Genomic DNA, 114,010 nt, shown 5'->3' with positions numbered 1-114,010 from the left:
TGCCGGCCGCCAGCCCCAACACCATCACCAGCGCCAGCGCGCTCCACTCCAGCCAGCCCCAGTGCCGGCGCGCCGCCTTGCGCGCGGCCTGCTGCGTGGCCAAGCGCTGCGCCCGCACGGCCGCCAGCTGCACCACATTGGCGCCATGGCCGGCGCGATTTTGCCGGTTCAGATAAACATCCTCATCGCGCGCCGCGCGCAAGCGCGCCACCCGGTGCGCCAGGCCGCGGTCCAGACGCATGGCGGCCTCGACCTCGAGACGCGTCGCCTCGTCGAGTTCGCCATCGGCATATGCCATCAGTGTTTCGTCTGAAAAGCTCATGGTTCCCGTCCTCTACGCAATCCATCATAAACCTTTTTTTCGCCCGCCGCGGATTTACTGAAAACGCGTAAGCCCTTTAAATACAAGGCCTTATTTGCGCTGCAGCGCAGCGAGACAGTAAATATAAGGCGCGCTTCGTAGAGAAACCATTACATTTGACAATATTTATGCTAATCTGCGCGCTCCAATAACCAAGGAGGTAGTAATGAAAAAAGGCGAACTGATTGCAGAATTTGCGAAACGCACCGAGCTGTCCGCTGCTGCCGCCAACGGCGCAGTGAACACCCTGATCGCCATCATCACCGAGCGTCTGAAAAAGGGCGACTCGGTAGGCATCACCGGCTTCGGCACCTTCTCCGTAGCCAAGCGCGCTGCACGCAAAGGCCGCAATCCCGCAACCGGCGAAGCGATCAAGATCGCAGCGTCGAAAACCCCGAAATTCTCGGCTGGCGCCACCCTGAAATCGGCTGTCAACCCGACGAAGAAGAAGTAATTCTTCCGGTGTTTTAACCGCGTGCCCGCGAGGGCACCGGGAGACGGCGGCACATGCGGGTTCACACCCGGCATGGCCGCCGTTTTGTTTTGGAGCCCGCCCTCTAGCGCGCTACGGTTATGATGGCGCGTCCCCATCACAGAACAAGGAGAGCGGTATGAGTTTGCAAGAACAGTTTGACCAGGCGCAGGCGGACTCGAAGAACCTGCCGGAACGTCCGGACAACATGACCCTGCTGAAGATCTACGCGCTGTTCAAGCAGGCCTCCAGCGGCGACGTCAGCGGCGAGCGTCCGGGCATGACCGACTTCGTCGGCCGCGCCAAGTACGACGCGTGGGCCGAGCTGAAAGGCAAGAGCCAGGACGAGGCCAAGCAGCTGTACATCGACCTGATCGAAGAATTGAAGTGATAAAAAAAGGCCCTCGCGGGCCTTTGTTCATTTTGCCTTGCGGCGGGAGGCGAAACCAACCAGACCCAGGCCCGCAAGCAGCATGGCGTAGGTCTCCGGTTCCGGGACCGCGCTGATCAGGCTGAACGATGTGATGCGCTGGTCGGCGTCGGTGCCGCCGGTGCCGCCGGTGAAGCCGACGTACATGGTGCCGCCGAACTTGTCGCTCAGGTTGACAACCTTGGCATCGCTGACCGCGTACGAGGTGTGGGTGCTGTTGTCGAGGAAGGTGCCGGTCATGGTCAGCTCATGGGTCGTGGCGTTGTAGCTGACGGTCTGGGTGCCGCTCACATCGTTCGAGGCGCCCAGGCTGAACGGCGCGTCCTTCAAACCCTGCACCACGCCGTTGGTGCTGAGGCCATAGTCATTCCGGTTCCACGACAGGATCACCGAACCGACCGCCGTGGCTCCCTTGCCGCCCAGATTCCAGTAGCCGACATCGCCGCCGCCCACGCCCAGGGCCGCGCTGCCGATGTTCTGGAACGCCAGCGCGATGCCGTCCGCCATCTTGCCGCTGTCATTGCCCTTGAGCGAGAACGAGAAGGTGGTGCTGAACGACTGGCTGGTCGAGATCGCCTGCGTCAGCCAACCGGCGCCGGCCACGCCCGAGGGATGCGACACGTCGGTCGCCTGCGTCAGCTGCAGCTGGCCATCGACGATCTGCGCGCTGCCGGCACGGTTCAGCGTGGTCAGGTCGATCACCGCGGCGGAGGCCGGGGCGGCGATGGCGGCGGCGGCAACGGCGGAGATGGCAAGCATGGCGCGCATGGGCGTGTCCTTAATAGTCAAAACGTGATTAGAAAAAATGCATCGATAGCCGGCCATTATACCGAGGCCATTCCTTATTGCAATTGAATTTTTCTAATAACAACTATTATTAATTTTAAGCAACAAACACCTTGCGCATCTTCTCGCTGACCTTGGCCTCCACCATGGCCGCCATCATGCTCATCGGGAAGCCCAGCGCGATCCGCAGCTGCGCCTGGTTGGGCAGCAGGGTCAGCGCGCCGTTGACGCCGCTGCGCTCGAAGCGCAGCACGTCGCCATCCCAGCGGCAGGCCAGTTCGAATTGTTCGGCCAGCTTGTCGGCCACTTGTTGGGCGGCCGCGCGGGCCTGCTCCGGCGCCAGGCCGTGGGCCTGGACGATGTTGATGTCCGCCATGCGGATCCCCCTGCTCTGAATAAACAAAGGCGCAATGATGCCAGTTGCGCCCCCGCGACGCCAGTCTGTGCGGGGCTCGAATGAATTTGCTTATATGTATTGTATATAAGCGCAATTTGTGAGAAAGAGCGAATTACCTTAAAATACAGTGCTTTGCCGAGGTTAGCCAGGCACTTCCCCGCCGCCGACGCCGCTGCACACCAACATTGATAGGACTGTTATGACCCACGTTGTCACCGAATCTTGCATCGCCTGCCGTTACACGGACTGCGTCGATGTTTGCCCGGTAGATTGTTTCCGCCAAGGCCCGAACTTCCTCGCCATCGATCCGGACGAGTGCATCGACTGCGCCGTGTGCGTGGCCGAGTGCCCGGTCAACGCGATCTACGCCGAAGAGGATGTCCCAGGCGATCAACAACAATTCATCAAGCTCAACGTCGAGCTGGCCCGCAAATGGCCTTCGATCACCAAGACTATCCCTGCGCTGGGTGAAGCGGAACAGTTCAAGGACGTCAAGGAAAAGCTGCACCTGCTGGTCCGCTAAGACGCCACGTCTGGCCAGGCCGCAGCCGCCGCGCCGCCCCGCGCGCGCTGGCATCGCGCGGCCTCACCATTATTGAATACACAGGAAACTAAGCATGAATACCACTGTCACCCCTACCGGCGTCATCGAAGCGGATGCCGTCATCATCGGCGCCGGCCCGGTCGGCCTGTTCCAGGTCTTCGAACTCGGCCTGCTGGAAATCAAAGCCCACGTGATCGATTCGCTGAACGCGGTGGGTGGACAGTGCGTGGAACTGTATCCCGACAAGCCGATCTACGACATCCCGGCCGTGCCGTCGTGCACCGGCCAGGAACTGACCGACAACCTGCTCAAGCAGATCGAGCCGTTCGAGCCGACCTTCCACCTGGGCCAGGAAGTGACCAAGGTCGAGCGCCGCGACGACGGCCGCTTCGACGTCGAGACCACGCTGGGCACCAAGTTCCTGACCAAGACCATCTTCATCGCCGCCGGCGTCGGCTCGTTCCAGGCCCGCACCCTGAAGGTGGACGGCATCGAGGTGTTCGAGGGCACCCAGCTGCACTACAAGGTCAAGGACCCCGCCATCTTCGAAGGCAAGAACCTGGTCATCTGCGGCGGCGGCGACTCCGCGCTGGACTGGGCGCTGAACTTCGTCGGCAAGGCCGAGTCGGTGGTGCTGCTGCACCGTCGCGAGGACTTCCGCGCCGCGCCGGCCTCGGTGGCCAAGATGAAGGCGCTGTGCGACGACTACGAGATGCAGCTGCTGATCGGCACCGCCACCGGCTTCGAGACCTCGGCCGACGGCAAGCTGGAGCACCTGAAGGTGACCGCCGCCGACGGCGTGACCCGCCGCGTGCCGCTGGACATGCTGCTGGTGTTCTACGGCCTGTCGCCGAAGCTGGGCCCGATCGCCGAGTGGGGCCTGGACATCGAGCGCCGCCAGCTGAAGGTGCAGAACACCGAAAAGTTCGAGACCAACGTGCCGGGCATCTTCGCCGTGGGCGACATCAACACCTACCCGGGCAAGAAAAAGCTGATCCTGTCGGGCTTCCACGAGGCCGCGCTGGCCGCCTTCGGCGCCGCGCCGTACATCTTCCCGGACAAGAAGATCCACATGCAGTACACCACCACCTCGCCGAAGCTGCACAAGGTGCTGGGCGTGGAGACCCCTGTGTTCGATTGAGTACACGACGGGCAACTGTCCTACACAAAAGCAGCCGTCCGGCTGCTTTTTTTATTCCCGAAGCGGTATTATCCTTTCTTGCAAGATTGCCTGTGGATTCCACGTAGCCTTGCTGACAAGAACGAGCAAATGCTTTACGTTACGAACACAGCGCTTTTAAATTGGCTTATGATGTCAGCTATTGGTGCATCGCACCACGCTCACCACTCGGGACTGCCTTATGCTCTACCAACTCCATGAAATGCAGCGTTCGCTCCTCACGCCACTGATGCAGTGGGCGGATGCGTCCTCCAAGCTGTTCACCAATCCGGTGTCGCCGTTCGCGCACACGCCGTTCTCGCAGCGCATCGCCGCCGGCTACGAGCTGATGTACCGGTTGGGCAAGGATTACGAAAAACCGGCGTTTGAAATCGACAGCACCGAAATCAAGGGCGAAACGGTGGGCATCATCGAGCAGGTGACGGTCAACAAGCCGTTCTGCCGCCTGATCCACTTCAAGAAGGACCTGGACGACAAGAAGTTCAAGGCGCTGAAGCAACCGACCGTGCTGCTGGTGGCGCCGCTGTCCGGCCACCACTCGACGCTGCTGCGCGACACCGTGCGCGGCCTGGTGGTCGACCACGACGTCTACATCACCGACTGGACCGACGCCCGCATGGTGCCGGTGTCGGAGGGCGCGTTCCACCTGGACGACTACGTCTTCTACGTGCAGGAATTCATCCGCCTGCTGGGCCCGGACGTGCACGTGATCTCGGTGTGCCAGCCGACCGTGCCAGTGCTGGCGGCGATTTCGCTGATGGCGTCTGAAAACGATCCCAAGCTGCCCAGGACCATGACCATGATGGGCGGTCCGATCGATCCGCGCCGCTCGCCGACCGCCGTCAACAACCTCGCCACCGAGAAGAAGTTCTCGTGGTTCGAGAACACCGTGATCTACTCGGTGCCGCCGAACTATCCGGGCTTCGGCCGCAAGGTCTACCCGGGCTTCCTGCAGCACGCCGGCTTCATCGCCATGAACCCGGGCCGCCACGCGCAAAGCCACCGCGACTTCTACAACCACCTGGTGGAGGGCGACGAGGAAACCGCCGAGTCGCACCGCAAGTTCTACGACGAATACAACGCTGTGCTGGACATGCCGGCCGAATACTACCTGGACACCATCAAGACCGTGTTCCAGGACTTCGCGCTGCCGAAGGGCGAATGGCTGGTCGGCGGCAAGCTGGTGCGCCCGCAGGACATCAAGACCGTGGCCCTGTTCACCGTCGAGGGCGAGCTGGACGACATCTCCGGCGCCGGCCAGACCCAGGCCGCGCACGATCTGTGCACCGGCATCCCGGCCGACATGCAGCAAGACTTCGTCGCGCCGGGCGCCGGCCACTACGGCATCTTCTCGGGCCGCCGCTGGCGCGAGATGGTGTGCCCGAAGATCACCGAGTTCATCAAGAAGCACGGTTGAGCCGCAAGGCCCAGCCCATCACCCCGAGGCCGGCCAGCACCATCAGCCACGCCTCGGGTTCCGGCACCGCCGCCACCGTGAAGCTGTAGCCCAGCTGGCGGATCGACAGCGTGGTGCTGGACACCCCCTCCTGCACCACCTGCGCCGACAGGTTCAAATCCAGCCCCAACGCCCCCACCGGCACGCGATAACCATCGCCGTAGCCGCTGAACGCCTGCGCCTCGCCGTCGGCGATTCCGGTCCGGTTCAGCTGCAAGAACTGGAAGCCATTGGAATCCGGCGAACTGCTGAATTCGCCGTTGCTGTAGGTGCTGCGGAAGGCATAGGTGTTGATGCTGGCGGTGGCGCGCCCGGTCTCGGCGGTCGAGTCGTACCAGGCGTCGGCGTTGGCCCTGAAGCGCGGCAGCACGCTGTAGCCGTCGTGCGCCACCACGTACAACAACTTGCCGCGGTCGCTGAACAGGGTGCCCTCGCTGCGCCCGCCCGGCAGGTTGCCGGCCACGTTCAGCGTGTACTCCGGCGCCGTGAAGGCGAAGCTGATGGCGTTGCCGGTGACGGTGGCCCCGGACACGTCGAAATAATCCGCATCGACAAAGAAATCGACGTTGGCGCCGCTCAGCGTCACGTAATTGGCCGCCTGCGCCGCCCCCATGCCGCACACCAGGACTAAAGATGTCAAAACCTTCATGATGCCTCCTTTTTAACGGTGAAAGCTCAGCATAAATAATGCTCAGCAATAATCAACCGAAGTTTCAATCGTGCGCGGATACATCATGTTGTGATATATTTCGGCATGACCTCTTCCACCCTCAGCAAATCGGATTTCGCCGCGCTGTCCGAGTTCCGCTACCAGATGCGCCGCTTCGAACGCTTTTCCGAAGACGTGGTGCAAGCGCAAGGCATCACCCCGCTGCAATACCTGCTGCTGCTGCACATCAAGGGCTATCCGGAGCGCGACTGGGCCACGGTGAGCGAGCTGGCCGAGCGCCTGCAAGCCAAGCACCATGGCACGGTGGCGCTGATCACGCGCTGCGAGGCGATGGGATTGGTCGAGCGCCGCAACAGCGCCATCGACCGCCGCCGCGTGGAGGTGCACCTGCTGCGCAAAGGCGAGACCATCCTGGCCCAACTGGCGGAACAGCACCGCGTCGAGCTGCTGTCGCTGGAAGGCATCTTTACCATTCCCCGCATCCGTCATGAATAAATACGATAGCCGCCGCGATTTCGACGGCCAAGCCAGGCTCCTGCTGATCGCCAGCATCGCCGCCGTGGTGGGCGCGCTCAGCAACGTCACCGCCGACCTGCTGCTGCACGCGATCCGCTTCTTCACCAACCTGTTCTTCTTCCAGAAATTCTCCACCGCGTTCACCTCGCCGGCCACCCACACGCTGGGCGCGTGGGTGATCGCGGTGCCGGTGATCGGCGGCCTGATCATCGGCCTGATCGCCCGCTACGGCTCGGAGGCGATCCGCGGCCACGGCATCCCGGAAGCGATCGAGGCCATCCTGTTCAAGAAATCCACCATGTCGCCCAAGGTGGCGGTGCTCAAGCCGCTGGCGTCCGGCATCGCCATCGGCAGCGGCGGGCCGTTTGGCGCCGAGGGCCCGATCATCATGACCGGCGGCGCGGTCGGCTCGCTGATCGCCCAGCACTTCCACCTGAGCGCGGCCGAGCGCAAGGCGCTGCTGGTGGCCGGCGCGGTGGCCGGCATGACCGCCGTGTTCGGCACGCCGATCGCGGCCGTGCTGTTGGCGGTCGAGCTGCTGCTGTTCGAGCTGCGGCCGCGCAGCCTGGCGCCGGTGGCGGTGGCGTGCGCGGTGGCCGGCTTCCTGCGTCCGCTGCTGATCGAAAGCGGGCCGCTGTTCCCGCTGCACACCGCCGTGCTGCCGCCGTCGGCGCTGCTATCCTGCCTGATCGCCGGCCTGCTGTGCGGCGCGCTGGCGTGGCTGCTGTCGACCTCCCTGTACCGGGTGGAGGACGCGTTCCACAAGCTGCCGCTGCACTGGATGTGGTGGCCCGCCATCGGCGGCCTGGCGGTCGGCGTCGGCGGCTACTTCCAGCCGCGCGCGCTGGGCGTGGGCTACGACGTCATCGCCGACCTGCTCAACAACCACATGACGGCGGCGGCCATCGTCAGCCTGCTGGTGGCCAAGGCCGTGATCTGGCTGCTGGCGCTGGGCTCGGGCACCTCGGGCGGCGTGCTGGCGCCCTTGCTGATGCTGGGCGCGGGCCTGGGCGCGCTGCTCGGCCCCTATCTGCCGGGCGGCGAGCCGGCGGTGTGGCCGCTGGTGTTCATGGCGGCCACGCTGGGCGGCATGATGCGCGCGCCGGTGATGGCGGTGGTGTTCGCGTTCGAACTCACGCACGACGTCAACGCCCTGCTGCCGGTGCTGGCCACCGCCACCGTGGCCTACGCCTTCACCGTCATCACCATGCACCGCTCCATCCTGACCGAGAAGATCGCGCGCCGCGGCCACCACATCTACCGCGAGTACGGCATCGACCCGATGGAGCGCCACAGCGTGGCCGAGGTGATGACCAGCGCCGTCGAGAGCATTGACGCCGACGCGCTGATCGCCGACGTAGTGCACACTCACTTCCACGCTCATCCGCGCCACCGCGCCTATCCGGTGGTGCGCGACGGCGCGCTGGTCGGCATGCTGGACCGCCACGGCATCGCCAGCAAGCCGGACGCGGTGCGCGTGGGCGAGCTGTTTGGCGTGAACGTGCCGATCGTCGCGCTGGCCGATGAAACCTGCCGCACGCTGGCCACGCGGCTGGCCGTGCACAACGTCGGACGGCTGCCGGTGGTGGCGGACATGCGGTCGCGCCGGCTGGTCGGCATCGTCAGCCACCGCGACTTGATGAAGCCCGCGCTGGGGCTGCACGCGGAAGAGCTGGAACGGCAAACCGTGCGCCGGGTGAGGTTTTTACGTAAGGCGCGCGCAGATATTGGATAATGGCGTTTTTGCCTGATATCCGTTCGCCGTGCCCGACCACCCTACCCTCGCCGACCGCATCGAAGACGCGCTGCCGCAGACGCAATGCACCAAGTGCGGCTATGACGGCTGCCGTCCCTACGCGGAAGCGATAGCGGCCGGCGCGGCCGAGATCAACCAGTGCCCGCCAGGCGGCGCCGAGGGCATCGCGCGGCTGTCGGCAGTCACCGGCCACAAGGTCATTCCGCTGAATCCCGTGAACGGGCTGGAACGCCCGCGCGCCGTGGCCTACATCGACGAAACGCTGTGCATCGGCTGCACCCTGTGCATCCAGGCGTGCCCGGTGGACGCCATCGCCGGCGCCGCCAAGTTGATGCACACCGTGGTGCCGTCGCTGTGCACCGGCTGCGACCTGTGCGTGGCGCCCTGCCCGGTCGATTGCATCGTCATGTACCCGGTCACCGAGACCACCGGCTGGGCCGCGTGGTCGCAGACCGACGCCGACGCCGCGCGCGAGCGCCACGACTTCCGCGCCATGCGCCTCAAGCGCGACAAGCAGGAGAACGACGCCCGCCTGGCCGCCAAGGCCGAGGCCAAGATGGCCGCCGTGCAGGCGCTCGATCCGGCCGACGACGCCGCGGCGGCCGAGAAGGAACGCAAACGCGCCATCATCGCCGCCGCCATGGAACGCGCGCGGATCAAAAAGGAACAAGAGAGTCAATGAACGCAGCCAAACGCTACGAAATGTTTGTGCGCTTCCGCGCCGCCAATCCAAAACCCGTCACCGAACTTGAGTACACCACGCCGTTTGAACTGCTGATCGCCGTGCTGCTGTCGGCCCAAGCGACCGACGTCGGCGTGAACAAGGCCACGCGCAAGCTGTACCCGGTGGCGAACACGCCGCAGGCGATACTGGACATGGGTGAGGAGGAATTGAAGACCTACATCCAGACCATTGGCCTGTACAAGACCAAGGCCAAGAACGTCATCGCCACCTGCAGGATCCTGGTGGAGAAGCACGGCGGCATCGTGCCGGAAGACCGCGAATCGCTGGAAGAACTGCCTGGCGTGGGCCGCAAGACCGCCAACGTGGTGCTGAACACCGCGTTCGGCCAGCCGACGATGGCGGTGGACACCCACATCTTCCGCGTCTCCAACCGCACCGGCCTGGCGCCGGGGAAGAACGTCGACATCGTCGAGCAGAAGCTGCTGAAATTCGTGCCGAAGGAATTCCTGCACGACGCCCACCACTGGCTGATCCTGCACGGCCGCTACACCTGCAAGGCGCGCAAGCCGGAATGCTGGAACTGCATGCAAATCGACCTGTGCGACTACCGCGCCAAAACCCCGGCGCCAACCAGCGTTTAAACCAGCACCAGATTATCGCGGTGAATCAGTTCCTTGCCTTCGACGAAGCCGAGGATGGATTCGATTTCGCTGGACGGCTTGCGCATGATGCGGCGCGTTTCGGCGCTGGTGTAGTTGGACAGGCCGCGCGCCACCACCACGCCGTCCGCGTTGACGCAGGTGATGACCGCGCCGCGTCCGAACTCGCCCTTCACTTCCACCACGCCGATCGGCAGCAGCGACTTGCCTTCGCCGGTCAGCTTCTGCACCGCGCCCGCGTCCAGCACCACTTGACCTGCCGTGTGCAGGTGATCGGCCATCCACTGCTTGCGCGCCGTCAGGTGGCCGGTTTGCGCGGCCAGCTCGGTGCCGATGGCTTCACCGCCGGCCAGCCGCGCCAGCACCTCGTTCTCGCGGCCATACGCGATCACCGTGTGCGCGCCCGACTTGGCCGCGCGCTTGGCGGCCAGGATCTTGGTCAGCATGCCGCCGCGACCCAGGCTGCTGCCGGCGCCGCCGGCCATCGCCTCCAGCGCCGGATCGCCGGCGCGGCCATGCTGGATCAGCACCGCCGACGGATCCTTGCGCGGATCGGCGCTGTACAGGCCTTGCTGGTCGGTGAGGATGATCAGCGCGTCGGCTTCGATCAGGTTGGCGACCAGAGCGCCCAGCGTGTCGTTGTCGCCGAACTTGATCTCGTCGGTGACCACGGTGTCGTTCTCGTTGATGATCGGGACCACGCCCAGGCGCAGCAAGGTGGTCAGCGTGGAGCGCGCGTTCAGATAGCGTTCGCGGTCCGCCAGGTCGGCGTGCGTGAGCAGCACCTGCGCCGTGCCCAGTTGGTGCGCGCGGAAGCTGGTTTCGTAAATCTGCGCGAGGCCCATCTGGCCGACGGCGGCGCAGGCCTGCAATTCGTGGATGTCGGTGGGGCGCCGCTCAAAGCCGAGGCGCAGCATGCCCTCGGCGATCGCGCCGGAGGACACCAGCACAACCTGCTTGCCCAAGGCGCGCAGGCCGGCGATCTGCGCGGCCCAGCGCGCGATGGCGGCGTGATCGAGACCGCGTCCATCATTGGTGACCAGCGACGAGCCGACCTTGATGATGATGCGTGTAGCTTTTTGTATGACGGAATTCATGGGTGCGACGACATTCTCAAAACAAGCGAGGAAAAAGGTGCTGTATTTTGGCGGGCGGATTGCCCTGCTTTGCCGCGGACAGTCGCCGGCCCCGTGATACGGGAGCGGCGCCGAATGGGAAAGGCATAATCAGCTGATAACAGATTATGCCGGTGATGCGGTGTATTAGTCGAGGATTTTGAAGCGTGGATCGTCCGGATCGATCGACGAGATGCCGCGCGCGTCTTCGACCATGTGCGTTTCCTCCGCGCGCTGCTCGGTGCGGCGGGTTTCCTCCAGATGCTTCTGGATCGCGTTGACCAGCTCCTGCGTGCCTTCGTGGCTCAGCGCCGAGATCTCGAACACCGGGCCCTTGAAGCCGAATTTCTTGACGAAGTCCTTCACCTTCTTGGCGCGTTCTTCCGCCGGAATCATGTCAACCTTGTTCAGCACCAGCCAGCGCGGCTTGTCGACCAGCGCTTCGTCGTACTTCTTCAGCTCATTGACCAGCGCCTTGGCCTCCTTGACCGGATCGACGGTGGCCTCGAACGGCGCCAGGTCGACGATGTGCAGCAGCAGGCCGGTGCGCGACAGGTGGCGCAGGAACTGGTGCCCCAGGCCGGCGCCTTCGGCCGCACCCTCGATCAGGCCCGGAATGTCGGCGATCACGAAGCTCTTCTCGTGCGACACGCGCACCACGCCCAGGTTGGGGTGCAGGGTGGTGAACGGATAATCGGCGATCTTCGGGCGCGCGTTCGACACGGCCGTGATGAAGGTCGACTTGCCGGCGTTCGGCATGCCCAGCAGGCCGACGTCGGCCAGCACCTTCAGCTCCAGGCGCAGCGTGCGGTGCTCGCCTTCCTTGCCCGGCGTCTTCTGGCGCGGCGCGCGGTTGGTCGAGGTCTTGAAGTGGATGTTGCCCCAGCCGCCCTCGCCGCCCTTGGCCAGCAGCTCCAGCTGACCGTGCTCGCTCAGGTCGGCCAGGATCTCGCCGGTGGTGTCGTCGATGATCAGCGTGCCCAGCGGCATGCGCAGGTGGACGTCGTCGGCGCCGCGGCCATAGCAGTCGGCGCCACGGCCGGCTTCGCCGTTGCCGGCGCGGTGCACCTTGGAGAAGCGGAAATCGACCAAGGTATTGATGTTACGGTCCGCCACGGCCCAGATCGAGCCACCCTTGCCGCCGTCGCCGCCGTCAGGGCCGCCAAACGGGCGGAATTTCTCACGGCAAAACGACGAGCAGCCATTGCCGCCGTCACCACCGATCACTTCAATTTTTGCTTCGTCGATAAACTTCATGATGTACCGCCATAAAACTAAAAGGCTCCACCGGATGGGCAGAGCCTTTCGATTGAAGGCTTGCGCCTTACAAACGGCCTCGCGGGAGGCCGGAGCGTAAATTACGCTGCTGCTACTACGGTGACGAACTGCTTCGAGCCTTCACCTTTTTTGACGAACTTGACCACGCCGTCCACCAGGGCGAACAGGGTGTGGTCTTTGCCGGTGCCTACACCTTCGCCGGCGCGCACCGGGGTGCCGCGTTGACGAACGATGATGCCGCCCGCATTGATGGTTTGGCCGCCGTAAACCTTAACGCCCAGGCGTTTTGATTCTGAGTCACGACCATTTCGCGTAGTGCCGCCGCCTTTTTTGTGTGCCATGCTAAAGCTCCTTGACTAAAAAAGTGTCGATACGCGATTAAGCGTTGATCGATACCACTTGGATTTCGGTGTAGTTCTGACGGTGACCCTGACGCTTCTGATAGTGCTTACGACGACGCATCTTGAAGATCGTCACTTTTTCGTGACGGCCGTGGGACACAACGGTGACCAGAACCTTGGCACCTTCAACCAGCGGAGCACCGAACTTGATGCTGTCGCCCGCGCCAACGGCGAGGACTTGGTCAATGGTGATTTCGGAACCAATGTCTGCCGGTATCTGTTCTACTTTGAGTTTTTCGCCTGCGGCAACTTTGTATTGTTTGCCGCCGGTTTTTATGACCGCGTACATGATTTGAAACCTCTTCAAATGTTAAGAAAATTCCCCGGGAAACCGGAGAACCGCAGATTATACACAGGATAGGAATTTGCGTCAAAAACTATTCACAAATGGCGGACGGCGTGGTATGTCAAACAATTTTGCCCGGTCGCAATCGGGGGGCCCGCCCCGGCGGCCGGGGGCATGGCGTATAATCCTGCCACCAATAGTCTAACTGCACAGGTTCGTCTTGTCTGCCGCCACCCAAAACAACATCATCCAAACCATTGCCGCCGATATGGACGCGGTCAATTCGGTGATCCGCCAACGCCTGCATTCCGAGGTCCCCCTCGTCAACCAGATTGCCGAATACATCATCAGCGCGGGCGGCAAGCGCATCCGCCCGGTGCTGGTGCTGCTGGTGGCCAACGCCTATTCCTACCGGGGCGTGGCGCACCACGAGCTGGCCGCCGTGGTGGAATTCATCCACACCGCCACCCTGCTGCACGACGACGTGGTGGACGAATCGTCGCTGCGCCGCGGGCGCGCCACCGCCAACGCGCTGTTTGGTAACGCCGCGTCGGTGCTGGTGGGTGACTTCCTGTATTCGCGGGCGTTCCAGATGATGGTCGGCCTGGACAACATGCGCGTGATGCAGATCCTGTCCGACGCCACCAACGTGATCGCCGAGGGCGAGGTGCTGCAGCTGCTGAACATGCACGATCCGGACGTGACGCAGGAGCGCTACCTGCAAGTGATCCGTTCCAAGACCGCCAAGCTGTTCGAGGCGGCGGCCGAGCTGGGCGCGCTGGTGGCCGGCGCCACCGACGCGCAGATCGCCTCGGCCGGCGAGTACGGCCGCTCGCTGGGCACCGCGTTCCAGCTGATCGACGACGTGCTCGACTACGCCGGCGACGCCAGCGAGATCGGCAAGAACGTCGGCGACGACCTGCGCGAGGGCAAGCCGACCCTGCCGCTGATCTACCTGATGGAGAATGGCAGCGCCGCGCAGCGCGAGCTGGTGCGTTCGTGCATCGAGAATGGCGACGAGCAGCACTTCGACACCATCCTGGCCGCCATCACCAGCAGCGGCGCGCTGGACTACACGCGCGAGCAGGCCGTGATCGCCGCCAAGCGCGCCTCGGACGCGATCGCCGACCTGCCGGACAGCGTCTACAAAGAGTCGCTGCTGCAGCTGGCCCACTTCTCGGTCCACCGCAACCACTAACCCCCATCCGGGGTCAGGTCCTCCATTTCTACACGAGCCCTGCAGTAGGCGCGCCTACTGCAGGGCTCGTGTAGAAATGGAGGACCTGACCCCGGATTTTTAATAGCGCAGCGCGGCCAGCGTTTGCACCAGGTCGACGTGTTTGCTGACGCCGCATTTGTCGAACACGGCGCGGATCTGGCTGCGCACGGTGCTGATCGCCACCTGGTGCCGCCGCGCGATGTCCGCCGGCGCGGCGCCGTTGACCAGCGCCACCGCGACGCGGGCCTCGGCCTCGGTGAGATGGTAGAGCCGCGTCAGCGCCCGTTCGCTCTCCGGACCGGACTCCGGCGGGCTGTACAACGTCAGCGCGAAGGCCGGCGTGGCGCCGGCGCCAAAGTAGCCCGGCTGATCCGGCGTGCACGGCGACAGCACGGCCCGCCGCAGGCGGTGGCCGCCGCGCTCGCGGAACAGGATGTCGACCGCCCGCCACTGGCGGCCATCCGCAGCGCGTCGGCAACCGATGGGCTGCTGTCCTCGCCCAACTGCACCAGCTTGCCCCCGACGATGCGCATCGGCCCCGCTTGCGGGTCGTGATGCAGCACGGTGCCATCACGCTTCAGCATCAGCGCCGCACCGCCGCAACGGCGCGCCTGCAGCGCGAACTGGATCGACAGCAGCCGCTCCAGGTGCGGCAGCACTTGGCACAACAGCCGCTTCTCGTCCGGATTGAAGTCGGCCTCGCCCGCGCCCCGATACCAGCACAGGTTGGTGAACGGCAGGCCGCCGTGGCCGGCGCCGTCGGCAATCACGCTGCCCAGCATGCGGTGCATGCCGGCCCCGATGCCAAACTCGTTGTGGAAGCGGCTGGAGAATTGCTCGCGCTCGGACACCAACTCGGTGCCGATGATCACGGTGCCGCGCCGCATCAGCTGTCGCCGCCCCGCTTCGATGGCCCAGATGTCCTCCCGGCACCAGTGGCCGGAAAACCGGTCGACCTGTTCTTGCGCCATGTCCACGCCCAGCAGGATGGCGTCCGGCGAGTCCGGCGAATGCGACGAGAACAAGAACGACGAATCCGCCCCGACCGCCTTGCCGACGGCGCGCATGGCCGCCCGCATGCCGCCGACTTGCGTGGCCGCGCTATAAATATCGTCGATTAGTCGCTCCAGTATCATCAATCGATGATGGCTGCGACATGTCCGAATGTCAACTTATTGTGACGTTTTCACAACGTCAGCGGCGGCAGCGGATGAAGGCGTTGATGGTGAGGCGGCCCGTCGCCGGATCGGCGCTCAGCAGCTCCGGCGCGTCGACCTGGCCGCTGTGGAAGATGGTGGCGTCGTAGAAGATGGCGCGGTTCCAGCGCGCCGGCACGGTGCCCAGTTTTTCAAAGTAGCGCGCGTCGCCGTTGTAGTACCGTGGCGGCGCGCCGATCACCTGGCTGAAGGCGTCGTTGTCCATGTGGCGCGCCTGGTGCAGCAGGTGGTCGATTTCCAGCGGATGAAGGCGCGGACGATAGAAGCTGGTGCCGCCCATGCGCTCATCCCCGAACAGGTACAGCACCGACGCCACCGCGCCCTCGCCCGGCGCACATTCGCGCGCGTCGCGGTGGCAGATGCGCTGCTGCGGCATCAGTTCTTCCGGCTTCAAGGTGACGATGGACATGCGGGTGGCGAGGCCCAGCGCGCGCACGGCGCCAAACGCCGGCGCGATGTGCGCGTCGAAGAATGCCGCCATCGCCAGATCGAACTCCGCGTCCATGGGCTGCTCGATACCGGGATAGCAGTTGACCGGCGCCGCCATGAAGGCCGCGCGCCGCGCCACCGCCCGCTCCACCATCTTGCGCGGCTCGGTCAGGAAGTCATCCACCACCAGGCAGTAGCGGCCGTCCTCGATGACCGCCGCCTGTATCGCCGGACGCGGATTCAACATGGTCAGAGGATTTCCCGCACCAGCTCCGACGGCCGGCACAGGCGCACGCCCTTGGGCGTCACCACCAGCGGACGCTCGATCAGCGCCGGATGCGCCATCATCGCGTCGAGCAGCGCGTCGTCCGACAGCGACTCGTCGGCCAGGTTCAGCTCCACGTACAGGTCGCCCTTGTTGCGCATGGCCTGGCGCACCGTCAGGCCGGCCTTGGCGATCAGCTCCTGCAGCTTGGCGCGCGTGGGCGGGGTCTTGAGGTATTCGATGACCACCGGCTCCACGCCGGTGGCGCGGATCGCCTCGAGCGTTTTACGCGAGGTGCCGCAGACGGGGTTGTGATAGATGATGACGCTCATGATGCTGCCTTTGTGCTCAATAACAAAGGCAGCATTATGGCTTAAAACTTGGTCGCGAGGCTCACGCCGATGCTGCGTGGAGCCAGCCGGTAGCCCTGCACGATGGACGCCACCTGCGGATGCTGGATGATGGTGTCCGTGTCGAACGCGTTCTTCACAAACACCGTGAACGCATAGCTGCCAAAGGTCATGCCGGCGCTGAAGTCGGTGGTGTGATACGCCGGACGATCGTGGTCGGTCTGCTCCGGGTCCAGCGAGCCTTTGCTGGAACCCACCCACTGCATGCCCGCCATCACAAACGCCGGCCGTTCCCACGCGGAGAAGTTGTAGGTCGCGTTGACGGCGGCGTTATATTTCGGCACGCCCTGGATCTGCGCGCCGGCCACCGCGCCCACCACGCCGTTCTCGATGCCGACGTCGTTGGACAGCTCGGCCTTCACATAACCGCCCGATGCGCTCAGCGTCAGGCCGGGCAGCGGCTTGGCCTTGATGTCGAACTCGAAGCCCTTGGTGGTGGCGTCGCCGGCGTTGGCGTTGTAGGTGTAGGCGCACGTCGGCAGGTACACGCCCTGCTGGATGTTCTTCCACTTCACGTAGAACACGTCCGCGTTGATGGTCAGGCGGTTGTTGAGGAAGCGCGATTTGCTGCCTACCTCGTAGCTCCACAGGCTGTCCGGCGAATACGACGGCGGTCCTTTCTCGATGCCGTTCGCTTCCAGGTCCGGGCCACAGGTGGTGGGCGGCACGTAGATGTTGGCGCCGCCCAGGCGGAAGCCCTTGGCCACGCTGGTGTACACGGTGTTGGTCGGATTGACTTCCCACGTCAGCGCGTACTTCGGCGTGAAGGCGCTGGACGAGGTCTCGGCGCTGCTGTTGTTGCCGGCGCCGGCCAGGTAATTGCCGTTGCGCTGCTCCAGCGTGGTGTTGGCCTTGAGATAGCGCGCGCCGACGGTGGCGTGCACGGTCGGCGAGAAGTAGTAATTCAATTCGCCGAAGATCGAGGCCTGCTTCTCGCGGTAATGGAAGGCGCCGGCGAACGAGTTATCGTTCGGGAACTGGCCGGGACGCGCGTCCGGCAGCAGGTCCGGGTCCGCGATGTCGAAGCCGAACTGCTTGAAGGTGTCGGTCACGCCGAAGATCGGATCGTTCTCGATGATGTTGGTGTGCTGGCGCGAGAAGTAGGTGCCGGCCAGCCAGGTCCACGGCGAGACCTTTTCATCGTAGGGACGCGAGGCCAGGCGGAATTCCTGCGACACCTGGCGCACCTGGTTGTTCAGGTAGACCGCCGACGGCAGGCCGGCGATCGCCGCGATCAGTTCCGGCGGCGCCTTGCCGCCATCCTCGGTCGAGGTCAGGAAGGTCGACAGCGAATAGCTGTTGTAGGCCGAGCCGTTCTGCGTGCGGTCGAACTTGCGCTGGAAGTAGCTGGTGGCGGACGTCAGGTCGACCTCACCGAGATCCCAGTTGACGGTCACGCTGGGCGACAGCAGCTTGTCGATGGAAGGCTCGCGCACCTGCTTCTGCGCCTGGTACAGCGGCAGCTCCAGGTTGAAGGCCGAGATATCCTTGGCATCCACGCGCTGGTAGTACACGGAAGGCGTGATCGTCAGCGTGCGCGTCGGCCGCCATTTCAGCGCGGCGCGGAATTCCTGGTCGCTGATCTTGTTGATGTTGTTGGCGATGACCTTGCCGTCGCCGTCCACCTGGTTGATGTAGCCGCCCGTGTGCTGCGCCTGCACGCCGATGCGCAGCGCCAGCTCGTCGGGGATCAGCGGGAAGTTGGCCACCACGTTGGCCGCGAAGTTCGCGCTGCCGCCCTTGGTGTTGGAGCCCTCGGTGTAGGTGGTGAACTCGCGCTCCTTCAGATCCGGCTCGTTCGGAATGAACTTGATGGTGCCGCCCATCGAGCTGGCGCCGTACAGGGTGGCCTGCGGGCCGCGCAGCACTTCCACGCGGTCGATGTCGAAGAAGCGCGGCTCGATATTCCCCATGGTGTAGACGTTGCCGACCGTGACCGGCGTATCGCCCAGGTAGATGCCCACCGTCGCCGCGCCGGCCGTCGAGCTGATGCCGCGGATCTCGACGTTGGACGTGCCCGGCCCGGCGCCGCCGTTGCCGCTGGCGGCGGTGAAGGAGATATTCGGCACCACGCGCGTCAGGTCGGTGATGTCGCGCACGTGCTCCGCCTGCAGCTGCGACCCGGTGACGGCGCTGATGCTCATCGCCACCTTGGCCGGATCTTCCTTGCGCTTTTGCGCGGTCACTTTGACGACTTCGATTTCTTCCGAGGGCTGCACCTGCTGGCCCCAGGATGGGGCACTGAAGGCCGTCAGGACGGCGGTGGCGATGAGTTTGCGTCGAATATCCATGTGCGATCTTCTCCTTGGCGCCCCAAAATGATGCGTTTTTGCTCATGTTGGGTTAGTTGCTTATATTAACCATATTAATGTTTTAATAAAGCAAAAACTTTGCCACGGCTACTTAAATCGCTTGAAACTGTGGGATAAAAACTCCACAAAGGTGCGGATGCGCGCCGAAAGCTGGTGCCGCTGCGGATACACCGCATAGATGTCGGCGTCCGGCGTTTTATATGAAGGCAGCACCTGCGCCAGCCGCCCGCTTTGCAGATAACGCTCGATGTCCCACTCCGCGCGCATCAGGATGCCGTGGCCGTCGAGCGCCCAGTTGACGGCGATCTCGCCATCGTTGGTGGTCAGGTTGCCACGTACCCGCACCGCGTCGGCGCCGCGTCCCGCCTCGCGTCCCGTGAACAAACGCCATACGCCGTAAGCCTCGTCGCCCTGGCGGATGCAGATGCAGTTGTGCCGCGCCAGATCCGCCGGCGATTTCGGCTCGCCGTGCTGCTCAAGATATTTGGGCGATGCGCACAGCAGGCGCCGGTTGGCCGCGAGCCGTTTGGCGATCACGCGGGTGTCGGCCGGCGCGCCAAAGCGGATGCAGACGTCGAACTGGTCGTCCGACAGTGCCGGTGGATCGACCGACAGTTGCAGCTGCACGTCTACCTGCGGATACTTCAACACATATTGCGAAATGGCCGGCGCGATATGCAGGCGGCCAAAGCCCAGCGTGGCGTTGACGCGCAACTGCCCTTTCGGCACGGCCTTGGAACTGGTCAGCAGTTGATCGAGATCGGCGATCTCGCCCAGGATGCGGCGCGCGTGTTCCAGCAGCACCTCGCCTTCCGGCGTGAGGCTCATGCGGCGCGTGGTGCGGTTCACCAGCGGCACGCCGACGCGCGATTCAATGAACGCCAGCCGCTTGCTGACGGCGGACGTGGTGATGCCCAACTCGCGCGCCGCGCCGCTCAAGCTGCCCGCGTTGGACAGCGCCACGATAAAACTCAACTCGGCGGGCTGGAAACCGGTGCTCATCGATTGTGGAGTCCAAGGTTAATAATAGATTGAGTTTAGCGGTCTTACGCGCGGCCGTCCATTCCGTAAAGTGCCTCCATCAACTTTTGAGGAGACACCCATGAAGACCTACCACATCGCAACCATTCCCGGCGACGGCATCGGCAAGGAAGTCGTGCCCGCGGGCCGTCAGGTGCTGGAAGCGCTGGCCGCCGCCAGCAGCAGCTTCCAGTTCACCTTCGAGGACTTCGACTGGGGCGGCGACTACTACCGCCAACACGGCGAGATGATGCCGAAGAACGGCCTGGACGCCCTGCGCGGCAAGGACGCAATCCTGTTCGGCTCCGCCGGCGATCCGGACATCGCGGACCACATCACGCTGTGGGGCCTGCGCCTGAAGATCTGCCAGGGCTTCGACCAGTACGCTAACGTGCGCCCCACCCGCATCCTGCCCGGCATTGACGCACCGCTCAAGCGCTGCAAGCCGGAAGACCTGAACTGGGTGATCGTGCGCGAGAACTCGGAAGGCGAATACTCGGGCGTCGGCGGCCGCGTGCATCAGGGCCACCCGATCGAAGCCGCCACCGACGTGTCCATGATGACCCGTGTCGGCGTTGAGCGCATCCTGCGCTTCGCCTTCAAGCTGGCGCAATCGCGTCCACGCAAGCTGCTGACCGTGATCACCAAGTCCAACGCCCAGCGCCACGCCATGGTGATGTGGGACGAGATCGCGCTGGAGGTGTCGCGCGATTTCCCGGACGTGAAGTGGGACAAGGAACTGGTGGACGCCGCCACCGCCCGCATGGTCAACAAGCCCGCCACGCTGGACACCATCGTGGCCACCAATCTGCACGCCGACATCCTGAGCGACCTGGCCGCCGCGCTGGCGGGCAGCCTGGGCATCGCCCCGACCGGTAACATCGATCCGGAGCGCCGCTATCCGTCGATGTTTGAGCCTATCCACGGCTCCGCCTTCGACATCATGGGCAAGGGCCTGGCCAATCCCGTCGGCACCTTCTGGTCCGTCGTCATGCTGCTCGAACACCTGGGTGAGCACGAGGCGGCGCGGCGCGTGATGCAGGCGATCGAATCCGTCACCGCCACGCCATCGCTGCACACCGGTGACCTGGGCGGCAAAGCCACCACGGTGGAAGTGACCAACGCCGTCTGCGCCCATCTCGCCGCCGGCGGCGAACGCAAGGCCGCCTGATACACGTCCGCCTCCACCGCGCCGCGAAGAGCGCGGGGAGGCAAGCCTTGGCTGGACCACAGAGAAAAGGAGACATCATGTTTAAGCGATTTTTCGGCAAGCTATACGTGCAGGTGCTGATCGGCGTGATCGCCGGCGGCCTGCTCGGCTATTTTTATCCCAAGTTGGGCGCGGACCTCAAGCCGCTGGGCGACGCCTTCATCCGGCTGATCAAGATGGTGTTCGCACCGGTGATCTTCGCCATGGTGGTGCTGGGCATCGCCAAGATGGAGAGCATGAAGGAACTGGGGCGCGTCGGTGTGCGCGCCCTGATCTATTTTGAAGTGATGTCCACCTTCGCGCTGGCGCTTGGCCTGGTGGTGGTGAACGTCGTGCAGCCCGGCGCCGGCATGAACGTGGACGTGCATACGCTCGATACGCACAGCATCGCCAACTACACCGCCGCCGCATCCAAGTCCGGCGGCTTCATCGAGTTCTTGCTGAATATGATTCCATCCAGTGTGGTGGATGCATTGGCCAAGAACGACATCCTGCAAATCCTGGTGTTCGCGACGCTGTTCGGCGTGGCCTTGTCGCACATGGGCCGGCGCGCCAAGCCGGTGGTGGATTTCCTCGAGGCGTTCAGCAACGGCATGTTCATGGTGGTCGGCATGATCATGCGGGTGGCGCCGATCGCCGCGTTTGGCGCGATCGCCTTCACCGTCGGTAAGTACGGCCTCGGTTCCCTGCTGTCGCTTGGTCAGCTGATGGGCAGCATGTACCTGACCTGCATCGCCTTCGTGTTCGGCGTGCTGGGGCTGGTGGCGAAGGTGTCGGGCTTCAGTCTGTGGAAGTTCCTGCGCTACATCAAGGACGAGATCTTCACCGTGCTGGGCACCAGCTCCTCGGAGTCCGTGGTGCCGCAGATGATGCGCAAGCTGGAACATGTGGGCGTGTCCAAGCCGGTGGTCGGGTTGGTGATTCCGGCCGGCGTGACCTTCAATCCGGACGGGCAGTGCATCTACTACACCATGGCCGCCATCTTCATCGCGCAGGCGACCAACACGCCGTTGACCATGATGGATCAGCTGGTGGTGCTGGGCGTGTTGATGGTGACGTCGAAAGGCTCGGCGGGCGTAACCGGTTCCGGCTTCATCACGCTGGCGGCGACGCTGGCATCGATGGGCAAGATACCGGTGGCGGGCATGGTGCTGTTGCTGGGCGTGGACCGCTTCATGTCCGAAGCGCGCGCGATCACCAACACCATCGGCAACGCCGTCGCCACCATGGCGATCGCCAAGTGGGTCGGCGCGATTGACGAGCAACGCATGCACCGGGTGCTCAACGGCGAGTCGTCGGCGGCCGAACTGCGCGCGCTGTACGAAGTCGAAGACGTCCCCGAGCCGGCGACAGCTCCCGCTCCCGCAGCCGTCGAAGTCACCTCCCTCCACAAGGCCACGGCATGAGCACCGTCGACAACGAGGCGCGCTTGCTGCTGCGCCGGATGTTTGACGCCGCCATCGCCGCCGCGCAGCCGGCGCTGTGCGTGCCGCCTGCCCTGCCGGCCGCGCCAAAGGGACGCCTGATCGTCATCGGCGCCGGCAAGGCATCGGCCGAGATGGCGCGCGCGGTGGAACGCAACTGGGCCGGCCCGCTCACCGGACTGGTGGTCACGCGCTACGGCTACGCCGTGCCCTGCGAGCGCATCGAGATTCTGGAAGCGGCCCACCCGGTTCCCGACGCGGCAGGCCTGCAAGCAGCGCGCCGCATCCTCGACCGCGTGCAAGGTCTCAGTGCCGACGACACCGTGCTGTGTCTGATCTCCGGTGGCGGCTCGGCGCTGCTGCCGCTGCCGCTGGAAGGCATCACGTTGGCGGACAAACAGCAGCTCAACCAGGCCCTGTTGCAATCGGGCGCCAGCATCAGCGAGATGAACTGCGTGCGCCGCCACCTGTCCTCCATCAAGGGTGGACGGCTGGCCGCCGCCTGCCATCCGGCCAAGGTGGTAACGCTGCTGATCTCCGATGTGCCGGGCGATGATCCACGCGACATCGCCTCCGGGCCCACGGTGGCCGACGCCAGCACCTGCGCCGATGCGCTGGCCATTATCCAGCGCTACTGCATCCCGCTGCCGCCGCGCGTGATGGAGGTGCTGCGCAGCGGCCGTGGCGAGTCGGTCAAACCCGGCGACCCACGCCTGGCCGGCCACGAGGTCCACATGATCGCCACGCCGCAAATGGCGCTGGAAGCCGCCTCCCGCGTGGCGGCGGAACACGGCGTGGCCGTCCACGTCCTTGGCGACAGCATCGAAGGCGAAGCGCGCGACGTTGGCAAAGTCATGGCCGGCATCGCCCTGCAGGCGGCAAGGCGTGGACAGCCATTCCGCGCGCCGTGCGTGCTGTTGTCCGGCGGCGAAACCACCGTCACCGTGCGCGGTACGGGACGGGGCGGCCGCAACGTCGAATTCCTGCTGTCCTGCGCGATCACGTTGCAAGGACAGCCAGGCGTGTACGGCCTGGCCGGCGATACCGACGGCGTGGACGGACAGGAGGAAATCGCCGGCGCCTGCATCACGCCGGACACGCTCACGCGCGCCTGGCGGGCCGGCCTGCGCCCGGCCGACAGCCTCGATAACAACGACGGCCACGGTTTCTTCCAGGCGCTGGGCGACAGCGTCATCACCGGCCCCACGCTCACCAACGTCAACGACTTCCGCGCGCTATTCATCACAGGGAATTGACATGCACCGCAACCGCAACGCCAAAATCATCGCCACGCTCGGCCCGGCCAGCAGCGACCGCGACACCATCGAAGCCCTGTTCAACGCCGGCACCGACGTGTTCCGCCTGAACTTCAGCCACGGCAGCCACGCCGACCACAAACAGCGGCTCGACATCATCCGCGCCATCGAGCGCGATAGCGGCCGCCCCATCGGCGTGCTGCTCGACCTGCAAGGACCCAAGCTGCGACTGGGCGCGTTTGCGGACGGTCCGGTCACGCTGCGAGCCGGCGACACCTTCCGCCTAGACATGGATCACGAACTGCTGGGCGACCAGCACCGCGCGCCACTGCCGCACGCCGAAATCTACACCGCGCTGGAAGTCGGCGCCGAACTGCTGATCGACGATGGGCGCGTACGCCTGCAAGTGGAGTCGTTCGGCCCCGAACACGCCGAAACGCGTGTCGTCATCGGTGGCCGCATATCGGACCGCAAGGGCGTCAACGTCCCCGGCGTGGTGCTGCCCCTCTCCGCCATGACCGGCAAGGACCGCGCCGACCTGGATTACGGCTTGAACCTGGGCGTGGATTGGGTGGCGCTCTCCTTCGTGCAGCGCGCCGAGGATATCGAGGAAATCAAAGCCATCGTGGGCGAACGCGCCGGCATCGTCGCCAAGCTGGAAAAACCCGCCGCGATCCAGAGCCTGGAAGCCATCGTCGCCGCCAGCGACGCCATCATGGTGGCGCGCGGCGATCTTGGTGTGGAGATGCCGCCGGAGCAGGTGCCGGCCATCCAGAAACGCATCGTGCGCGCATGCCGCAAGGGCGGCAAGCCGGTGATCGTGGCCACGCAAATGCTGGAATCGATGGTGAGCGCGCCGGTGCCCACACGCGCGGAGGCCTCCGACGTCGCCACCGCCATCTACGACGGCGCGGATGCCGTGATGCTGTCGGCCGAATCGGCCTCCGGCCTCTATCCGCGCGACGCGGTGCGCATCATGGACTCCATCATCGTCCGCACCGAAGCCGACCCGCTGTATCGCGAAACCGTGGCCGCAGGCGTCAGCCAAAGCGACGGCACGCTGGCCTCGGACGGCGTCGGCGTGGCCGTGCGCGGCGTGGTGCAAGCCTTGCCGGTGGCGGCCGTGGTGGCCTACACCAGCTCCGGCTACTCGGCGCTGCGCATGGCGCGCGAGCGTCCGCACGCGCCCATCGTCGGCATGACGCCGCGCGCCGCCATCGCCCGCCGCCTGGCGCTGGCCTGGGGCGTCCACCCGGTGCTATGCCACGAGGTGGCGGATGTGATGGAGATGAGCGCCTGGGCCGGCCGCACCGTCCAGCGCGAAGGCCTGGCGCGCGCGGGCGACACCATCGTCATCTCGGCCGGCATCCCCTTCGGGACACCGGGCACCACCAACCTGCTGCGGATTATGCAGCTCGATCAGAGGCCGTAATCCACGTCCTTCGGCGCGTAACCTTCATCCGCGCTGGCGACGAAGGGCTGCGGCTTGCTATCCTGCTTGTAGACCACGCCCTCCTTCATCACGAAGCTGACCTTGGTCATCAGGCTGATGTCGGACAGTGGATTGCCCGGCACCGCCACGATGTCGGCGAACTTGCCGGCGCTGATGCTGCCCAGGTCCTTCTCCTGCTTGAGCAGCGCGGCGGCCTGCGTGGTGGCGGCCTGGATCGCGGCCAGCGGCGGCATGCCTGCTTCCACCATGTAGCCGAATTCCTTGGCGTTGTCGCCGTGCGGATAAACGGCGGCGTCGGTGCCGAAGGCGATCTTCACGCCGGCCTTGTAGGCGCGGCCCGCCGTGCCCTGGATCAGCGGGCCAACGGCGGCCGCCTTCGCCGCCACCTGCGGCGGGAAGTAACCCGGCACCTTGGCCTTGCCCTCGACGTATTTGCCGGCGATGATGGTCGGCACGTAGAAGGTGCCGTGCTCCTTCATCAGCTTCATGTCCTCGTCGTTCATGTAGGTGCCATGCTCGATCGAATCGACGCCGCCGATCACGGCGCGGCGGATCGCTTCCGCTCCATGCGCGTGCGCCGCCACCGTCATTTCGTAATCCTTGGCGGCCGCCACCACGGCCTTGATTTCCTCGATCGTCATCTGCGCGTTGTCGGCGCTCTTGCTCTCATCGAGCACGCCGCCGGACGGCATGATCTTGATCAGGTCCGCACCATCCTTGTAATGCTGGCGCACAGCCTTCCACGCATCGGCGGCGCCGTTGATGATGCCGTCCTTGGCACCGTAATCGGCCATCAGGTCGGCGCGGTAGCCGTCCGAGTCGTCGGCGTGGCCGCCGGTCGAGCCGACCGCCTTGCCGGCGGTGAAGATGCGCGGGCCGGGCACCACGCCGGCGTTGATGGCGTTGCGCAGCGAGATCGAGGCGTTGGCGCTGTCGCCCAGGTTGCGCACCGTGGTGAAGCCGGCCAGCAGCGTCACGCGCGCGTAGTTGGTGGAGCGGATCGCGTAGTCGGCGATATTCCAGCGGAACTGGTCGGAATAACCGGTGGGGCTGGTCTGGCTGGTGAGGTGGGTGTGGCTGTCGATCAGGCCCGGCAGGCAGGTCTGGCCGGCCAGGTCGATCACGGTGGCGCCGGCGGGCGCCGCGCGGCCGGCCGTCACCTGCGTGATACGCTTGCCATCGATGACCACGGTGGTGGCGCCCAGCAGCTTGCCTGCTTGCGTATCCAGCAGCTGGCCGCACTGCACGGCAACGAGAGACGGCGCGGCGCTGGCGCAGGTGGCGAAGCAGGCGGCGGCGATGGACAAGCCAGTGTGAATACGCATCGGAACAACTCCCTGAAAAAAGGTAAGCGCTGATATTATCTCAACAAGGATTGATGTATGATGAAAACGCTTTCATATAACAAAACCGCCGGAGACTTAATTGAACGTTCGTGAATCTACTACTCGTGTTAGCGCTATCAAATATTTGGGTGCCACCCTGCTGCTGGCCTTCGGCGCGGACGCCGGCGCCGCCATCCGCGTCAACCAGCTTGGCTTTGAGCCGCAATCCGAGAAGCTGGCCGTGGTGACGGACGGCGCGGCCAGCAACTTCGAAGTGGTGGCCGCCGACACGGGCAAGACCGTGTTCGCCGGCAAGCTCGGCGCACCGGCGTTGTGGAAGCCATCGGCCGAAACGGTGCGCCTGGCCGACTTCTCCGCGCTGAAAACGCCGGGCGAATACCGCATCAAAATTGACGGCCAAACGCAATCCGACCGCTTCGTCATCCGCGCCGACGCCTATCGCGCGCTGAACGCGGCCGCCATCAAGGCCTACTACCTGAACCGCGCCGGCATCGCGCTGACGCCGCAATATGCCGGCGTGTACGCGCGGCCCGCAGGCCACCCGGACGTCAAGGTGCTGGTGCATGCTTCCGCCGCCTCCAAACAGCGCGCCGAAGGCAGCGTGCTGTCCAGCCCCAAAGGCTGGTACGACGCCGGCGACTACAACAAATACATCGTCAACTCCGGCATCTCGACCTACACCCTGCTGGCCGCGTTCGAGCACTTCCCGCAATACTTCGCCAAGCAGAACCTCAACATCCCCGAAACCGGCAACGGCCTGCCGGACATCCTTAACGAAGCGCTGTGGAACCTCGACTGGATGCTGACCATGCAGGACCCCAATGACGGCGGGGTCTATCACAAGCTGACCAATAAAACCTTCGACGGCATGGAGATGCCGGACCAGGTCAGGCCGGCGCCGCGCTACGTGGTACAAAAGAGCACCGCCGCCGCGCTCGACTTCGCGGCCACCATGGCCACCGCCAGCCGCATCCTCAAGGCCTACGAACAGCAGCGCCCCGGCCTGTCCGCGCGCATGATGGCGGCGGCGGAAGCGGCGTGGAATTGGGCGCAGGCCAATCCGGCCGTGGTGTTCCGCAATCCGGCCGACATCCAGACCGGCGAATACGGCGACACCCACCTCGACGACGAATTCGCCTGGGCCGCCGCGGAACTGTACATCGGCACCGGCAAGGACAGCTACTACCGCGCCATCAAGGCCGACCAGCTGCCGGCGACCACGCCGACCTGGGGCGACGTCGGCTCCCTCGCCTGGATCTCGCTGGCGCAGCACCGCGCGCACCTGACGCCGGCGGCCGACCGCAAGCTGATCGAAAGCCGCATCGACGGCCTGGCCGCGCGCCTGGCCGCGAACTGGAAAAGCTCCGCCTACCGCGTGGCCATGCAGGAGCAGGACTTCGTCTGGGGCAGCAACGCCGTGGCGCTGAACCAGGCCATGATGCTGCTGCAGGGCTACCGCCTGAACGGCAAGCCCGAGTACCTGAACGCCGCGCAATCGGGCCTGGACTACGTCCTGGGCCGCAACGCCACCGGCTACTCCTTCGTGACCGGCATCGGCACGCGGCCAGCCATGCACCCGCACCACCGCCCATCGGAGGCCGACAAAGTCACGGCGCCGGTGCCGGGCTTCCTGGTCGGCGGCCCGCAGGCCGGCCAGCAGGACAAGAAAGACTGCCCGGCGCCCTACCCGGCCAACCTGCCCGCCACGTCCTACCTCGACCACGTGTGCAGCTACGCCAGCAACGAAATCGCCATCAACTGGAACGCGCCGCTGGTGTACGTCTCGGCCGCGCTGGACCAACTCACCGCAGGAGCATCAATGGAACAAAAAGTGGAACTGTCGACGCTGGAACGCCAGGAGCAACTGCTGCAATTTGACAGCTTCAACAACGACACCGCGCTGGCGCTGGGCCTGAAGGTGATCGAACTGGCGCGCGCGGCCGGCAAATCGGTCGCCGTCAACGTCACGCAGGACGGCACCATGCTGTTCTACCACGGCATGCCGGGCACCAACGCCGACAACGCCAACTGGATCCGCCGCAAGAGCAACCTGGTCAACCGCACCGGCCACAGCTCGTTCTACACCCACACCGAAGTCAAGAACGCCGGCGGCGACTACGACAAGCTGCCCGGCCTGGACATGAAAGAGTTCGCCGCGCACGGCGGCTCCTTCCCGCTGGTGGTGAAAGGCAAAGGCCGCATCGGCACGCTCACCGTCAGCGGCCTGCCGGGCGCGGAAGACCACGCGATGGCGGTGGCCGCGCTGCAAGCCTACCTCAACATCAACCTCTAACGACACGGACACCACATGAGCGACACCATCCGCTGGGGCATCCTCGGCACCGGCCGCATCGCGCGCGACTTCGCCAACGCGCTGAAGGACACGCCGGACGCCGTGCTGGCGGCCGTCGGCTCGCGCAACGTCGACAGCGCGGCTGCCTTCGCCGGCGACTTCGGCCAGCCGGCCGTCTACGGCTCGTACGAGGCACTGGCCGCCGCGCCGGGCGTGGACATCATCTACATCGGCACGCCGCACCCGATGCACGCCGAGAACACGCTGCTGGCACTACGGGCCGGCAAGGCCGTGCTGTGCGAGAAACCGTTCACCATCAACCTGCGCGAAGCGCAGCAGGTGGTGGCGGAGGCGCGGCGGCGCAAGCTGTTCCTGATGGAAGCCATGTGGACGCGCTACATGCCGGCACTGGCCGAAGTGAAGCGCATCATCGCGTCCGGCGAGATCGGCGTGGTCAACTCCGTGCACGCCGACCTCAGCTTCGTGGCCACCACCGATCCGGAAAACCGCGTCAACAAGCGCGAGCTGGGCGGCGGCGCGCTGCTCGACCTGGGCATCTATCCGCTGTCGATCGCGTGCGCGCTGCTGGGGCCGGTGGAATCGGTGCAGGCGCAAGCCATCCTCAGCGAGGCCGGTGTCGACATGACCACCGGCTTCACCATGAAGCACCGGGGCGGCGCCATGTCGATCAACAGCTGCTCGCTGCGCGCGCGCACGCCGTCCGAGCTGACCGTGTCCGGCTCGCTGGGCAGCGTGCGCATGGAGGGCATGTTCCACCTGTCGCAAACGCTGACGGTGAAGCTGACCAGCGGCGTCACCCGCACCGTGGCCACGCCCTACCTCGGCAACGGCTACGTGCACGAAGCCATCGAAGCCGGCCGCTGCCTGCGCGAGGGCCTGCTGGAGAGCCCGGGCATGACGCTGGACGAGTCGCTGGATCTGATGCAACTGCTCGACACCATCCGCGCCCAGATCGGCGTGCGCTACCCGGCCGACGAGTAAATTTTGCCCACAGTTGAAAAACGCGGGAAAATCTGATGTAATTAGCATCATTGTCGGGGCGTAGCTTAGTCCGGTAAAGCGCTACGTTCGGGACGTAGAGATCGGAGGTTCGAATCCTCTCGCCCCGACCATTTAAGCCCGTAAGTACGGGCCTTAAAGAAATATTGCAGGCGGTCGAGTACTACATTATCCTCTGCAGTACAACAGTTAGATGACTGGCTTGGGTATTGTTATATTCCGGCGCGGCAAGGCCTAGCACAAGACCAATAAGAACAAGAATGACGTCTGCAAAGCAATCCCCTACTCCACATCCATCACGTACCGCACCAATCCCTGACACGCTCGAATCCATCAAGGGCTACCCCGACAAACTGAAGATCTATCTGATGGCAGCTAGCTCGTTCTGGCAAGTCCGCTTCTTCGATGGCAAGTCCACCATCAAACGCAGCACCGGACAAACGGAGAAGCGCGAAGCCATCAAGGCTGCGATTTCGTTTTACGAGCAGTTGATGATCAACAAGCACAACGGCGTTGCAGTCATCAAAAACACCCGTTTTGATGCTTGCGTCAGAAGCGTTATGCAGGCACAGGCCGCTCGCGTAACGCGCAAAGAAATCTCGGCCGAAGCGCATCAGAACGATCAGCACTTCCTTGACGGTAAAGTGCTGCCGGAGTTTCGCGAACTAAACATCGCGGATATCAACTATGAGCGCCTGCAAAAGTTTGTTGATAAGGTCGGTGTAAGCCTGTCCGGCTCATCGATCCAGCGCTATCTCGGCCCGATCCGCAAGATCCTCGATCATGCACAAAATCGCGACCTGCTCAAGTCGATCCCCTAGTTCCCCAATATCCCCAAACAGGACGAACCTCGCGGCTGGTTCACCGCCGAGGAATACGCCGAGCTTCTGGCACGCGCAAGACAATTCATCGGGCATGAGGACGTTATTATCCGCGCTGCACCAAAGTCCGACCAAGACCAAGGCACTGTCATTCGCAGCTTGAAGTTTACGGCGGAACTGCCGCGCATGATCGAATTCGTCGCAAACAGCTTTATCCGCCCGATCGACATTAAGAACATGCAACACAAGCATGTTGAAGTCATCCGGGGCGATAATACGTATCAGCGCCTGTCTCTGCCTGAAAGCAAGAAGCACGACTATCCTATCGTCGCTATGGAGCAGACAGTACACGTGTATGAAGAACTGAAAGCTGACCGCGCCGAGTCGGAACAAGCCGAGCCTGACGACTACGTCTTCATGCCAGAGCACGCCAATCGCGACACTGCATTGCGGCGTCTACAGCAGCAATTCAACTATCTGCTTGACGATCTGGGCTTCAAGACCGTTCCTCGCGGCGAGGAACGTACGATCTACAGCCTGCGTCATACCTGCATCATGCACCGGCTTCTGGAAGGAGATAAGATCGACGTGCTGACGCTTGCCCGCAATGCGCGTACTTCTGACGAGATGATCGAACGCTTCTACGCCAGCATGCCGTTTAGTTGCAATGAAAGCAAGGATCCGCTTAAGTTCTTTTTCGGTGAGCGTTTTGCCTGTGCCATATAAGAAAACCAAAGGATTTAATGCACTGGAGGATGCAACCTTTGGTTTAATAAATCAGCCGAAAAGTGACTTTATAGAAAATCCTTTATTTTAATGGACTAGCAGGAAATGTAAGAATTTCGCTATTTCCTTTGCTTGCGAAAAATCCATATAGGAGGCTTAAACAGCGATTATCAACTCTCATTTGCAGCCTCGATATGCCCAACATAAAAGAATATTCAAATATAAAAAATGCGCCTAATTAATTTTATTTTGAATAAAATCCAGTATGTACAACAAATCCGTAAAATCCTCACTCTTTAACTCTTCACGTATTTTCGCATCAGCACAAGCCTCAGCCAGGTACCAGCCAATCTGCTTTTTGCTCGGATTATCGCCGCCGTGCTTTCTCGATACCTTTTCAATAATAGAAGAACTAATCAAACCTTCAAGTTGAAGTCCTTCAAATTTCTTATCAATAAAAGCTAAGGTAAAAACCTCTGACTCGTTTAAGAACCATTCCTCAGTATAACGCTTTTGCTCTTTCCTCCCTGCCTTGTCATCGTCTAGCACTATTAAAAATTTCTCCCCGCGCCCCATCAAAAGACTTACCAATGGAGCTGATGACCCCGCCCCGGAACCAGGAATTAGACTAAAATCATACTTGAACCTCGACACCAATTCAGCCAATCTCAAAGCAAAGTAATCACTTATGCCTTCGACGATGACAAAAGGAGCGGCCCCAATCAATGAAGGATTTACGTACTCAAGTTTTTCAATTACGGGCTGAAAATATGATGATCTAGACGGATATTGAGAAACAAAATCACGATATTTGGTTATTTTTATGTTTGTCGGTTTCGAGCTCAATCCAAAACTATCACCAGCATCATAGTCTAGCGCAGTATTTTCAACGATATATGCCCCACTTAACCATTTGGGTTCTATCATATGATGGCTGTGCGTAGAATAAACAACAAGATTCCCATCCGACGCAATTCTCTCAAAACTTGTAAGTAACTCAGCTTGAGCTTTAGCATGCAAATTTGCGGCAGGCTCATCAAATATGAAGATAGTTTTTCTTTCGTGACTCTGCTTAAATGCGGTAAAAAGGAGGAATGAAAAGAACCAGCGAAATCCTAATGAACGTTCGCTGATAGCGTAACGAGATTCACCATCCGACACATAAAATGCCGCATACGGGAGGTTTCCTTTTTCTATATCTATGTTCCACTCTACAATGATGCTCTTCGCAGAGATTGGGCGCTGAAATACCCGCTGCCAACTACCTAGAACTTCTTTTGTTACGGCGTTAGAGATTTTTTGAAAAACAGAGTCGATCTGCGGCTTAATAGGGCTTCCGTAAAGAATTGAAAACCAACTTGGGTTATTTTCCGATTCTTTGAAGTTATCTATTCGATTGCACACATGCTTCTCTAACGATATTCCCTCACCCAAAGAATCCAGAATATCTTGGAAAACATGCCTATAATACCTATTAACGGAAGGTTCTTTTTCGTATTCGCGCAAATAGATTTTATTTGGCATATCAACCAAAAAGGTTGGGAAATAGTTGATTTGAGGCAAGTCTGAAGACATTTGCGTTACTAACTCCTTCCACAGCGGATCACTATCGGGTAATTGCTTTGCCTTACTATTACCCTTGGCTTTTGTGGCAATTTTTACCGTCCAAATATTAGTGCTCTTTTTTAGCACACTGTCTTCAAATGCAAACGACTTTAAAACAACAAACTCTTGCTTTAATGCTTCTTCATCAATCTCTTTTTTATGATCTCTAGCCAAAGACCGAGCTTTTTTTAAATCGTTATTATCTAGCGTGACTCTAGCGGAAATTTCAATGGTGGATGTAAACGCAGCTTTTTTGTTAACAGGAATAAGTCCGGCACCTGTCGACTTGGTATGTATCCCTTCGAACAGGCTAGCCACGGCCTTATCACCGCTGACAAAGTGAGATAGCGCCTCTAAAATCGTCGTTTTGCCACTTTCATTCAGTCCGATCAACGTCATTACCGGACATTTGACCCGATCGGAAAGCTCTATTTGAATCTTCTCAATTCCTTTGAAGTTTTTTATAGTAAACGATGAGATTACAGGCATATGGTTTTCCTATGACTAGCGACATGAGCGCATCGATTGCAAAAGAAGCATCTACTTTAGCCAATGGTGGGGGCAAACGTATCGGCATGTCAACACTTATTGCGTTCAAAGAATGGCTGACTGCTCGTGATAGTAGCAGGAGCGACACCAAAGTCCGCGCGTAATTTTATGGCAACACATTAGTGACCTATCAAAGAAGGAATTGGTCACTATAGCCAGCATCGAATCGCATAATGTCCAACCACGCCGATCTTCTGTCTATTGACAGCAGAATTGCAACGCCAAGCTGGGGCAGATTAGATGCAAGCGTGGTCAATGCGGAAAATTATCGAAGAATCGTTGCGAGTCACTCACAACGACTCGCGGTTTACCAAGGCTTACTAATTCCATGCTGTGCTGCAATGTAAGTAGCAAAGGCGCTATCTGTTCGGAGACACAGATCAGAAAAAAACTTGGCACAACTGCTGACTTTTTTGCAGTCGAGATGCGCGGCTCCCGAAGCATTGGTATTCCAAGTGTGGGCGGGCATGGTGAATCCGTGGGCGAAGCTATGGCGCACGAGAAAAATCTCGTCAAGTCGATTTCGACTATGCAAAGAATTGCTAAAGATGGTCTTATCAAATTTCGCTCCTGCCCAGCTTGGCCAAGGATCAAATCCGCTAAAGGTGTATAAAAAATCTCGGCAATGCTCACTATTGGGAGTGTTTAGCTTTTTTGCAGCCGCCTTCATCCTCAATTGAAGCAATGCGTGTATGGCTGAAAAACTTGCATCCGTAGGTTTCCCTATTGCCACAAAATATTCCGCAGCTAAGTTTTTTATGTAAACCTCCCAAGCAGCAACTTGACTGGCAAGTGCAGCATGCAACAATACACTTTTGGAAGTCTGATCGACCTTTTTCTTTAACGTTCCTGCAACTTTGCATAAAGCTTCGGAACGTTGCAGTAGAGCGTCAAATTTTACTTTTGCAGGGGAAACCATTAAAGGAATTCAACTAGAGTTGCAAGTGCTTGCTTATAGCTCTGTAGCGACCCGATATTTACCTGAATGCGCTCCCCATTGATGATTTTCGGTCCAGCCTTTAGTTTGTGAATAGGCGTCCCTGTAAGTGACACAACGATTGAAACACCGTGATAATCCGGGAAATCCACAAATCTGTCGCTCACCGCAACTTTAGGGTAAGCAAATACTGTACGATGTTTCTTAAAAATACTTTCAATAGTCGACTTGATAGCTTTATGCGCAGCTTGAAAAGCTTTACTAGGTTCCCCATCAAATAACGTTACGCGATTTGATATAAACGTGTGCAGTCGAGGAAGAGCTATTCCTTCTTCTTTCGCTCTCTTGAAGAAACTCAACCGAGCAAATGACGCGATATATTCGTCACCTTGCCCGTAAAGCAGTGCGATAATATTTTCAATTCCTCGTCGCGAACTTTCATCAGCAGTGAACGGGATTACAAGATTATCGGCCGCAGCGATTGCAAGCTGAGTATAAATTGCAAAACTCGGATTACAGTCGATAAAGAATACACAATCGTTATCGCGGGTCTCTCGTATAGAATCCTGTAAATCTTTAATCCAGCTAATAACTTTCTTCCATGCGGTGACCGGAACCACAAGCTGCGCAGTTTGACGAACCGCTTCGCCTAAAACTTCAACTAAGTTATCTCCGCAAACAAGTGAAAGATTTCCAGGAATCTTTTCGTTATATTCCGAAGCTTGAATTGTGTATCGTTCCGCGTCTTCGATTTGCTGAAAAGGAGAATTTAGTCGTTGCTCTAAATAACCACCTACACTTATACGATCAGCTCCGGTTTTTAAAAACTTTTTGATGGTCTTTGCACCATCTGGTTGGCCTCCGAGGATCATTTCCGATGTGTTTGCCTGTGGGCAAAGATCTATCACGACTACATCAATTTCGGGATTCTGATGTGCATACTCGCAAGCAGCAGCGAAACACAAGAAGCTTTTACCAACTCCGCCCTTATTATTCCAAAAAGCATAGGATGACATATTGTTCTCTACAGTGATTGTTGTTAGGCTTCAGAAATACTACAACTATATCACTCGGCGTTGAGTAGTGGTTCAATGTGTTGAAGAAACATTCCGCCTCTGCCGCGAAAAGACCAATTCACTCCTCAATCACAGGCGAACGAGATGATGTGCCGCGTGGAAGCGCAAAAGTAGGTTGTGACTAAATGTCGGTTGAGCCGACACTTACAACTCTACGCAGTCATTTTATTGTTAATTTTTTATCAACCAAAGCGCACCATCCTTTACATGAACAACTACTAAGGATGGCAAATGGGCCAGAACTGCCACACTTTGCCCCGGCAATCGGCAACTCGGTGAGCACAAGTCATAACCATGATGGCGACGGGTATCGAATTCGCTAGCCCCGATCAGAATGCACCAACTAGCTAAATCAGTCGAGCCACGGATGGGCTGATAACCACCGCCCAAGCTCATTGTCGTTGGCGCATTGAAGTTTGCTGAAGATGTTAGCTCGATGGGTCTCCACGGAGCGTGGACCACACGGCGGCACCAGCGCTCTCGCGATCTCCTTGTTTTGCTGACCAAGCGCGACCAGCCGCGCCACCTCGCGCTCGCGCGGCGTCAGTTGGGCCCACTGCCATAGCGCTTGCGCCCGCGAGCGCGCCAGCGTGATCGCGGATGGAAGCTTGTCCAGCAACTGCTGCGTGTCCGGCTTTTCCACCCAGTCGTAGGCGCCGCGCCGCACGGCCTCAAGGGCCGTCGGGATGTCGCCGTGGGCCGACAGGAATAATGTGACGAGCGGACTGTGTTCAACCAGCAAACGCTCGTAGACGGCCAAGCCGCTCATCCCGCCCATCCTTAAGTCGAGAATCACACAGCCCGGTTGGCGCATGTCGATGGCGTCGAGAAAAGCCTCGCCGGAGTCGAAGGCCTGCACCGCGAGCCCCTGTGAAAACAGCAGCAACAGCAGCGAGCGGCGCAGCGCTTCATCATCGTCGACGACGTAGAGCGTAAGAGGTATGTCTTTCATGGTACGGTTGGTAGCGTTAAAGAAAAGGACGCGCCGCCGGCCGAACGGTTTTCGACGGTGATGGCCCCGCCGTGCGCCTCGGCGATGGTACGACAAATGCTCAACCCGAGTCCCAGACCATCCGCCTTGCTGGTGTAGAAAGGCGTGAACACTTGATCCAGATGTTCGGCCGGTATGCCCGGCCCATGGTCGGCAACCGTGATGCGTACGGCGTGCTCGATGCGCGCGCTGGTCAGCTCAATACACCGTTGCTGCGTCGGCAGGTCCTGCACGGCTTGGATGGCGTTGTGAACCAAATTGAGCAGCAATTGCTCGAGCAGCACACGATCCCCCTGCACTAAGGCGCCATCGTCGCCCAGCGTCACCCGCAGGCTGATGCCATGGCGTTGTTGTTCCGGCCGCAGCTGCGCTTCCGTATGGGAGATGATGGTTGCGATCGGCACTTTTTCGTACAGCGCGCGTTGCGGCTTGATGAAGCCACGTACCCGTTTGACGATGTCACTGGCACGTTTCGACTGCTCGACGATCTCATCGAGCGCACCGGATAGCATATCGGACGGTCCCTGCGCCGCAAGGGCCCTCGCCGCCATGGCGAAGTTTGACAGCGCCATCAACGGTTGATTGAGTTCATGCGCCAGCGTGGACGCCATCTCGCCCACGCTGGCCAACCGTGCGCTCAGCTGGAGCCGTAGCTCCTGCTCGCGCTGCCGCGATTCCGCTTTTTTCTGCGCGGTGATGTCGACCACGGAACTCATCCAGCCGCGGTGCAGTCCTTGCGCATCGACCAGCGGCGCCGTGTAGACCATCGTAATCACATCATGGCCATCCTTGTGGCGGATGCGCGACTCGAAGCCGTGCGGCGCGGCACGCCCCTGCAACGCGGCGTCGCTTTCGCGCGCCTGTTTCTCCAGATCGTCCGGATGCCAGTAGGGATACGGAGGGCTGCACCCCAGCAGTTCTTCCGCGCTATAACCAACCATGGCACAGAGCGCTGGATTGACATAGATGATGCGCCCCTCCGGATCGCGCGCCCGCATGCCGACGCTCAGGGAATCCTCCATGGCCTTCTGGAAGGCGTGCGCTTCCTGAAGATCACGGGTGCGCTCTTCCACGCGGCGCTCCAGTTCGACACGTGCCGATTGCTGTTCCTTGAAACGCTTCTCGCGCAATCGCCAGTACATAATGCCCACCAGCGCCAGCGCGACCGCAAGCGCGGTCAATGCAAACGCCGCCTGACGCGCCTGAACCACCTCTTTCATGTCGGAGGTGACGGTCAGCGTCCATCCCAGCTCGGGCAGCGGCGTGTCCAGCGCGAGCAAGTTTGCGCGCTTGCCATTGACCTTGGTGCGCAAGACAAAACTATCCATGCCGCGCGGTGTCTCGGTTTCCCACGGCAAAACGTCGAAGCGCTGCCGCGCACCATACTGCGCATGTTCAACGATCCAGCGCTCGTCAACGGGGGATACGGGATGCATGCTGTGAAACATCCATTCCGGCACGGCGCTCAGGAACACGATACCGCGACTATCGCGCAACACCACTGGCTCGCCGCCGCGCATCCAGGCGCGTTGGAGTGGCTCCAGGCTGATCTTGACGACCACCACGCCAATGACGCTGCCAAGGGCCCGCACTGGCTCGGCGATGAACAAGCCGGATTCACCGGTGGTCAAGCCGAGACCGTAGAACAGTCCCCGCTTTCCACTGAGCGCATCTTCGAAATACGGCCGGCGGTGATAGGACTTGCCGACGAAGCTCGTGGCGAGGTTCCAGTTGCTGGCGGCCAGCGTCAATCCTTTGAGGTCGATCAGGAAAAGCGCGGAGGCGCCCGTCGTTTCCCGCATATCGGCGAGGTAGGCATTGACGCGCTGCTGGATGGCGCGGTCCTGCGGGGAGCGCAGCAAATCCTGCACATCAGGATGGCGCGCGGCGGCATAGGGTAGAAAATCATGCTTCTCCACCATGCCCCGCAACCCCAGCACCTGCGCGGAGGCGGCTTGGCGCAGCGCGCTGGTTTTGACTTCCAGTTCAAATTGCTCGGCCCATTTCCCCGAGGCGATGATCAAGACAACCGCTCCCACGCCGGCAAGCAGGCGGAGCATTCGATGTCGATTGAACCAGATTGGCATTTCAATGAGTAAAAAGTCTAGTCGGCAGATTATCACAGTTGCATATCCCGCCTGGAATTACGTCCGTATTTCTACGGAGGGACGAACGCCGAAGTTGCGGATGCCTCGCTCAAGTTTGATGACGACAATAGGCTCACTTACTAGAGGAGACACATCATGCATACTTTCGCAAGCAAGGTGGCCGGCGGCACACTGCCGGCCAGCACCGAGCGTATCTCGGGCGCACGGCTGAAGGCGATCTTCGTCGGTTCGGCCGGCAATCTGGTCGAATGGTTCGACTTCTACTGCTATGCGGCCTTCGCGCTGTACTTCGCCAGCTCATTCTTTCCCGCGCAGGACGCCACCGCCCAGATGATGTCGACGGCCGGCATCTTCGCGCTGGGCTTTTTCGTGCGGCCGATCGGCGGTATCCTGTTCGGCCATATCGGCGACCGCCATGGCCGCAAGGTCGCACTCATGGCTTCCGTCCTCCTGATGTGCGTGGGCTCCCTGATGATCGCCTGCGCGCCGACCTACGCCAGCGCAGGCATCGTCTCCCCCTGCATTCTGCTGCTGGCCCGTTTGCTGCAAGGGCTCAGCCTGGGCGGCGAGTACGGGGCAAGCGCCACCTATCTGTCGGAAATGGCCGATTCCAAACGACGCGGCTTTTACGCCAGCTTCCAGTATGTGACGTTGATTGGCGGCCAACTGCTCGCCCTGGTCCTCCTGCTGGCTTTGCAAAAGTTCTTCCTCGATGACCAGCAGCTGCGCGCCTGGGGATGGCGCATCCCGTTCGTCATCGGCGCCATGCTCGCCTTGGTGGCATTGATGATGCGTCACGATATGCCGGAGACGCAGTCGTTCGAGGCCGCCCGCAAGAAAGCCAAGCCGATGGGCGGCATCAAACAACTGGCCAAGCATCCTAAGGAAGTGTTGCTGGTGATCGGTCTGACCATGGGCGGCACTCTGGCCTTTTATGTGTACACCGTCTACATGCAAAAGTTCCTGAGGCTGTCGGTGGGGCTCACCGATGCGCAAACCACCGCTGTGTCGGCGGCCTCGCTGCTGTTTGCCATGTGCCTGCAGCCGCTGTACGGCGCGCTGTCCGACCGTATCGGCCGCCGGCCTTTGCTGTTGGGCTTCGCGGTGCTGGGGACGGTGTTCACAGTGCCTTTGATGACCGCGATCCGCCATGCCAGCGGCCCTTGGGAAGCGTTCGCGCTCATCGCCTGCGCCTGGGTTATCGTTTCCGGCTACACATCCATCAACGCCTTGGTGAAGGCGGAGTTGTTCCCGGCGAACATACGCGCCACCGGCGTTGGCGTCCCATATGCCGTTGCCGTGTCCTTGTTTGGCGGAACGGCCGAGTACCTCGGGCTGTGGTTCAAGTCGATGAATCTGGAGAGCGGCTTCTATTGGTACGTCACGGCGGTCATCGGCTGCACACTGATTGTGTGCTGGTTCATGCGTGACACTGCCGCGAACTCAAAAATCGATGAAGAGGCTCGCAGCAACTAAGTATTTCAAATCCACTCGGCAACCGGGTGGATTTATTTCATCCGCCTGATCAAACCCGTCGCCGTCGATAGCATGCCGTCCGGTCCGACGCTCACCGCGTCGGCCTGCTTTTCCTCATAGCGCGCCCTGGCCGCCTCCACCTCCGCCTGATAATTCTTCGACCACAGGACCAAGGCCATCATCGGCTGCATCAAGGTCCGTCCCAGTTCGGTTAGCTCATAGCTGACGCTTGGCGGGATGGTGGGAAACACCGTACGCGATACCAACCCGTCCTTCTCCAGGCTCTTCAGCGTCAACGTCAGCATGCGCTGCGATATGCCGCCGATGCTACGCTTCAGTTCGTTGAATCGCAACGGCCCCTGCTCCAGATGGACAACGATCAAGATGCTCCATTTATCGCCGACACGGCTCAGCAATTCGCGCGTGAACTCGGTGCAAGGCAGCGGCTGTGGAATGTGACCAGGTGACATGAATGTGCCTTCTTGTGGTGGTTTGGAGCGCTGGCAATAATACACGCGATTGCTGACGCAATATCCCCATTCACCTCAGCGCAATTGGATCAAGATGGCAAACACCGATTTAAACCACCTTTTCTCTCCTTACCAACTGGGCGAGCTGTCGCTCAGGAACCGCATGGTCATGGCGCCCATGACACGCAGCCGCGCGGTGGAAGGCAACCTCGCGCACCCGCTGGCGCCGACCTACTACGCACAGCGCGCCAGCGCCGGCCTCATCATCTCGGAGGCGACCCAGGTCAGCCAGCAGGGCGTCGGTTATATCCGCACGCCGGGCATCCACAGCGCCGACCAGATTGCCGCGTGGCGCCGTGTCACCGATGCGGTGCACCAAGCCGGCGGGGTGATTTTTGCCCAGCTCTGGCACGTGGGCCGCATCTCGCATCCGGAGTTTCATGGCGGCGAGCTGCCGGTCGCCCCGTCGGCGCTGAAGGGCGTGGGCGACGTCTTCATCGCGGGCGGCCGGCGGGTGCCGGTCGGCGTGCCGCGCGCGCTGAGAACCGATGAGATGCCGGATATCGTCGACCAATTCCGGGCGGCGGCGCGCAACGCCGACCTCGCGGGCTTCGACGGCGTCGAAATACACGGCAGCTCGGGTTATCTGCTCGATCAGTTCCTGCGCGACGGCTCCAACATCCGCACCGATCAATACGGCGGCAGCATTCCTAATCGCGCGCGCCTGCCGCTGGAGGTGGCCGCCGCCGTCGCGGCGGTGCTGGGCGCGCGCCGCGTCGGCTATCGCGTTGGCCCCAACCTCACGCTGCACGGCATGCACGACAGCGATCCGGTGGCCACGTTCACCTATCTGGCGGCGCAGCTGGACAAGCTGGGTATCGCCTATCTGCACGTGGCCGAGCCGGTCGCGGGGGAGGAAAAATTGCCCGCCACAGTGGAACCCGTCGCGCCGCATTTGCGCCGGGTGTTTTCAGGCGCGATTATGCTCAACGGCGGCTATGACGCGCCATTGGGCGAAGCCGCCATCAAGGCGGGCCAGGCCGATCTGATCGCGTATGGCGTGCCCTTCCTCGCCAACCCCGACCTGCCGGAGCGCCTGCGGCGTGGCGCGCCACTGAACACGCCGGACTATCCGAGCTTCTATCAGCCCGGTCCCGACGACGCGGTGGGCTACATTGACTATCCGTTTCTACCACGGTGATCCGGCCGCCACCTCAGGCCAGCGCGGGCAGCCGCGCCACCAGCGCATCGACCGCGAGCCTGAGGCGCAAGGGCACATGCGACGCCGCCGGCCACAAGGCGTGGCAATCCATGCTGGCGCCGGGCTGGTCGTCCATGACGCTGACCAGCGCCCCGCTCCGCAAGCGCTCGCGCACCAGCCATTCAGGCAGCCACGCCAATCCCAGCCCGGCGACGGCGGCATCGGCGATCGCCTCCAGGTCGTCGAGCTGCAAGCGGGAGGCCAGCGGCAGGTCGGTGATGCGGCCGCTGGCGTCGGGCAGCTGCCAGGTGTTGATACGGTCGGCCCGGCGATAGATCAGGATGCTGTGCGCCGCCAGCTCGGCGCTGCCGCGCGGCTCCCCATGCGCGGCGAGGTAAGCCGGCGCGGCGCACACTTTCTTGCGCAGCACCGCCAGCTTGCGCGCGCGCAGCCCCTCGCTTTCGGCGCCCAGCACGCCGCAGCGGATGGCGAGGTCGAAGCCTTCAGCCAGCACGTCGACCGGTCGGTCGCTGAAACTCAGGCTCAGCTCCAGCGACGGATGCTGCCGCGCCAGCTCCAGCAGGATGGGGGCGACGCAGCGGCGGCCAAACAGCACCGGCATGGACACGCGCAGGCGCCCCGCCACCTCGTGGCGGCCGGACGCCATCTGCGCCTCGGCCGCTTGCAGCTCCGCCTGGGCCCGCAGGCAATGCTCATAGTAGATCTGGCCGTCGTCGGTCAGGCTTTGCGCGCGCGTGGTGCGATGGAACAGGCGCGTGCCCAGCCGCGCCTCCAGCCGTGCCATGGATTTGCCGACCGCCGAGCGCGTCAAGCCGAGGTGTTCGGCCGCGCGCGCGAAGCTGCCCAGCCTTACCGCCTCCACGAACACGGTGACGCCGTCGAACCTTTCCTGGATGCCCGGCATGCTGGCGCCGCGAAACATTGGCGAATTTGAGTCTTCCGACATGGGAATATCTTTCTACATTGCGTAGTATTTTTCTACTTTAACATATCCGTGACGTGCCCAAAGGTGAATTTTGGGCGACAACGGCATCTCTTTTTAATCGCTGACTTAAGCAAGGAACCCATCATGAAACTGCTCTGCCTCGACATCCCCGCGCCCGGCGCCACCATGGAGCAATACCAACCGCACCTGATCGCCGAAGCCCGCCATGGCTGGCAGCTGTACAAGAACGGCCTCGTGCGCGACATCTATTTCCGGCAAGACCGTCCGGGCGTGGCCATCATCGCCGAGGCCGAATCGGTGGACGCCGCCAAACAGGCGCTGGCGGAGTTCCCGCTCGCCAAAGCCGGCTTGATCGGTTGGGAAGTGATTCCGCTGGGGCCTTTCCTGAACTGGGAGAGCCTGTTCGCCACCACCAACGGCTGACACGGAGGCCCGCCATGATCAAGGCCGTCACATTTGCCAACAAAGCGGTGGAGATCGCGGCGCATCTCCACCTCCCGCCCGACTTCCGCGAAGACCGGCAATATCCGGCGCTGGTGGGGATTCATCCCGCCGGCGGCGTGAAGGAACAAACCATCGGCCTGTACGCCAGGCGGCTGGCCGCCCACGGTTTCGTGGTGCTGGTGTATGACTCCTCCTACCAAGGGGCCAGCGGCGGCGAGCCACGCCTGCTGGAGGATCCGTCGACGCGCGTGGAGGACGCCCGCTGCGCCGCCGATTTTCTCACCACCTTGCCTTATGTGGCGGACCAGCGCATGGGCGTGTTCGGCGTGTGCGCCGGCGGCGGCTACGCGCTGGCGGTGGCGCAGACCGAGCGGCGCTTCAAGGCCGTGGCCGGCGTCTCCGCGACGCCGATGGGCGAGGCGGCCCGAAGCATGTTCGGCCAGCCCGTCTCCGCCGCCGACGTGATCCGGACGCTGGAAGCGGCGGCGGCGCAACGCACCGCGCAGGCACGGGGCGCCGCGCCGGTCTATGCGCCCTTCGTTCCGGAACGCCCGGAAGACATCGACAGGAATACGCCCACCATGCTGCGCGAAGGATACGACTACTACCGCACGCCCCGCGGCCAGCATCCGAACTCCAAGGGGCGTTTCCTGATGACCAGCCTGGACAAGATGTACGCCTTCTCCACCTTCCACCTGCTGCCGATGCTGCTGACCCAGCCACTGCTGCTGGTCGCCGGCAGCGAGGCCGACACCAAGGTATTCAGCGAGCGGGCTCACGCGCTGGCCACCGGGCCGAAAGAATTGCTGATCATCGACGGCGCCACCCACATGGCGCTGTACGACACGCCAGCCTATGTCGATCAGGCGGTGGCGCGGCTGGCGGCCTTCTTCGGCCAGCTGTAACCCTCTTTTTTCGAAGGAATATGAAACATGCCCAAGCAAGCCTCTGAACTCAAGCCCGTCCTCTTCGTCGTCTCCAGCAACGCGGTCAAGGGAGCGACCGGCATCCCCACCGGCTACAACCTGGCCGAGGTGACCCACCCGCTGGAAAAGCTGCACGCGGCCGGCATCCGCGTTGAATTCGCCTCGCCGCTGGGCGGGGACGCTCCGCTGGACGGACTGGAGGACATGAACGATCCTGTCATCGCCCACTACTGGGCCGATGCCGACTTCCGCCACGCCATCTCGCACACGCTGCCGCTGGACGATGTCGATCCGGCGCGCTATTCGGCCATCTTCTTCGCCGGCGGCCACGGCACCATGTGGGACTTCCCCGACAATGCGGCCGCGCAAAAGGCGATCCGCGAGATCGACGCCGCCGGCGGCATCGTCTCGGCGGTGTGCCACGGCCCGGCCGCGCTGGTCAACGCCCGCCGCGCCGACGGCAGCCTGCTGGTGGCCGGCAAAAAGCTGGCGGCCTTCACCAATGACGAGGAGGAGGAAGTGCAGTCCACCAACGTGGTGCCGTTCCTGCTGGCGTCCACGCTGATCGCGCGCGGCGCGCTGCACCAGAACGCCGCCAACTGGGCCGACAACGTGGTGGTCGACGGCCGCCTGATCACCGGACAGAATCCACAGTCCGCCGCCCGCCTGGGCGAAGCGCTGCGCGACGCCCTGCTGGCCTGACCGGCAACGCGACCGGAAAGGCGGCACCGTGAAACTGATCTGCGTGGAAGAACATGTGCTCGACGCCGCCACCGGCGCGGCCACCCAGCCCCTGCTGCGGGCCGAGGCGCCCTACCTGTCCGACTGGGGCAGCCGCGTGATCGATGGCCAGCGTGTGGCCGACACCAGCCGTCCGCACGTGCTGGCGCCGGCCGAGTCCGCCCGCAAGGCGCTGGACATGGGCGCGAGCCGCCTGGCCGACATGGACGCGGCCGGCATCGACATGCAGGTGCTGTCCTATGGCGGCTTTGCGCAGCTGCTGCCGGCCGCGCGGGCGATCGACCTGTGCCGCGCCGCCAATGACAGGCTGGCGCAGGCGGCGCAAGCCCATCCGACGCGCTTCGGCGGCTTCGCCGCGCTGCCCTGGCAAGCGCCCGAGGCCGCCGCGCGCGAACTGGAGCGGGCCGTCCAGGTGCTGGGGCTCAAGGGCGCGCTCATCAACGGACGCCCGGGCGACACCTTCCTGGATGATCCGCGCCACGCCCCTGTGCTGGCGGCCTTCGACGCGCTGGGCGTGCCTTTGTACGTGCATCCCGGCCTGCCGCTGCCGGCGGTGCAAGCGCCTTACTACGGCGGCTTCGACAAGGAGCTGAGCGCGCGGCTGGCCATGTTCGGCTGGGGCTGGCACAACGAGGCTGGCGTGCAGGTCGTGCGCATGATGCTGGCGGGCCTGTTCGACCGCTATCCCCGGCTGCAAGTCATCAGCGGCCATTGGGGCGGGATGGTGCCATTCTTCCTGCAGCGGCTGGAGGACGCGATCCCACAGGAGGCTTCCGGCCTGCGTCGTCCCATCGTGCAGACTTACCGCGAACACGTCCATGTCTCGCCCAGCGGCATGCTGACGCTGCCGCACTTCCAGTTCATCCACGCCTTGATGGGGGCGGACCGCATTCTGTATTCCATCGACTACCCCTACCAGAGCCTGGACGGCGCGCGCGCCTTCCTAGACGGCTTGCCGGTCAGCGCGGCCGACAAGGCGCTGGTAGCCCATGGCAACGCGGAACGGCTGCTGGGATTATGAAGCGTTTACTTGCCTGGGGCTTGCCAGCCTGTCTCTTACTGATCTCCGCCATGAGCCACGCGCAAAATGAGGAAATGATGGTCCGTATTTCAGAAATCCAGGTGCATCGGGCGCACCTTAAGCAGTACATGGAAATCCTACACGAGGAAGCGGCGGCATCGGTGAGACTGGAGCCGGGCGTGATCGCCATCTTCCCCATGTATCAGCGCGACGACGATACCGAGTTCAGGATTCTGGAGATTTACGCCAACCGCCAGGCCTATGAGGCGCACCTCCAGACGCCTCACTTTCAACACTACAAGACCAGCACGCTGTCCATGGTGAAGTCACTGAAACTGATCGACATGGAGGCGCTGGACGCGGCCACCATGTCGGCGATCTTCAGGAAGCTGCCGCGCCCGTGACCTTGCGGTAGATCGGCCCCTGCCCCGGCTTCGGCTTCGAGTCCTTCGGCACGGGGCCGTTGACCTGGTTGATCGTCACGTTGTCGTAATACGGCATGCTGACCTTTTTCGTGTCCGCGCCGGCGATCACGCCGGCCATCCCACGCGCGTACAAGCCATCCTTTGCGGTGACCACCTGCTTGCCGTCGATGAAGCCGGTCATCTGGTCGCCCTTGAAGCGCAGCTTCAGGTTGTGCCAGCGCTTGGGCGTGATGCCTGGCACGCGCGCGGTGGCCAGCACCTTCTCGCCGCCTTCGTTGGCGTCGTTCTCGGCCTTGATCAGCGCCTGCTGCTCGGCGTCGCCCACCAGCGCTTTCTTGTCCACCTTGCCGCGCACGACCGTCAGCTCAAGCTCGCCAGCGCTGTTCAGTTGCAGGACGTAGCCCTTGGGGATGAAGCCATAACCGGTGCCGACGTGATTGATGCGGCCCATCACACCCGCCACCTCGCCGGGGTTGAGATAGATGTCCGCGCTGACCTCGTAGTCCGACCACTGGTCGTCGCCGATGATGGTGTAGGGATTCCAGTCCGGCGCCCAGGAATGCGACGGCACGGGGACGGCCTGGCGCAGGCATTTTCCTGGTTTGCCAGGGCAGGAGGCCAGCTCGAACGCGCCGCCGATGTCGGCGAAGTAGCGCGGCAAATGGCCCCACTCTTCAGGACGCGCGTACTGCTCGAACGTTTCCCGGTACGGGAACGGGAAGGCCTGTTGCGCGGGCACGTCCGGGAACGCGCCTTTTTGCTGGCCCCGCGTGGTGGTCAGCGAATAGATGGCGTTCGGCTCCAGCGTCAACGTCAGCACGCCCTGCCGCGGCGCGATATCGGCCAGCCGCACGAACTGCTCCTGCGCAGTGGTCTGCCAAACGGCCACGTCCTGCGTCGACAAGCCACCGCCGACTTCAAGGCGTATCTGCTGCGGCCCTTTGGCCTCGCGCGTTTCGATGATGACGCTATAGTCCTTGCCCGGCGATTTGAGCGTGACGAACGAACCGCCGCCGGCAAGCTCGCCGCTGCCGCCGTTCAGGTAGGTCCAGCCGACCTCCGTGAACTGGCCGTAGTGCGCGTACGCCCAGACGTGCGGATTCAGGCGGTAATGGCCGCTCCACGGCCAGTTGGCGCGGATGGCGGATTCCTTGTCGCCAGGATACGGCTCGGTGGTGTACAGGCCGGCGATGCCGTACCAGTTGACGATCTTGGTGATGCCGTTGTGGATGTAGTTCTCGTTGAAGGCGCGCACCACGCCGATCGCGCCGTCATAGCCGGCGATGTACACATGCCCCTCGGTGTTCCACAAGGGCTTGCCCATCTTGCCGGCCGCCGCGCGCACGTCTGGCGGCACGCGCGACTTGTCCAGCACGTTGACGTGCGCGCTGATGATGTCGATCGAATCGCGCAGCGCGGCGTCGGTCGCCATGTCTTTCACGAAATCGTATTTCGAATCATCAGGCCAGTTGTCGAAACTGTGGATCCTTACCTTGCTAAAACCGCCCGCGTCGAGCTTGGCGCGCAGCGCTTTCACGAAGTCGTAGCTCACGCCTTTTTCATTGCGGCTGCCGATGGCGTCGAACTCCAGGCCGTAGACCTTGCGCAGCCCCTGCAGCCAGCTGACGTAATAGTCGGCGCCGTCCGGCGTGAAGAATTCCCGTTCGCCGCCCGGGCCATGGGGGAAGCGCTGGCCGTTGTCGCCGATCCAGCCCGGAGCGCTCCACGCGGTGCCGTCCAGTGAGAGCGCCGGGTTGCGCCGCTTGGCTTCCCGCATCACCCACCAGGTGTAGCCACGGGTGTAGTTCAGGTCGTCCCGCGTGTGCATGTGGCTGGGCATCGAGCCTTGCGTCGAGTTGCCATCGCCGGGGATTTCCACCAGCAAGGCGCTAATGGAGGCGCCGAACTTCGGCTTGTACATGAAGTCCAGGATCTGGCTGCGTTGCGGTTCGGGATAATCCTTCAGCAGGACCGAGGTGGCGCCGCCGCCATCGACCACGCCGATGCCATCGAAACGCGGCCCGCCGGCGTCCCCCTTCAACTGAATGCTTTGCGGGCCGGCTGTTTCAGTGCCGGATACGGCCACGCCGGCGCACAAGGCCAGCACAGAGGCACCCACAACGGTGCGAACGAATCTTTGCATCATGTCCCCAGAATATAGTTATCGATAACACAACTCACCCGATGCTACCGCAAAAGCGCGACCGTATCAACCGGCGGATGAGGAATATTCCGAAAAGTGACCGTTGACGAATTTGGTCACTTGAATCAAAATGAGACTTATGTGACTTTCATGCAGGAACTTATGAAAACAATATCGGTAATGCTCTGCGCTCTAGCCGCGTTCGTTCTCAGTGGCTGCGCAGTGACCAGCCAAGGCGAATACACGTCCCGATGGAGCAAGGACGCGCCGCGCTACACGCAACTGGACGAAGGTGTCACCATGCGCTATACCCGCGCAGGCGACGGCCCACCTTTAATCCTGCTGCACACGATACGCACGCAGCTCGACTATTTCGAGAAGTTGGCGCCCGCGCTACAGGGGCAATATCAGGTGTACGCACTGGATCTGCCGGGCCACGGCCAGTCGAGCTTGCCGCAGGTGGAATATACGGAAGCGTTTTTGCGCAAGGCGGTCGCCCAATTCATCGTCAAGCAGGACTTGAAGAATGTCACCCTCGTCGGCGAATCCATCGGCGGCGTCCTGGCGTTGACGGTTTCGACCGAACTGCCGGACCGGGTCAGCCGGGTGATCGCGCTGAATCCCTACGACTACGGCGAGGACTTCGGCGGCGGCATCCGCCGCAGCGAGAGTGGCTGGATGATCGGCTTGTTCAACTTGTTTGGCAGTCACACCTTCGAGCCGCGATTCGTCACCGCGTCGGTGCTGAACGGCGGCTTCCATGACCCATCCCGGCTGCCGCCGGCGCTGCTGACCGAATTTTCCCGCACCGGTTACCGCGACGGTTACCGCAAGGTCGAATATTCAGTATTTAAAAACTGGACGAGCTGGGTGGAGGCCCGGGCGCTGTATCAGCGCGTCACCGTCCCCACCACCCTGGTCTACGGCGACGAGGACTGGTCCAATGCGCAAGAACGTGAGCGCAACCGCCAAGCCATTCCCAACGCCAAATTAATCGTGCTGGAAAAATCGGGGCATTTCACCGCGTTGGAGAAACCCGACGAGGTCGCCAGCATCGTACTGAAGCGACCATGAATAACCATGGTCACAATATCCAAATAAATCCGGAGACTACAACTTGAAACCAAAATTCCTTGCCATCGCCGTCGCCACCACGCTGGCCGCCGCATCGCTGCCAGCTCACGCCTCCGGCTACCGCTTCGGCTCGCAAAGCGTCTCTGCCCAGAGCACCGCCGACGCCAACGGCGCCGAGGCGCTGGACGCGTCCACCATCTACGCCAACCCGGCCGGCCTGACCCGCCTGGAGGGGACGCAGATCACCGGCGGCGTGACGGTCGTCATGCCGCACTCCACGTTCACCGACGGCGGCTCGCGGCGCTTCACCGGCACCGGCTCGGGCGGCCTGACCACGCAGGACAGCTACGTCCCCGACATGGTGGCCGCGCCGTCCCTGTATTTCAGCAAGCGTATCGACCAGCGCTGGACCGCCGGCGTCGGCCTGTTCGTCCCCTACGGGACCAAGCTGGATTACGACAACAACTGGTCGGGCCGCTACGCGCTCACCAACGTGAAGCTGGAGTCGATCAACCTGAATCCCTCGCTCGGCTTCAAGCTCAATGAGCAGCATGCCTTTGGCTTCGGCGTCAGCGCGCAGTTCATGAAGGCCAAGCTGGGCCAGGGCGTCGATGTGCCCGGTTCGCTCGCGGCACTGGCCGGCTCGCCCAACGGCGCCGCCCTGCTGCGCGGCGTCATCGCGGCCGGCGGCAATCCGGCGGTGCTGTCCAGCGTCCAGGATGGCCACGGTTCGATGGAAGGCCAGGATTGGGGCTATGGCTGGAATCTGGGCTACCTGTTCCAGCTCAATCCGGACACGCGCTTCGGCCTGGCCTACCGTTCATCGGTGTCGCACAAGATGCGCGGCGGCGCGCTGTGGGACTTCACCGTCACCACCGATCCGATCGTCAACCGGATCATCGCCGCCAACTCGGGCAGGGCCAATTCCGCCGTGCTGCTGGACGTGCGCACGCCGGAGACGTTCTCGATCAACGGTTTCCACCAGATCGACCGCCAGTGGGCAGTGATGGGCGACGCCAGCTGGACCCGCAACTCGCGCCTGCGGAACCTGAACATCCAGTTCCCCGGCACGGTGCAGGGCGACGAGGTGATACAGCAGAACTGGAAAAACACCTGGCGCTTCTCGCTGGGCACCAGCTACCAGCTGAATGAAAAACTGGCGCTGCGCGGCGGCGTGGCCTACGACCAGTCGCCGGTGGCCGGCAATACCCTGCGCCACCCCGCCCTGCCGGACGAGGCGCGCACGCAGTTCTCGTTCGGCGCCAACTGGAAGCTGGACAGCAACGCCTCGCTCGACCTCGCGTATTCCTACCTGCGCTTCCACGACGCCGAGGGCAGCTACAAAAACAGCTGCTCTCCGCTGATGAGCGGCTGCACCGGCAACGGCGAACTGACGCGCGGGACCTGGCAAACCCACATGCAGCTGGTGAGCGTGGCGTACACCTACAAGTTCTGAGCCTGCGGCATCAGCAGGCGCGGCAGCACTTCCGCCGCTGCCGCGCCTGTCCGGCCTGGGCATCCGCCCGCGAAGGCGCCTATCAGGCGGACGCCGTGTCCTGAATCACGCCACGGCGCAGCTGGTCACGCTCGATGGACTCGAACAGCGCCTTGAAGTTGCCCTCGCCGAAGCCATCGTCGCCCTTGCGCTGGATGAATTCGAAGAACACCGGACCCAGCTGGGTTTCCGAGAAGATCTGCAGCAACAGGCGCGGCTTGCCATCCACCACCGAGCCGTCCAGCAACAGGCCGCGCGCCTGCAGCTCGGCGGCGTTTTCGCCGTGGCCCGGCACGCGGCTGTCGAGCATTTCGTAGTAGGTGGCGGGCGGTGCGCTCATCAGCGGCACGCCGGCCGCGCGCAGCTTGTCGACGGTGCCGATCAGGTCGTCGGTCAGCAGCGCGATGTGCTGGATGCCCTCGCCGTTGAACTTCATCAGGAACTCCTCGATCTGGCCGCCGCCGGCCTTGCCCTCCTCGTTCAGCGGGATGCGGATCATGCCGTCCGGCGCAGTCATTGCGCGCGAGGTCAGGCCGGTGTACTCGCCCTTGATGTCGAAGTAGCGGATTTCCTTGAAGTTGAACAGGCGCTCGTAGAACGAGGCCCAGTAGCTCATGCGGCCACGGTAGACGTTGTGGGTCAGGTGGTCGATGATCTGCAGGCCGTGGCCGGCCGGATGGCGCTCCACGCCTTCGATGAACTCGAAGTCGATATCGTAGATGGAGGCGCCGTCCTCGAAGCGGTCGATCAGGTACAGCGGCGCGCCGCCGATGCCCTTGATGGCCGGCAGGCGCAGTTCCATCACGCCGGTCTGCATGTCCATCGCTTGCGCGCCCAGCTCCAGCGCGCGGGCGTAGGCCTGGTGCGAATTGCGCACGCGGAAGGCCATGCCGCAAGCCGACGGGCCGTGCTCGGCCGCGAAGTAGGCGGCCGGGCTGTGCGGCTCGTTGTTGATGATGAAGTTGATGCCGCCCTGGCGGTACAGCTGCACGTTCTTGGAACGGTGGTTGGCCACCTTGGTGAAGCCCAGCTGGGCGAACACCGTCTCCAGCACGCCCGGCACCGGCGAGGCGAATTCCACGAATTCAAAGCCCATTAGGCCCATTGGGTTGTCGAACAAGTCTGCCATGTTATTTTTCCTTTTTAAAGTTGTGATAGCCGCCGGTGCCGCGCGTGACCAGCGCGTCCTCGGGCAGGATCGTGCCCGGCTCGAGCACCGGCTTGTGCCGCACTTGCGCGTACAACGGGTCGAAATCGGTGTGCGCCAGTTGCAGCAACTCGTCGAGATCGCGGATGACGAAATAGGTTTCCTGGAAGTCGTCGATGCGGTAATCGGTCTGCATCACGCGCGCCAGGTCGAAGCGCACGCGGTTGGGCGAGGCGTCGTCCAGCGCGAACAGCGACTCGGTGTACGAGGAGACGATGCCGGCGCCGTACAGGCGCAGGCCGTCCTTCTGCTGCACCAGGCCAAATTCCACGGTGTACCAGTAGACGCGCGCCAGCAGGTCCAGCACGCCCTTCTCCTTCGCGCGCAGGCCGCCCACGCCGTAGGCCTGGATGTAGTCGGCGATGATGGGGTTCATCAGCAGCGGAACGTGGCCGAACACGTCGTGGAACACGTCCGGTTCCTGCAGGTAGTCCAGCTGGTCGGCGCCGCGGATGAACTGGCCGGCCGGGAAACGGCGGTTGGCCAGGTGTTCGAAGAACACCTCGTCCGGCACCAGGCCCGGCACCGCCACCACCTGCCAGCCGGTGTGGCGCATCAGCACTTCGCTCAGTTGGCGGAAGTCGGGGATTTTGTCGGGGGCGATCGGCAGCGCGCGCATGCCGGCCAGGAATTCGTCGCAGGCGCGGCCCTCCAGCAGCTTGCTCTGGCGCTCGAACAGCGTCTTCCAGACCGCGTGCTGCGCCGGCGTGTACTGCTCCCATTGCTGGTCGATGGTCCAGTCGTCGCGCTGGCCCGGCGGCAGGTCAGACAGATGCATGAGCGTGTCCTTTCGCGGCGCTGTCGCAGAACTGCGCCATGTCGATGTCCCTGTGCGTCAGGCCGCCCGCGTCGTGGGTGGTCCAGGTGACGCGCACCTTGTTGTAGACGTTGCTCCACTCGGGATGGTGGTTGCGCTTTTCCGCCGCCAGCGCGACGGCGGTCATGAAGGCGAAGGCCTCCACGAAGCCGGCGAACACGAACTCGCGGCTGATGGACAGCTGGTCGGCGGCCAGCGACCAGCCTTGCGGCACCGGCACCTTGGTGAGGTCGATTTTTTCCATATCACTTCTCCGTCATGACTTGAACCATGGCCTGCGCCACCGGCGCCACGCCCGCGTTGCTCAGGGCCGCGAGACACATGCGGCCGGAATCGATCAGGTACACGCCATGTTCATCGCGCAGCTTGCGGATTTGCTCCACCGGCAGGCCGGTGTAGCTGAACATGCCCCGCTGCACGCGCAGGTATTCAAAATCGCCGCCCGGCAGGCGCGCCTGCAGTTCGGCGTGCAGCGCGCCGCGAATGTGCTTCATGCGCACGCGCATGGCGGTCAGTTCCTGCTCCCACTGGGCGCGCAACTGCGCGTCCTGCAGCACGGTGCTGATCACGCGCGCGCCGTAGCCCGGCGGGCTGGAGTAGTTCTTGCGCACGGCCGATTGCAGTTGGCCCAGCACCTTGGCGGTTTCGCCGGCGTCCTTGCAGGTGACGTGCAGCGCGCCGCAACGCTCGCCGTAGATGGCGAAATTCTTGGAATAGGAACTGGCGACCAGCAGAGGGATATTCTGCTCCGCAAAGTGGCGGATCGCAAATGCGTCGTCATCGATGCCCTCGCCGAAGCCCTGGTAGGCGATGTCGAAGAACGGCAGCAGGCCGCGCTCCTGGACCACCAGCGCCAGCTCGCGCCATTGCTGCTGGTCGAGGTCGGCGCCGGTCGGGTTGTGGCAGCAGGCGTGCAGCACCACGATGTCGCCGGCCGGCAGCGCGCGCAGCGCGGCCAGCATGGCGTCGAACGCCACGCCGTGGCTTGCAGGCGAATAGTAGGGATAGGCCGCCACCTCGAAACCGGCGCCGCCAAAGATGCCCTTGTGGTTGTCCCAGGTCGGGTCGCTGACCCACACGCGCGCTTGCGGGAACCAGGCCTTGAGGAAATCGGCGCCGACTTTCAGCGCGCCCGAGCCGCCCAGCGTCTGGATGGTGGCGATGCGTTCGGCCCGCGCATCGCCGAACACCAGCTTGCGCGATTGCTCGCGGTAGGCCGGCGAGCCGGCCATCGGCAGATAGGGATGCGGATGGATGGACTGGGCCAGATGCTTCTCGGCGGCGGCGACGGCGCCCATCAGCGGGATGCGCTGCTCGTCGTTCAGATACACGCCAATGCTCAGGTTGATTTTCGCCGGCCGCGGGTCGGCGGCGAATTGCTCGTTGAGCGTGAGGATGGGGTCCCCCGCGAATGCTTCAATATGCTGAAACATTTCGTCTCCTGTTTTTATGATGAAAACATGGAGAGCTTAAACCTCAAAAGCCGGGAAAAGTAACCGCAATTAACGGAGTTTTGTATAATTTGCGCACAAATTATTCAGATATCCATTGCGAGGCGCACAAAATGATCACCACCATCGACAAGTTCGATTTGCAGCTGCTGACCGAGCTCCAGCGCGACGGCCAGGCCACCAACAGCGCCCTCGGCAACAAGATCCATTTGTCCACCTCGCAGGTCAGCCGGCGCGTGCAGCGTTTGCAGGACGGCGGCGTGATCGATCACTACGCGGCCATCATCGATCCGGTGGCGGTCGGGCTGGATGTGATGGCGTTCACCGAGGTGACGCTGGACCACCACAGCCCCTCCGCCAGCGAGCGTTTCGAAAAAGAGGTGGCGGAGCTGCCGGAGGTGACCGAGTGCTACACGCTGGCCGGCCGCGCCGACTACCACCTGCGCGTGGTGGCGCCGGACCTGGCGTCGCTGTCGAGGTTCATGACCGAGAAGATCCTGCGCATTCCGGGCGTGGCGCAGATGAAGTCCACCGTCACGCTGCGCAAGATCAAGCACACGCACGAGCTGCCGCTCGATCACGTGATGCAGCCGACCGAGACGCGCAAGCGCGTTCAGTTCACCTGATTGAGGAAACGCCGGACGGCGTCGAGCACCAGTTCGGGGTATTCGCGCTGCGGCGAGTGGTGGCAGTTGGACAGGATCACGACCTGGGATGGGCCCCCGGTCAGTTTGGCGATGTGGCGCGGGTGCTCGAGCGAGCCGTATTCATCGCGGTCGCCGTGCAGCGCCAGCAGCGGACAGCGGACGTGCGGCGCGCTTTGTTCGATGCGCCAGCCGGCAAAGCCGGCGGAGAGCCAGGTGTCCAGCCATGCGTGCAGCACCCATGCGGCCTTGTCGCCGTGGTATTTGGCGAGGCGTTCCAGCTGGCCCGGTTGCGCGAAAGCCGCTTGTGCCTGACGCAGGCCCTCGACAATGCCACGGTCCACTTGCGCCTGCGACGACATGGTGATGAGCGCTTCGCAATCATCGGCGTAGAGCGAGGCGCAACTGGCGGCCATGCCGCCGCCCACGCTGTAGCCGAAAGCGACGAAGCGGCCGATGTCAAGCGCCTGGCGCAGCAAGGGAAAGTACCGGCGCGCCTCGTCTTCAATGAAGTGGATCGACCAGCCGCCCGGATGCGGCGCGGACTGGCCGAAGCCAAAGCGGTCGTAGGCGATGACCTTGCGGCCGGTGGCCTCGGCCAGCGCGGCGGGGAAATCGCGCCACAGCGCCACACAGCCCAGCGAATCGTGGAACAGAACGATCGGCGCGCCGCCCGCCGCGCCAGCATCGGCAGGCGTCCAGCTGCGCGCGTGCAGCCGGCCGTACGGCGTGGAGAGATGGAATACTTGCTCGGACATTGGTGCATCTTACACCAGCGCCCGGCATCGCTAGCGCCCGGCGCGGCGCGTGGCGTGATGCTTGCGGCTCTTGCGCCGCGAAGCCGAACGGGCCGGCGCCTTGTGGCGCCGTTTGGTTTCGCCGGCCTCGCTGCGTTGCTTGTTGACGATACGGGCCGCCACCTCCTCCTCGCGGCCGGCGTACCGCCCTTCCTTCTTGAACTTGCGCTCCAACTTCTGATATTCGCGCTCCCGTTTCGGGCTGGCTCCTGTGGGCATGATGCTCTCCTGATCAACGATAGCGCCAGCCTAAGCGCGCAAAGCCCCAAGGTCTGTTCGACAACTAACCGCGCACGGCAGCCAATTCAGCTTCCAGACCAGTTGCTATATGCAAAAGACTGGCCTTAGCCGCGTCCCGCCGGGTGTTCCGTGACGCCCGCGCCTCATGCGAATAAAATCGCTCACGCACTTCCGCGCTCCGGTCCGATGACACGACTGCCTCAAACCAGTCGCCCTGGTACACAGGAAGCAACTCGCCTCCCCCCGCTTTATAGCCTAGCGAACGCAACGGGTACAAGTCCATGATTTCTATCAGGCGCTTATCGAAGGTCAGAAACGCGGTGAAGAAATAGCGTGCCTCCCGGTTAATATTCAGTGTCATTGCTTCTTCAAGATGACGTATGTGCAGGAGATCCCAGGCCATGTTACTCAGTTGCTTGGGCAGATCATTTCGGCCCTTCTGAATTTTTCCAAAGAAACTAAGATCCTGACCTCGTTCAAAGTACGCCCGCGCAATGACTGTCTCACGTGCAAATATGGTGGCGAGTTCGCCGTCACAAAATGCGAGAAAGTCTATAACCTTCTCGGTTACGCTTCGGCCAGCGGAATATAGTTGAATCAAGGCCATTTTCATCAGGCAAATGTACATGTACTGATGTCGGGTACGCAATCCGTCCAGCGCTGCATGATTGTGCCGTTCCTCGTACATATCCGAAATCAGCTTCAAGGCACGCGAATCGAGCTCGCCAGCGGTCAACACCGAACGGGCTTGTCCATTCACCTTCAGCCATTCCTTGTCCAAGGTGCGAAGCGTCTCGTACGCCTTCAGTTTGGCGAAAATTCGGTCTGCCGCTTTTGCGTCACCAAGGTTGAAGCGATTCTCATTAATGTAAGGAAGTGGGTCTACGTTGACCTCATCCCTTGCAATGAACTCAAACACCTCCTTAAAGTCGTCCGGAATTTTGTTATTTGGAAGCCCTTTGATGTAGGGCTCCAGATAGCTCATGGCCTGTGTATCGAGCGAGATCGAGAAATCAACAGGATAGGAAACCGGCCCCTGGCGGGCCTTCATCTCGCTGAAGGTATCGGGATCGAGCACAAATACGCGTTCAGACGAAAATACACTGCGTACTGCGGCGCCCGCCCCGAATGCACGATTTACAGCAAAGCCGAGGCTGGCCCCCTTTTCAGCAGCGAAGACGAATTTATAGTCGCTGATTAACGGCCAGCATTGGCCATACACCGCCATGACCTCAGCAACAGAATCAGCGTTGCAGATCTCGGCGACAAGCTCGCGCGTGATCGCGTCCCTATCCATCTCTATCACTTGCCTAGCGCTTGATGAACAGCGCTTGCAGGTCGCCGTATGGCATGGCCTGGGCGATCAGTGGGCCGGCGTTGCCGGTGGCGAGGAAGCCTTTGGCCATCTCTGCGGCCACCGCCCACAGCGCTTGCGGGATGCCGGAGCCGGCGCTCAGGCGCGCCACACCGAGCTTGTGCAACTCATCGGCCGATGGCAGGCCCGGCCAGTCCATGACGTTGACCGGCAAGCCCGCGCCCGCCACCACTGCCTTGATCTCGTCCACCTTGCAGATGCCGGGCACGAACAGGCTGTCGGCGCCCGCTTCCTTGTACAGTGCGGCGCGCTTCAGCACTTCCGCCACGCGCTCGCCTTCCGGCGCCAGGCCGCGCAAGTAGACGTCGGTGCGGGTGTTGATGAAGATGTAGCGGCCCTGCTGGCGGATCGCGCTGATCTTCTCAGCCAGCAGCGCCGGCGCGTCGTTGCCGTCCTCCAGGTTGATGCCGGATACGCCGGCCTCGATCAGGCGCAGCACGTTGCGCGCCACTTGCAGCGGTTCGGACGAGTAGCCATTTTCAAAGTCCACCGATAGCGGCACCGTCAGCACACGGGCGATGTTGGCAGCCACTGCCACGGCGTTGTCGACCGGCAGGTGGTCGTTGTCCGCGTAGCCCTGCGCCCACGCCACGCCGGCGCTGGTGGTGGCGATGGCCGCCGCGCCAAGACTTTCAAACAGGCGCGCGCTGCCGGCGTCCCAGGCGTTGGGCAGGTGCAGCAGCTTGCTGCCGTCGTGCAGCTTCTTGAACTCGTTCATGCGGTCTCCTTGGGTTAAATTGCTTTAAAAAAGACTGGCTTGCGCCGTGGTCAGGCTGGTAAAGCTGTCGTTCATCGGCAGCAGGATGGAATCGGCGATCGGCTGCAGTTGCTTGGTCAGGTAATGCTCGTAGTCGATGTTGGAACGCATGACTTCCAGCGGCTCCGGTCCGCCGGTGGTCATCACGTAGCTGATCCAGCCACCGTTCTGGTAACGCAGCGGCCGGCGTTGCGACTGATTGTACTCATCGGCCAGACGCGCGGCGCGCACTTGCGGCGGCACGTTGACCTTGTATTCGTCCAGCGGCTGGCGCAGGCGCTTGCGGTACACCAGCAGGTCGTCGTAGGCGCCGGACATGGTTTTCTGCGCATACTCGCGCACGTACTCCTGGTAGGGCTCGTCCTTGAAGATGCGCGTGAACAGCCCTTGCTGGAACTGCTGCGCCAGCGGCGTCCAGTCGCTGCGCGCCACTTCCAGCCCGCGATAGATGACCTCCTCCTCGCCCTTGCTGTTGATGGTCAGGCCGGCGTAGCGCTTCTTGCTGCCCATGTCGGTGCCGCGTATGGTCGGCATGAAGAATTTCTGGTAGTGGGTGTCGAACTCGATTTCGAGGTGGCATTCCAGGCCGTGCTTTTCCTTCAGCATGGTGCGCCACCAGTTGTTGATGTAGTCCGCCAGCTCCGCGCCGATGGCCAGCGCCTGCTCGTTCGGATACTCCTTTTTCAGCCAGATGAAGATGGAGTCAGTGTCGCCGTAGATGACGTCGTAACCTTTGGCCTCCACCAGCTCGCGCGTCTGCTTCAGCATCTGGTGGCCGCGCAGCGTGACCGAGGACACCAGGCGCGGATTGAAGAAGCGGCATTCGCTCGCGCCCAGCACGCCGCAGAAGGAATTCATCAGCAGCTTGAGCGCGGTCGAGAGCGGCTCGTTCTTGGCGCGCTTGGCGGCGTCGCGCTGTTTCCAGATTTCGGTGGTGATGGCCGGCAGGCAGTGCTTCTCGCGCGAGAACACGGTGCCGTTCACGCCCTCCACCACGCCGGCCTTGTCGGTGGCGATCTCGCCCTCGACCAGGCCAACCGGGTCGACCAGGAAGGTGCGGATGATGGACGGGTACAGGCTCTTGTAGTCCAGCACCACCACCGAGTCATACAGGCCAGGCTTGGAATCGATGACGAAGCCGCCTGGCGAGGCGCCGCCGTGAATGTCGCCGACGTTGGGCGCGACATAGCCCTCGCGGTGCATGCGCGGCAGATAGTGGTGGCTGAAGGCGGCGATCGAGCCGCCCAGATGGTCGGCCGCCAGGCCCGTCACGGTGGCGCGCTCGATCATGAAGGCCAGCAGGTTGGCCTTCTCGAAGATGCGCGTGACCAGCTCGCAATCCTTCAGGTTGTACAGCGCCAGCGCCGGCTTGTCCTGGTGGAAGCGGCGTTCGATTTCCGCCATCTTGTCGTAGTCGTCGCCGATGTCCTTGCCCTCGCCCAGCATGGATTGCGCCACGTTTTGCAGGCTGTACGAGGGGAACAGCCACGAGGCCGATTTCAGCGCGTCGATGCCGTCGAGGATGATGCGGCCCGGCACCGGCGCGAACAGATAGCCCTGCTTGCCCGGATGCTCGCGCCATTCGATGGCCCTGCCCTCGCGCCCGAACGCCAGCGGCACCTTGTGCTTGTCGGCGTTCTTTTGCAGCACGCGCAGGTCGAACTGCACCACGTTCCAGCCGATCACCACGTCCGGATCGTGGCGCGCCATCCAGGCGTTCAGGCGTTCGATCAGCTGGCGCGGGGTGGCGCAGTATTCGAGGTCGAAGTCCACCGCCGGCGGCTCGGCCGGCGCAGCGCCCAGCATGTAGACCTGGCGCTGGCCGCAACCTTCCAGCGCGATCGAATACAACTCTTCGAAGGCGCTGGTTTCAATGTCCAGCGACACCATGCGCAATGTGGGCCGGTAGTCCGGCGCAGGCTTGAGCTTGCAGTTGTGGATGACGGCGCCGCTATCGTGGCCGCCCTCGGTCTGCACGGTGGCGGTGATGAACCGTTCCATCAGGTAGCGCTCGGGCGGGCGGATGTCCGCCTCGTACAGCTTGACGCCGTGGTCGCGCAGGCTGCGCTCCAGCGCCGTCAGCTGCTTGTAGCGCGACGCGTAGACGCCCACCACCGGCTGCTGTTGAAAGGTCTTGAGTTGCAGCTCGCGCAGTTCGATGCCGGCATCGGCCGCGATCTGCGCTTCGATGACGCCGCGCAGCGAGGCCTCGGCGAAGGCGACCGAGGTCTGCCCGGTCAGCCGCACCTTCTTCGGGCCGGCGTCGGTCGCCAGCCAAAAGTCGATCTCCGTCCCACCGGGCGTGTCGCGCCAGTGACGGGTCAGGATGAAGCCGGTATGTGCGGTATGCGTCATAGCGGAATTATACTGTATGCGCATACAGTTTACCCTACTCTGCGCGGGAATGACGACCCTTAACAAAAAAAAAGCCCGCTCAGGGAGCGGGCTAAATCTATTTCCTTGGAGGAGAATAGAGGAGACAGGTGAATGATGCGCCTTACTCGACTATTAATCCAATTTATCTTTCTGATGCCAGAGATTCACACGGCGCATATCACTCAAAACTTCACGTCCAGCTTGACGCTGAAATAACGGAATACGTCGCGCGGCGGCACCCAGCTGTTGGCCGTGACCTGTGGCGAGGTCGCGGTCGGGCCGGCGCGGAACGACGACGGGCCGCTGGCGTTGGCGTTCGGGATGTAGAAGCGGTCGAACAGGTTGTTGACGCGGAAACTCAGCTTGTAGCTGTCGTTCGGCGCGCGGATGCCGAAGCCCAGGTCGGTGATGCTATAGGCCTTGTTGCGCGCGTTCGGGTCGTTGTTGATGTTGGTAAGGTAGTCGCTTTGATAACGCACGTTGGCGTTGACGAAGCCCTTGAACGGCATGGCCGGAATCGAAAAGTCGTAGTTGGCGCCGATGTTGGCCTTGATTTTCGGCGTGCCGGGGAACACCGAGTGGTCGAGGTTCTGCACGCCGGTGGTCGAGCCCGGCGTGATCGGGAAGCAGGCCGTGTTCTGGCCGGCGATCGAGCCGTTGGCGGCCAGCTTGGTGCCGTTCACCGCCACGTTGGTCGGATCGCTGTAGCACGGACCGTTGGCCCACTTCTCGATGGTAGGCAGGGTGAAGGCCAGCGCCGCGTTCACGGTCAGGTTGTTGGCCACCAGCGCGTTGGCGTCGATCTCGAAACCGTGGGTGCGGATGTGCGGAATCGAATTCAGCTGGCTGTAGATGGTCGGATCGTTCGGCAGCACATAGGTGACGTTCTGCTGGTAGCCGAAGAAGTCCGAGTTGTAATACGTGGCCGCCACCGACATGCGGTTGTTGAACAGATTGGCCTTGGTGCCGATCTCGAAGCTCTGGCTGGTCTCCGGCTTGACCGGGAACGCCGCCGCCGCCTTCAGGCCCGAGGTCACGTCGTACGCCTCGCCCTTGTAGCCGGTCGAGACCTGGGTGTACACCATCCAGTCCGGCGTGAGCTGCTTCTGCAGGCTGAGCTTGCCGGTGGTGGCCGGATCGCTGTTGCCGTAGCTTTGGAACTGGTCCACGCCCACCGGCCCCGGCTTGAACGACGCCTCGTCCAGCTGGTCGGTGTAGAAGTTGCGCTTGTAGTGGTAGCCCGAGATTTCCTGGTTGAAGCGCACGCCGGCGGTCAGCGTCCAGGTCGGCAGGAATTCCCACGAGGCCTGGCCGAAGATGGCCTTGTTGGTGTTGTAGATGTCGGTGTAGTAGTTGGTCGGGCTCGACGGCGAGTTGGCGTTGCAGGTCATCGGCGCCACGCAGTAGCCGCGGATGAAGTGGCGGTAGATCTCGTTATGCGCCAGCCACAATCCGGCCACGTATTTGAAGCTGCCCGCGTCCGGCGAGACGTAGCGGATCTCCTGCGTCTTGGAGCGGATGTCGTAGGTGCCGAACTGGTAATTGCCGATGGTCGGCACGGTCGAACCTGCCGCCGCGATGGTCGGCAGGTCGGTGAAGTCCTGGTCGCGGAAGTCGTTGGCCAGGTATTTGCTCCACGAGGTGATCGACATCAGCGTGGCATCGTTCGGCAAGGTCCACGCCACCTTCAGGCCGACGCCGCGGTCGCTGGAGATCAGGCCGGTCGGGAAGTCGCGGCGCACGTTGCGGTTGCCCGGATCGTTGACGTTGATGCCGGCCATCAGCTGCGAGGCGGGCAGCTGCGGATTGCCGTTCAGGTAGACGCCATCGAGGCCGATCGGGGTCGACACCAGGGTGCCGGCGGCGGCCGAGCCGGTGCGCAGGAAGAAGCCATTGACGGCGGTCACGCCGCGCGAGTTTTCCTGGTAGTTGTAGCGCGGGGTCAGATCGACCTGCACGCTGTCGATCGGGTTCCACTGCAGCTTGGCCATGAAGGTCTTGCCGCCCGAGCCGTTGACGTCCTTGCCGTCGGTCAGGTTGTGGAAGTTGCCCGGCATGCGCGTCTTGCCGGCGTACAGGCGCATGGCGAAGTGCTCGTCCAGCTGGCCGCCGGCCGAGGCGTTGACGCGCCATTCATTGTCGTTGGTGAGGTAGGTGCTGGCGCGGTACACCATCGGGCCGGAGATCGGCTTGGTGACGATGTTGACCGCGCCGGCCACCGCCGACTTGCCGAACAGCGTGCTCTGCGGCCCCTTCAGCACCTCGATGCGCGACACGTCGGCCAGGTCCTTGAAGGCCTGGAACTGGGTGGCGATCGGAATGTCGTCGATGATGACGGCCACGTCCGACTCGACGCCGATGCCGACCGACACGGTGCCGATGCCGCGCATGAAGATGGCGTTGTTGGCGGCGGTGGTGCCGGAATTCAGCGTCAGCGACGGCATCATGGCCACCACGTCCTCGATCTCGCGGATATTGGTGCGCTGGATTTCCTGCTCGCTCATCACCGAAATCGCCATTGGAACGCTTTCCAATTTTTCGACGCGTTTATTCGCCGTAACGACTACAGTCTCCAGGGTGCCGGGTTTGGTGGCCGATTCCTCCTGTTGGGCCTGCGCATTCATGGACAGCAAGGCCAGGCCGAGCGCCGCAGCCATCGGCGTCAGGTGGATGGTTTTTATCATGGTCGTCTCCGTTGTAGTTTTAGTTAATCGTTTAACTTAAGTGACGAGCAAGATTAAATCAGAGAGCCTTGGAAGTCAACACATGTAGGAAAACCGCGCAACAAGTGCGCGGAAAACGATTACCTTAAACCCAGCAGGGTTATTTATGGCGGGCAAGTTCCATTTTGCCGATCTGGGACCGGTGCACCTCGTCCGGGCCGTCCGCCAGCCGCAATGAGCGGGCGCTGGCGTAGGCGTGGGCCAGGAAAGGATCGGCCATGCCGCCGCCGCCCTGCACCTGGATCGCCCAGTCGATCACCTGGCAGGCCATGGACGGCGCCGCCACCTTGATCATGGCGATTTCCTTGGCCGCGACCTTGTTGCCGACCGTGTCCATCATGTAAGCGGCGTTCAAAACCAGCAGACGCGCCTGGTCGATCAGGATGCGGGCCTCGGCGATGCGTTCCAGCGTGACGCCCTGCTCCGCCACCGGCTTGCCGAAGGCCACCCGGCTCAGGCTGCGCTTGCACATCTGGCCCAGCGCGCGCTCGGCCAGGCCGATCAGGCGCATGCAATGGTGGATGCGCCCGGGGCCGAGGCGGCCCTGGGCGATCTCGAAGCCCCTGCCCTCGCCCAGGATCAGGTTGTCGGCCGGGACGCGCACGTTGTCGAACACGATTTCGGCGTGGCCGTGCGGGGCGTCGTCAAAACCCAGCACCGGCAGGTGACGCAGGATGTTCACGCCCGGCGTGTCGCGCGGCACCAGGATCATCGATTGCTGCTTGTGCCGGCTGGGATTGTCCGGATCGCTCTTGCCCATGAAGATGAACACGGCGCAGCGCGGGTCGTTGGCGCCGGACGACCACCACTTGCGGCCGTTGATCACGTAATGGTCGCCATCGCGCACGATGGAGCTGGCGATGTTGGTGGCGTCGGACGAGGCCACGTCCGGCTCGGTCATGCCGAAGCAGGAGCGGATGCGGCCGTCCAGCAGCGGCTCGAGCCACTGCTGTTGCTGCGCCGGCGTGCCGTAGCGCGCCAGCACCTCCATGTTGCCGGTGTCCGGCGCCGAGCAGTTGAACACTTCCGGCGCCCAGTGCACACGGCCCATGATTTCGCACAGCGGCGCGTACTCCAGGTTGGTGAGGCCGGCGCCGTGTGCGGAATCCGGCAGGAACAGGTTCCACAAGCCGGCGGCGCGCGCCTTCAGCTTGAGGTCTTCCATGAGCTTGGTCGGCACCCAGGCATTGCCGGCCGCGCGGTTGGCGTCGATCTCTGCATGGAAGGCGGCTTCGTTGGGGTAGATGTGCTCGTCCATGAAGGCCGTCAGCCTGGCCTGGAGTTCCTGTACTTTCGGGCTGTATGCGAAATCCATTGTGTGTCTCCTGTTATCGGTAAGTGACGCTGCCCGGCTGGCCCAGCCATTCCAGGTGCGCGTAGTTATTCAGGTAGCTCAGCGTGAACTGGCCGGGGCGCTGCAGCAGCTTGGTGACGGCGCAATTGGCCAGCGTCCAGTTCAGTTCCATGACCTGGTAGTCCTGCAGGCCCAGCAGGTGCTGCATCAGCGTGGCGATCACGCCGCCGGAGGTGAACACGATGGTGGTTTGCTTGCTGCTGTCGGTATCCAGCCGCTCCAGCGCGCGTACGCAGCGGCGGCGGAAGTCGGGCCAGGTTTCGGCGTAGTCGCTGTCGTGCCAGCCGCTCATCCAGCGCTGCATGGCGGCGCGGAACAGGTGCTCCAGCGCGCGCGACGGGTCGACGTGATTGGCCAGCAGCGCCTTGAAGGCGATGGCGTCGGCGTATTCCGGGCAATGGCGCAGCAGCACTTCGTGGTGGTCGAATTCGGCAAAGTCTTGATCGGTGATCCACTCGGTTTCCGCCAGCAGCGGTTTGGGCAGCTCGGCCAGACAGGTGTCGGCGGTTTGCCGGTGACGCGCCATGCCGCCCGTGACCACCTTGTGGAAGGGCTGGCGGCTGTTGGCATACCACTGCCCCAGCAAGCGCGCCTGCTCATAGCCCAATTCCGACAGTTGATCGTAATTGGCGGCGCCGAACGATGCTTGTCCGTGGCGCACCAGCAAGATTTGTCCCATACCCCTCCCTGTAAAACTCCGCCGGTCATTCCGGCGAAGGCCGGAATCCATAGAACGTACGCGTTCAACTCAACATGAACCGCATCGGCGGACCATCCGATTCCGCCGGAATGACGGATCAGCCGCTAGCTTAGCGGCTACCCTATAATTCATCAAATGAATAGAATTAATTCATCTGAATAAATACCATGCATATATCAAAAGTTGATCTCAACCTATTCATCGTGCTGGACGCAATCTACACCGAGGGCAGCATCACGCGCGCCAGCCAGAAGATGAATCTGACGCAGCCAGCCATCAGCCACGCGCTCAACCGCTTGCGGCAGCTGTTTGACGATCCGTTGTTTGAACGCCAGGGCCATGTGATGGTCGCCACGCCGCTGGCCCGTTCCATCATCGAACCGGTGCGGCGCGCGCTGCGCGGCTTTGAAGTGACCCTGAGCGGCGCGGCGCGCTTCGACGCCGGCAGCAGCGAGCGGAGTTTCTCGCTGGCGGTGCGCGACGTGCTGGAGGCGAGCGTGCTGCCGCCATTGATGGCCGGCATCGCGCGCGAGGCGCCGTTGGCCACGCTGAACACCGCGCAGGTCAGCCGCCGCGAACTGGAGGGCGAACTGGCGGCCGGCACGCTGGACGCGGCGATCGACATCCTGCTACCGCTGTCGAACGATATCCGCCGCGCGCAGCTGGCGGGCGACAAAACCGTGGTGCTGTTACGGCGCGGCCATCCGCTGGTGAAGCGGCGCAAGCTGACGCTGGAGACCTATCTGCAACTGGAGCATGTCCAGACCAGTTCCCGCCGGCGCGGGCCGGGCCTGGAAGACGTGGAACTGAGCCGCCTAGGCCTGCAACGCCGCGTCCGGCTGCGCTGCCAGCACTACTTCGCCGCCTGCCGCGTGGTGAGCGAAACCGACCTGGCCCTGACCATGCCCGAACGGCTGGCCCGCATCGTCAACCAGCAGTTCAACAACCAGATCCTGCCGGTGCCGCTGGACATGCCCTCGCTGGATGTCTACCTGTACTGGCACGCCAACGTCGACGCCGATCCGGCCAACATCTGGCTGCGCGGGAGGATCGCCGCCGCCATGCAGGCTATCGCCTGAGCCTTATTCCAACGCCTGCTTGAGCGACCGCGCTTCGGGCAGTGCGTCGCTCCAGGCGGTGAGCTGTTCAAGACTGGCCTTGGCCAGCTTGTTCCTGACGGCCTTCGGCAACGGCCCGAAGCGCCGCGTCAGTAGCCGTTCAAGCAACACCGCCGCGCCCTCGGTACGCCCCTGCTCAAGCCCCTGTTCCAGTCCTTGTTCCAGTCCTTGTTCCAAGCCCTTTTTCACGCCTTGCTCCAAGCCTTCTTCCCTGCCAGTCTTGAGGCCTTCTTTCATACCCTTCCGCCATCCTTTGTCAATAAACGACTGCTCCAACGGGCTGATCCATTCCATGTTGCGCTCCTTTTCCCACAAGCGAATAGCGCGCCAATAGCGTTCCTGATAAAGCTCAGGCAAAGCTATCATCCAATTAATCACTCTGAAAAAAACAAGTATGCGCCTTTTACTCCCGCCACGTTGATACAATAAGATCGTCAGTTCCCATTTGGCGGCATAGAGCTTATCCGCGTCGTGACAGGCCTGCCGTGTGCGCAAATGAGCTAGCTTAAGCAGCGCGAACGGATTGCGCGACGCCAGCAAGGCGTCCTCCCTACCCACGTCATCCAACAGCTTCGCGATGGGAAAGGATACATCCACCGTCATTCCCAAATCCTTTTTTTGAAAGACATGCGGCCGCCAATTGGGATCGTCGTCCGCGAGCAGCACCAAACTCGTCGCCGGCCGCTTGTATTCGTCTGAGATACGGAAGTTATAGACAACGATGCGCCGCGCCAGTGAAGCATCCTGTTGCGCCTGGACCTCCACATGGATCAGCATCGGTTCACCACTATCGCGCAAGAAAACCTCGACCAGCTTGTCAGCCACCACAACATCCGGTGCGTCACCGAACCCCATGCTGGCCAACTCCTTGTCACGGAAGCGGGGCCGTTTCGACCAGTCGATCTGGGTGCAGAGTTCGGGGAAAAAGAACGACATGAAAGCGCGGAAAGCCTGCGTTAGTGCGGCTTTCCACGGCAGATCATAGCGCGCTGGCGGGGCGGGGTTGGGCATCGGGCCAATCTAAGCGTCCATATGGCCAAGAGGTATTGCGCGAACGCAAAGACAGACCTCGAAGCTAAACTTTTCGCATAAGCTTGCGCAATTTCATTCGTTCCAAAAAATTAAGCCCCTCGCTAGACTTGGCTTCATTCGATAGTTCATAACCTGTTATGACAGGTTATGGCAAACAAGAGTGAAGCCATGACTACTTTCCGTACTGTTGAGCTGTCCCCGGTGCCGCTGTACACGCAGGTGAAGGAAAACCTGCGCGAGCGTATCCTCGACGGCACCTACCCCGCCCACGCCAAACTGCCCGCCGAGAGCGAGTTGAGCACCATTTTCGGTGTCAGCCGCATCACCGTGCGGCAGGCGCTGAGCGATCTGCAAAAGGAAGGCGTGATCTTCAAGATCCCCGGCAAAGGCACCTTCGTCGCCAAGCCCAAGGCCTTCCAGCAATTGACCCAGCTCGAGGGCTTCGGCGAGGCCATGAGCCGCATGGGCTATGAGATCTACAACCAGGTCACCAGCCACAAGGCCATCGCCGCCACTCCCCATGTGGCGCAGCAGTTGCAGGTAGCCGTCGGCGCCGAGGTCACCGAGATCAAGCGCATCCGCCACCTGAACCGCGAGCCGGTGTCGCTGGAAGTGACCTATCTCGCGCAGGACATCGGCGAACGCCTGGCGCGCGAGGACCTGGCCACGCGCGACATTTTCCTGATCCTGGAAAACGACTACGGCATCGCGCTCGGCCGCGCCGACCTGCAAGTCGACGCCATCCTGGCCGACGAAACACTGGCCCACGCCCTGCGCGTTCAGCAGGGCAGCGCCGTGCTGCGCATAGAGCGGCTGACCCACCGCGCCGATGGCGCACCGCTCGATTTCGAATACCTCTACTTCCGCGGCGACGCTTTCCAGTACCGCCTGCAAATCAACCGTCGTCCTTGAGGAGACTCGCATGCAAACCCACACCCAGACCGTCGACGTGCTGGTGATCGGCGGCGGCACCGCCGGCCCGATGGCCGCCGCCAAGGCCAAGGAAGCTAATCCGCAGCTGCGCGTTCTACTGCTGGAGAAAGCCAACGTCAAACGCAGCGGCGCCATCTCCATGGGCATGGATGGCCTGAACAACGCCATCGTCCCCGGCTTCGCCACGCCCGAGCAGTACGTGAAGGAGATCACCACCGCCAACGACGGCATCGTCAACCAGAAAACGGTGATGGCCTACGCCGAGAACAGCTACGCCATGATCGAGGAACTGGATCGCTGGGGCGTGAAGTTTGAAAAGGACGAAACCGGCGACTACGCCATGCGCAAGGTGCACCACATGGGCACCTACGTGCTGCCCATGCCGGAAGGCCACGATATCAAGAAGGTGCTGTACCGCCGCCTGAAACGCCAGCGCGTCGAGATCACCAACCGCCTGGTCGCCACGCGCCTGCTGCTGGCGGACGACGGCAGCATCGCCGGCGCCATGGCCTTCGATTGCCGCACCAGCGACTTCCACGTGATCCGCGCCAAGACGGTGGTGCTGGCCACCGGCGCCGCCGGCCGTCTCGGCCTGCCCGCTTCCGGCTACCTGTTCGGCACCTACGAGAACCCGACCAACGCCGGCGACGGCTACAGCATGGCGTATCACGCCGGCGCCGAACTGTCGGGCATCGAGTGCTTCCAGATCAACCCACTGATCAAGGACTACAACGGCCCCGCGTGCGCCTACGTCACCGGCCCGTTCGGCGGCTTCACCACCAATAACAAGGGCGAACGCTTCATCGAGTGCGACTACTGGAGCGGCCAGATGATGCAGGAGTTTTACAACGAACTCCAGGGCGGCAACGGCCCGGTGTTCCTCAAGCTGGACCACCTGGCGGAAGAAACCATCAGCACCATCGAGACCATTTTGCACACCAACGAACGTCCGAGCCGCGGACGCTTCCATGCGGGGCGTGGCACCGACTACCGCCAGCAGATGGTGGAGATGCACATCTCGGAGATCGGCTTGTGCAGCGGCCATTCGGCATCCGGCGTGTGGGTCAACGAGCGCGCCGAGACCACAGTGCCGGGTCTGTACGCGGCCGGCGACCTGGCCTGCGTGCCGCACAACTACATGCTGGGTGCCTTCGTCTACGGCAAGCTGGCCGGGGAAGCAGCCGCCGAACGCTGTGCCGCCATCGCCTTGCCGGAGCTGGATGAGGCGCAGGTGGAAACCGAGCGCGCACGCGTATGGGCTCCCTTGAACCGACCGGATGGTCTGCCGCCATCGCAGGTGGAATACAAGTTGCGCCGCATGGTGAACGATTACCTGCAACCGCCCAAGGTCACGCGCAAGATGGAAATCGGCTTGAGCCGCTTCGAGGCGATCCGCAATGATCTCGACCGCCTGTCGGCCACCAATCCACACGAATTGATGCGGGCGATGGAAGTCCACTTCATCCGCGATTGCGCCGAGATGGCGGCGCGCGCTTCGCTGTACCGCACGGAGAGCCGCTGGGGCCTTTACCACAACCGCGTCGATCACCCTCGGCGCAACGACGCCGACTGGCTGTGCCACGTGCAGGTGAAGAAGATCGACGGCGAAATGCAGTGCTTCAAGCGCCCGCTCGAGCCTTACATCATCGCCCTCGACGAAGAAGAGAAACAAGCTTACCAGCATCTGCGCATCGTGCGCGAGGCTGCATAAAGGAGAACGCCATGCCCATCGCCCATACCCCCAGCAGCGTGCCGGTGCGCGTCAACGACGCGCTGTGCATCGCCGACAAAGGCTGCACCGTCTGTGTCGACGTCTGCCCGCTCGACGTGCTGGCCATCGATTTCAGCAAAGGCAAGGCCTACATGAAGTTTGACGAATGCTGGTACTGCATGCCCTGCGAAAAAGACTGCCCGACCGGCGCGGTAACGGTCGATATCCCCTATCTACTACGATGAATTGGAGATTCACTATGGCTCTGCAAAACAAACTGTTAGTCCTGCTGGCGACCGCCCTGACCTTCGGCGCGGCCCATGCTGAAACCATCCGCGTCGCTATCGGCACGCAGGACACCACCATCAACTGCGCCACCGGCGGCCTGCTGATCCGCGAACTGAAGCTGCTGGAAAAATATCTGCCGCACGACGGCAAGTACAAGGACGTGCAGTACGATATCCAATGGAAGAACTTCACGTCCGGCGCGCCGCTGACCAATGAGATGGTGGCCGGCAAGCTGGATATCGGCTCGATGGCCGACTTCCCCGGCTCCTTCAACGGCGCGGCCTTCGCCAAGGCTGGCAAGAAAAGCCTGTTCATCACGGTATTGTCGGGCAGCGTGCAAGGCAGCGGCAACGGCATCGTGGTGCCGAAAGCTTCGCCGGTGCAGTCGCTGGCGGAGTTGAAGGGCAAGACCATCTCGGTGCCCTTCGCCTCCACCGCCCACGGCATGCTGCTGCGCGCCATCAAGGCGCAGGGCTGGGAGCTGGACAAGGACATCACGGTGGTGACGCAGGCGCCGGAAGTGGCCGGCTCCGCGCTGCAGGCCAACAAGATCGAGGCGCACGCCGACTTCGTGCCGTTCGCGGAGCTGTTCCCCCATCGTGGCTTCGCCCGCAAGATCTACGACGGTTCGCAAGCGCAGGCGCCGACCCTGCACGGCAGCCTGGTGGACGCGGACTATGCGAAGAAGTATCCGGAGATCGTGACCGCCTTCCTGCGCGCCGCGATCGAGGCCGACCGCATCATCGCCGCCGAGCCGGAAAAATACAGTGAGTTGATCGCCAAGGTGACCGGCATCGAGGCGGAAGTCGATTATCTGTTCCATGGTCCTCTCGGCCTGCAGACGCGCGACTTTACCTGGAAGCCCGAGTATCGCCAGGCTGTCAAAACCTCGATCGAGACGCTGCGCCTGATGAAGCGCACCGACAATGACCTCGACGTCAACGAGTTCATTGACGATACCTACATCCGGGCCGCCTTCAAGCAGGCCAACCTCGATTACGACGCCAGCCTGAAAAACTACAGCCGCCGCCCGCTGGTGGCCAAGGATGCCAGCACCGGCAAGCCGATCACCGATTTCTCGCGCCTGACGCAAGTGTGGGTCGCGGACGAGCCGCTGGTACGCCACTATGCCACCGCCGAAGCGGCGTTCGCCGCCGTGCGCAAGCTTGAAAAGGATGGCAAGAAAATCCGCGTGGTGTATGCGCATGATCGCAACAGCGGCCTGAAACTGTTCGCCTACGACGCCTGGTTCGTCACGGCGAAAGGCGAGACCAGCGCCTTCCTGTCGAAAGCATCCGCCGACGCATGGGCCAAGCAGCGCGGCGGCACCGCCATCAGCTACGCCGCCGCCCTCTCGGCCGGCGCGGACCAGAAGCTGGCCAGCAAATAAGGACGCATGCCGATGAGCGCAAATCCTATCACTCGTCAGCTGGTCCCGGGCGAGGCGCTGCGTTGGGGCCTGCGTCTGGCCTCGCTGGCGGTTTGCATGCTGGCGTGGCAGTGGGCGTCCGGTAGCCATCTCAACCTCGGCCTGCTGACGTTCCAGAACGTGCCGCCGCCAAGCGAGGTGGCGCAAGCCGCATGGGCCTTGCTGCACTCGCCCAAGCTGGGGGAGCACCTGCAAGCCAGCCTGTGGCGCGTGTTCAGCGGCTTCACGGTGGCGGCGGTGATCGGCATCGTGCTGGGGCTGGGCATCGGCCGCTGGAAGCGCTGGGAGGACGTGCTGATGCCGCCGCTGGAGATGCTGCGCCCGATACCGGCGGTGGCGTGGATTCCGCTGGCGATCCTGATGTTCCCGTCGTCGGAGATGTCGATGATCTTCATCACCTTCACCGGCGCGCTGTTCCCGATCCTGCTGAACACCGTGCATGGCGTGGAGCAGATCGACCCGCGCCTGATCGCGTCGGCGCGCAGCCTGGGCGGCGGCTCCTGGGCGATTTTTCTTGAGGTGGTGCTGCCGGGCGCCGCGCCCAGCATCGTCACCGGTCTGTCGATCGGCATGGGCACGGCGTGGTTCTGCCTCGTGACGGCGGAGATGATTTCCGGTCAGTTCGGCATCGGCTACTACACGTGGGCGTCGTACACGATTCAGAACTACGCCGATATCGTGGTCGGCATGCTGGTGATCGGTGCGCTGGGCATGGGCAGCAGCGCGCTGGTAAAGCGCGGCGGCCAGGCGCTGATGCCGTGGCATCAACAGGAGGACAAGGCATGAGGGACGTGAACCAGGCTTATGGCCGTATCGCGATTGACAAGCTGTCGTTGCGGGTTGGCGCGGGCGCGCAGGCGTTCGAGGCGGTGCAGGATGTCTCGCTGAACGTGGCGCCGGGCGAATTCGTTTGCCTGCTCGGCCCTTCCGGCTGCGGCAAGTCGACGCTGCTGGGCGCATTGGCCGGGCATCTGCGGCCGAGCAAGGGCGGCATCACGGTGGACGGTGTAACGGTGGATGGCCCGCACGCGGAGCGCGGGCTGGTGTTCCAGCATCACACGCTGTTCCCGTGGCGGCGCGTGATTGACAACGTGGCGTTCGGGTTGAAGATGCAGGGCGTCGGCCGCACGGAACGCCGCCGCCGCGCGGCGGAGTTGCTGGCGATGGTTGGCCTGCAGGACTTCGCCGAGCATTATCCGGCGCAGCTGTCGGGCGGCATGAAGCAGCGGGTGGAGATCGCGCGGGTGCTGATCAATCATCCACGCGTGATGCTGATGGACGAGCCGTTCGGCGCGCTCGATGCGCAGACGCGGTTGATGATGCAACAGTTGCTGCTGCAGCTGTGGGCTAAGATCCGCACCACCATCGTCTTCATCACGCACGATATCGACGAGGCGCTGTTCCTGGCCGACCGGATCCTGGTGATGAGCCCCCGGCCAGGACGGATTATTGAAGAAATCAAGGTGGACTTCGCTCGGCCGCGCGACGAAACGCTGGTCACGTCGGCGCGGTTCACGGCGCTCAAGCGGCGCTGCCTGCAACTGCTGCACCCGGCCAACGCCGAGCTGCCGTTGGAGCGTTTGTCGCCGCTGGGCGCCGACCCGGCGCGTCAACTGCAATTTGCCATTTAAGGAAAGCATGAGCACTATTTTTGAAGAAGATGCCGAATTGGCCGCGTTCCGGGAACGCTTGCAGCATGCGGATGGCGCGGTGCGCCGTATCGCCGTTCTCGATCTCGCGGACCGCGACGGCGATGAACACGCGCCTTTGTTGGTCGCCGCGCTGCGGGACGCCGACGCCGCCGTGCGCGCCGAAGCCGCGCGGGCGCTGGAGGCGTTCGAAAGCCTGGAAGGCGTGGCGGGACTGGTCACGCTGCTGACCGACGAGGATGACGAGGTGCGGGAAGCGGCGGCGCACACGCTGAGTGAGTTGAAGCAGCCGGCATCGGCGGCCGTGCTGCTGCCGCATGCGGCGCATCGGGATGCCTTCGTGCGGATCGCCGTGCTGCGAGCGGTGCGCGAGCTGCGCGCGCCCGGCAGCTACGCACCGGCGCTGGCGGCGCTGAACGACACCGACGCCGGCGTTCGCCGCGAGGCCGTCGCCGTGCTTGGCTACCTGAAACAGCCGGAAGCCCTGCCCGCCCTCACCCGTCTCGTGAGCCACGACGCCGACGCCGACGTCCGCCGCGCGGCGGTCGGCGCCCTCGGCTACGCCACCAGCGGCCCGCCGGACGGCGCCGGCGGCGGCCACGCCTGGTCCGCCCTCGCCGCACTGCTTGACGGCCTGCGCGACAGCGCCTGGCAGGTTCGCGAGGAAGCCGCGACCACCCTCGGTAAACTCGCCCTGTCCCCGGCCGGCGCGCAGCAGGCCGGCGCCGCGCTGATCGCTTCCCTGGAGGACGCCTACTGGCAGGTGCGCCTGCGCGCCGCCCGCAGTCTGGGGCGCCTGCGCCACGCGCCGGCACTGGAAGCGCTGATGGCCGCGCTTTCCCACTCCATCAGCAACCTGCGCAAGGAATCCGCATTGGCGCTGGGCGAATTGGGCGACGCCGCCGCCATCCCCACGCTGACCGTGGCCGCCGATGACAGCGATCCCGAAGTCCGCAAATCCGCGCGCCTCGCGCTCACACAGATCCAGGGGGCGCAACGATGAGCGACTATCCGCGGGAAATCGTCAACAACCGCCAGAGCCGTGTGCTGGATATCGTCTGGGATGACGGCTCGGCGCAGCAACTGCCGCACGCCACGTTGCGCGCGCAGTGCAAATGCACCGTGTGCCAATCCAACCGTCTGCTGACCGGCGCCATGCAACTCGCCCCAACCGCGCCGGGCGCCGACGTGCGCATAGACGATATCCGCCAGATCGGTGTCTACGGCGTACAGCTGGTCTTCAGCGATGGCCACGAACGCGGCATCTATCCGTGGCCGTACCTGCGCGAACTGGCCTAGCAAGAAGGCTGTGCGCCCGCCGCCAGCCCGCGCACGGCCCTGGAGATATCCGCGCCGATGCGCACCACGGCGCGGCGATGGCCGGCCACCAACTCGTCGTAGCCGGCGCCCACCGTCTCCTGCGCCAGGCTGCGGCAGGTCAGCACGTGCGTGCCGCCGACCAGGCGCACGCTCCACACCACGTCAATCAAGGCGTACTGTCCCGGCGCGGACTCAAAGCGCTGCACGTTGGCGCTGATGCGGTAGACCGGCGCCTTGTCCGGCGTGGGCGTGCGGAACACGTCGATGGTGCCCAGCTCTCCGGAAATGGTCAGCGACAGGGCTTGACCGATCTCCGCCGCCGGCGGCGAAACCCAGCGCTCCTGCTCCAGCAGATCCACCCGCCCCGCACCGGTGGTGACCACCAGCTGGTTGCGCGCCACCTGCTGCGGCACCGTCACCGCCGGCAGCTCGATGTAGTACGCCGGCGCCGCCTGCGTGGTCTTCGCCGTCTCGCCGGCCGCGGCCGCCGGGCCGCCCATCCCCGCGCTGAGGCTATAGAAGCGCTCTGGCGGCGCGCTCGCGCACCCGCTCAGCGCGGCCAGCGCCACCATCGTCCACCACACCGCGCCACCTCGCAGGCCCACACGATCACGCATCATTTCCGCTCTCCTTTTTTCTCCTGCTTGCCACGTATCAGCGATTCCGGGTGACGCTCCAGATAATCCGACAGCGCATTCAACGACTGCAAGGTCTGCGTCAACTGCTGCAATGCCTCGCGCAGATCCGACTGCACCGGCGAGTCTTTCTGCAACAGCTGGTCCGCCTCGTTGAAGGTCTTGCGCGCGGCGGCCAGTGTGCCTTTCATCTCCGGCACCACCTGCGCGTCCAGCTGCTTCATCAACACATCGGCGCTCTTCAAGGTGTCACGCAGATTCCTGCCGATTTCATCGAACGGCACTTTGTCCAGCTTGCGCGCGATGCTGGAAATCTGCGTCTGCAATTCATCCAGGCTGTTTGGCACCGTCGGCACCTCCGGTACTTCCGCCGACAGGTCCACCTTGGCCGGCGCCGCGTTCGGGAAGAAGTCCAGCGCCACGTACAACTGGCCGGTCAGCAGATTCCCCGTCCGCAGCTGTCCGCGCAAGCCGCGCGCCACCAGGCGTTCCAGCAACTGTGGCCCCGCATTGCGTTCCTGATCGTTGGCGATGGTCTGGGCAAAGCTGCGGCCCAGGCGCGCCGGATACATGTCCACCGTCACCGGCATGCGGAAGTTCTTCTTCACCGGATCAAACTCCACGCCGACCGAGCGCACCTCGCCCATCACGATGCCGCGGAAATCAACCGGCGCCCCGGCCGACAAGCCGCGCAGGGACTGGTCGAAATACAGCACAGTGGTGATCGGCACGCCATCCGGCTCGCGCATCGCGCTGCTCTGATCGGCCGCCAGCGCGAACTCGGCGCCCGCCGGCGCCACTGAGGCGGGCTTCTGCCCACTCACCGATTCAAACGCGATCCCGCCCACCAGCAAGGCCGCCAGCGACTGCGTGTTCAGCTTGAAGCCGCTGGAGTCGAAGCGCGCATCGACCCCGCTGGCATGCCACCAGCGCGTGTTCTTGCCCACGTACTGGTCATACGGCGCGCTGACAAACACCGAGATCCGCACACCGCGCCCCTTATCCTCCAGATCGAACCCGGTGACCTGCCCCACCTGTATGCGGCGATAAAAAATCGGCGAACCTACATCGAGGGAACCCAGCGTGTCGCTGTGCAGCGTATAGATCGTGCCTTTCTCGTCGCGGGTCACCTGCGGCGGCTTCTCCAGGCCCGTGAAATCGGTCCTGGTCTCTTCCGACTTGCCCGCGTCAACCCCGATGTAGGAGCCGGACAGCAGCGTGTTCAGGCCCGACACCCCGCTCGCTCCGATACGCGGCTTGACCACCCAGAAGCGCGTATCGGCCGCCGTGAAGCGCTTGGCCTCCTTGCTCATGTCGATGGTGACCAGCACGCGCGACAAATCCTTGGCCAGCGAGATGGAGCGCACCAGGCCTATGTCCACGTCCTTGTATTTCACCTTGGTCTTGCCCGGTTCCAGTCCATCCGCGCTGCGGAAGCTGACGACCACAGTCGGTCCCTGATCCAGCACCGACTTGACCACCAGCGTCAGGCCGATCACCGCCGCCAGCAGGGGAATCAGCCACACCAGCGACGGCAGCCAGCGGCTGGCTTTTTCCACGTTCGGCTCCGGTAGCGGCGGAGCGCCGCTCTCGTTTTCAGACATGCTTCTCTCCATGTGTATCGATGGGATCCCAGATCAGGCGGGGATCGAATTGCATAGACGCGATCATGGTCAGCACCACCACCGCGCAAAACGCCAGCGCGCCGGGACCGGCCGTGATCACCGCCAGCGACTGGAAGCGCACCAGCGCCACCGTCAGCGTGATGACGAAAATATCGAGCATCGACCAGCGGCCGACAAACTCCACGATGCGATACAACACCGTGCGCTGCATCGGCCGCCAGCGCGAGCGCCGCTGCGCGGTCCACGCCAGCAGGGCCAGCGCCGCCAGCTTCAGCACCGGCACCACGATGCTGGCAATGAAAATGATCGCCGCCAGCGCCGGCGAACCGCTGGTCCAGAAGTAGACCACGCCGCTGATGATGGTGTCGTCCTCCTTGCCGAACAGCGAGTGCGTGTACATCACCGGCAGCAGGTTGGCCGGGATATACAGAATGGCCGCCGCCAGCAGGAACGCCCAGGTGCGCCCGACACTGTCAGGATGGCGGCGATGCAGGCGCGCGCCACAACGGGCGCAGTACTGGTGCCGCACCGTGTACCTGAGCGACTCCACCAGTCCGCAGCTGTGGCAGGCCAGCAGCGGCGCGCCCTTGGCCAGCGCCGCATAATGAAAGGTCTTTTGCGCCACGCGGCGCGGTCCGGGCAGGTGTTCGCCGATATTCCACAATATCTTCGGATCGAACGACACCACCACCGCCAGCATCAGCGTCAGCGCGCCGAAGGCGAACAGGCCGGGTTGGACCACCACCTGTGCGAGGCTGGTCATCTTCACGATCGTAATCAGGATGCCGATCATCAGCACCTCGGTCATGCCCCAACGCCGCGCCAGGCCGACCGCGCGCAGCAGATGATCAAAGCCAGGCGGCCGCTGGCCGCCACGCAAGGACAGGGTCACGTACAACAGCGAGCCCAGTTCCACCGCCGGCAGCAGGATGGTGAACACGAACACGGTCGCCGCCACCAGCTGCATCTTTTCCATCCACAGCACACGGATGGCGCCCAACAGCGTGGCGCTGCTGCTGTAACCGCCCACCTCCAGCTCGACGATGGGGAAAAACTGCGCGATCAGGAAGGTGAACACCGCCGCCAGCGTGATGGCGGCCATGCGGCTGGCGTCGGAATGGATGCCGCGATACAGGACCGAGCGGCAACGCACGCAGCGCGCCTTTTCGCGCGGGCGCAGCGGGCGGCGTTGATGCAACACGCCGCAATCGTGGCAGCTGATTAAGTCGTATCGATGCACAGGGTGACCGTTATAGCGGGAATGAGCCATATAATACGGCAAAGCCGGTTCGGCTATCATGGAGCACGATTTCAACCAGGAGACAGCCTATGCCCCAGCGGCGGCGCATATTGTTGGCCCTAGCCTTTGCCCTTGCACTGCCCGGACCGGCCCCGGTCCTGGCGCAGGGCCCAGACACACTGATCTTCGGCACCACCCACGATCCCAGCTCCTTCGCCTACGCCTACAACAACGAGTATCTGCAATCCCTGTGCGCCGAGATCCGTCAGCGCTGCCAGTTGCAAAGCCTGCCCGGCCGGCGCGGCGCCGCCATGCTGGCCGACGGCAGCATTGTCGGCGAACTGGGACGGGTGCGCGAATACCACGACAAACACCCGGAATACCGGCGCGTGGAAGAGTCCTTCATCACGCTGCGCAGCTATGCGTTCACGCGGGCCGGCCAGCCGCAGGTCAGCAGCTGGCATGCGCTGCCAGCCAGGGCGCGCACCGTCAGCTACCAGCGCGGAGTCTACTACTATCAGAAAAAACTGGAGGCCTTGCAGCCGGGCGTACAAGCGCATGATGTGCAAACCGTGCAGGCCTGCTTGCAGATGGTGCTGAACGGGCGCGATCAGGCTTGCGTGTTCGACGACGGCGCCCTCGGCCCCGATTCCAGGGCGCTGCTGCCACAGGGAAGCCTCAGCCGGCCGCTGGACGAGCTCCATCTCTACATCTACCTCGGCAAGGACTACGCCGCGCTGGCGCCATCCATCACGGAAGCGGTCAGGCGGCTGAATGCGCAGGGCCTCAAGGCCAGGCTGCAGAAAAAGTACTTTACTTCACCTTGACGCTGGACGGCAGCTGCTGGAAGTCGTCGGTCTTTTCCAGTATCTGCCAGGTCGCCATCAATGCCGGCGGCGGCGCGATCAGCTTGCGCGCGCCCAGGTCCAGCCAGCCGCCGGTGCTGTTCACGCGCGCGGCCAGCTTGCCGTCCGGGCGGATGATGTCCGAGCGCAGGATCCAGCGGCTGCCGTCTTCCGCCAGTCCGGCCAGCGACAGGGTGACAGTGATTTCCTCCAGCAGCAGCACTTCCTTGACGTAGCCGATTTCGTCCTTCATCACCACCGGGCCGATATTCAGGCGCATGAATTCACTCATGGGGAAGCCATGCTCGGACAGGAACAGCATGCGCACGTCGCCGGCTTTATCGAGAAACGCGGTATTGCGCATATGGCTGTTGAAGTCCATATCGCCCCAGCCGGCCATCAGCTTTTTCGAGAACATGTCACGCTCCAAGGAAGTCGAACAAGGTGCATGCTACCACCTTCGTCGCCTTGCGCAGATCTTCCAGGTTAAGGCGTTCATCGGCCTTCTTGGCGTTGGACTCGGGCACGGTGCGCGGGCCGGCGCCGTACAGCACCGCCGGGATGCCATGCTCGCCGTACAGGCGCGCGTCCGCATACAGCGGCGTGCCTTGCGCCGGGATCGTCTCGCCGATGAAGGTCTGGGCGTTCTGCTGAATGCTGGCGACCAGCTTCTCGGTGCCGGGACGCTCGCGCAGCGCGTGCGACAGCAACAGGCGCCTGATTTCCAGCGTGATGCCGGGCACACCCCGCACCGCGTCCTCGATCAGCGCCCGCACCTGCGCTTCCACCTCCACCGGATCCTCTTCCGGTATCATGCGGCGGTCCATTTTCATGACCACTTTACCCGGCACCACGTTGGTGTTGGTGCCGCCGTCGATGCGGCCCACCAGCATGGTTGGAGAATCGATGCCGGCGATCCTGGATTTAATCTTTTTCAGTTCCGGCAGCTGGCCGTAGATCGCGTTCAGGATGCGCGTGGCCGCCTGCAAGGCGTCGTGGCCGGTCTCCGGCATGGCGCCGTGTCCCGACTTGCCGTGCACCGTGATCTCCAGCTGCAGACAGGCGTTGTGCGCGGTGACGATGTTGTAGCTGAAGCCCGCCGCGATCACATAATCCGGCTTGGTCAGCTTTTGCTCCAGCAGCCAGCCCGGCCCGAGCAGGCCGCCAAATTCCTCGTCATAGGTGAAGTGCAGTTCCAGTCCGCCCTTGAGCGGCACGCCCAGCGCCTCCAGCGCGCGCACCGCGAAAATGTAGGTGGCGAAGTCGCACTTCGATACCGCCGCCGCGCGGCCGTAGATAAAACCGTTATCGACCACGCCGCCGTAAGGCGGATAGGTCCAGTTGTCGCCCGGCGGCACCACGTCGCCGTGCGCGTTGAGCGCAACCGTCGGACCGCCCGCCGCGTAAGGACGGCGCACGATCAGGTTGGTGATGCTCTCCATGCCGTAATCGCGCACCGTCCGCTCTGGCACGGCGTGCTTCTCGGCGGTCCAGCCGTAGCCTTGCACCAGGTCGGCCACCACGTCCGCATGCGGCGCGTTGTTGCCGGGCGGGGTATCGGTGGGCACGCGCAGCAGTTGCTGCAGCACGCCGACTTCCTCGTCGAAGTGCTCGTCGATCCATTGCGCCAGTTGTACTTTTACTGTGCTCATTTCTGTTCCTTCATTTTGCGCCGGATTCGTACCAGGCGGCGATCTGCGCGCGCTCGGCCTCGGTCATATTGGTCAGGTTAGCCAGCGGCATGGCCTTGGTCTGCACCACCTGCTTGTAGATTTTCTCGGCGTTCTGGTGGACCTGGTCCGCCGTGTCGAAGGCCACGCCCAGCGGCGCCGCCGCGAAGCCAGGCTGGGTTGGATGCGCGGCGTGGCAGGCCAGGCAGCGCGCGTCGATCACCGCTTTCACCTTGGCGAATGCCGCCGCCGGATCGGCCGCGGGCGCTGTCGCCACCGGCTTGGCCGGCGCGATCGCCACCGCCACGGCGGCCAGCAGCGCCACGCCGATGGCCGGATAGCGCAATTCCACGCGGCCCTTGTGGCGCAGGTTGAAGAAGTGGCGAATGAACACGCCGGCGGCCATGATGAAGGCCAGCACCAGCCACGCGTGCTCGTTCCGGTAAGTCATCGCGTAATGGTTGCTGATCATGATGAACAGCACCGGCAGCGTGAAGTAGTTATTGTGGACGCTGCGCTGCTTGGCCTTCTGGCCGTGCACCGGGTCCGGCATGCGCCCGGCCGACATGGCCTCCACCATCTTGCGCTGGCCGGGAATGATCAGCATCAGCACATTGCCGACCATGATGGTGCCGATCAAGGCGCCCACGTGGATGTAGGCGGCGCGGCCGCTCAGCACATGGGTAAGCCCATACGCGGCGGCGGTGATCAGCGCGAAGATCACCACGCCGAACGCCGCATCGTGCTTGCCCAGCGGGGAGCGGCACAGCAGGTCGTACACCGTCCAGCCGACAACCAGCGTGCCGACGCCGATGCCGACCGCTTGCAGGCTGCTCAGATCCGCCACCGATTTATCGATCATCATCGCTTGCGCGTTGAAGTAGTAGGCGATGGTCAGCAGCGCGATGCCGGACAGCCAGGTGGAATAAGCCTCCCATTTAAACCAGTGCAGCTCCTTCGGCAGCTCGGCCGGCGCCACCAGGTATTTTTGCGGGTTATAGAAGCCGCCGCCATGCACCGCCCACAGCTCGCCCGACACGCCCTTCTTCGCCAGCTCCGATCCCGGCGCCGGCGGACGGATCGAATTATCCAGCCACACAAAATAGAACGAGGCGCCGATCCAGGCGATGCCTGTGATGATGTGCAGCCAGCGCACGAGGAGGTTGGCCCATTCGAGGCCATACGGGATCAGGTATTCCATGTAGTTTGCTAGGTCAAAGATGTGGCTAATTTACAGAAGATAAACGGATTTGATTCCTGCCACATGAACATTGGAGTATATTAGACATATTCAATCCCGTATAAAACAATCGCTCTCATGTCCGCTTTGCCGCAACACCTGGACCTCCACCTGATCCGTATTCTCTACCTGCTGCTGGTCGAGAAAAACGTCTCCCGCGTCGCCCTCAAGCTGAATCAACCGCAGCCCTCGATCTCGGCCTCGCTGCGCAAGCTGCGCGAGCTGACCGGCGATCCACTTTTGGTGCGCGGCGCGCGCGGCATGGTGCCGACCCAGCATGGAGAAAGCCTGCTTGCACCAGCAAAGCGCATCCTGGACGAAACCGAGAACCTGTTCCTGAAGAAGGCACCTTTCGTGCCACAGGAGGAAGCGCGCACGTTCCACGTGGCGGCACCGGATTACCTGGACAGCCAGTTCCTGCCGAATCTCGTTGCGCTGCTGCGCCGTGGTTCGCCCAACAGCCGCGTGAAAATCCACGGCCTCGGGCCGGGCGTGGACTACGTGCGCCTGCTGTCGGATGGCGACATGGACCTGGTCATCGCCAACTGGGACGAGCCGCCCGAGCACCTCCACATGTCCAAGCTGTTCGAGGACCCCATCATCTGCGTGATGCGCGCCGACTGCCCGTATGCGCTGCGCACCGCCAGCGACAAGATGACGATGGACGACTACCTCACGCTGCCGCACGTGGCGCCGACCCAGATCCTGCCCGGCTACCATGGCGTGATCGACGACTACCTGGAGCGCCAGGGCCTGCAGCGCAACGTGATGGTGGAATCGGCCTACTTCGGCCTGATCCCGAACATGCTGGCGCAGACCGACCTGGTGCTGACCACCGGCAGCCAGTTCGTACGCCACTACGAAAAGCAGATGCCGCTGAAAACCTATGCGGTGCCGGTGAAGTTCCCGCCGATGCGCTTCTATCAGTTGTGGCACGAGCGCGTGCATCAGGCGCCGGAACACAAGTGGCTACGCGACCAGGTGGCCGCCGCCGCCAAGGCGCTGGCGCAGAAATAGGCGCAGTCTTATACACCCTAGGCCATACCGCATATATCGCGGCGGCGCGGGCGCGTTATGATGGGAGCTATGATGACCACACTCTCCGACCTCAATAGCTGCGATACCGCCACCTTCGTCGACCGCCTGCGCGGCATCTACGAGCACTCGCCGTGGATACCGGAGCGCGCCGCCGCACAGCGTCCCTTCGCCAACGAGACCGCGCTTAAGCTGGCCTTGCAGTCCGTGGTCAGCGCCGCCACGCTGGATGAGCAACTTGGCCTGATCCGCGCCCACCCGGAACTGGCGGGCAAGGCCGCCGTCGCCGGCCAGTTGACGGCCGAATCGACCAATGAGCAAGCAAAGTCCGGCCTGCACCTTTGCAGCGCGGAGGAATTCGCGACGCTGCACCAGCTCAACGCGGACTACAACGCCAAATTCGGTTTTCCCTTCATCCTCGCCGTCAAAGGCCCGACCGGACAAGGGCTCACGCGCCAAAACATCATCGCCACCTTCACGCGCCGGTTGAAGAACCAGCGCGCCGACGAAATCGCGGAATGCCTCCGCCAGATCAAGCGCATCGCGGAAATCCGCCTGAACGACCTGCTGTCGGTGCGGCTGGAATTCGGCCCGGCCATCATGCAATGGAGCGAGGAACTGGCCGCGTGGAGCGATGACACCGACGGCGCACTCACCTGCGCCTACATGACGCCGGCGCACCGCCAGACTGCCGCGCAACTGCTCGAATGGATGCGCGCCGCCGGCATGGAAGCCCACATCGACGCGGTCGGCAACGTGGTCGGCGTCTACCGCTCGGACGCGCCGGACGCAAAAACGCTGATGACCGGCTCCCACTACGACACCGTGCGCAACGGTGGCAAGTACGACGGCCGTCTCGGCATCCTGCTGCCGATCGCCCTGGTGCGCCACTTGCACCAGCGCGGCGAGAAACTGCCGTTCCACTTTGAGGTCGTCGGCTTCGCGGAGGAAGAAGGCGTGCGCTTCAAGAGCACTTTCCTCGGCAGCACGGCGGTAACCGGCCGCTTCGACCTGTCGCTGCTGGACCAGACCGACGCCGATGGCGTCAGCATGCGTGACGCGTTGCTGGCCGCCGGCCATGACGTGGCGCGCATCCCCGCGATCGCGCGCGATCCGGCCGGCTTGCTGGGCTTCGTGGAGGTCCATATCGAACAAGGCCCGGTGCTGCTGGAACGCGACCTGGCGCTGGGCGTGGTCACAGCTATCGCCGGCAGCTCGCGCTATCTGGTCGAGCTGACCGGACTGGCCAGCCACGCCGGCACCACGCCCATGAGCATGCGCAAGGATGCGGCGGCGGCGGCGGCGGAAATCGTGCTACTGGTCGAGCGGCGCTGCGCGCAGGCGCCTTCGCTGGTCGGCACGGTCGGCCAGTTGCAGGTGCCGGGTGGCTCGGTCAACGTGATTCCCGGCGCATGCAGGCTGTCGCTGGACATCCGCGCCGCCGACGATACGGTGCGCCTGGCGGCGGTGAAGGATGTGTTGGACGGCATCGCCGCCATCTGCGCGCGCCGGCAGATCGAATACAGCGTGCAGAAGATCGTCGACGCCAGCGCCGCGCCATGCGCGCCGCGCCTGATGCGGCAGTTCGGCGACGCCATCGAGCGCGCCGGCCTGCCACGCTTCGACCTGCTGTCCGGCGCGGGCCATGACGCCATGGCGATGGCCGCCATCACCGACGTCGCCATGCTGTTCACGCGCTGCGGCAACGGCGGCATCAGCCACAATCCGCTGGAGACCATGACGGCCGACGACGCCGACATCGCCGCCCGCGTGCTGCTGGACTTCCTGCGCAATTACAAAGACTGATCGCGCACGTACTGGCGCGGCGAGCAGCCCATCACGCGTTTGAACGCGGTGCTGAAGGCGCTGTCGGACTCGTAGCCCAGTTGTTGCGAAATCACGGACACCGCCTGGCTGGAATGCACCAGGCGGTCACCCGCCAGCAGCATGCGCCAGCGCGTCAGGTATTCCATCGGCGACGTGCCCACGGTCTGCTTGAATCTCAGCGCCAGCGTGGAGCGCGACATGCCCACATGCCGCGCCAACGTCTCCAGCGTCCAGCGCCGCGCGGGATCGGCATGCAGCGCGCCGATGGCGCCGCCGATTTGCGGATGGGCCAGCGCATACAGCCAGCCTATCCCGCCGCCCTCTTCTTCCGCCAGCACCAGCCGCAGCGCCTGCACCAGCATCATGTGCGCCATGTGCTGGGCGATCAGGGTGTGGCCGGGCCGCTGTTCGCGCAGTTCCGTGGCCAGGCGTTGCAGGGACCAGCGCAGGGTCTCGCGGTCCGACTCCTTGTGCACATGCGCGATGGGCGGCAGCGCCTCCAGCAGTATGCCCGTGTGCTTGCCATTGAAGACAAAATGGCCGCCAACCAGCAGACAGCCGCCGCCATCGTTGATGATGCCGATGCCGCCCAGACGCCGCTGCCGCAGCACCTCCAGCGCGTTGACGCTCGGCAGGGACAGATCGCTGGCGAGACGGAACGGACGCCCGCGTGGCAGCAAAAAGCAATCGCCGGTCCTCAGGTGCACCGGCTGTTCCACGCCATCCACCGCCAGCCAGCATTCGCCGGCGACGATGGCGTAGCACTTGATGCCTTCGTGCTGGTGAAACTGCAGCGCCCATTCGCCGCCCACGTCGAAGCCGCCCGCAACGTAGCTGCGCGGCTTGAGCAGGGACAGGACGTCGGATAAAGGATCCATGGCATTCGGACGATCACGAAGAAAATACGGATTCTACAGCATGGATCGTCCGACCGCTGGCCACTATCATGCTCCCATCTGAACAAGGAGATGGACATGAGAGTATTCGTTACAGGCGCCACCGGCTGGGTGGGTTCGGCCGTCATCACTGAATTGCTGGACGCTGGCCACGAGGTGTTGGGACTGGCGCGCAGCGCGGAGGGCGCGGAGCTGCTGGCCCGTCGCGGCGTCCCGGTACATCGCGGCGATTTGTCGGACACCGAAAGCATGGCGGCGGGCGCGCGCGCCTGCGATGGCGTGATCCACACCGCCTTCATTCACGACTTCAAGGACTTCAACGCCGCCGGCGAAACCGACCGCTCCGCCATCGCCGCCATGGGTGACGCGCTGGCCGGCACCGGCAAACCGTTGATCACCACCTCCGGCAGCGCCCTGCTCAGGCACGGCGTGGTCGGCACGGAGGATGACGGCCCCGATCTCGGCGGCCCGGCGCAGCACCGCACAGCGTCGGAGGAACTGACGCTGGCATTGGCCGCGCGCGGCGTGCGCTCGTCGCTGGTGCGCCTGCCGCCTTCCGTGCACGGCGATGGCGATTACGGCTTTGCGCCGCGCCTGGTCGATATCGCCCGCGCCAAGGGTGTGTCAGCCTATATCGGCGACGGCGAAAACCGCTGGCCGGCAGTGCATCGCTTCGACGCCGCGCGCCTGTACCGGCTGGTGCTGGAACATGGTGCGGCAGGCAAGCGGTATCACGCCATCGCCGAACAAGGCGTCGCCACGCGCGAGATCGCGGCCACCATCGGCACAGGATTGAATCTGCCGGTGGTCAGCATATCGGCGGCGGAAGCGCCAGAACACTTTGGCTTCCTGGGCCGCTTCTTCGCCGCCGACTGCCCGGCGTCCAGCGCGCTAACGCGGCAACAGCTGGGTTGGACGCCTACCGGGCCGAATCTGATCGATGATCTGGCGCGGCACTACTTCCGAGGCTGAGCAGCGCGGCCGCCACTTGCGCGACGACGGGAGACCAGCCGCCATCGCGCGGCTGCCGAAACAGGCGCATGGATGGATACCAAGGCGTGTCGTCGCGCTCCGTCATCCATCGCCAGTCGCAGCGATAGTCGGGCAGCAGCAGCCAGCAAGGCTTGCCCATGGCGCCAGCCAGGTGGGCCACCGCCGTATCCACGCTGATCACCAGGTCGAGATTAGCGATGACGGCGGCGGTGTCCGCGAAGTCGGCCAGTTGCGGCCCGATGGGATGCAGCTCCATCCCCGTCGGCGGCAACAGCGCCTCTTCCTCGCCCACGCCCTTTTGCAAACTGATGAAATGCACAGGCGCGGCGGCCAATGGGGCGAGCGACATCAGCGACGGCAACGAGCGGTCCGCGTCGTTCTCGAAGTTGGCGTTGCCGCGCCAGGCCAGGCCCACCCGCAGACCGTTCCGCGGCAGCGCTTCACGCCAGCGCCCAACCAAATCCGGCTGCGCGCTCAGATAGGGCACATCGGCCGGAATGCTGTCCAGCGCCGTCCCAAATAGTCCCGGCAGGCGCATGGGGCGTGTCCAGTAATCCCAGCCAGCGGGCAGCGCTTCGCCCAAGGCGTGCACACGATCCACGCCCGGCAAGGTGGCGAACAGGCGCCGCAAGCCCGGATGACACACCACATCCACCCGCGCCGCACCGCGTGCCTTGAGCAGCGGAGCATAGCGGCAGAAGTGGATCATATCGCCATGCCCGGCCTCCATCCCGATCACGATGGATTTTCCGGCCAATGGCTCTCCCTCCCAGAACGCGCAGTCGAAAGACAGCGGAAAACGGTCGAACTGCCAGCGCGCCTCCAGCATGCGCCAGCCCTCCTCAAAGCGCGCCTGCCGCAGCAGCAGATAACTGAGGTTGAAGCGCGCCCGCGCATGTTCCGGCTGCAGCGTCAGTGCGCGCCGGTAGCATGCCTCGCCCTCATCTTCGTGATGCGTACACACCAGCAGCACGCCCAATTGACTCCACGCCGATGGTTCGTCAGGCGCCAGTTCCACCGCCGTCCGCATCGCCGCTTCCGATTCCGTGAAACGCTTTTCCCGCAACAGCAGCGCGCCCAGATTCTGCTGCAACTGCGCGTGATCCGGCATCAGCGCAATCGCCTGCCGATAGTGGAACTCGGCTTCCGCGACAGCCCCCTGCTGCTCCTTCAGATATCCAAGATTGGCGCGTGCCGCCGCGTGCCAGGGCTGCTGCGCCAGCGTCTCCAGGTAACAAACCTCGGCCCTGGCAAGGTCGCCGGCGGCCATGCGATGATTCCCGTCGAGATAAGCTTGGTGAGGATCGATATGGTTCATCACATATGGAATCGGATTTTTTCGAGGAGACAGGTCTTCTCGGCGCTTCCATCAGGCCGTATCTTAAGCACACCAGCATAACCATCTTTACCAATCAAGCCTTCAGTGACCGCCAAATAGGTAGCACCACGAAATCGGAAAGGCGTTAAATTCGTGTAGCGCTCCCTGAATACGGCCTGGTCTTTGGCCCCGGTTCCATGGATCGCTAAATCGTAGTCGGGACTGCGTTCGCCAAAACCTGCACAGCCATTAAGGCTCGCATTTTGATTCGCGATATGACAAGGCAGCGCGACCGCACGTTCCAATGGGTTATCCGGAACTATTAATTTCGTGTTGGATTGCCCATACTGAACCAGCAGATGATTGCCAATCATATAATTCGTCGAGTAATTTTGCGCGTACACCCTGTCCAGCCTACCGTCGTTGTTCAAATCGAATATACCGACCTGATAACCGTGAAAATCCTTGGCTACGCGCACTTCGTTGTCCTGCCATTCAAACCATTGCAATTTTCCGGGCGCGTCAGCGCCGTAGTTAAATACGGTAAATTCCTTATGCAGTGCATTTTTCACCTCACGGCAAACCTCGTTCTTGCCATAACGGATAACCACCTCGCCAGCGACCGGCGCCTTACTCCCTGCCGAAGGATATTCCAATTCATCGATCGGGTATCGTTTTAGATCAGGCAAATCGATGCAAACCGAAAGTTCAGGTATATCGTCCTTCTTCCATGTCGCGTGACATTTTTCGACACGCAGATGCTTGGCGCCCAATATTTTGAAACTGACTGCCGGTTCCTTTTCCTCTTTACAGTAGCCAGCAAACCACTCGGTTGCCACCTTGCGGCGATTAATCCAGAGGGACATCGTGGCTGCGGGATCACCACCACACATGCCCGGACCGGCAGTGCCTACGTCTACTTTCATTCGAACCTGAAGTCCAGAAGGGAATATGCAATCACCGGTATCGCGTTCACCAATTACTTGAGTATTCTCTTCTGATTTAGCGCGCATGAACTTTTGAACATGCGCTTTTTCTCCTTTGCGTTCTGGCCCCCATGCAATCGTGGCCTCTTCATGATCAAATGAAGAATAATGCGTGTAGCTGCAAGTTACTGCCAGCGCATTCGTATCATCCCATGCCAACACCGTCGTCGGTAATAAACATAACATCACCAATGCGTATTTCAACATGCTGCCCTTCAATGAGAGAGAAAAGAGTTCAATTGGTCTTCCGGCAGCGGTTTGCTGTACAAATAGCCCTGATAATAATGGCAGCCTTCGGTCATCACAAATGACAGCTGCTCCGGCGTTTCCACGCCCTCGGCCAACACCGACATGCCCATCGTCCTGCCCAGCGCGACGATCATGCGCACGATGGCGGCGCCATGGCCTTCCTTCAACGCGTCCCAGATGAAGGAGCGGTCGATCTTCAATTGCGACAGCGGCAGGCGGTGCAGATAGGACAGCGAGGAATAGCCGGTGCCGAAATCGTCCACCGAGAAGCGCACGCCGACGGCACGCAGGCGCTGCATCTTCTGGATCGTCCCTTCCAGGTCGTTGAGCAGCAGGCTCTCGGTGAGCTCCAGCCGCAAACGCTCCGGCCGCGCGCCGGTCTGCCGCAAAACCGCCAGCACCTGCTCGACAAAATCCGGCCGGTGGAACTGGGCCATGCTGACATTCACCGACATATCCAGTCCGGCCGTGCGGGCGTCGCCGGCCCAACGTGCCAGCATGGCGCAAGCCTCCTCCAGCACCCAGCCGCCGATCCGCAGGATCATGCTGGTCTCCTCCGCGATGGGGATAAACTCCGCCGGCGAGACCAGCCCGCGCTGCGGATGGCGCCAGCGCAGCAGCGCCTCCACGCCCGACAGTTCACCGTCAACGCTGGCCAGGGGCTGGTAATGCAATTCGAACTCCTGATTGGCCACGGCGCGCCGCAAGTCCGCCTCCAGCGTCGCGCGCGCCGACACCCGTGCCTCCATCGCGGGATCGAAGAAGGCGAAGCCATTGCGGCCGGCCGCCTTGGCCTGATACATGGCCAGGTCCGCGCGCTTCAATATGTCGTCCGTACCGGCCTTCTCACGGCCAAACAGGGCCACGCCGATGCTCGGTGTGCTGTAATGCTCGATACCGTCGATGGTGAACGGCCCGTGAAACGCCTGTAGCAGTTTGGATACGCTCTCGCGCGCGCCGGCGACCGCATCGCCACCAATTTCCTCCAGCAGCACGACGAATTCATCGCCGCCGAAGCGTGCCACCGTATCGCAGCTGCGCACCGCGTCGTTCAAGCGGTCCGCGACCTGTTGCAGCAGCAGATCTCCCTTGTCGTGGCCGCGCGTGTCGTTGATGCTCTTGAAGTGATCGAGGTCGATGAATAGCACCGCGCCGGGGCGCCCGCTGCGCTGGCTGAGCGCCATCGCGTGCGACAGGCGGTCCAGCAGCAGCTGGCGATTCGGCAGGCCGGTCAGCTTGTCGTAAAAGGCCATGCGGTGACTCAACGCCTCCGTGGCCTTGCGCTCGCTGATGTCGCGAAAATAAATCGTCAGCCCTTCCTCGGATGGATAGGCGCGGATCTCGGTCCACAGGTCCAAGGGCGCGTAGTGCTCCTCGAACGTCACCGGCGTATTCGTCTCCACCGCCTTGTGGTAGGCCTGGTAATAAGGGCCGCCGATCGCCTCGGGAAAAACGTCCCACAGGCAGCGTCCCAGCACGTCGGCACGCTGCACCTTGGTCAGGCGTTCGGCGTTGCCGTTCATGTAGCGGATTTCCCAGTCATGCCCCAGCATCAGGACCGCGTCCGAAATGCTCTCCAGCGTGGCGGTCAGCGCCGCCGCCTGCAGGGCGTGGACCTGGCTGTTTTGAGGTGCTTGCATAGTGAAAGCTATGGCGAACTGGTCGGGAGCAACCAGTATGCGCCACAGCTTCGCCGCGGTCAAACCACCTTTGCGCGCTCCAGCATGGCGTGCAGCAGGACGTTGCAGCCAGCCTCCAGGTGTTCGGCCTTGGCGTCCTCGATTTCATTGTGGCTGATGCCATCCTTGCACGGCACGAAGATCATGCCGGCCGGCGCCAGCCACGCCGCGTAGATGGCGTCGTGGCCGGCGCCGGAGACCACGTCCATGGTCGAATATCCGAGTTTGGCGGTGGCGCTGCGCACCGCCTCCACGCACTCCGGATGGAACGGGCATGGCGGATAGTAGGACACACGCTCGATCGAGATCTTCAAGCCGGTTTCGCCGCGCGTCTTGTCGATGAAGGCCAGCATCTCCTCGTGCATGGTGTTGAGCAGCTCATCGTTCACGTTGCGCAGGTCGATGCTGAATTTGACCTCGCCCGGAATCACGTTGCGGCTGTTCGGGAACACCTGCACCATGCCCACCGTGCCGCGGCCATATGGTGGATAGCGGTTGGCGATCGCCACCACCTCCTGCATGATGCGGGTGGATACCTGAAGCGCGTCTTTACGCAGATGCATCGGCGTCGGTCCGGCGTGGGCTTCCATGCCGGTGACCACGCAGTCGTACCAGGAAAGGCCCATCACGGCGGGCACCACGCCGATCACCTTGTCGGCGTCTTCCAGCACCGGGCCTTGTTCGATGTGCGTCTCAAAGTAGGCGCCGATGGGATGGTCGCCCGGCACCTGCGTGCCTTTGTAGCCGATACGCTCCAGCTCTTCGCCGACCGATTTGCCTTCCACGTCCTTCGCCGCGTAGGCCGTCTCCAGCGAGAACGCGCCGCAGAATACGCCGGAACCCATCATCACCGGCACGAAGCGCGAACCTTCCTCATTGGTCCAGAAGGCGACTTCGATCGGCGCTTCGGTCTTGATTTTGAGATCGTTCAGCGTGCGCACCACCTCAAGGCCGGCCAGCACGCCGTAGTTGCCGTCGAACTTGCCGCCGGTCGGCTGGGTGTCGATATGGCTGCCGGTCATCACCGGCGGCAGCGCGTTGTTCGTGCCGTCGCGCCGCATGAAGACGTTGCCGATCTGGTCGATGGTGATCGACATCCCGGCTTCCCTGCCCCAGCCGACAACCAGGTCGCGGCCCTGCTTATCGAGATCGGTCAGCGCCAGGCGCTTGACCCCGCCCTTTTCCGTCGCGCCGATTTTCGCCAGTTCCATCAGCGATGCCCACAGGCGGTCACCATTAATTTTCATGTAAAGCTCCTTAACGCGCGGACGTTGACGTGAACGCCGGGCGATTGATGTAACGGCCAGCGCCCTCCACCGCCATCAGCACGCCGCGATGGAACACGACGTTTCCGGCGGCCAGCGTGGTGCTGGGAATACCGCGCACGGTGCGGCCTTCGAAGACATTGAAGCCGCCCTTGGCGAACTGCGTCAGCGCGGAGATGGTGCGCGTGGCCTCCGGGTCCCACACCACCACGTCCGCATCGGCGCCGGGCGCGATCACGCCCTTGCGCGGATAGATGTTGAAGATCTGCGCCGTGTTGGTGGAGGTGATCCTGACGAACTCCGACGGGGTCAGCATGCCGCTGTTCACGCCCGCGTCCCAGATCACCGACATGCGGTCTTCCACGCCACCGCAGCCATTGGGGATCTTGGTGAAATCATCCTTGCCGGCCGCCTTTTGCTCGGCGCAGAAGGTGCAATGGTCGGTCGCCGTGGTGTGCAGGTTCCCGCCCTGCAGCCCTTGCCACAGCGCTTTCTGATGATGCTTGCTGCGGAACGGAGGGCTCATCACGTGGCCGGCCGCGAATTCCAGATCGTCGCTCTGGTACACGCTGTCGTCGACGATCAGGTGGCCGGCCAGCGCCTCGCCGTACACACGCTGCCCATGCGCGCGGGCACGGGTGATGGCCTCCAGCGATTCGGCACAGGACACGTGCACGATGTACAGCGGCGTATTCATCACGTTGGCGATCGCGATCGCGCGGTTGGCCGCTTCCGCCTCCACCTCCGGCGGACGCGATAACGGGTGCGAACTTGGCCCGGTCAGGCCGCGCTTGAGCAGATCCTGCTGCAGCTGATAAACCAGCTCGCCGTTTTCCGCGTGCACGGTTGGCATCGCACCCAGTTCCAGGCAGCGGCGGAAGCTTTTCACCAGCGTTTCATCGTCGGCCATGATGGCGTTCTTGTACGCCATGAAGTGCTTGAAGCTGTTGACGCCATGGTCCTTCACCAGGATGCCCATGTCGCGGTGCACCGTATCGTCCCACCAGGTGATCGCCACGTGAAAGGTGTAGTCGCCGGCCGACTTCTTCGCCCAACCGCGCCACTGGTGATAAGCCTCGATCAGGTTCTGCTTCGGCGCTGGAATCACAAAGTCGATGATGGTGGTGGTGCCGCCCGCCAGGCCGGCGGCGGTCCCGGTGTAGAAATCATCCTGCGTCACCGTGCCCATGAACGGCAGGTTCATGTGCGTGTGCGGGTCGATCCCGCCCGGCATCACGTACTGGCCGCCGGCGTCGATCACCTTGGCGCCGGCGGGTACCTCCAGGTTCTCTCCGACGGCGATGATCTTGTCGCCTTCACACAGGACGTCGGAACGAAAGGCGCGATCGGCATTCACAACGGTGCCGCCACGGATGATAGTTTTCATAAGCGTCTCCTTACGGGTGGGCCGGCGCGCGCACGGCGGACACGGTCTTCCCTTTCATCATAACCCCATACACCACGGCCGAGATGGCGATGCCAACGAACCATGCATAGGTATAAATCGTTTTAAACGTTTCCGAGACATGCGGGAAGGAAGCCGGGAAAGCGGCGTTCATGAAGCCCGGGATGTTCGGCAGCACGCCGATCACGAACGCCACCAGCGCGGCGATGTTCCAGCCCTTGCCGTACGAGTATTGGCCATCTTCGCGATACAACTCGCTCACGTTCAGTTCCGTCTTGCGCACGAAGTAGTAATCCACAATCAGCACGCCGGCGATGGGACCGAGCAGAGCCGAATAGCCGATCAGCCAGGTGAAGATGTAGCCCTGGGTGGACTCCAGTATCTTCCACGGCATCATCAGGATGGCAATGCCCGCCGTGATGTAGCCGCCAGTCTTGTAGCTGATGCGCTTAGGCGCCAGCGCGGAAAAGTCGTAGGCCGGGCCGACCAGATTGGCGGCGAGGTTCACCGACACCGTATCGATCAGCAGGATCAGCAAGGCCACCAGCACCGCCACGCCGGTCATGCGGCTCGACAGGTCGACCGGATCCCAGATCGCCTTGCCGTACAGGACCACGGTGGCCGAGGTCACGATCACCGCCAGCGCCGCCAGCAGGCCCATAGGCACAGGCAGGCCGACCGTCTGGCCGATCACCTGATCGCGCTGGGTCCTGGCGAAGCGGGTGAAGTCGGGAATGTTCAGCGCCAGCGTGGCCCAGAAGCCCACCATGGCGGTCAGCGAAGGCCAGAACACGGACCAGAACTGGCCGGCCTTCCTGCCGCCTTCCACAAACTGCGAAGGCGCCGACAGCAGGTCGCCAAAGCCGCCGGCCTTGTTGTGCACCCACGCCAGCAGCACGAAGCAGATCACGATCTTGAGCGGCGCGGTGTAGGTCTCCAGCTTGCGGATCGCATCCATGCCGTGCACGATGTAGTAGAACTGGATGGCCCAGAAAGCCAGGAAGCAAAGCAGCTGGCCGCCATTGATGCCAAGGCCGGCGATTTTGTCGCCGCCGATATCGCCGCCCGCCATCACGCCCAGCAGGGTATAGATCATCGAGCCGCCGAACCAGGTCTGGATGCCATACCATCCGCAGGCGACGATGGCGCGCATCAGCGCCGGCAGGCGCGCGCCGGAAGTACCGAAGGAAGCGCGCGCCAGCACCGCGTACGGAATGCCGTACTTGGTGCCGGCGTGGCCGATCAACAGCATCGGCAGCAGCACGATGGCGTTGGCCAGGAACACTGTCAGCACAGCCTGATAACCCGACATGCCGCCTTCGATCAGACTGGCCGACAAGGTGTAGGCCGGGATGCACATCACCATGCCGACCCACAGCGCGGAGAAGTGATACCAGCGCCAGGTGCGCTGTGCCGCGGTGGTCGGCGCCAGGTCTTCATTCCAGAGTTGCGTGCTGCCAGATGGTTCTGTGCTCAAGGCGTTCTCCAAAAAGGTTTGTATGCCTTTATCGTTGCAAGTTTCGTACCTAAGCCGTCTCCGCCACCTTGACGTTTTCCGCGCGCGGATTGCGCGGGTCCTGCGTCCAGTTCATATAGGGCTTGCCGGTATCCTGCGGCACCATGGTGATGCAGCCCTGCACCGGACAGGTGATCTCGCACAGATTACACCCAACGCATTCCTCCTTGTTGACTTCATAGGTGCGCGCGCCGGTGGCCGCGTCGATCAACTGGTTGATCGACTGGTGCGAAGTGTCTTCGCACGCGACGTAGCAGCGGCCGCACTTGATGCAGTCGTCCTGGTTGATCTGCGCGATCACCTTGTAGTTCATGTCGAGGTATTTCCAGTCGGTGGTGTTCGGCACCGCCTTGCCCTGAAAATCGCTGATGCACTGATAGCCCTTCTGATCCATCCAGCGCGACAAGCCGTCCTTCATCTCTTCGACGATGCGGAAGCCGTGCAGCATGGCGGCGGTGCAGACCTGCACGCAGCCCGAGCCCAGCGCCATGAACTCCGCCGCGTCGCGCCAGTTGCCGATGCCGCCGATACCGGAGATCGGCAGGCCGGCGGTCTGCGGATCGCGCGCGATCTCGGCCACCATGTTGAGTGCGATCGGCTTCACCGCCGAACCGCAGTAGCCGCCGTGCGTGCTGGCGCCGCCAACAATCGGGAAGGCCACCATCTGGTCAAGATCCAGATGCGTGATCGAGTTGATGGTGTTGATGAGCGAGACCGCGTCCGCGCCGCCCGCCTTGGCCGCGCGCGCCGGGGCGCGCACGTCGGTGATGTTGGGCGTCAGCTTGACGATCACCGGCAGCCTGGTGTTCTGCTTGCACCAGCGCGTGACCATCTCCACGTACTCCGGCACCTGCCCCACCGCCGCGCCCATGCCGCGTTCCGGCATGCCGTGCGGGCAGCCGAAATTCAGTTCGATGCCGTCCGCGCCGGTGGCTTCCACCAGCGGCAGGATGTCGGCCCACAGCCGCTCCTCGCAAGGCAGCATCAGCGAGACGATGATCACACGGTCAGGCCAATCCTTCTTCACCTGCGTGATCTCCTGCAGGTTGATCGCCAGCGAACGGTCGGTAATCAGCTCGATGTTGTTGAAGCCGAGGACTTCACGGTTCTTGCCGTAGTGCGCCGAGTAACGCGACGACACGTTGACGGCGGCCGGATCCTCGCCCAGCGTCTTCCACACCACGCCGCCCCACCCCGCTTCAAATGCGCGCACCACGTTGTAGGCCTTGTCCGTCGGCGGCGCGGAGGCCAGCCAGAACGGATTGATGGACTTGATGCCGCAGAATTCTATGCTCAGGTCAGCCATTATGCAGCCTCCTTCAGACCGTTGATATCGGCATGGATGGCGTGCGCCGCCAGCTTGCCATGTTGGACCGCTTGCACGGTCAGATCCTGTCCGGGCGCCACACAGTCGCCGCCGGCGTAGATGCGCGGCAGGACGGTGCGGAACTGATCGTCGACGTGGATTTTGTCGCCGTCGCGTTTCAGCGTTTTCGCCAGCGGATCACTGATGCTCGTTTCGTCCATGCTCTGGCCGATGGCCTTGAAGATGGCGTCCGCCGCGATCTCGAAGGTTTCGCCGGTGCCGGCCAGGCGGCCGTTCACCACCGCCGTTTTCTCGAAACGCATGCCGCGTACACGGCCCGCCTCGTCCAGCAGCACTTGCTGCGGCTGCGCCCAGGTACGCATGCGGACCTGATTCTCTTTTGCGATGTGCTGTTCGTGTTCGGTCGCGCTCATGGATTCAAAGCTGCGGCGATAGACCAGCGTCACCTCCTCCGCGCCGAGGCGCTGGATCTGCACCGCCATGTCGATGGCGGTGTTGCCAGCGCCGATGACGATGGCGCGCGACGGCACCGGCAGCTGGCTCAGGTCATCCGACTGGCGCAGCGCGGCGATGTAGTCGACAGCGGCCAGCAGGCCCGGGGCGTCCTCGCCGGTCAGGCCAAGTTGCTTGCTGGCGCCGAGGCCAAGGCCAAGGAATACCGCGTCGTAGTTGGCGTGCAGGTCTTTCAGCTGCACGTTCACACCCAGCGTTTGTCCATGCTTGATAGTGATGCCGCCGATTTGCAGCAGGAATTCGACTTCCTTCTGCGCGAAGTTATCGGTCAGTTTGTACTTGGCGATACCGTATTCATTCAGGCCTCCGGACTTTTCCTTCGACTCGTAGATCACCACCTCGTTGCCCAGCATGGCCAGGCGGTGCGCGCAGGACAGGCCCGCAGGGCCGGCGCCAACCACGGCGATCTTCTTGGCGGTCGATGGGCCGCGCTTGAACGGGTGCTGCTCGAACTTCATGTTGTCAATGGCGTAGCGCTGCAGCAGGCCGATTTTCACCGGCTGACCTTCGGCGTCGTGGTTGCGCACGCAGGCGTCCTCGCACAGGATCTCGGTCGGACAGACGCGCGAGCAGCTGCCGCCGAGGATGTTCTGTGTGAGGATGCCGGCGGCCGCGCCGTTGATGTTCTCATCGTGGATGTTGCGGATAAAGCTGGCCACATCGATCTCCGATGGGCAGATGCGCGTGCAGGGCGCGTCGTAGCAATACAGGCAGCGCGCGCTTTCGATGGCGGCCTGCCGCGCGCTCAACGCGGGCGCGAGGTCGGTGAAGTGTTTCGCCAGCGAGTCGTTGGATTCCTTCGACTTTGGCATGTGGCTGAGTGATTCGATCATGATAGTTCCTGGCGTTTGCTGAGAAGATCGTCATTCCGGCGAAGGCCGGAATCCATACATACTCAGCATGGATTCCGGCTTTCGCCGGAATGACGTGCGGCTGCTCTTACTTCATCTGTGGGAATGCAAATTCTGCGCCAGCACTGGCGGTGTTTGGCCAGCGCTGCATCACCGCTTTATGGCGCGTGTAGAAGCGCACACCTTCCGGACCGTAAGCGTGATGATCCCCAAACAGGCTGCGCTTCCAACCACCGAAACTGTTGAACGCCATCGGCACCGGCAACGGCACGTTCACGCCCACCATGCCGACCTGAATCTGCCGCACGAACTCGCGCGCCACCCCGCCATCGCGGGTGTAGATCGCCACGCCGTTGCCATACTCGTTGCGGTTGATCAGCTCCACCGCGCTGCCCACGTCCGGCGCGCGCAGCATGCACAACACCGGGCCGAAAATCTCTTCCTTGTAGATCGTCATATCCGGCGTGACGTGATCGAACAATGTGCCGCCGATGAAGAAGCCGTTCTCGCGTCCCACCACCTTGTGATTGCGGCCATCGACCACCAGCTTCGCGCCCTGCTCCACACCCTCGCCAATCAAGCGCTCTATGCGCTGCTTGGCCGCGCTGGTGACCACAGGCCCCATTTCGGCATCGGCCGCCATGCCGTCGCGCACTTTCAGTGCGGCGGTGCGCTTTGCCAGTGCATCGACAATCTTGTCGCCCGCATCGCCCACCGCGACCACCACGGAGATCGCCATGCAGCGCTCGCCGGCGGAACCGAAGGCCGCGCCCATCAAGGCATCGACAGTCATCTCCATATCCGCATCCGGCATCACCACCATGTGATTCTTGGCGCCGCCCAGTGCCTGCACGCGTTTGCCCGCCGCGCAACCGCGCGAGTAGATATACTCCGCAATCGGCGTCGAACCGACAAAGCTCACCGCCTGCACGACCGGATGATCGAGCAGCGCATCGACCGTCACCTTATCGCCCTGCACCACGTTGAACACGCCGTCCGGCAGGCCGGCTTCTTTCAGAAGGCGTGCATGCAGCAGCGACGGCGACGGATCTCGCTCGGAAGGCTTCAACACAAAGGTATTGCCGCATGCGAGTGCGACCGGGAACATCCACATTGGCACCATCACCGGGAAGTTGAACGGCGTGATGCCGGCCACCACGCCCAGCGCCTGCCGCATCGACCACGCATCGATGCCGCGCGAGATCTGATCGGTGAATTCGCCTTTCAGCATTTGCGGTATGCCGACCGCGAACTCCACCATCTCGATACCGCGCGCCACCTCGCCCTGCGCATCGGCGAAGGTCTTGCCATGCTCACGCGTGATCATGGCCGCGAATTCGTCGGTGTGCTGCTGGCACAGTTGCAGGTACTTGAACAGCACGCGCGCGCGCGTCAGCGGCGGCGTGGCGGACCACGACGGGAAGGCTTTCTCGGCCGCGCGCACAGCGGCGTCGACTTCCTCCGCCGTGCCCAAAGCCACTCTGGCTACCGGTTCGCCCAATGCGGGATTGAACACGTCTGCATGGCGGCCGCTTTGCGTATCGACGGTAACGCCGTTGATGAAATGGGTGATGGTATCCATGATGCTCTTTCAAATGTGCGGCTTAGCCAAGCAGGCTGTCCGCGTCTACATAGGTATAGCCAAGACCGTGCGCCACCGCTTCATAGGTGACGTGGCCCTGGCAGACATTCAAACCGTTCTTCAAATGCGGGTTGGCCTTCAGCGCTTTCTGCCAGCCCTTGTCGGCCAGCGCGACAGCGTGGCCGATGGTCGCGTTGTTCAACGCGAAGGTCGAGGTGCGCGCCACCGCGCCCGGCATGTTGGCCACGCAGTAGTGCACAACGCCGTCCACCACGTACGTCGGCTGCTCATGCGTGGTGGCGTGCGAGGTTTCAAAACAGCCGCCCTGATCGATCGCCACATCCACCACCACCGCGCCCTGCTTCATGCGCGAGATCATGGCCTTGGTGACCAGCTTGGGCGCCGCCGCGCCGGGCACCAGCACGCCGCCGATCACCAGGTCCGCATCCAGCACCGCTTCCTCGATCGAATGCGCGTTGGAATACATGGTGGCGATGCGGTTGCCGTACACGAGGTCCAGCTGGCGCAGACGGTCGATGTTCTTGTCCAAAATCGTCACGCGCGCGCCAATGCCGACCGCCATCTGCAAGGCGTTGGTGCCGACCACGCCGGCGCCGATGATGGCGATGTGCCCCGGTGCCACGCCCGGCACGCCGCCCAGAAGCAAACCCATGCCACCCTTGGATTTCTCCAGATGCGCGGCGCCGGCCTGGATCGACATGCGCCCCGCCACCTCGCTCATCGGCGCCAGCAGCGGCAAGCCGCCGTTAGGACCGGTGATGGTTTCATACGCGATGCAGACCGCGCCGGATGCCACCAGCGCCTTGGTCTGCTCAGGGTCCGGCGCCAGGTGCAGATAGGTGTACAGGATCTGATCCTTGCGCAGCATCGCGCACTCCTGCGGCTGCGGTTCCTTTACTTTCACGATCATTTCGGCGCGGGCGAAGATTTCGCTCGCCGCTTCCACGATGCTGGCGCCGGATGCTTCGTACATCGCATCCGTGAGGCCGATGGCCGCGCCGGCGTTTTTTTGTACCAGCACTTGATGACCACGCAAAACGAGTTCCTTGACGCTGGCCGGGGTAAGGCCAACACGGGACTCCTGGTTCTTAATCTCTTTTGGGACGCCGACCAGCATGGTTTTCTCCTTAGCGATCGTCACTCCAGCGCAGGCGGGAGCCCATGCTGAGCATCGTCAGCATGGGTCCCGGCTTTCGCCGGGACGACGGGGTTAGTCCAGGTTTTTAAGTACTTCCCTCAACTTTCCAAACAATTCATCGATGTGTTTTTTCTCCAGCACCAGCGGTGGCGACAAGGCGATGATGTCGCCGGTGACGCGGATCAGGATGCCGTCGGCGAAGGCCTGCTTGAACGCGGCGAACGCGCGCGCACCCGGCTTGCCAGCGATCGGCGCCAGCTCGATGCCGGCGATCAGGCCGATGGTGCGGATGTCGATCACGTGCGGCAGGCCTTTCAGCGAGTGCACGGCGTCGGCCCAGTACTCGGCCATGCTGGCCGCGTGTTCCAGGATGTTCTGTTCCTTGAACACCTCCAGCGTCGCCAGCGATGCCGCGCAAGCCACCGGATGGCCCGAGTAGGTATAGCCGTGGAATAGCTCGATGCCGGCCGGCGCGTCCATGAAGGCATCATGGATATGTTTTTTGCTGAACACCGCGCCCATCGGAATGGTGCCGTTGGTGAGGCCTTTGGCGGTGGTCATCATGTCCGGCTCGACGTCGAAGTAGTCGCCGGCGAACGGCGTGGTCAGACGGCCGAAGCCCGTGATCACCTCGTCGAAGATCAGCAGGATGCCGTGCTTGGTGCACAGCTCGCGCAGGCGCTTGAGATAACCCTTGGGCGGAATCAGCACGCCGGTGGACCCCGCCACCGGCTCGACGATCACCGCCGCGATGGTCGACGCGTCGTGCAGCGCGACGATGCGTTCCAGCTCATCGGCCAGGTTGGCGCCGTGTTCGGGCTCGCCCCGCGTGTAGGCGTTCTTCTCCAGGTTGTGCGTATGCGGCAGGTGATCCACGCCCGGCAGCATCACGCCATACGGCTTGCGGTTGCCGGCGATGCCGCCGACCGAAATGCCCCCGAAGCCGACGCCGTGATAACCGCGCTCGCGGCCGATGAAGCGCGTGCGGCTGGCTTCACCGCGCGCCTTGTGATATGCCAGCGCGATCTTCAGCGCGGTGTCCACCGCTTCCGAACCGGAATTGGTGTAGAACACATGGCCGTAGCGATGGTTGGTGTACTCCATCAGCTTTTCCGCCAGATCGAAAGCGGCCGGGTGTCCCATCTGGAAGGTCGGCGCGAAGTCGAGCTGGCCGACCATCTCGCGCACGGCGGCGACGATCTTCGGCTGCGCGTGGCCGCACGGCACGCACCACAGGCCGGCGGTGCCGTCGAGGATGCTGCGGCCGTCGACATCCTTGTAGTACATGCCCTCGGCCGAAACCAGCAGGCGTGGATGTTGCTTGAAGTCGCGGTTATTCGTGAACGGCATCCAGAAGGACGCCATCGATTGCGGTCGTGATTCGTTCATGCACATCTCCTTGTGGACTTTTTGACGAACCGTAAAAAAATTTACCAGTTGGCAAAATGATGATGCAATAATAGACAGCAGGACAACTATGGCACAGATACACAATTCATCAAACTGTCCAACCGTACTGGCAACAAAAACACTACAGTTTTGGAGTTGAGGATGGAAGAAGGAAACTGGCCCTGCGTTGCCATCGAGCGCAGGCAAAAAGGCAGCCTGGTCGAGCAGATCGTGACGGCCATCAGCGCCATGGTCGGCAGCAAAGAGTTGCGCGTGGGCACTAAGATGCCATCCGTGCGGCAGTTTGCCAAGTGTAATGGCGTCAGTACCTTTACAGTTGTGGAAGCCTACGACCGGCTGGTGACGCTGGGCCTGCTGTCGTCGCGCCGTGGCTCGGGCTACTTCGTGGCGCGCCAGGAGCTGCCGGCCACGCTGCTGCCGGCCGCCCTGCACATCATCCCCAACGCCATCGACGCGCTAACGCCCGACCTGTATTCCGGCGTCTCGGAGGCGCTGCCGGTGGGCGCCGGCTGGCTGCCGCCGGAGTGGTACGGCGAGGACACCATCCTCGACGCCGTGCGGCAGGCCATGCGCATTCCGGCCAACCGCCTGCGCGGCTACGGCCATCCACTCGGCTTCCCCACCCTGCGCCAGCAGATGGCGGCCACGCTGAGCGAAGAGCTGTTCCCGGTGGAGGCCGAGCAAATCCTGCTGACCCACGGCGCCACCCACGCCTTCGACCTGGTGCTGCGCACGCTCACCAAGCCGGGCGACACCGTGTTCGTGGAGGATCCCGGCTACAGCAACCTGCTGTCGCTGATCCGCCACCACGGCTGCGTCGCGGTCGGCATCCCGCGCGGCGAGCACGGTCTGGATCTGGACGCGCTGGCGCGGCAGGCCGCGCAAACCCAGCCCAAGCTCATGTTCGTCAACACCGTGCTGCAAAATCCGCTCGGCACCTCGCTCAGCGTGGCGCAGGCGCACCGGCTGCTGGCGTTGGCCGAGCAGTTCGACTTCTGGCTGGTGGAGGACGACATCTACCGCGAGCTGGCGCCGCGCGGCGAGGCCTCGCTGGCGGCCATGGACGGCTTGCGGCGCGTGATCCGCGTCGGCAGCTTTTCCAAGACGCTGTCGCCGGTATTAAGGGTGGGCTCGATCTGCGCCTCATCCTCGCTGATCCCGGAACTGCTGCGCGTGAAAATGCTGGCCGGCCTCACCACCTCCGAGATCAACGAGCGCGCCGTCTACCACGCCATCACCGCACGCCCCTACCGCCGCATGGTGGACAAGCTGGTGACGCAGCTGGACGCCGGCCGCGAACGCGCCATGGCCAGCCTGCGCGAGGTCGGCATGACCTTGCTGGCGAGGCCGCGCGGCGGCATGTTCGTCAGCGCCGGCTGGCACGACGCGCCAACCGCTGAATGGAATGGAAAAATCATCGCCGACCAGGCGCTCAAGCACGGCATCCTGCTCTCGCCGTGCGACTTCTTCATGCTGCGCGCGCCGGAATCGATCTGGTTCCGGTTCAACGTGGCTTACGCAGACCACCCACAACTGCAAACCTTCCTGAGGCGCATATGCCGACAGTAAAAATCAATCGCCGCCTGCTCAACCGCGACAAGCTGGAAGCGGAGATCACCGCCGAAGCGGTGCGCGTGTTCGCCGAATGCGGCTACGAGGGCACCTCCATCGCCACCGTGGCGGAGAATGCCGGGCTATCGAAGCAGAATCTGATGTACTACTTCCCCACCAAGCAGGCGCTCTACCAGCGCGTGCTGGACGAGGTGCTGGACGAATGGCTGGCGCGCATGGAAAGCCTGGCCGACGCCGACCAGGACCCGCGCGAGGTGCTGCGCGCCTACGTGCAGGCCAAGCTGAAATTCTCGCGCGAGAACCCGTGGGCGTCGCGCGTGTATGCGATGGAGGTGATCAGCGGCGCGCCCCTGTACGGCGACCAGATTCAGAGCCGCGTGGTGCCGCTGGTGCGCAAGGATATCGAAGTGTTCGAGCAGTGGATCAGCGCGGGGAAGATGGCGCCGGTCAACGCGACGCATCTGCTGTTTGCGATCTGGGCGATGACGCAATCCTACGCCGACTTCTCCGCCCAGATGGCGCTGGTCCTGAACCGCAAACAGCTGACCAAAAAGGATTTCGACGACGCCGAAAAGGTCATCGTCGACATGGTGCTGGCGGCGATCAGCGTGCAGTCTTGCGACGGCGCGCCATGAAGCCCATCACGCCCAGGCCGGCCAGCAGCATGGCGTAGGTTTCCGGTTCCGGCACCGGCTGGGAAAAGCCCAGCACATTGGCCGCCTTGAAGAAGTTGCCGGAGTTGATCTGCACTTGCGAGGCCCAGGAATCGACCACCACGTTGCCGTTGATGACGCCCTGGCCGCCGTTCACCGCCGCCTTCGGCGCCAGGATGCTGAGGTTGGCGCCGGTGCTGATGTCGAGCGAGGTGGCGTCGGCGAAGTTGAACACCACGTTGTAGCCGTCAAACGCCTGGTAGCCGCCCTGGAACAGGGCCGATTTGCCGCTGACGTTGACGATCAGCGTGGCGTTCTTGGCGAAACCGCTCAGATCGTAGTACGTGCTGTTCTTCAGCCAGCTGGCATTGATGTCGATCACCTCCACCGCCTTGTTGCTGCCGGTGATGTAGATGCCGCCCCACTTCGACTGCGCCTTGGCGGTGGATTTCAGATCATCCAGCGATTGCGAGGTCTGGGCCAGCGACGACGACACGGCGGCGAAATTCACCGGCGACTTGCCGCTCTGCACGACGGTGGCCGTGGTCGCGCTGGTCAGCTTGGTCTTGCCGCCGACGTAGGCATCGCCATTGAAGACATTGCCGCCGTTGAGCGTGAAGTTGCCGCCCGCGACCAGCGCATAGTGGCCGTAGGCGTCCTTGTTCTGGTCGTTGATGGAATACGAGCTCACCGAGACATTGCCGGCGGCCACCACCGCGCCTTGCACGTCGGCGCTAGGGGCGCTGAAATTGGTCAGGGAATAGACGTTGGCGCCGCCGATCAGGGCGCTCAAGTCCAGCACGCCGGCGTGGGCCGCGCCCATGGCGGAAAACGCCACGACGATAGCGGCGGTGGTTTTTCTTGCAACAGTCATTTGATTCACCATGGGAAATTTAATTACCCACAGGATATCATAAGTCTGGATTTATTGCTTTAAATCAATTCGACCACCCCTGGCCGCCGCCATTCATCCCACGCAATCACGGGCTATCCCCGTAAAATCGCAGTTGATCGGAATCCACTGCCATGCGCGCGGGGGGATTGCTACAGTGCCTCCATCGCAACGCTCTCAAGGAGACTCAGATGGATAAAGTTACCGCCCTGTTCAACGAACTGTATCAAGCCTTCATGCGCACGCTGCGCTTCGGCGTGGGCCTGATCGGCCGCATGTCGCCGCCGGCGCTGCTGGGCGCGGCGCTGGTGCTGGCCTTCATCTGCTCGATCCTGCCGCTGGCGCTGGTGCTGTTCGCGGTGTTCATGCTGCTGAAGGTGGCGGTTGGCGTCAGCGTGATCAGCCGCCGCCAGCGCCCCACTCCCTACAAGGATGTTGAATGAAAAAGAACAAGCTGGCCCAGGCCGGCTATAACAATGCCAAAAGCCTGCTCGACATCATCCGCGAGATAGGCGAAACCGCGGTCAGCGTGTGGTGGCATTTCTTCGATTGGCTGGCGCAGGTGGAATGGCGCAAGCTGCTCATCATCTGGCTGTTGTTGTTGATTCTCTCGGCCTCGCTGTTCCATGTGAACGAGCAGGCCTGGGGCTTCATCCTGGTGTCCTTCGGCCTCAAGGTGCTGGCCGGCGGCAAGCGCAAGGCCGAGCTGGAGGCGCGGCACGCCGAGTCCCATGCCGACGAGGAAAGCATCGAACGGCGCGTGGTCGAAGCACGCATGGCGGCCCTGCAGGCGCAGGTCGAGCCGCACTTTTTATTCAACACCCTGGCCCTGATCGGCCAGCTGATCGAAACCGATCCACCGCAAGCGGCGCGCATCCACCAGAACCTGATCGACTACCTGCGCGCCACGCTGCCGCAGATGCGCGCCAAGGGCGCCGGCACGCTGGGCCGGCAGATTGAGATGTCGCGCGCCTACCTGGCCATCATGCAGGCGCGCATGCGCTCGCGGCTGGCGGTGTCGATCGACGTGCCGGAGGAGATGGCCAGCGCCACCTTCCCGGTGATGATGCTGCAGATCCTGATCGAAAACGCCATCAAGCACGGCCTGGAACCGAAGATCGACGGCGGCCGCATCGACATCCGCGCCTCGGTGGACAACCAGATGCTGCAAGTGGACGTGGTGGACGACGGCGTCGGCTTCAATCCCTTCTCCAGCGACGGCCTCGGCCTGGCCAATGTGCGCGAGCGCCTGCGCATCCAGTACGGCAACCGCGCGCAGCTGGTGATCGAGGCGCCGCTGACCGGTGGCACCCGCGCCAGCATCCGCGTCCCCTACGCCCCCGATATTTTTGCAGGAAGCCCGAAATGAACCGCCCCACCGCCCTGATCGCCGACGATGAAGAAGGCATGCGCGAGCAACTGCGCACCCGCTTGCAGGACGTCTGGCCGGCGCTGGAGATCGTCGCCGAAGCGGCCAACGGCATCGAGGCCGTGGCGCTGGCCGGCCAGCATCAGCCGGACATCGTGTTCCTCGACATCCGCATGCCGGGCATGTCCGGCATCGAGGCGGCGCGCATGCTGTTCAACCGCTGCCACCTGGTGTTCGTCACCGCCTACGACCAGTACGCGATCGAGGCGTTCGAACAGGGCGCGCTGGATTATCTGCTCAAGCCGGTCGGCGGCGAGCGCCTGAAGACCACCTGCGCGCGCCTGCAAACCCTGATCGGCCAGCGACCGAGCAACATCGAACGCCAGCTCAGCCAGTTGCTGTCGCACCACAACAAGCCGGCGGCCAAACAGGAATACCTGCGCTGGATCCAGGCCGTGGTCGGCGCCAACCTGCGCATGATCTCGACGCGCGAGGTGCTGTTCTTCCAGGCCGATGAAAAATACACGCGCGTGCAAACCGAGCAATCGGAAGTCCTGATCCGCAAGACCCTGAAGGAACTGGCGGACGAGCTCGATCCCAACGAGTTCTGGCGCATCCACCGCTCGACGCTGGTGCGGGTGGACGCCATCCAGGAAGTCACGCGCGACCTGCGCGGCCGGCAGATGGTCCGCATCCGCAACTTCCCGGAGCTGCTGGAAGTCAGCCGCGGCCATACGCATTTATTCCAGCAGATGTAAATCAATGTAAAGAAATAATTATTAATTCTGCAAATAAGGAGGTAAAATTTCGCTTTTAGTTATTTCTGTTGGACAAATATAATGAAGATATTGAAATCTTGCGCTGCGCTGGTTGCCAGTGCCCTGCTCCTTTCCGCCTGCGGCGGCGGTGGCGGTGGCGGCGGTGGGGGCGGCACCTCTGGAGGAGGATCGACCGGCGATCAGAGCTGGCTGAGCTTCACGCCCAATCCTGTCACCGTCGACGCGATCCAGGGACAATCGACGGCGTTCACAGTGAGCGCCCATGCCAATAAGACCTTTAGCCAGAATTTCAATATCGCCATCGTGGAAGCGACCGGCCTGGTCACCACCCAGGTCGACCTGTCCGGCGGCGGTTACGATTACACGGCGACCCTGCATGTCAGCCCGCTGCTGGCCGTAGGCACCCGCAGCGGCACGCTGGTGGTAAAGCTGTGTGAAGATGACCCTGCGGTATGCAACAAACCACTCAGCGGCTCGCCGTGGCGCATCCCGCTGACGGTCAACGTCAAGGCGGACACGACGCCAACCACGCCGACGACTCCGACCACCCCGACCACGCCCACTACCCCGACCGAGCCGCCTCCGCCGGCGCCGGTCAGCCTGCAGTTCGACAAATCGGCCTATGCCTACAGCTTCACGCAGGGCGAGCCATTCAGCTTCCGGTTTAACGCCACCGCCAGCCGCAGCATCGTGGGTGAAGCCCAAATCGGCGTGTTTGAGAAAAGCGGATTGCTTAGCAGCGGCGGCGGCACGTTGACGTGGAGCTCCGACAAAACCTACAACATCGACCTTCCGCTTAACGGCAACCTGGCAGCGGGACAATACAGCAGCACGCTGGAAGTGCGCGTATGCCAGGACGATCCATCGATCTGCAGCAAGCCGGTCAGCGGCTCACCATGGAAAATTCCGCTCAGCCTGACCGTCACCCCAACCGTCAACCTGAAAGCGCTGTCGGCGCTGTCCGGCGTGCCCGCTTGGAGCACCCATCAGGGCAACGCGGGCCACACGGGTGCGATCGCCGCCACCGTCAAGCCAGCCAACTTCACGCGCCGCTTCAACCTCCCGACCACGGACCAGTACAGCAGCACCATCGCCATCGATGGCAATACGATCTACGCTGTGCTGGGCACGCGGTTCGGCAAATGGACGCTGCAAGCCATCAGCGAAGACACCAGCAAAACGGTGTGGAGCGTTGACCTGGGCACGCTGCATCGCGTCAATCCTCCTGCCGCCGCCAACGGCAAGGTCTACGTGACCTCCACCGGCCATCAGGATTCCTACCTGTGGATCTTCGATCAGCGCGACGGCAAGCTGCTGGCCAAGCAGGCCATGAGCTCCCAGTGGGAAAACTACTTGGCGCCCACCATCTACAACGGCGCCGTTTACACCGAGGATGGCTACTACGGCGGCATGGCCAAATACGATGGCAGTACCGGCACGCCGCAGTGGGCGGTCGGCCTGGCGCAGGTTGACGGCTGGACCCCGGCAGTGGACGACCAGTATGCCTATACCTACATTGGCGGCAGTTTCAATGTGCTGAACAGCGCAACCGGCGAGACCGCCTACACGGTGGCCGATCCGCGCTCGGGATCCAGTTGGGTCAATACCTCGGTTGTGCTGGGTAACGGCATGCTGTATGCCGCCAACGCTGGCAGCCTGACCGCGCTCAACCTGAGTACCCGCGCCATCACCTGGTACCTGCAAGGCAATGGTGTCACCGGCCAACCGGCGCTCACCGCCAAAGCGCTGTATGTGCTGCACGCCAACGGCACCGTGCTGGAAGCGCGTGATCCGATCATCGGCACCCCTCAATGGATTGCCAACCTGACCGACAGCTACGACAAACTGATTGTCACCAGCAATCTGGCGTTTGTCAGCAACAACACCAACACGCTGGCAATCGATCTGGCCACCCAGAAGATCGTGTGGACTTACCCACTGGGCGGCACGCTGGCCATTTCAAACCGCGGCGTGCTGTACATCGTTGCACAGCAGAAAATTGCCGCTATCAATCTGCAGTAAAGCCCAAGAAACGCGTTGCCATTGCCGGAAGTCTGGTTAATATTAAGACTTCCAGCAATACGCGACGCGTTCCTTTGAGCGACATCAATACACATGCGTTGGCGCATTGCGGCGCCGAACCACACACCGTGCAATCAATCGAATCTGTTTGCACCGCCCACCGGAGAGCCAACCATGTCCAGCATTGCCAAGCAAACCCCTTGCGGCGTCATACCGTGCCTGCGCTACCGCGACGCCCATGCCGCCATCGACTGGCTGTGCAACACACTGGGCTTTGAGGTCCAGTTCGTGGTGCCCGAGGAGGACGGCGTCGCGCACGCGCAGCTCACGTTCGGCAACAGCATGATCATGCTGGGCTCGGCGTTCGACACGGACTACGGACGCTTGTTAAAGCAGCCGCAGGACATCGGCGGCTTCGTCACGCAAAGCAGCTACCTGGTGGTGAACGATGCGGACCTGGTGTACGGCCGCGTGCTGGAAGCGGGCGGGCGCATCCTGCTCGACATCAAGAACGAAGACTACGGCGGCCGCGGCTTCACCTGCTCCGACCCCGAAGGCCACGTCTGGAGCATCGGCACCTACGATCCCTACGCGCCGTCGGACAGCGCGGCGACCAGCGCGGCATCGGCCACCTGAGTCGGGCGGATGCGGATGATGTTGCGGTAGAGCGGCGGCATGGCGGCGCAGATGGCGGCCAGGTCGGCTTCCGGCAGCGATGGCAGCACGTACTGGAATTGCGCCGGGTTCTTCAGCGGCAGCGGGCCTTCCATGGTGGAGCCGTAGGCGCCCAGGTTCATGAAGCTGAGGGCGCTGGCGTCCGGGCCTTGCGCGAACACGAAGGTACCGTCTTTCGGATGGCCGAGGTAATGGCGCACTTGTTCCTGCTGCGCCGGCGTGGCGCCGTTCATCAGCTTGTAGCGCAGCTGCGCGTAGGCGCGCGTGGTTTCCATGAAGGCGCTGCGGATGCCGGACTGCGTCATCCGGCCCGGCATGCACAGCAGCAGATTGCCGAACGAATCCAGCAAGGCCACCGCATCCCCCGCCCCGCCGTGCTCGCGGTCACGCGCCATCGCTTGCAGCAGGAAGGGGGCGAGGCCGGCGTCCGGCCGGTGCGGCGCGCAGCGGTAGGTCAGCGCGTCCGGATATTGCTGCTTGAGCGCGGAGACGATGGCGTGGCTGGCCGGCAGCGAAGCCAGATCTTTCAACACCTCTTGCGGCAAATCGGTATTGAACTTTTCCATCACCTCTGCCGAGGTGGCCTCGAACACCAGCGCGCACAAGGCTTGCGTCGGTTCGGAGATGGTCTTGCCGATGAAGAAGGACTTGGGCGTGGCGCCGCTGTTGGCGCGCGCGTACAGCGAGGAGCCAAGGATGGCGGGGTAGCTGAAGCTGGCGCCGGCCTGCGCGCGCAGGCTTGCCGGCAAGGCGTTGAAGCTGGCGCTGTTGTCGTAGTTGATGCCGGCGTTCTTGTCGGGCGCCGCCACCACCACGTTGAAGCCGCCCGCCAGGATCGCACCGGCGCACATGCAGCATGGATCGAGCGAGGTGACGATGGTGATGTCCTGCGGTTCCGGCAGCTCGCGGCCCTTGGAGCGCTCGGCATAGTACCAGTCGATCAACTGGCGTTCGCTGTGCGCGGTCGGGTCGAAGATCAAGCCGTCCTTGACGACGTTGTTGTGCAGCGATTGCAGCACGTTGCCGTGCTGGTCGAGCATCAGGGCGCCGACGCCAAACGTGCCTTGCGTCTTGGCGGCGATGGCTTCGGCGGCGGCCACCGCCACCGCCGCCTGCACGTCAATCGTCTTCTTGAGCGCCATTACTTCTTCTTGAGGTCCTGCCCGCCGAAGGCGTTCGGCAGTTGTCCGGCGGCGGTGGTCTCGAGGATGTCGCCTTTGAGGTTGGTCAGCAGCACCGGCAGCTCGTTGCCGCCCAGCTCCAGGATCACCTGGCGGCAGGCGCCGCATGGCGCGATGGGACCGTCGGTTTCGCCGATCACCGCCAGCTGCGCGAAATCGCCCTGCTTGTAGCCGTGGGCGAACGCGCTGAAGAAGGCGGTGCGCTCGGCGCAGTTGCACAGGCCATAGGAAGCGTTTTCCACGTTACAGCCGTGGAAAACCTTGCCATCGTTGGTCAGCAGCGCCGCGCCAACCTTGAAGTTGGAGTACGGTGTGTAAGCCTTCAGCCGCGCGGCGGCGGCTTCGGCGATCAATTCTTGTTTATTCATGTCAGTGGCCTCAATCCCGGACGGCGGTTTAATTATGGGCGGATCGTCCGGTAGATAACGGGGTTGGTCGCCGGCGCAGCATCGGCGATATGATAAGCCGCCTGGATTTCGCGGATGGCTTGCTCGGCCGCTTCCTGCGTGCGCGCGTGCACCGTCGCCAGCGGCTGGCCGGCTTCCACCTTGTCGCCCAGGCCAATCAGCCCGGTCAGGCCGACCGCGTAGTCGATTGGATCGGCCGCGCGACGGCGGCCGCCGCCCAGCGACACCACCGCCAGGCCAATCTCGCGGCAGTTGGTCGACGCGGCGTAACCCGATTGCAGCGCCGGCGCCGGCACGATGATCGGCGCGTGTTCCAGATACTTGTCCGGATTCTGCATCAGGTCCGCCGGACCGCCCAGCGCAGCCACCATGCGCGCGAAGCGCTCGGCCGCTTCGCCGCTGTCCAGGGATGCCTGCAGCTTGGCGCGCGCTTCTTCCTCGCTCGCCGCCAGCTTGCCCAGCACCAGCATCTCGGCGCACAGCGCCAAGGTCACCTCGTGCAGGCGCGCGGGACGCGACTTGCCGGTCAGGTAGTCGATCGCGCCGCGCACTTCAACCGCGTTGCCGGCATACGGCGCCAGCGATTCGTTCATGTCGGTCAGGATGGCGGAGGTCAGCATGCCCGCGCCGTTGCCGACCTTGACGATGCTCTCGGCCAGTTCCACCGACTTCTCATACGTAGGCATGAAGGCGCCGCTGCCGACCTTCACGTCCATCGCCAGCGCGTCCAGGCCGGCCGACAGTTTCTTCGACAGGATGGAGCCGGTGATCATGGCCACCGATTCCACCGTCGCGGTGACGTCGCGCACGCCGTAGAAGATCTTGTCCGAGGGCGCCAGCGCCGAGGTCTGGCCGATGATGGCCACACCGACCTCCTTCACCACCTTGCGGAACAAGGCGTTGTCCGGCACCGTGGTGTAGCCGGGGATGGAGTCGAACTTGTCCAGCGTGCCGCCGGTGTGGCCGAGTCCACGGCCGGAAATCATCGGCACGTAGCCGCCGCAGGCCGCCACCATGGGGCCGAGTAGCAGCGACACCACGTCGCCGACGCCGCCGGTGGAGTGCTTGTCCACCACCGGGCCGTTCAGGTCGAGCGAGCGCCAGTCCAGCACTTCGCCGGAATCGCGCATGGCGAGCGTGAAGGCCACGCGTTCGTCCATGCTCATGTCCTTGAAGTAGACCGCCATCGCCAGCGCGGCGATCTGGCTTTCGGTCACGCGGCCGGAGGTGATGCCGCCGACGAAGAACTGGATCTCTTCGGTCGACAGCTTGCCGCCGTCACGCTTCTTGCGGATGATCTCTTGAGGTAAGTAGGCCATAAATTCTCCGGGAATCAAAACCCGTCATCCCGGCGAAAGCCGGGATCCATGGAACGGCGCCGAATTCGGCAACTCAGCATGGATCCCGGCCTGCGCCGGGATGACGACTGGGCTGCAGTGGTCAGACGCCGTAAGGAATCCAGATGTTCTTCACTTGCGACGCGTGCGCCAGCACGGCGCGGCCGCCCGCCTGCGCGGTGCTGTACCAGTCGCGTCCCTTCGCGCCACCAACCCAGGTACGCTTCAGCGAAGCCGCCGACAGGCGCTCGACTTCCGCGCAACCTTCGGCCGAACCATCGTGACGCCACACCGCATCGATATCCGAATGCGACGCCAGCGTGCGCGCCAGTTCATCGGCCGAGCCGGTGACGATGTTAACCACGCCGTCCGGCAAGTCGCTGGTATCGAGCACCTGATACAAATCGGTGGCCGACAGCGGATGCGCTTCCGACGGCACCACCACCACGCGATTACCCAGCGCGATGGCCGGCGCCACCAGCGAGATGAAGCCCAGCAGCGGCGCCTCGTTCGGGCACACGATGCCGATCACGCCCAGCGGCTCATTCAGCGCCACGGTGATGCCATGCATCGGCGGCTGGTGCGCCAGGCCGTCGTACTTGTCGGCCCATGCCGCGTAGTAGAACAGGCGCTCGATCGATGCCTGCACTTCCTTCTCGGCGTTTTTCGAACCGGTCATGGCCGCGATGCGGGCGGCGAATTCCTCGCCGCGCGCGGCCAGGTTTTCAGCGATGTAGTACAGCACTTGCGCGCGGTTGTGCGCGGTGGCCTTGGTCCAGCCGGTGGCCTTGTGCGCGGCTTCCACGGCGTTGCGGATGTCCTTGCGATTGCCCTCGCCCACCTCGGCGATGAAGGAGCCGTCGGCGCCGTGGAT

The 114,010-nt window shown here is 63.0% G+C and carries 106 protein-coding genes, 1 tRNA gene and 1 pseudogene (2 of these 108 only partly in view); 49 read left to right on the top strand and 59 right to left on the bottom strand.

The features are described from left to right. Positions 1-322, bottom strand: the 5' end (the start) of a protein-coding gene (locus FHW83_RS10930; protein WP_176646382.1) for an anti-sigma factor. Its footprint begins 443 nt before the window's first position; 322 of the gene's 765 nt are visible here — the first part of the coding sequence; the start codon lies at positions 320-322; its stop codon lies off the left edge, out of view. Between the two features lie 187 nt (positions 323-509). Here FHW83_RS10930 and FHW83_RS10925 point away from each other — a divergent pair, with 187 nt between their 5' ends. Together FHW83_RS10925 and FHW83_RS10920 are read left to right on the top strand one after the other, a co-directional pair. Beyond that, the gene (locus tag FHW83_RS10925; RefSeq protein ID WP_343730338.1) at positions 510-815 is read left to right on the top strand and encodes an HU family DNA-binding protein; all 306 of its coding nucleotides are present in this window, start codon (positions 510-512) and stop codon (positions 813-815) included. Positions 816-972: 157 nt separating this feature from the next. Then, a complete protein-coding gene (locus FHW83_RS10920) occupies positions 973-1,224 on the top strand; it encodes an acyl-CoA-binding protein (protein WP_176646381.1) in 252 nt (83 codons plus the stop codon). Positions 1,225-1,251: 27 nt separating this feature from the next. Here the strand turns inward: FHW83_RS10920 and FHW83_RS30480 are convergent, their stop codons facing one another. Together FHW83_RS30480 and FHW83_RS10910 are read right to left on the bottom strand one after the other, a co-directional pair. Further along, positions 1,252-2,031 carry an FxDxF family PEP-CTERM protein gene (locus FHW83_RS30480; RefSeq protein WP_218106245.1) on the bottom strand — a complete coding sequence of 260 codons (780 nt, stop codon included), beginning with the start codon at positions 2,029-2,031 and terminating at the stop codon, positions 1,252-1,254. Positions 2,032-2,146: 115 nt separating this feature from the next. Beyond that, complete coding sequence (locus FHW83_RS10910; protein WP_176646380.1) at positions 2,147-2,425, bottom strand: polyhydroxyalkanoic acid system family protein; 279 nt, start codon at positions 2,423-2,425, stop codon at positions 2,147-2,149. A gap of 220 nt (positions 2,426-2,645) precedes the next feature. Here FHW83_RS10910 and fdxA point away from each other — a divergent pair, with 220 nt between their 5' ends. The 3 genes from fdxA (at position 2,646) to FHW83_RS10895 (ending at position 5,587) form a co-directional block, all read left to right on the top strand. Further along, positions 2,646-2,969 carry a ferredoxin FdxA gene (fdxA, locus tag FHW83_RS10905; RefSeq protein WP_176646379.1) on the top strand — a complete coding sequence of 108 codons (324 nt, stop codon included), beginning with the start codon at positions 2,646-2,648 and terminating at the stop codon, positions 2,967-2,969. 94 nt (positions 2,970-3,063) lie between these two features. After that, on the top strand, positions 3,064-4,131 hold the full coding sequence (locus FHW83_RS10900) for an NAD(P)/FAD-dependent oxidoreductase (protein ID WP_176646378.1): 1,068 nt from the start codon (positions 3,064-3,066) through the stop codon (positions 4,129-4,131). A gap of 220 nt (positions 4,132-4,351) precedes the next feature. Beyond that, positions 4,352-5,587: a polyhydroxyalkanoate depolymerase gene (locus FHW83_RS10895; RefSeq protein ID WP_176646377.1), complete on the top strand. Its 1,236-nt coding sequence runs from the start codon at positions 4,352-4,354 to the stop codon at positions 5,585-5,587. Here the strand turns inward: FHW83_RS10895 and FHW83_RS10890 are convergent. After that, the gene (locus tag FHW83_RS10890) at positions 5,571-6,275 is read right to left on the bottom strand and encodes a PEP-CTERM sorting domain-containing protein (RefSeq protein ID WP_176646376.1); all 705 of its coding nucleotides are present in this window, start codon (positions 6,273-6,275) and stop codon (positions 5,571-5,573) included. The two genes, FHW83_RS10895 and FHW83_RS10890, sit on opposite strands and share 17 nt — an antisense overlap. A 105-nt stretch (positions 6,276-6,380) precedes the next feature. Here FHW83_RS10890 and FHW83_RS10885 point away from each other — a divergent pair, with 105 nt between their 5' ends. The 4 genes from FHW83_RS10885 to nth are packed head-to-tail and all read left to right on the top strand — an operon-like array spanning position 6,381 to position 9,894. Further along, positions 6,381-6,791, top strand: coding sequence for a MarR family winged helix-turn-helix transcriptional regulator (locus tag FHW83_RS10885; protein WP_176646375.1), 411 nt, complete (start codon positions 6,381-6,383; stop codon positions 6,789-6,791). Then, positions 6,784-8,547 (top strand): chloride channel protein, encoded by a 1,764-nt coding sequence (locus tag FHW83_RS10880; RefSeq protein ID WP_176646374.1) that lies wholly within the window; start codon positions 6,784-6,786, stop codon positions 8,545-8,547. The genes FHW83_RS10885 and FHW83_RS10880 overlap by 8 nt, the downstream gene beginning before the upstream one ends. Positions 8,548-8,575: 28 nt before the next feature. Further along, a complete protein-coding gene (rsxB, locus tag FHW83_RS10875; RefSeq protein ID WP_176646373.1) occupies positions 8,576-9,250 on the top strand; it encodes an electron transport complex subunit RsxB in 675 nt (224 codons plus the stop codon). After that, positions 9,247-9,894 (top strand): endonuclease III, encoded by a 648-nt coding sequence (gene nth, locus FHW83_RS10870; RefSeq protein WP_176646372.1) that lies wholly within the window; start codon positions 9,247-9,249, stop codon positions 9,892-9,894. The genes rsxB and nth overlap by 4 nt, the downstream gene beginning before the upstream one ends. Here nth and proB read toward each other — a convergent pair. From proB to rplU, 4 genes are all read right to left on the bottom strand, one after another. Continuing rightward, positions 9,891-11,009, bottom strand: coding sequence for a glutamate 5-kinase (gene proB, locus FHW83_RS10865; RefSeq protein ID WP_176646371.1), 1,119 nt, complete (start codon positions 11,007-11,009; stop codon positions 9,891-9,893). The genes nth and proB overlap by 4 nt on opposite strands. A gap of 165 nt (positions 11,010-11,174) precedes the next feature. Then, positions 11,175-12,284 (bottom strand): GTPase ObgE, encoded by a 1,110-nt coding sequence (gene obgE / locus FHW83_RS10860; protein ID WP_176646370.1) that lies wholly within the window; start codon positions 12,282-12,284, stop codon positions 11,175-11,177. 101 nt (positions 12,285-12,385) lie between these two features. Then, the gene (gene rpmA / locus FHW83_RS10855; RefSeq protein WP_176646369.1) at positions 12,386-12,646 is read right to left on the bottom strand and encodes a 50S ribosomal protein L27; all 261 of its coding nucleotides are present in this window, start codon (positions 12,644-12,646) and stop codon (positions 12,386-12,388) included. Positions 12,647-12,683: 37 nt separating this feature from the next. Then, positions 12,684-12,995, bottom strand: coding sequence for a 50S ribosomal protein L21 (gene rplU / locus FHW83_RS10850; RefSeq protein ID WP_092278707.1), 312 nt, complete (start codon positions 12,993-12,995; stop codon positions 12,684-12,686). A gap of 217 nt (positions 12,996-13,212) precedes the next feature. Here rplU and ispB point away from each other — a divergent pair, with 217 nt between their 5' ends. Continuing rightward, complete coding sequence (gene ispB / locus FHW83_RS10845) at positions 13,213-14,190, top strand: octaprenyl diphosphate synthase (RefSeq protein WP_308936746.1); 978 nt, start codon at positions 13,213-13,215, stop codon at positions 14,188-14,190. A 99-nt stretch (positions 14,191-14,289) separates the two neighbouring features. Here ispB and FHW83_RS10840 read toward each other — a convergent pair whose 3' ends face one another. The 6 genes and pseudogenes from FHW83_RS10840 to FHW83_RS10815 form a co-directional block, all read right to left on the bottom strand. Further along, positions 14,290-14,604 carry a helix-turn-helix transcriptional regulator gene (locus tag FHW83_RS10840; protein ID WP_176646368.1) on the bottom strand — a complete coding sequence of 105 codons (315 nt, stop codon included), beginning with the start codon at positions 14,602-14,604 and terminating at the stop codon, positions 14,290-14,292. Then, complete coding sequence (locus FHW83_RS10835) at positions 14,535-15,347, bottom strand: hypothetical protein (RefSeq protein ID WP_176646367.1); 813 nt, start codon at positions 15,345-15,347, stop codon at positions 14,535-14,537. The genes FHW83_RS10840 and FHW83_RS10835 overlap by 70 nt, the downstream gene beginning before the upstream one ends. Before the next feature lie 58 nt (positions 15,348-15,405). Next, a complete protein-coding gene (locus FHW83_RS10830; protein ID WP_176646366.1) occupies positions 15,406-16,104 on the bottom strand; it encodes a DUF6445 family protein in 699 nt (232 codons plus the stop codon). 5 nt (positions 16,105-16,109) lie between these two features. Next, positions 16,110-16,454: pseudogene (arsC, locus tag FHW83_RS10825) on the bottom strand (arsenate reductase (glutaredoxin)); the annotation flags it as partial. Positions 16,455-16,495: 41 nt separating this feature from the next. Continuing rightward, the gene (locus FHW83_RS10820; protein WP_176646364.1) at positions 16,496-18,823 is read right to left on the bottom strand and encodes a TonB-dependent receptor; all 2,328 of its coding nucleotides are present in this window, start codon (positions 18,821-18,823) and stop codon (positions 16,496-16,498) included. Between the two features lie 108 nt (positions 18,824-18,931). Beyond that, on the bottom strand, positions 18,932-19,846 hold the full coding sequence (locus tag FHW83_RS10815) for a LysR family transcriptional regulator (protein ID WP_176646363.1): 915 nt from the start codon (positions 19,844-19,846) through the stop codon (positions 18,932-18,934). A gap of 100 nt (positions 19,847-19,946) precedes the next feature. On the opposite strand from FHW83_RS10815, the gene FHW83_RS10810 reads away from it, so the two are divergent. From FHW83_RS10810 to pyk, 4 genes are all read left to right on the top strand, one after another. Further along, positions 19,947-21,035, top strand: coding sequence for a tartrate dehydrogenase (locus FHW83_RS10810; RefSeq protein ID WP_176646362.1), 1,089 nt, complete (start codon positions 19,947-19,949; stop codon positions 21,033-21,035). A gap of 77 nt (positions 21,036-21,112) precedes the next feature. Beyond that, on the top strand, positions 21,113-22,480 hold the full coding sequence (locus FHW83_RS10805) for a dicarboxylate/amino acid:cation symporter (protein WP_176646361.1): 1,368 nt from the start codon (positions 21,113-21,115) through the stop codon (positions 22,478-22,480). Continuing rightward, on the top strand, positions 22,477-23,754 hold the full coding sequence (locus FHW83_RS10800) for a glycerate kinase (protein WP_176646360.1): 1,278 nt from the start codon (positions 22,477-22,479) through the stop codon (positions 23,752-23,754). Before FHW83_RS10805 ends, FHW83_RS10800 begins: the two co-directional genes overlap by 4 nt. Before the next feature lies 1 nt (position 23,755). Beyond that, on the top strand, positions 23,756-25,186 hold the full coding sequence (gene pyk, locus FHW83_RS10795; protein WP_176646359.1) for a pyruvate kinase: 1,431 nt from the start codon (positions 23,756-23,758) through the stop codon (positions 25,184-25,186). Here pyk and FHW83_RS10790 read toward each other — a convergent pair. Further along, a complete protein-coding gene (locus FHW83_RS10790) occupies positions 25,174-26,532 on the bottom strand; it encodes an amidohydrolase family protein (protein WP_176646358.1) in 1,359 nt (452 codons plus the stop codon). The genes pyk and FHW83_RS10790 overlap by 13 nt on opposite strands. Positions 26,533-26,677: 145 nt before the next feature. Here FHW83_RS10790 and FHW83_RS10785 point away from each other — a divergent pair, with 145 nt between their 5' ends. From FHW83_RS10785 to FHW83_RS10765, 5 genes are all read left to right on the top strand, one after another. Continuing rightward, entirely contained in the window at positions 26,678-28,846 is a 2,169-nt protein-coding gene (locus tag FHW83_RS10785; protein ID WP_218106244.1) for a heme-degrading domain-containing protein, read from the top strand. 15 nt (positions 28,847-28,861) lie between these two features. Then, complete coding sequence (locus tag FHW83_RS10780) at positions 28,862-29,848, top strand: Gfo/Idh/MocA family protein (protein WP_176646356.1); 987 nt, start codon at positions 28,862-28,864, stop codon at positions 29,846-29,848. A 54-nt stretch (positions 29,849-29,902) separates the two neighbouring features. After that, positions 29,903-29,979 (top strand) — tRNA-Pro (locus FHW83_RS10775). A gap of 147 nt (positions 29,980-30,126) precedes the next feature. Then, positions 30,127-30,687: a hypothetical protein gene (locus FHW83_RS10770; RefSeq protein ID WP_176646355.1), complete on the top strand. Its 561-nt coding sequence runs from the start codon at positions 30,127-30,129 to the stop codon at positions 30,685-30,687. A 186-nt stretch (positions 30,688-30,873) separates the two neighbouring features. Beyond that, entirely contained in the window at positions 30,874-31,413 is a 540-nt protein-coding gene (locus FHW83_RS10765) for a hypothetical protein (RefSeq protein WP_176646354.1), read from the top strand. Positions 31,414-31,647: 234 nt separating this feature from the next. Here the strand turns inward: FHW83_RS10765 and FHW83_RS10760 are convergent, their stop codons facing one another. The 5 genes from FHW83_RS10760 to FHW83_RS10735 all read right to left on the bottom strand — a co-directional run bounded on the left by FHW83_RS10760 (position 31,648) and on the right by FHW83_RS10735 (position 38,595). Further along, positions 31,648-33,507, bottom strand: coding sequence for an ATP-dependent endonuclease (locus FHW83_RS10760; RefSeq protein WP_176646353.1), 1,860 nt, complete (start codon positions 33,505-33,507; stop codon positions 31,648-31,650). A gap of 367 nt (positions 33,508-33,874) precedes the next feature. Continuing rightward, entirely contained in the window at positions 33,875-34,486 is a 612-nt protein-coding gene (locus tag FHW83_RS10750; RefSeq protein ID WP_176646351.1) for a HEPN domain-containing protein, read from the bottom strand. After that, positions 34,486-35,520, bottom strand: coding sequence for a ParA family protein (locus FHW83_RS10745; protein WP_176646350.1), 1,035 nt, complete (start codon positions 35,518-35,520; stop codon positions 34,486-34,488). Before FHW83_RS10745 ends, FHW83_RS10750 begins: the two co-directional genes overlap by 1 nt. 412 nt (positions 35,521-35,932) lie before the next feature. After that, positions 35,933-36,532: a response regulator transcription factor gene (locus FHW83_RS10740; protein WP_176646349.1), complete on the bottom strand. Its 600-nt coding sequence runs from the start codon at positions 36,530-36,532 to the stop codon at positions 35,933-35,935. Beyond that, positions 36,529-38,595, bottom strand: a complete 2,067-nt coding sequence (locus FHW83_RS10735) for an ATP-binding protein (RefSeq protein ID WP_229224122.1) — start codon at positions 38,593-38,595, stop codon at positions 36,529-36,531. The genes FHW83_RS10740 and FHW83_RS10735 overlap by 4 nt, the downstream gene beginning before the upstream one ends. Before the next feature lie 219 nt (positions 38,596-38,814). Between FHW83_RS10735 and FHW83_RS10730 the strand changes: the two genes are divergently transcribed. After that, positions 38,815-40,155 (top strand): MFS transporter, encoded by a 1,341-nt coding sequence (locus FHW83_RS10730; protein WP_176646347.1) that lies wholly within the window; start codon positions 38,815-38,817, stop codon positions 40,153-40,155. A 32-nt stretch (positions 40,156-40,187) separates the two neighbouring features. On the opposite strand, the gene FHW83_RS10725 is transcribed toward FHW83_RS10730, so the two are convergent. Then, positions 40,188-40,625, bottom strand: coding sequence for a helix-turn-helix domain-containing protein (locus FHW83_RS10725; RefSeq protein ID WP_176646346.1), 438 nt, complete (start codon positions 40,623-40,625; stop codon positions 40,188-40,190). A gap of 94 nt (positions 40,626-40,719) precedes the next feature. Here FHW83_RS10725 and FHW83_RS10720 point away from each other — a divergent pair, with 94 nt between their 5' ends. After that, entirely contained in the window at positions 40,720-41,826 is a 1,107-nt protein-coding gene (locus FHW83_RS10720; RefSeq protein WP_176646345.1) for an alkene reductase, read from the top strand. A gap of 13 nt (positions 41,827-41,839) precedes the next feature. Here the strand turns inward: FHW83_RS10720 and FHW83_RS10715 are convergent, their stop codons facing one another. Beyond that, on the bottom strand, positions 41,840-42,793 hold the full coding sequence (locus FHW83_RS10715) for a LysR family transcriptional regulator (protein WP_176646344.1): 954 nt from the start codon (positions 42,791-42,793) through the stop codon (positions 41,840-41,842). A 123-nt stretch (positions 42,794-42,916) separates the two neighbouring features. Here FHW83_RS10715 and FHW83_RS10710 point away from each other — a divergent pair, with 123 nt between their 5' ends. Genes FHW83_RS10710 through FHW83_RS10690 form a run of 5 tightly spaced genes read left to right on the top strand, consistent with a single transcriptional unit; the run spans position 42,917 to position 46,329 of the window. After that, positions 42,917-43,216, top strand: coding sequence for a superoxide dismutase (locus FHW83_RS10710; protein ID WP_176646343.1), 300 nt, complete (start codon positions 42,917-42,919; stop codon positions 43,214-43,216). A 14-nt stretch (positions 43,217-43,230) separates the two neighbouring features. Beyond that, positions 43,231-44,142: an alpha/beta hydrolase gene (locus tag FHW83_RS10705; protein ID WP_176646342.1), complete on the top strand. Its 912-nt coding sequence runs from the start codon at positions 43,231-43,233 to the stop codon at positions 44,140-44,142. A 27-nt stretch (positions 44,143-44,169) separates the two neighbouring features. Then, positions 44,170-44,865 carry a type 1 glutamine amidotransferase domain-containing protein gene (locus FHW83_RS10700; protein ID WP_176646341.1) on the top strand — a complete coding sequence of 232 codons (696 nt, stop codon included), beginning with the start codon at positions 44,170-44,172 and terminating at the stop codon, positions 44,863-44,865. A gap of 28 nt (positions 44,866-44,893) precedes the next feature. Next, the gene (locus FHW83_RS10695) at positions 44,894-45,925 is read left to right on the top strand and encodes an amidohydrolase family protein (RefSeq protein WP_176646340.1); all 1,032 of its coding nucleotides are present in this window, start codon (positions 44,894-44,896) and stop codon (positions 45,923-45,925) included. Between the two features lie 50 nt (positions 45,926-45,975). After that, positions 45,976-46,329, top strand: coding sequence for an antibiotic biosynthesis monooxygenase (locus tag FHW83_RS10690; RefSeq protein ID WP_308936745.1), 354 nt, complete (start codon positions 45,976-45,978; stop codon positions 46,327-46,329). Here the strand turns inward: FHW83_RS10690 and FHW83_RS10685 are convergent. After that, positions 46,307-48,457 (bottom strand): family 16 glycoside hydrolase, encoded by a 2,151-nt coding sequence (locus tag FHW83_RS10685; RefSeq protein ID WP_218106243.1) that lies wholly within the window; start codon positions 48,455-48,457, stop codon positions 46,307-46,309. The two genes, FHW83_RS10690 and FHW83_RS10685, sit on opposite strands and share 23 nt — an antisense overlap. A gap of 132 nt (positions 48,458-48,589) precedes the next feature. Here FHW83_RS10685 and FHW83_RS10680 point away from each other — a divergent pair, with 132 nt between their 5' ends. Together FHW83_RS10680 and FHW83_RS10675 are read left to right on the top strand one after the other, a co-directional pair. Beyond that, the gene (locus FHW83_RS10680; protein WP_176646338.1) at positions 48,590-49,567 is read left to right on the top strand and encodes an alpha/beta hydrolase; all 978 of its coding nucleotides are present in this window, start codon (positions 48,590-48,592) and stop codon (positions 49,565-49,567) included. Between the two features lie 43 nt (positions 49,568-49,610). After that, positions 49,611-51,023 (top strand): OmpP1/FadL family transporter, encoded by a 1,413-nt coding sequence (locus FHW83_RS10675; RefSeq protein ID WP_176646337.1) that lies wholly within the window; start codon positions 49,611-49,613, stop codon positions 51,021-51,023. An 82-nt stretch (positions 51,024-51,105) separates the two neighbouring features. On the opposite strand, the gene hppD is transcribed toward FHW83_RS10675, so the two are convergent. From hppD to FHW83_RS10655, 4 genes are read right to left on the bottom strand one after another with little or no spacing between them, the layout of a single operon-like run. Then, positions 51,106-52,191 carry a 4-hydroxyphenylpyruvate dioxygenase gene (gene hppD / locus FHW83_RS10670; protein ID WP_176646336.1) on the bottom strand — a complete coding sequence of 362 codons (1,086 nt, stop codon included), beginning with the start codon at positions 52,189-52,191 and terminating at the stop codon, positions 51,106-51,108. Position 52,192: 1 nt separating this feature from the next. Continuing rightward, a complete protein-coding gene (gene phhA / locus FHW83_RS10665; protein ID WP_176646335.1) occupies positions 52,193-53,047 on the bottom strand; it encodes a phenylalanine 4-monooxygenase in 855 nt (284 codons plus the stop codon). Next, entirely contained in the window at positions 53,034-53,330 is a 297-nt protein-coding gene (locus tag FHW83_RS10660) for a 4a-hydroxytetrahydrobiopterin dehydratase (RefSeq protein ID WP_176646334.1), read from the bottom strand. The genes phhA and FHW83_RS10660 overlap by 14 nt, the downstream gene beginning before the upstream one ends. 1 nt (position 53,331) lies before the next feature. Then, positions 53,332-54,519 (bottom strand): amino acid aminotransferase, encoded by a 1,188-nt coding sequence (locus FHW83_RS10655; protein WP_176646333.1) that lies wholly within the window; start codon positions 54,517-54,519, stop codon positions 53,332-53,334. Positions 54,520-54,650: 131 nt separating this feature from the next. Between FHW83_RS10655 and FHW83_RS10650 the strand changes: the two genes are divergently transcribed. Continuing rightward, complete coding sequence (locus tag FHW83_RS10650; RefSeq protein ID WP_176646332.1) at positions 54,651-55,163, top strand: Lrp/AsnC family transcriptional regulator; 513 nt, start codon at positions 54,651-54,653, stop codon at positions 55,161-55,163. Here the strand turns inward: FHW83_RS10650 and FHW83_RS10645 are convergent. From FHW83_RS10645 to FHW83_RS10610, 8 genes are all read right to left on the bottom strand, one after another. Beyond that, a complete protein-coding gene (locus FHW83_RS10645) occupies positions 55,151-55,939 on the bottom strand; it encodes an alpha/beta fold hydrolase (RefSeq protein ID WP_176646331.1) in 789 nt (262 codons plus the stop codon). The genes FHW83_RS10650 and FHW83_RS10645 overlap by 13 nt on opposite strands. A gap of 30 nt (positions 55,940-55,969) precedes the next feature. Then, positions 55,970-56,197 carry a hypothetical protein gene (locus FHW83_RS10640; RefSeq protein WP_176646094.1) on the bottom strand — a complete coding sequence of 76 codons (228 nt, stop codon included), beginning with the start codon at positions 56,195-56,197 and terminating at the stop codon, positions 55,970-55,972. A gap of 64 nt (positions 56,198-56,261) precedes the next feature. Beyond that, positions 56,262-57,515, bottom strand: a complete 1,254-nt coding sequence (locus FHW83_RS10635; RefSeq protein WP_176646330.1) for a hypothetical protein — start codon at positions 57,513-57,515, stop codon at positions 56,262-56,264. Positions 57,516-57,528: 13 nt separating this feature from the next. Continuing rightward, the gene (locus FHW83_RS10630; protein WP_176646329.1) at positions 57,529-58,311 is read right to left on the bottom strand and encodes an isocitrate lyase/phosphoenolpyruvate mutase family protein; all 783 of its coding nucleotides are present in this window, start codon (positions 58,309-58,311) and stop codon (positions 57,529-57,531) included. Positions 58,312-58,335: 24 nt separating this feature from the next. After that, complete coding sequence (locus FHW83_RS10625) at positions 58,336-60,705, bottom strand: DNA polymerase II (RefSeq protein WP_176646328.1); 2,370 nt, start codon at positions 60,703-60,705, stop codon at positions 58,336-58,338. Positions 60,706-60,908: 203 nt separating this feature from the next. Continuing rightward, the gene (locus tag FHW83_RS10620; protein WP_176646327.1) at positions 60,909-63,410 is read right to left on the bottom strand and encodes a TonB-dependent receptor; all 2,502 of its coding nucleotides are present in this window, start codon (positions 63,408-63,410) and stop codon (positions 60,909-60,911) included. Positions 63,411-63,549: 139 nt separating this feature from the next. After that, positions 63,550-64,764: an acyl-CoA dehydrogenase family protein gene (locus FHW83_RS10615; RefSeq protein WP_176646326.1), complete on the bottom strand. Its 1,215-nt coding sequence runs from the start codon at positions 64,762-64,764 to the stop codon at positions 63,550-63,552. Positions 64,765-64,777: 13 nt separating this feature from the next. Beyond that, positions 64,778-65,482, bottom strand: a complete 705-nt coding sequence (locus FHW83_RS10610) for a histidine phosphatase family protein (RefSeq protein WP_176646325.1) — start codon at positions 65,480-65,482, stop codon at positions 64,778-64,780. A gap of 188 nt (positions 65,483-65,670) precedes the next feature. Here FHW83_RS10610 and FHW83_RS10605 point away from each other — a divergent pair, with 188 nt between their 5' ends. Continuing rightward, positions 65,671-66,582 carry a LysR family transcriptional regulator gene (locus tag FHW83_RS10605; RefSeq protein WP_176646324.1) on the top strand — a complete coding sequence of 304 codons (912 nt, stop codon included), beginning with the start codon at positions 65,671-65,673 and terminating at the stop codon, positions 66,580-66,582. Between the two features lie 3 nt (positions 66,583-66,585). Here FHW83_RS10605 and FHW83_RS10600 read toward each other — a convergent pair whose 3' ends face one another. Then, positions 66,586-67,632 carry a DUF4351 domain-containing protein gene (locus tag FHW83_RS10600; protein WP_176646323.1) on the bottom strand — a complete coding sequence of 349 codons (1,047 nt, stop codon included), beginning with the start codon at positions 67,630-67,632 and terminating at the stop codon, positions 66,586-66,588. Between the two features lie 189 nt (positions 67,633-67,821). Between FHW83_RS10600 and FHW83_RS10595 the strand changes: the two genes are divergently transcribed. The 8 genes from FHW83_RS10595 to FHW83_RS10560 are packed head-to-tail and all read left to right on the top strand — an operon-like array spanning position 67,822 to position 74,962. Continuing rightward, positions 67,822-68,565 (top strand): GntR family transcriptional regulator, encoded by a 744-nt coding sequence (locus FHW83_RS10595; RefSeq protein WP_176646322.1) that lies wholly within the window; start codon positions 67,822-67,824, stop codon positions 68,563-68,565. A gap of 10 nt (positions 68,566-68,575) precedes the next feature. After that, positions 68,576-70,297 carry a fumarate reductase/succinate dehydrogenase flavoprotein subunit gene (locus FHW83_RS10590; RefSeq protein WP_176646321.1) on the top strand — a complete coding sequence of 574 codons (1,722 nt, stop codon included), beginning with the start codon at positions 68,576-68,578 and terminating at the stop codon, positions 70,295-70,297. 11 nt (positions 70,298-70,308) lie between these two features. After that, positions 70,309-70,542, top strand: coding sequence for a ferredoxin family protein (locus FHW83_RS10585; protein ID WP_092278798.1), 234 nt, complete (start codon positions 70,309-70,311; stop codon positions 70,540-70,542). A 14-nt stretch (positions 70,543-70,556) separates the two neighbouring features. Continuing rightward, positions 70,557-71,975, top strand: a complete 1,419-nt coding sequence (locus FHW83_RS10580; protein WP_176646320.1) for an ABC transporter substrate-binding protein — start codon at positions 70,557-70,559, stop codon at positions 71,973-71,975. 12 nt (positions 71,976-71,987) lie between these two features. Continuing rightward, positions 71,988-72,800, top strand: coding sequence for an ABC transporter permease (locus FHW83_RS10575; RefSeq protein ID WP_176646319.1), 813 nt, complete (start codon positions 71,988-71,990; stop codon positions 72,798-72,800). Beyond that, positions 72,797-73,645, top strand: a complete 849-nt coding sequence (locus tag FHW83_RS10570) for an ABC transporter ATP-binding protein (protein ID WP_176646318.1) — start codon at positions 72,797-72,799, stop codon at positions 73,643-73,645. Before FHW83_RS10575 ends, FHW83_RS10570 begins: the two co-directional genes overlap by 4 nt. Positions 73,646-73,652: 7 nt before the next feature. Next, positions 73,653-74,666 carry a HEAT repeat domain-containing protein gene (locus tag FHW83_RS10565; RefSeq protein WP_176646317.1) on the top strand — a complete coding sequence of 338 codons (1,014 nt, stop codon included), beginning with the start codon at positions 73,653-73,655 and terminating at the stop codon, positions 74,664-74,666. Then, positions 74,663-74,962 (top strand): DUF971 domain-containing protein, encoded by a 300-nt coding sequence (locus FHW83_RS10560; protein ID WP_176646316.1) that lies wholly within the window; start codon positions 74,663-74,665, stop codon positions 74,960-74,962. The genes FHW83_RS10565 and FHW83_RS10560 overlap by 4 nt, the downstream gene beginning before the upstream one ends. On the opposite strand, the gene FHW83_RS10555 is transcribed toward FHW83_RS10560, so the two are convergent. From FHW83_RS10555 to FHW83_RS10545, 3 genes are read right to left on the bottom strand one after another with little or no spacing between them, the layout of a single operon-like run. Then, the gene (locus FHW83_RS10555; RefSeq protein WP_229224120.1) at positions 74,959-75,603 is read right to left on the bottom strand and encodes a membrane integrity-associated transporter subunit PqiC; all 645 of its coding nucleotides are present in this window, start codon (positions 75,601-75,603) and stop codon (positions 74,959-74,961) included. The two genes, FHW83_RS10560 and FHW83_RS10555, sit on opposite strands and share 4 nt — an antisense overlap. Continuing rightward, positions 75,600-77,222 carry an intermembrane transport protein PqiB gene (locus tag FHW83_RS10550; protein WP_176646315.1) on the bottom strand — a complete coding sequence of 541 codons (1,623 nt, stop codon included), beginning with the start codon at positions 77,220-77,222 and terminating at the stop codon, positions 75,600-75,602. The genes FHW83_RS10555 and FHW83_RS10550 overlap by 4 nt, the downstream gene beginning before the upstream one ends. Beyond that, complete coding sequence (locus tag FHW83_RS10545; RefSeq protein WP_176646314.1) at positions 77,215-78,483, bottom strand: paraquat-inducible protein A; 1,269 nt, start codon at positions 78,481-78,483, stop codon at positions 77,215-77,217. Before FHW83_RS10545 ends, FHW83_RS10550 begins: the two co-directional genes overlap by 8 nt. 113 nt (positions 78,484-78,596) lie before the next feature. On the opposite strand from FHW83_RS10545, the gene FHW83_RS10540 reads away from it, so the two are divergent. Next, positions 78,597-79,310: an ABC transporter substrate-binding protein gene (locus tag FHW83_RS10540; protein ID WP_176646313.1), complete on the top strand. Its 714-nt coding sequence runs from the start codon at positions 78,597-78,599 to the stop codon at positions 79,308-79,310. Here FHW83_RS10540 and FHW83_RS10535 read toward each other — a convergent pair. Genes FHW83_RS10535 through FHW83_RS10525 form a run of 3 tightly spaced genes read right to left on the bottom strand, consistent with a single transcriptional unit; the run spans position 79,297 to position 82,199 of the window. After that, on the bottom strand, positions 79,297-79,746 hold the full coding sequence (locus FHW83_RS10535; RefSeq protein ID WP_176646312.1) for a thioesterase family protein: 450 nt from the start codon (positions 79,744-79,746) through the stop codon (positions 79,297-79,299). The two genes, FHW83_RS10540 and FHW83_RS10535, sit on opposite strands and share 14 nt — an antisense overlap. Before the next feature lies 1 nt (position 79,747). After that, the gene (locus FHW83_RS10530; protein WP_176646311.1) at positions 79,748-80,980 is read right to left on the bottom strand and encodes a M20/M25/M40 family metallo-hydrolase; all 1,233 of its coding nucleotides are present in this window, start codon (positions 80,978-80,980) and stop codon (positions 79,748-79,750) included. A 10-nt stretch (positions 80,981-80,990) separates the two neighbouring features. Further along, positions 80,991-82,199, bottom strand: coding sequence for a urate hydroxylase PuuD (locus tag FHW83_RS10525; protein WP_176646310.1), 1,209 nt, complete (start codon positions 82,197-82,199; stop codon positions 80,991-80,993). 117 nt (positions 82,200-82,316) lie between these two features. Between FHW83_RS10525 and FHW83_RS10520 the strand changes: the two genes are divergently transcribed. Together FHW83_RS10520 and FHW83_RS10515 are read left to right on the top strand one after the other, a co-directional pair. Beyond that, the gene (locus FHW83_RS10520; RefSeq protein WP_176646309.1) at positions 82,317-83,255 is read left to right on the top strand and encodes a LysR substrate-binding domain-containing protein; all 939 of its coding nucleotides are present in this window, start codon (positions 82,317-82,319) and stop codon (positions 83,253-83,255) included. 72 nt (positions 83,256-83,327) lie between these two features. After that, positions 83,328-85,079 carry an allantoate amidohydrolase gene (locus tag FHW83_RS10515; RefSeq protein ID WP_176646597.1) on the top strand — a complete coding sequence of 584 codons (1,752 nt, stop codon included), beginning with the start codon at positions 83,328-83,330 and terminating at the stop codon, positions 85,077-85,079. Here FHW83_RS10515 and FHW83_RS10510 read toward each other — a convergent pair. Then, positions 85,067-85,978 carry an AraC family transcriptional regulator gene (locus tag FHW83_RS10510; protein ID WP_176646308.1) on the bottom strand — a complete coding sequence of 304 codons (912 nt, stop codon included), beginning with the start codon at positions 85,976-85,978 and terminating at the stop codon, positions 85,067-85,069. The genes FHW83_RS10515 and FHW83_RS10510 overlap by 13 nt on opposite strands. A gap of 96 nt (positions 85,979-86,074) precedes the next feature. On the opposite strand from FHW83_RS10510, the gene FHW83_RS10505 reads away from it, so the two are divergent. Further along, a complete protein-coding gene (locus FHW83_RS10505) occupies positions 86,075-86,968 on the top strand; it encodes an SDR family oxidoreductase (RefSeq protein WP_176646307.1) in 894 nt (297 codons plus the stop codon). On the opposite strand, the gene FHW83_RS10500 is transcribed toward FHW83_RS10505, so the two are convergent. The 11 genes from FHW83_RS10500 to FHW83_RS10450 all read right to left on the bottom strand — a co-directional run bounded on the left by FHW83_RS10500 (position 86,916) and on the right by FHW83_RS10450 (position 102,228). Then, a complete protein-coding gene (locus FHW83_RS10500; RefSeq protein ID WP_176646306.1) occupies positions 86,916-88,307 on the bottom strand; it encodes a tetratricopeptide repeat protein in 1,392 nt (463 codons plus the stop codon). The genes FHW83_RS10505 and FHW83_RS10500 overlap by 53 nt on opposite strands. Further along, positions 88,307-89,500 (bottom strand): hypothetical protein, encoded by a 1,194-nt coding sequence (locus FHW83_RS10495; RefSeq protein WP_176646305.1) that lies wholly within the window; start codon positions 89,498-89,500, stop codon positions 88,307-88,309. Before FHW83_RS10495 ends, FHW83_RS10500 begins: the two co-directional genes overlap by 1 nt. Before the next feature lie 8 nt (positions 89,501-89,508). Beyond that, the gene (locus tag FHW83_RS10490; protein WP_176646304.1) at positions 89,509-91,182 is read right to left on the bottom strand and encodes a GGDEF and EAL domain-containing protein; all 1,674 of its coding nucleotides are present in this window, start codon (positions 91,180-91,182) and stop codon (positions 89,509-89,511) included. Positions 91,183-91,241: 59 nt separating this feature from the next. After that, entirely contained in the window at positions 91,242-92,468 is a 1,227-nt protein-coding gene (locus FHW83_RS10485; RefSeq protein ID WP_176646303.1) for a Zn-dependent hydrolase, read from the bottom strand. A gap of 10 nt (positions 92,469-92,478) precedes the next feature. Beyond that, positions 92,479-93,873, bottom strand: coding sequence for a dihydropyrimidinase (gene hydA / locus FHW83_RS10480; RefSeq protein WP_176646302.1), 1,395 nt, complete (start codon positions 93,871-93,873; stop codon positions 92,479-92,481). 10 nt (positions 93,874-93,883) lie between these two features. Next, a complete protein-coding gene (locus tag FHW83_RS10475; RefSeq protein ID WP_176646301.1) occupies positions 93,884-95,368 on the bottom strand; it encodes an NCS1 family nucleobase:cation symporter-1 in 1,485 nt (494 codons plus the stop codon). A 49-nt stretch (positions 95,369-95,417) separates the two neighbouring features. Continuing rightward, the gene (preA, locus tag FHW83_RS10470) at positions 95,418-96,713 is read right to left on the bottom strand and encodes an NAD-dependent dihydropyrimidine dehydrogenase subunit PreA (RefSeq protein WP_218106239.1); all 1,296 of its coding nucleotides are present in this window, start codon (positions 96,711-96,713) and stop codon (positions 95,418-95,420) included. Next, on the bottom strand, positions 96,713-98,083 hold the full coding sequence (locus tag FHW83_RS10465; RefSeq protein ID WP_373997196.1) for an NAD(P)-dependent oxidoreductase: 1,371 nt from the start codon (positions 98,081-98,083) through the stop codon (positions 96,713-96,715). Before FHW83_RS10465 ends, preA begins: the two co-directional genes overlap by 1 nt. 103 nt (positions 98,084-98,186) lie before the next feature. After that, positions 98,187-99,680: a CoA-acylating methylmalonate-semialdehyde dehydrogenase gene (locus FHW83_RS10460; protein ID WP_176646299.1), complete on the bottom strand. Its 1,494-nt coding sequence runs from the start codon at positions 99,678-99,680 to the stop codon at positions 98,187-98,189. Positions 99,681-99,702: 22 nt separating this feature from the next. After that, positions 99,703-100,818 (bottom strand): alanine dehydrogenase, encoded by a 1,116-nt coding sequence (gene ald, locus FHW83_RS10455; RefSeq protein ID WP_176646298.1) that lies wholly within the window; start codon positions 100,816-100,818, stop codon positions 99,703-99,705. Positions 100,819-100,911: 93 nt separating this feature from the next. Then, the gene (locus FHW83_RS10450) at positions 100,912-102,228 is read right to left on the bottom strand and encodes an aspartate aminotransferase family protein (protein WP_176646297.1); all 1,317 of its coding nucleotides are present in this window, start codon (positions 102,226-102,228) and stop codon (positions 100,912-100,914) included. A gap of 162 nt (positions 102,229-102,390) precedes the next feature. Between FHW83_RS10450 and FHW83_RS10445 the strand changes: the two genes are divergently transcribed. After that, a complete protein-coding gene (locus FHW83_RS10445; RefSeq protein ID WP_176646296.1) occupies positions 102,391-103,818 on the top strand; it encodes a PLP-dependent aminotransferase family protein in 1,428 nt (475 codons plus the stop codon). After that, positions 103,806-104,456: a TetR/AcrR family transcriptional regulator gene (locus FHW83_RS10440; protein WP_176646295.1), complete on the top strand. Its 651-nt coding sequence runs from the start codon at positions 103,806-103,808 to the stop codon at positions 104,454-104,456. The genes FHW83_RS10445 and FHW83_RS10440 overlap by 13 nt, the downstream gene beginning before the upstream one ends. Here the strand turns inward: FHW83_RS10440 and FHW83_RS10435 are convergent. Next, the gene (locus tag FHW83_RS10435) at positions 104,425-105,348 is read right to left on the bottom strand and encodes a choice-of-anchor A family protein (protein WP_218106238.1); all 924 of its coding nucleotides are present in this window, start codon (positions 105,346-105,348) and stop codon (positions 104,425-104,427) included. The two genes, FHW83_RS10440 and FHW83_RS10435, sit on opposite strands and share 32 nt — an antisense overlap. Before the next feature lie 209 nt (positions 105,349-105,557). Here FHW83_RS10435 and FHW83_RS10430 point away from each other — a divergent pair, with 209 nt between their 5' ends. The 5 genes from FHW83_RS10430 to FHW83_RS10410 all read left to right on the top strand — a co-directional run bounded on the left by FHW83_RS10430 (position 105,558) and on the right by FHW83_RS10410 (position 110,172). After that, a complete protein-coding gene (locus tag FHW83_RS10430) occupies positions 105,558-105,809 on the top strand; it encodes a hypothetical protein (RefSeq protein WP_176646294.1) in 252 nt (83 codons plus the stop codon). After that, positions 105,806-106,735 (top strand): sensor histidine kinase, encoded by a 930-nt coding sequence (locus tag FHW83_RS10425; protein WP_176646293.1) that lies wholly within the window; start codon positions 105,806-105,808, stop codon positions 106,733-106,735. Before FHW83_RS10430 ends, FHW83_RS10425 begins: the two co-directional genes overlap by 4 nt. After that, positions 106,732-107,493, top strand: coding sequence for a LytTR family DNA-binding domain-containing protein (locus tag FHW83_RS10420; protein WP_176646292.1), 762 nt, complete (start codon positions 106,732-106,734; stop codon positions 107,491-107,493). The genes FHW83_RS10425 and FHW83_RS10420 overlap by 4 nt, the downstream gene beginning before the upstream one ends. Positions 107,494-107,574: 81 nt before the next feature. Beyond that, positions 107,575-109,536: a PQQ-binding-like beta-propeller repeat protein gene (locus FHW83_RS10415; protein ID WP_176646291.1), complete on the top strand. Its 1,962-nt coding sequence runs from the start codon at positions 107,575-107,577 to the stop codon at positions 109,534-109,536. Positions 109,537-109,710: 174 nt separating this feature from the next. Next, a complete protein-coding gene (locus tag FHW83_RS10410; RefSeq protein WP_176646290.1) occupies positions 109,711-110,172 on the top strand; it encodes a VOC family protein in 462 nt (153 codons plus the stop codon). Here the strand turns inward: FHW83_RS10410 and FHW83_RS10405 are convergent. The 4 genes from FHW83_RS10405 to FHW83_RS10390 all read right to left on the bottom strand — a co-directional run. After that, positions 110,124-111,353 (bottom strand): nucleoside deaminase, encoded by a 1,230-nt coding sequence (locus FHW83_RS10405; RefSeq protein ID WP_176646289.1) that lies wholly within the window; start codon positions 111,351-111,353, stop codon positions 110,124-110,126. The two genes, FHW83_RS10410 and FHW83_RS10405, sit on opposite strands and share 49 nt — an antisense overlap. Beyond that, a complete protein-coding gene (locus tag FHW83_RS10400) occupies positions 111,353-111,760 on the bottom strand; it encodes a cytidine deaminase (protein ID WP_176646288.1) in 408 nt (135 codons plus the stop codon). The genes FHW83_RS10405 and FHW83_RS10400 overlap by 1 nt, the downstream gene beginning before the upstream one ends. Positions 111,761-111,792: 32 nt before the next feature. After that, positions 111,793-113,118: a thymidine phosphorylase gene (gene deoA, locus FHW83_RS10395; RefSeq protein WP_176646287.1), complete on the bottom strand. Its 1,326-nt coding sequence runs from the start codon at positions 113,116-113,118 to the stop codon at positions 111,793-111,795. 121 nt (positions 113,119-113,239) lie between these two features. Then, a protein-coding gene (locus FHW83_RS10390; RefSeq protein ID WP_373997193.1) for an aldehyde dehydrogenase family protein crosses the window boundary here: on the bottom strand, positions 113,240-114,010 show its 3' portion. The gene runs 1,614 nt beyond the window's last position; 771 of the gene's 2,385 nt are visible here — the last part of the coding sequence; its start codon lies beyond the right edge, outside the window; its stop codon occupies positions 113,240-113,242.

The sequence above is a fragment of the Duganella sp. SG902 genome, assembly GCF_013376005.1.
In the GTDB taxonomy this organism is placed as follows: Bacteria; Pseudomonadota; Gammaproteobacteria; order Burkholderiales; family Burkholderiaceae_D; genus Rugamonas.
The sequence above is the reverse complement of the archived record's forward strand: the minus strand, read 5'-3'. Positions and strand labels throughout refer to the sequence as shown.

Bases quoted from the DNA above. Each gene is read 5' to 3' on its own strand.
- FHW83_RS10920 (WP_176646381.1), top strand. From the start codon at position 973: ATGAGTTTGCAAGAACAGTTTGACCAGGCGCAGGCGGACTCGAAGAAC.
- FHW83_RS30480 (WP_218106245.1), bottom strand. From the start codon at position 2,031: ATGCGCGCCATGCTTGCCATCTCCGCCGTTGCCGCCGCCGCCATCGCC.
- FHW83_RS10910 (WP_176646380.1), bottom strand. From the start codon at position 2,425: ATGGCGGACATCAACATCGTCCAGGCCCACGGCCTGGCGCCGGAGCAG.
- fdxA (WP_176646379.1), top strand. From the start codon at position 2,646: ATGACCCACGTTGTCACCGAATCTTGCATCGCCTGCCGTTACACGGAC.
- FHW83_RS10900 (WP_176646378.1), top strand. From the start codon at position 3,064: ATGAATACCACTGTCACCCCTACCGGCGTCATCGAAGCGGATGCCGTC.
- FHW83_RS10895 (WP_176646377.1), top strand. From the start codon at position 4,352: ATGCTCTACCAACTCCATGAAATGCAGCGTTCGCTCCTCACGCCACTG.
- FHW83_RS10890 (WP_176646376.1), bottom strand. From the start codon at position 6,275: ATGAAGGTTTTGACATCTTTAGTCCTGGTGTGCGGCATGGGGGCGGCG.
- FHW83_RS10885 (WP_176646375.1), top strand. From the start codon at position 6,381: ATGACCTCTTCCACCCTCAGCAAATCGGATTTCGCCGCGCTGTCCGAG.
- FHW83_RS10880 (WP_176646374.1), top strand. From the start codon at position 6,784: ATGAATAAATACGATAGCCGCCGCGATTTCGACGGCCAAGCCAGGCTC.
- nth (WP_176646372.1), top strand. From the start codon at position 9,247: ATGAACGCAGCCAAACGCTACGAAATGTTTGTGCGCTTCCGCGCCGCC.
- proB (WP_176646371.1), bottom strand. From the start codon at position 11,009: ATGAATTCCGTCATACAAAAAGCTACACGCATCATCATCAAGGTCGGC.
- obgE (WP_176646370.1), bottom strand. From the start codon at position 12,284: ATGAAGTTTATCGACGAAGCAAAAATTGAAGTGATCGGTGGTGACGGC.
- rpmA (WP_176646369.1), bottom strand. From the start codon at position 12,646: ATGGCACACAAAAAAGGCGGCGGCACTACGCGAAATGGTCGTGACTCA.
- rplU (WP_092278707.1), bottom strand. From the start codon at position 12,995: ATGTACGCGGTCATAAAAACCGGCGGCAAACAATACAAAGTTGCCGCA.
- FHW83_RS10835 (WP_176646367.1), bottom strand. From the start codon at position 15,347: ATGATACTGGAGCGACTAATCGACGATATTTATAGCGCGGCCACGCAA.
- FHW83_RS10830 (WP_176646366.1), bottom strand. From the start codon at position 16,104: ATGTTGAATCCGCGTCCGGCGATACAGGCGGCGGTCATCGAGGACGGC.
- FHW83_RS10820 (WP_176646364.1), bottom strand. From the start codon at position 18,823: ATGGATATTCGACGCAAACTCATCGCCACCGCCGTCCTGACGGCCTTC.
- FHW83_RS10815 (WP_176646363.1), bottom strand. From the start codon at position 19,846: ATGAGCACCGGTTTCCAGCCCGCCGAGTTGAGTTTTATCGTGGCGCTG.
- FHW83_RS10810 (WP_176646362.1), top strand. From the start codon at position 19,947: ATGAAGACCTACCACATCGCAACCATTCCCGGCGACGGCATCGGCAAG.
- FHW83_RS10805 (WP_176646361.1), top strand. From the start codon at position 21,113: ATGTTTAAGCGATTTTTCGGCAAGCTATACGTGCAGGTGCTGATCGGC.
- FHW83_RS10800 (WP_176646360.1), top strand. From the start codon at position 22,477: ATGAGCACCGTCGACAACGAGGCGCGCTTGCTGCTGCGCCGGATGTTT.
- pyk (WP_176646359.1), top strand. From the start codon at position 23,756: ATGCACCGCAACCGCAACGCCAAAATCATCGCCACGCTCGGCCCGGCC.
- FHW83_RS10790 (WP_176646358.1), bottom strand. From the start codon at position 26,532: ATGCGTATTCACACTGGCTTGTCCATCGCCGCCGCCTGCTTCGCCACC.
- FHW83_RS10780 (WP_176646356.1), top strand. From the start codon at position 28,862: ATGAGCGACACCATCCGCTGGGGCATCCTCGGCACCGGCCGCATCGCG.
- FHW83_RS10770 (WP_176646355.1), top strand. From the start codon at position 30,127: ATGACGTCTGCAAAGCAATCCCCTACTCCACATCCATCACGTACCGCA.
- FHW83_RS10765 (WP_176646354.1), top strand. From the start codon at position 30,874: ATGATCGAATTCGTCGCAAACAGCTTTATCCGCCCGATCGACATTAAG.
- FHW83_RS10760 (WP_176646353.1), bottom strand. From the start codon at position 33,507: ATGCCTGTAATCTCATCGTTTACTATAAAAAACTTCAAAGGAATTGAG.
- FHW83_RS10750 (WP_176646351.1), bottom strand. From the start codon at position 34,486: ATGGTTTCCCCTGCAAAAGTAAAATTTGACGCTCTACTGCAACGTTCC.
- FHW83_RS10745 (WP_176646350.1), bottom strand. From the start codon at position 35,520: ATGTCATCCTATGCTTTTTGGAATAATAAGGGCGGAGTTGGTAAAAGC.
- FHW83_RS10740 (WP_176646349.1), bottom strand. From the start codon at position 36,532: ATGAAAGACATACCTCTTACGCTCTACGTCGTCGACGATGATGAAGCG.
- FHW83_RS10730 (WP_176646347.1), top strand. From the start codon at position 38,815: ATGCATACTTTCGCAAGCAAGGTGGCCGGCGGCACACTGCCGGCCAGC.
- FHW83_RS10725 (WP_176646346.1), bottom strand. From the start codon at position 40,625: ATGTCACCTGGTCACATTCCACAGCCGCTGCCTTGCACCGAGTTCACG.
- FHW83_RS10720 (WP_176646345.1), top strand. From the start codon at position 40,720: ATGGCAAACACCGATTTAAACCACCTTTTCTCTCCTTACCAACTGGGC.
- FHW83_RS10715 (WP_176646344.1), bottom strand. From the start codon at position 42,793: ATGTCGGAAGACTCAAATTCGCCAATGTTTCGCGGCGCCAGCATGCCG.
- FHW83_RS10710 (WP_176646343.1), top strand. From the start codon at position 42,917: ATGAAACTGCTCTGCCTCGACATCCCCGCGCCCGGCGCCACCATGGAG.
- FHW83_RS10705 (WP_176646342.1), top strand. From the start codon at position 43,231: ATGATCAAGGCCGTCACATTTGCCAACAAAGCGGTGGAGATCGCGGCG.
- FHW83_RS10700 (WP_176646341.1), top strand. From the start codon at position 44,170: ATGCCCAAGCAAGCCTCTGAACTCAAGCCCGTCCTCTTCGTCGTCTCC.
- FHW83_RS10690 (WP_308936745.1), top strand. From the start codon at position 45,976: ATGAGCCACGCGCAAAATGAGGAAATGATGGTCCGTATTTCAGAAATC.
- hppD (WP_176646336.1), bottom strand. From the start codon at position 52,191: ATGGCAGACTTGTTCGACAACCCAATGGGCCTAATGGGCTTTGAATTC.
- phhA (WP_176646335.1), bottom strand. From the start codon at position 53,047: ATGCATCTGTCTGACCTGCCGCCGGGCCAGCGCGACGACTGGACCATC.
- FHW83_RS10660 (WP_176646334.1), bottom strand. From the start codon at position 53,330: ATGGAAAAAATCGACCTCACCAAGGTGCCGGTGCCGCAAGGCTGGTCG.
- FHW83_RS10655 (WP_176646333.1), bottom strand. From the start codon at position 54,519: ATGTTTCAGCATATTGAAGCATTCGCGGGGGACCCCATCCTCACGCTC.
- FHW83_RS10650 (WP_176646332.1), top strand. From the start codon at position 54,651: ATGATCACCACCATCGACAAGTTCGATTTGCAGCTGCTGACCGAGCTC.
- FHW83_RS10645 (WP_176646331.1), bottom strand. From the start codon at position 55,939: ATGTCCGAGCAAGTATTCCATCTCTCCACGCCGTACGGCCGGCTGCAC.
- FHW83_RS10640 (WP_176646094.1), bottom strand. From the start codon at position 56,197: ATGCCCACAGGAGCCAGCCCGAAACGGGAGCGCGAATATCAGAAGTTG.
- FHW83_RS10635 (WP_176646330.1), bottom strand. From the start codon at position 57,515: ATGGATAGGGACGCGATCACGCGCGAGCTTGTCGCCGAGATCTGCAAC.
- FHW83_RS10630 (WP_176646329.1), bottom strand. From the start codon at position 58,311: ATGAACGAGTTCAAGAAGCTGCACGACGGCAGCAAGCTGCTGCACCTG.
- FHW83_RS10625 (WP_176646328.1), bottom strand. From the start codon at position 60,705: ATGACGCATACCGCACATACCGGCTTCATCCTGACCCGTCACTGGCGC.
- FHW83_RS10620 (WP_176646327.1), bottom strand. From the start codon at position 63,410: ATGATAAAAACCATCCACCTGACGCCGATGGCTGCGGCGCTCGGCCTG.
- FHW83_RS10615 (WP_176646326.1), bottom strand. From the start codon at position 64,764: ATGGATTTCGCATACAGCCCGAAAGTACAGGAACTCCAGGCCAGGCTG.
- FHW83_RS10610 (WP_176646325.1), bottom strand. From the start codon at position 65,482: ATGGGACAAATCTTGCTGGTGCGCCACGGACAAGCATCGTTCGGCGCC.
- FHW83_RS10605 (WP_176646324.1), top strand. From the start codon at position 65,671: ATGCATATATCAAAAGTTGATCTCAACCTATTCATCGTGCTGGACGCA.
- FHW83_RS10600 (WP_176646323.1), bottom strand. From the start codon at position 67,632: ATGCCCAACCCCGCCCCGCCAGCGCGCTATGATCTGCCGTGGAAAGCC.
- FHW83_RS10595 (WP_176646322.1), top strand. From the start codon at position 67,822: ATGACTACTTTCCGTACTGTTGAGCTGTCCCCGGTGCCGCTGTACACG.
- FHW83_RS10590 (WP_176646321.1), top strand. From the start codon at position 68,576: ATGCAAACCCACACCCAGACCGTCGACGTGCTGGTGATCGGCGGCGGC.
- FHW83_RS10585 (WP_092278798.1), top strand. From the start codon at position 70,309: ATGCCCATCGCCCATACCCCCAGCAGCGTGCCGGTGCGCGTCAACGAC.
- FHW83_RS10580 (WP_176646320.1), top strand. From the start codon at position 70,557: ATGGCTCTGCAAAACAAACTGTTAGTCCTGCTGGCGACCGCCCTGACC.
- FHW83_RS10575 (WP_176646319.1), top strand. From the start codon at position 71,988: ATGAGCGCAAATCCTATCACTCGTCAGCTGGTCCCGGGCGAGGCGCTG.
- FHW83_RS10570 (WP_176646318.1), top strand. From the start codon at position 72,797: ATGAGGGACGTGAACCAGGCTTATGGCCGTATCGCGATTGACAAGCTG.
- FHW83_RS10565 (WP_176646317.1), top strand. From the start codon at position 73,653: ATGAGCACTATTTTTGAAGAAGATGCCGAATTGGCCGCGTTCCGGGAA.
- FHW83_RS10560 (WP_176646316.1), top strand. From the start codon at position 74,663: ATGAGCGACTATCCGCGGGAAATCGTCAACAACCGCCAGAGCCGTGTG.
- FHW83_RS10555 (WP_229224120.1), bottom strand. From the start codon at position 75,603: ATGATGCGTGATCGTGTGGGCCTGCGAGGTGGCGCGGTGTGGTGGACG.
- FHW83_RS10550 (WP_176646315.1), bottom strand. From the start codon at position 77,222: ATGTCTGAAAACGAGAGCGGCGCTCCGCCGCTACCGGAGCCGAACGTG.
- FHW83_RS10535 (WP_176646312.1), bottom strand. From the start codon at position 79,746: ATGTTCTCGAAAAAGCTGATGGCCGGCTGGGGCGATATGGACTTCAAC.
- FHW83_RS10530 (WP_176646311.1), bottom strand. From the start codon at position 80,980: ATGAGCACAGTAAAAGTACAACTGGCGCAATGGATCGACGAGCACTTC.
- FHW83_RS10525 (WP_176646310.1), bottom strand. From the start codon at position 82,199: ATGGAATACCTGATCCCGTATGGCCTCGAATGGGCCAACCTCCTCGTG.
- FHW83_RS10520 (WP_176646309.1), top strand. From the start codon at position 82,317: ATGTCCGCTTTGCCGCAACACCTGGACCTCCACCTGATCCGTATTCTC.
- FHW83_RS10515 (WP_176646597.1), top strand. From the start codon at position 83,328: ATGACCACACTCTCCGACCTCAATAGCTGCGATACCGCCACCTTCGTC.
- FHW83_RS10510 (WP_176646308.1), bottom strand. From the start codon at position 85,978: ATGGATCCTTTATCCGACGTCCTGTCCCTGCTCAAGCCGCGCAGCTAC.
- FHW83_RS10505 (WP_176646307.1), top strand. From the start codon at position 86,075: ATGAGAGTATTCGTTACAGGCGCCACCGGCTGGGTGGGTTCGGCCGTC.
- FHW83_RS10500 (WP_176646306.1), bottom strand. From the start codon at position 88,307: ATGAACCATATCGATCCTCACCAAGCTTATCTCGACGGGAATCATCGC.
- FHW83_RS10495 (WP_176646305.1), bottom strand. From the start codon at position 89,500: ATGTTGAAATACGCATTGGTGATGTTATGTTTATTACCGACGACGGTG.
- FHW83_RS10490 (WP_176646304.1), bottom strand. From the start codon at position 91,182: ATGCAAGCACCTCAAAACAGCCAGGTCCACGCCCTGCAGGCGGCGGCG.
- FHW83_RS10485 (WP_176646303.1), bottom strand. From the start codon at position 92,468: ATGAAAATTAATGGTGACCGCCTGTGGGCATCGCTGATGGAACTGGCG.
- hydA (WP_176646302.1), bottom strand. From the start codon at position 93,873: ATGAAAACTATCATCCGTGGCGGCACCGTTGTGAATGCCGATCGCGCC.
- preA (WP_218106239.1), bottom strand. From the start codon at position 96,713: ATGGCTGACCTGAGCATAGAATTCTGCGGCATCAAGTCCATCAATCCG.
- FHW83_RS10460 (WP_176646299.1), bottom strand. From the start codon at position 99,680: ATGGATACCATCACCCATTTCATCAACGGCGTTACCGTCGATACGCAA.
- ald (WP_176646298.1), bottom strand. From the start codon at position 100,818: ATGCTGGTCGGCGTCCCAAAAGAGATTAAGAACCAGGAGTCCCGTGTT.
- FHW83_RS10450 (WP_176646297.1), bottom strand. From the start codon at position 102,228: ATGAACGAATCACGACCGCAATCGATGGCGTCCTTCTGGATGCCGTTC.
- FHW83_RS10445 (WP_176646296.1), top strand. From the start codon at position 102,391: ATGGAAGAAGGAAACTGGCCCTGCGTTGCCATCGAGCGCAGGCAAAAA.
- FHW83_RS10440 (WP_176646295.1), top strand. From the start codon at position 103,806: ATGCCGACAGTAAAAATCAATCGCCGCCTGCTCAACCGCGACAAGCTG.
- FHW83_RS10435 (WP_218106238.1), bottom strand. From the start codon at position 105,348: ATGACTGTTGCAAGAAAAACCACCGCCGCTATCGTCGTGGCGTTTTCC.
- FHW83_RS10430 (WP_176646294.1), top strand. From the start codon at position 105,558: ATGGATAAAGTTACCGCCCTGTTCAACGAACTGTATCAAGCCTTCATG.
- FHW83_RS10425 (WP_176646293.1), top strand. From the start codon at position 105,806: ATGAAAAAGAACAAGCTGGCCCAGGCCGGCTATAACAATGCCAAAAGC.
- FHW83_RS10420 (WP_176646292.1), top strand. From the start codon at position 106,732: ATGAACCGCCCCACCGCCCTGATCGCCGACGATGAAGAAGGCATGCGC.
- FHW83_RS10415 (WP_176646291.1), top strand. From the start codon at position 107,575: ATGAAGATATTGAAATCTTGCGCTGCGCTGGTTGCCAGTGCCCTGCTC.
- FHW83_RS10410 (WP_176646290.1), top strand. From the start codon at position 109,711: ATGTCCAGCATTGCCAAGCAAACCCCTTGCGGCGTCATACCGTGCCTG.
- FHW83_RS10405 (WP_176646289.1), bottom strand. From the start codon at position 111,353: ATGGCGCTCAAGAAGACGATTGACGTGCAGGCGGCGGTGGCGGTGGCC.
- FHW83_RS10400 (WP_176646288.1), bottom strand. From the start codon at position 111,760: ATGAATAAACAAGAATTGATCGCCGAAGCCGCCGCCGCGCGGCTGAAG.
- deoA (WP_176646287.1), bottom strand. From the start codon at position 113,118: ATGGCCTACTTACCTCAAGAGATCATCCGCAAGAAGCGTGACGGCGGC.